The organism is Phyllobacterium trifolii (assembly GCF_014192095.1).
Lineage (GTDB): Bacteria > Pseudomonadota > Alphaproteobacteria > Rhizobiales > Rhizobiaceae > Phyllobacterium > Phyllobacterium trifolii.
This window is the reverse complement of sequence record NZ_JACHXN010000025.1, coordinates 1-81,995: the sequence shown is the minus strand read 5'-3', so window position 1 is coordinate 81,995 and position 81,995 is coordinate 1. Positions and strand designations below refer to the sequence as shown.

Genomic DNA, 81,995 nt, shown 5'->3' with positions numbered 1-81,995 from the left:
TGAAATCCCATCATCGCCTGATCCCCTGCCAAATCACTCAGAGGATTGAATCATGCGTCCCAAGCGCCTGCAACAATGAGTTTTTCAACAGTATCCGCCAGAAGCAGCCCTTTCTGGTCGGTGCCGGCCCAATCGGGCCCGCTCGAATAGTGTGATCGGCTATCGTACTACTGGCTCACCGTGATAACGTCGCTTTGACGGCTTGGATACGCCAAATCCGACTTCCATCATGAGACGCGGAGTGTTCTTCGCCAAGGTTCCCATATGGAAACCAAACGGGTCCTCGACAAAACCGGTCCCAGCCTTTCCCGTCAGCATGACAGCATTATTTTCACCATAAAAATTCAGAACTTCATCCGCTGGGTGGCCTACGAGCAGCGTCAATTGGTGCTTCACTCGCCGACGATTATGGCTGCCTCGGACGTAGACGTGCGGGCCTGCATCCGCATCGACGTCGGACAGATAGAAGAAGAACTTCAGCATTCGCCAATCATCGAGGTCGAAATGGAATTTGAACGAGGCCCGGCTTAGGTCGGCTTCAGATGCAGTTTTCGTCGGAAAGCTCCACCACGTGCGAGTGGTGATCAATTTCGCCTCACCGCCAAGATAATGTCTTGCAACATCGAGAAGCAGTGGGTCTCTCTGAACAGCCACTGCTGCCTCGCATTGTAGGACCCGTTCGAAATGATGACCGCTGAGTATGGTGCGCCCGAAGCGTCGTTCGGCTTCCGCGTGCTCTCCGGCGACAAACTCCAGTTCGCGGTCAAAATTGCCAAAGCATGGCGTCTCATGCGCGAAGCGGGCGATTTCCTCATGGATTGATGCAGGCAACGTCAGGCCGGCAGAGATTCCCGTTCTTTTCAGTTCTGACGCGACTTCATCGGCCTCGATCTGCCCAAACATCGATGATGCTGCAGTTTCTGAGGGCGGAACAGGTTTTGCGGTAAGCCAATGTGCTCGACGGAAAGGTATCGTGCGGGCCAACAGGAACATCGGCAGCCAGGCGGGATTTTCCCGCAGGTCCGTTAAGTAGGTGGGTACGCGCGCTGCCATACGACGAAAAGTCCCACCGGTGCGGGCAATTGCTTCGAGGTCCTTCGGTTCGGATTTAGGCGTATCAAGCATTTGATCCCCTTATACGAATAGCGTGTCCCACCGCACCCGTCATTCTCCAGCGGTTCGGACGGTACCCGGTTTTGGTTCCTGTTGCAACGCAGCATTAGGATTGCACGATCCTTTGGAGATAATAACCAATTGAATTAATTAACGAATTTCTGTTATTGACCCCAAGTAGTAGATCTTGGACGCAACGACCTGATCGCCGTGTCGTAAAAGACGTTCAATCCGAGAGCGCCGCTCTTGCCCGTCCTGACGCAAACCGGCTGGTATCGCGGCTCCAACAATGTGACGTCCGAGACGGTTTCGTCAGCGTCAGAGATTTTTTGCTAAGTTCGCTTCGGGGGCAGTGACGGTGAGTCTGACTCGTAGCCAATGCCGGGCGCGGCATTCGCCAATGCAGCAGCTAGCGGGCGCGCATCGAATGTCTCCTTTGCGCTACTTCCGGACAGTCGCCTGTAATGTATGGGTCTCCACGGAGCCGATGAAGCACTCGGTCATTTCGTGCAAAAAACGGGTCGGCTGCGGGGCGCAGCTGTTGTCAAGCGTCCATCTCTGAAGAAATTATTTGAAGTATATCCGTTGGCACTGGACCTAACCACTTCGCGCTAAAGACTAACACTAACCGCGTGTGCTAGAATTAAACCCAACACCTCATTTGAATTGGGGGGTCCATATCATGATGACCGCAAGGGAATACGCGAAGAACGCGACGGCCGTTCTGCATCATATCCTGCACATCCCGACGGACGAGTTCGATAACGACGGCACCGCCGCTGTCATCGAGCAGGCCATAAGAGACGCCACGCGCGACCGCGACAGCTGGGTCGGCGAACAATTGAAGGAAGCCCAGGCGGCTGCGCAGCAGCGTTTGGCCCGGCTGCTGAGTTCGTCACCTGCCGTGATCTACAGCTTCAAGGCGACAGGGGATTACGCCCCCACGTTCGTAAGCGAGAACATCAGAACCGTGTTCGGGTATGGGCCGGGCGAGTACCTGGAGCACCCGTCATTCTGGCGCGACCGGGTCCACCCCGACGACCTGACCCGCGTCGAGGAGGCGATTTCCCAATTTTTCCAGAATGGAATCCACACGGTGGAGTATCGCTTTCGCCGCAATGATGGCTCCTATTGCTGGGTGAATGACGAGCAGCAACTGATCCGTGACAAGGAGGGCCAGCCGCTGGAGATCGTCGGATCATGGAGCGATATCACGGCGCGCAAGACGGCGGAGGAAGCGCAGGTGGGTGCGCAGCAGCGCTTGGCCCGGCTGCTGAGTTCGTCACCTGCCGTGATCTACAGTTACAAGGCGACAGGAGATTTTGCGCCGACGTTTGTCAGTAAAAACATCAGGAACTTGTTGGGTTACGAGCCGCAGGAATACCTGGAGAACGCGGATTTTTGGCGGCGCTGCGTGCACCCCGATGAGCTTGCCGCGGTGGAGGGCGAGTCTCTACACTTGTTCAAGCAAGGCCACCATACCGTCGAGTATCGATTTCTCAAGAAGGATGGTACCTACTGCTGGGTAAATGACGCACAGCACTTGATCCGGGACGCAGACGGTCAACCGGTGGAAATCGTCGGATCATGGAGCGACATCACCGACCGCAAACGGGCGGAAGGAGCTGCGGCCGCCGCTCAGGATCGGGTCTCATATCTACTCACCTGCGTGCCGGCGGTGATCTACAGCTTCAAAGCAACGGACGACTTTTGGCCGACGTTCATCAGCCCGAATGTAAAGGACCTGCTCGGATATGAGCGTGAGGATTATCTCGAGAGCCCGGATTTCTGGCGCAGCCGTGTGCATCCCGGGGATCTGCCGCGCATCGAAAAAGATTATGCGAGGCTTTTCGAGGAGGGTCGCATCGCCAACGAGTACCGGTTTCGCAAGAAGGACGGCAACTATTGCTGGATCAGTGACGATCTGCAGTTGCAGCGCAACGCTGCAGGCGATCCGATCGAGGTGGTCGGTGCGTGGAACGACATCACAGCCCGCAAGCAAATCAGTGAGGCGTTGGTTGCCTCCCAGGACCGCCTCGTACGCGTGTTGTCGTCTGCCCCTGCGGTCATCTACAGCTTCAAGGCGACCGGCGACTACGCGCCCATCATCATCAGCGAGAATATCAAGACCTTGCTAGGATATGAGCCGAGCGAGTACCTGGAGAATGCCGATTTCTGGCGCGACCGAGTGCACCGCGACGACCTGGCCGCAGTGGAGGCCGAGTCCGTCCATTTGTACAAGAAAGGCCGCCACACGGTCGAGTATCGATTTCGTAAGAAGGATGGCAGCTTTTGCTGGGTGAATGATGAACAGCAATTGGTTCGCGATAAGGACGGTCAGCCACTTGAAGTCATCGGCTCGTGGAGTGACGTGACCGCCCGCAAGCACGCGGAGATCGATTCCCAGCGCAGCGAGCAGCGTTTGACGGACGCGATCGAATCAATCTCGGAGGGGTTTTCACTGTACGACGCAGAGGACCGGCTGATCGTCTGCAACAGCGCCTATGGCGAACTCCTCTATCCGGGGCTGGGCACGCCAGCGCCGGGTACGCCTTACGAAATGCTCATTCGTAACGCGGCGGAACAAGGCCTTGTCGAGGACGCGAAAGGACGGGTTGACGAATGGATCGACGAGCGACTGGCGAGACACAGGCAACCGGGCCATCCCCATGTTCAACAGCGAGCCAATGGCCGCTGGATTCAAATCAACGAGCGCAAGACGACGGAGGGCGGAACCGTTGCCGTATATACGAACATCACGGCAATCAAGCAGGCCGAAGCAAAGATCCGCAAGGCCAAGTCCAAGGTGGAGTTGGCAAATGCGCTCGTGACCGAGAAGAACAAGACGCTAGAGGCTTTGTCGAACAAGCTGTCGAAATATCTGTCACCCCAAGTCTATTCATCGATATTCGCGGGTACACAGGAAGTAAGGATAGCCTCAAGCCGCAAGAAGCTAACCATATTCTTTTCTGACATCGCCGATTTCACCGAGACGACAGATGATCTGGAATCCGAGGAATTGACCGCTTTGCTCAACCACTACCTGACGGAGATGACGAAGATCGCACTGGCGCATGGTGCGACCGTTGATAAGTACATCGGCGATGCGATCCTGGCGTTCTTTGGCGATCCTGAGACGAGGGGCGTCAAGGAGGATGCGATGGCCTGCGTCAACATGGCGATCGCGATGCAGCGGCGGATGTCGGACTTGCAGACAGAATGGCGTGACAAGGGACTGCAGAAGCCGTTCCAGCTGCGGATCGGCATCAACACGGGCTATTGCACGGTCGGCAATTTCGGCAGCGAAGACCGCATGGAGTACACCATCATCGGCGGTGAAGTGAACCTGGCCGCCAGGCTGCAGTCCCATGCCGAGCTTGGCGGCATCCTTTTGAGCCACGCGGCCTATTCGTTGGTCAAGGACAGGGTTCTGGCCGAGGAGCGGGAACCCATAACGGCCAAGGGCATCGCCAAGCCGGTGCGAAACTACAGGGTGCTCGAGCGGATCGACGACATGGTCGAACATGGCAAGGCGATACGGGAAGAGCAAGACGGGCTGAGAATCCTTCTCGACTTGCAGAAGCTTGACAAAGCAAGCGCCATCAAGACGTTGGAAGGCATCCTCTCGCGCCTCAAGATCTGATTCCAGGTTAAGTCCCAGCGCCGGTGAATTTAGGGGTCAGACATTCTAGTCGTCGCCCCGGCTCGCTCTCAGCCAGCACGCTAGGGTAAATACTAATTGTAAAAGAATTCCGTTTGTGCACTTCATCAGCGAGCCGCCCTAAGTCATTGCAATCTTGAGAACATCCAGACGTGTCAGACTAAAGTCGTACACAGAAATGCCTACCTGCTTACAAGTTCCGTTATCAGCGAATTCGCGTGCTGGTCCGGAACGACCAGCCGGCATCTGGAGCCGGTAGCAACGTGTCGTTCGATCTCGGCGGCTTCACGATCAATCAGGTCTCGAGTGACGAATGTAGCCGCTGTCGCCGGACTTGCGTTTTTAACTTTTTGACGCCGGATGTTGGACAATCAAGTTTTTCAAGTCGGCTTGCATTCGTTCCGGCAGCCATGCTGTTCCTTCGAAACTGCTCAACTGATGCTTCTTTCCAGGCGGCAGCCAAAGATTCTTCCCGATTTGCCGCCAACACCAAGATGGCATCTAAGCCTCGGACGGACAATCTCCGTAAAATGACATCTAGGAGACTGTGGAGGCGACAGGTTCGAGAGCTTGCCCGTATCGGACGATCGAACGGCTTCCTTTGGTCAGAAACGGGCGCTCTATCCAATGGAACGAGGCAGCGGCCACGCTGATCGTAAGCAGCAGTTCGAGGTTGATTGTCACTCCGCTTGGCAAATCCAGGGACTTCAGGACGAGCAGGATGGGATAGTGCCAGAGATACATGCCGTAGGAGATTCGGCCGATTGCAACAAGCGGCTCAAGTGTCAGGAGGGTATGGGCGAACTGTCCTGTGACTGCCGAAGCGGCTGCAGCGATCCAAATGGCTGCGACCGCAGCAAAAGCGGTAAATCCCCAGATCAGGGACCATTGGCCGTTGTTGCCAAAAAGCACGAACAGATATCCAACCAGGGAGGCCGACCAGAAAAGCCAGGGTGACCACGTCCGTGGCAGATTAGGCAGAAAGGCAAGCAGGCAGCCAATTAGCAAGGCATCCGCTCGGGTGTCGAACCCGTTGTAAATTCGCGTACCCGGTGCATGCATCGCCTCCAGCGCGATCCGCCATCCGAGCACCGCCAGAATAAGGGCAAGGATCGCAAGCGGTGCGCCACGGCGCCCGGCCTTGGCGAGCAGGGCGGAAAGCACAATTGGCCAAATCAGATAGAATTGCTGCTCTATCGCGAGCGACCAGGTGTGTGCGAGAACGGTATCGGGCCCCAATTCGAAGGCTCGTGCCCAGTTCATAGTGTAAGTCGCGGCAAATCCAATGGCCTCCAGAACATCGTTTCGGATTTTGGTAAAGAGCGCTGCAAATGCGAGACATGCGAGAAAGACATAGAGCCCCGGCGCCAGCCGTCTCACGCGCCGCAACCAAAAGCGCGGCATGTCGATCCTGCCGCAATTTTCCCACTCAGCGAGCAAATTCGACGTGATCAGGTAGCCGCTCAGGACGAAGAACAGGTCAACGCCGATATACCCGCCAGGAAAACGATCGTAAAATGTGTGGAACACAATGACAGTCAAGACGGCGATTGCGCGCACGCCGTCGAGCGCAGGAACGTAATTCATCAAAAAGCCTTGGTGCTAAAAATCGCATGCAAAAATAATTCCGCGAATTTGCACCGGGCTCAGGCATTTTGACAAGCCGAATCTTGCAGGACAGCAGAAATTCGCTCCAGGCCATGCCGAGCGGATCCTGTCTCCGCCTCTACTGCGGGTAGAGCTGAAATCGCTGTCGAGACCACCCGATATCGTAGGCTTCGATTGCGGAGGAGATGGGACGTACCTAAGCCGGTAAGCCCAATTCAGGCCCGTCTGGCTTCGGGGATGACTGCGATCTCCTTGGAGAACATCACCACGGCGAAGATCAATACGCCAGCGAAAACGACAAGCGATCCTATCCCGACGATCGGTTCCAACTGGACATTGCCCAGTTCCATGAAATAGAGCGCCGGCAGCATGACGATCAGACCGAGCGTATAGACCACGTAATGAACCATAGCCAATCTCTTGACCGCTTTGGATGGGTTGAGCGCGTAATAGCCGCCGAATATGGAACAGGAAACCCAGCCCAAGAGGTTGAGGTGTGCGTGAGCGGCAATCACGGTATGGTTTCCGGACATTCCCATTTGCAGGCCCATCGCCAACCCAATCAGAAGACATATGATGGCCGTCTTGAAGAAAAGCTGAGAAATCTGTGGCATTTGGCTCCCCCTGAACCAGAATTCAATGATGCCGCGCACAATACACGCGAGCGACAGTGGTTTCCAGCAAGCAGAGTTAAGCATTAAGAATGAGCTCGTATGCTCGTCAGGTGATGGAAGCTGCAATATTTTCCATTGGGGCGCGCACAGTCCAGACGAGGCGTTTGGGCGGCTGTTCCAGAGTGCCTACCCCTCCGAGTGACAATGGCGTCACGCGTTCCAGGACAATTTTGCCAAATCCATGGGTGCGCCCAAGCGTTACGGGCGGCCCGTCAGATTCCGTCCAGGTCAGATAAAAGGTTTTACCATCATCGCCGACGTACCAATCGACTGCGATATTGCCCTGGTCAGCAGAAAACACACCATATTTGGCCGAATTCGTCGCCAATTCATGGAACGCAATCCCCAGATACTGAACGGCATTGGGCTGCACGACGATGAGGGGACCTGAAATCGCGACGCTGGTTTCATCGCCGAACGGCTTTATCTGCGCCAAAAGCAGATCCGCTACAGTCGCTCCGCGCCATTCGGCATGGACAAGCAGATCATGTGATCGCGCGAGAGCCATGATTCTTTCCCGAACCTGCTGCTCGAACTCGGCACTATCTCCAGTGCGATTGCCGGTTTCCCTGATCATGGACAGAATGACGGCATATTGATTTTTCACGCGGTGGTTTACCTCGCGCATCAACATGACTATTCGTTCTTCCTTTTCTTTTCTCTCGGTAATGTCGCGGGCAATCTTGGACGCGCCAACGATGCGACCGGTCGAATCCTTGACTGGCGATACGGTCAGCGAAACATGAATACGCACGCCGTCCTTGCGCACCCGAATTGTCTCATAGTGATCCAGGCGTTCACCCTTGCGAACTTTGTCGACGATGGACGCTTCTTCCCCCAGTCTTTCGGGAGGGATGACAGTGGTGATCGAACGGCCAATCATCTCCTCGGCGGTATAACCAAATACGCGTTCGGCACCCCTGTTCCAGCTCCTGACGATGCCTGCGAGGGTTTTACTAACGATCGCATCGTCGGACGATTCCACGATCGCCGCGAGATGTTGCGCCGACTCTTCATTGCGCTTCTGCTCGGTGAGATCGACAAGCATATTCATGGCGCCAACAACGTCACCATTATTGTCCCGAAGCAAAACGGGGAATGGACGGAACGCAACGCGGCTGCCGTCGGGCCGCTCGGCTATGGCTTCCAGCCCTCGCACATCCCGACCTTCGCGCAGGCTCATCGCCATGGGGCACTCGTCATGCCGCATCGGCGTTCCGTCAGGCCAGTACAATTTCCATGATCCGCACCAAGCCTCTTCGCCGATCCGCGGCTCACGACCCCAGAACTCCGCCGCCGCACGGTTGTAGAACGTAATGATGCCGGATTTGTCTGTCGTATAAACGGGGATAGGAAGTGCCATGATCAGGGAATCACGGCTTAAGCTGTCCATGCTGTGCAAAGCTGCAAGTGAAGAACTAAGGTTGCCTTGCGCAATATCCACTATTTTTCCTGCTTCAAGTAACTTCTTGCCAGTCGGGTTCTCGAATCAAGGGGACCACTCGACAACAGCATACCCCCATATTCGAAACTATCTGCAATGATTTTGGTTCCGACAGCGCCGCCCAGCGTATGAGGGATCAATGGGGTAGCTTTTGCGATCGCGCCGCGTATCTTATCTCGCAGCGAGCCTATGACGGATGGAGCCTCTTCGCCATCGTCATCGTCGGGGCGCTGGTTTCAACGCTCGCCCTGTCAATCTGGTTTAACCGTTCGGGCGAACCGTATTGGCTGGTGGCGACGGCATTTCTCTGCATTGCGGCAACGCAAGTGATTTTCTGGCTGCTCACATTTCCGACGAATAAAGCAACTCATAACTGGACCGTTCTGCCGGAGGGCTGGGGAACGCCGCGCTATCAATGGGAGTATTCGCATGCAGCAAGCGCAATTTTGAATTTCGTGGCGCTTTTCGTCTTGCTTCTCTCCGTACTGGGAAAGGATTAGAGCCCTCAACAATACAATGGGCCAGTTTCACTTGGAAACCAGCCCATACCGAAACCGATGCGCGTTCTGTCAGACGCACATAAATTCTCCGAATTTTATTCTGATCGGGTCAAATCCCGATAGTCAAACTGCAAAGACGACGGCGGCAACTGCCAGCGCGCCAAACAAAATCATTGAGCATGTCATCCAGTTGGAGATATCGCCGTTTTCTTTCGTGTGTCGCATCGCCTGACTCCTCCTGAGCGTAGCCGGATAGGACCGGCGCGTTCTCGAAAAATCATGAACACCCGTCGCTGATTTCAGTTGCCAGCGATCGATTCAAATTGTCGTGATCATGTGCTTGACCAAAATCATGGAAGGCTTAATCCCATCATCCCGGCCTCACTGAAAGGGATTATAGCGCTTTCAATGTAGACTGCAATTTGCGCCGTGCCTCAGTTTCATCACATTTTGATATCGAGTGAAACGAAAGCGATACCGGTAAAAGTCAGGCGGCGCTGGCCTCGACGAGCTTTGGAAAAGTCATTCGCACCATCGCTCCGCGACCGGTATGAAAGCTCTCAGGGGCATCCAGCATTTCGAGATGTCCACTATGATCTTCGATGATTTTCTTGACGATGGCGAGGCCGAGGCCCGTGCCCTTTTCGCGCGTTGTCACATAAGGCTCGAGCAGTCGATGACGGTTGTCGGCGGGCAACCCTTTGCCGTTGTCGAGCACTTCGACAATGATGGACGAACTAGTACTGACAGCGCGAACGAGAATGAAACCCTCCTCGATCGCTCCTGTCTGGAGCGCCGTCTCAATGGACTCCGAAGCGTTCTTGATAATGTTACCGAAAGCCTGGCCAAGGAGCCTATTGTCGAAATTTCCAACGAGCGGCTCGTCGGTAAAGTCATGCTTAAACTTGATCTGATTGTTGCTGATTTCCACGAGAAAGGATGCGTCGCGCAGCACATCGCGGATGTCCGTTGCTGCGAGTTGCGGCTTGGGCATACGAGCGAATTCAGAAAACTCATCGACCATACGACCTATATCGCCGACCTGGCGGATAATCGTTTCGGTGCATTGGTCGAAAACCTCGCGATCCTCGACAATGACCTTGCCGTAGCGGCGGCGAATGCGCTCGGCGGAGAGCTGGATCGGCGTCAATGGATTCTTGATTTCATGGGCAATGCGGCGTGCGACGTCAGCCCAAGCGGACGAGCGGTGGGCAGCGACCAGATCGGTGATATCGTCGACCGTCACCACGTAGGAGGTGTGCTGTGTATCGGCGTCTTCCCGGGTAATCTGCACGTTGAAAGAGCGTACGATACCATTGCGGGTAATGCCTATCTGCTGGCGGCTGGACGACCTGCCGTTCTCCCGTGCCGCCTCGAATACAGCACCGATTTCCGGAAGGATATCAACGAGGTTCTTGCCGATAGCTTGTGCACCATCGATCGACAGCATGTGCTCGGCTGGCCGGTTTAGACCGGCAATATCGCCTTGCGAGTTGACGCTGATAACGCCGGCTGTCACGCCGGACAGAACCGCTTCAGTAAAGCGCCTGCGCTCATCGATCTCGTCCTTTGCCGAGATCAGATCGTTGTGCTGGGTTTTCAACTGCTCGACCATATTATTGAACGTATGGGATAGTGAACCGATATCGCCATCCGAAGCGCGGACAGGCACTGAAACGTCAAAATTGCCGGTGGCAACGTCGCCGGCCGCGCCGATCAAAAGGCGAATGGGCCTGACCACACGATTGGCGACGGCAATGCCAGTCCAGACCGCGGTCAAAAGCAACAAAAGCGTCAGCTCAATATAGAGCAGCGCGTAGGCGATCTGCGTATTCTTCCTGTTGCTGGCCAGCGACTGATATTCGGCATTGTTGTCGGTCATGATGCGCATGTTATCCAGCGCCGAAGAATCCACGGCGCGGATCGTATAGAGATACAAATCCGGCAGCGCCTGCATCTTGATGATGGCGCCGACAAGGTTGGTGGCTTCCGGCGGTATCAATACCGGCCTGTCGCCCGCCGCAGTTTTCAACGCCGCCAGCGGCGCTTCGGGAAGGGTATGATCGTTGAAAAGCTGGGCGCTGACGACAACCTCACCGTTGGATCTAACCAGGGATGCGCCAAGCAGATTGTTGCGGCCTGCATCATAGGTCAGCCAATTTTCGAAGGCACCTCGATCAAGACTGTACAGCATCCGCCGCTGATCGAGATCGATCGCCATCGAAAGAGTTGTGGTCAAAAGACTTTGCGCATTGTCCTCGGTGTAGGACTGCGCAGCCTTAATTGACATATCAATGATCTGATTGTTCTCGGGATTGATCCAGGAGTTTAAGCGATTGTCGAGGACAATGAGCGAAAAACAGGCAACAATGATCGAAGGGATCGACGCGATCAGCGCGAAGATGATCGCTATGTTGGTATGCAGATCCCGGTGCTTTTCCTTGCTCTTGAACAGAAACAGCTTCCGGAGCGTCGCATAGGATAAATAGATCAGCACCAGAATTGAAACCGCATTGGCTGCAATAATGATTTGCGTCGTCCGTTTGGTGGGCGAGATGTCGGTAATGCCCATCATGATGACGAACGAAACAATCGTTGTCGCCAACGTCAGGAGCGTCATGATCAACGCGCCTTTCGGCAGAACCTGCGGTTTGACTACGGTCTTGCTCATTTGCTGTCGATTATCGGTCGCAGCGTTGCTTGTAAAGGAAGCTTGCGCTCCGAATGCGGTTTGAGGCACGAGGCTTTACCAGCGTTGCTGATGTGCCACGTGCCAGTTTGAAAAGGTCCAAGTTTTGACGATACGCCCAATCCTGAAATATCCGCATCCCGCACTACGTTCATTGGCTGAAGGCGTTAGAGAGTTTGGGGATGATCTCCGTTTGCTGGCCGATGACCTCCTGGAGACAATGCGGGCGGCGCCGGGAATAGGCATAACTGCTCCACATATCGGCGTTTTGAAGCGCATTGTCGTTCTTGAACTTGATCGGGAGCAACCAGCTCGCTTCTACGTTAATCCGGAAATCGAATGGTTTTCGGCTGACACCGTCAGGCACGAGGAGGGCAGTGTTTCTATGCCAGGTGTTTCAGACGAGGTCGAGCGGCCCGCCTCCATTCGGGTTCGCTATGAGGACCTTTCGGGCGTGTCTCAGACAGAAGAAGCGGCCGGTCTCCTGTCCATCTGTTTGCAGCACGAAATCGATCAGCTCGATGGCATATTCTGGGTCTACCGTTTGTCGAAACTCAAACGTGACAGGTTGATCAAGCGTTATGAGAAGCTGTCGCGCAGTCAGCGGTGAATCGGATCCTTCCATAAAACACCCTCCGGCTTTTCTACCGGCTCAATATCGAGATTGACGACGACAGGCTCCTGACCGGAGCGGACAAGGACACATTCAAGCGCTTCGTCCGTACTGGCGTTGATCTCCTGATGCGGCACGTATGGCGGCACGAAGATGAAATCGCCGGGGCCGGCTTCCGCGACATATTCCAGCCTTTCGCCCCAGCGCATGCGTGCGCGGCCTTTGACCACGTAGATGATGCTTTCCAGATCGCCGTGGTGGTGCGCGCCGGTCTTGGCGTTGGCATGAATGACAACTGTCCCCGCCCAGATTTTTTCGGCTCCAGCCCGGGCGCGATTGATGGCAGCGGCTCGGTTCATACCCGGCGTCTGTGCTGTGTTCGGATCAAGCGAATCGCCCGGAATAATTTTGACGCCATGTTCCCGCCAGTCGACTGGATGGTCATGCGTGCGCGCGTCGCCCTTTTGATGATCGTCGGACATCAATGCCTCCTGCCTCGTCGCGATGTTACCGGCAATGTAGCGAGGAGAATGCAGCGACACCAGAGATCAACTGCTGTCAGGATGTGCGTGTATCGGCGGTTGCAAACGCATAGTAAATAATTTCTACTTCTCCTGGAACATTGGCATATTGTTCTGCGAACTTAGTGCCCGAGATTGCTAGCATGCGAATTCGACAACGAAACCAGTAGGATACGGATGAAATCCTACAGTAGCTGCAGGGAAAACCATGATCTTGAAAAGTGTCGCCTCAATTGGGCTTGGCGTTTTGGTAGCATTGACGGCGGCAACGTCCGGCTTTGCGCAGACAGTGAAAATTGGCAGCAAGAATTTCACTGAACAGTTCGTTGTTGCTGAAATCTATGCGCAGGCGCTGGAGAAGGCCGGCATCACGGTCGAGCGCCGGCTGAACCTTGGCGCTACGCTCATCGCACATTCGGCGCTGACGAGCGGCGAAATCGATCTTTATCCGGAATATACCGGGACCGCGCTTGCTGCGGTGGTCAAGGGCGACCTGTCGGGCTCGGCCGACAAGATCTACAAGGACGTCAAGGACTATTACGAGAAGAACCTGCAACTGACGCTGCTCGAGCCAACGCAGATCAACAATGGCTATGCCATCATTACGCTCCCCGAGACAGCCGAAAAATACAAGCTCAAGACGCTGACGGATCTCGGTCCAGCCTCCAAGGAGCTCTCCTTTGGTGCCGAAGGCGGCTTTGGCGAACGCAAGGATGGTCTGCCGGGGTTGAAACAGGTCTACGGGATCGAGTTCAAGGATTTCCGCATCTTTGCCAAGCTTGGTATCCGCTACAGCGCGTTGACCAGCAAGAACATCGATGTGTCCTATGGTTTCAGCACGGACTGGCAGATCGCTGACAGCGGCCTCGTTGTTCTTGACGACGACAAGCATTTGTTCCCTCCCTATTACCTCGTGCCTGTCGTGCGTCAGGATGCCTTGGCGAAGAATCCGAAGATCGCGGAAGTGCTCAACAAGGTCAGCCCGCTTTTGACCAACGAGATCATGCGCGACCTGAATGCGGCCGTCGAACGCGACAAGAAGGAACCAAAGGAAGTCGCTGCAGAGTTCCTGAAAGAAAAAGGTATTTGATTATACTCGGCGGAACCGGAGGGTTTCGCCGATCATTTGAACGTGTATGGCGGAGGTGGCCACATCTCCGCTATTTCATTGCTGAAGCGACCATGCAGGCAGGACGGTACCCTTGAACTGGGCTCCCAAAAACATTCCGGAAATACTCACTGCGACTTGGCAGCATCTGGTGCTCTCGGTTTCCTCGGTGCTGATCGGACTGGTGATCGCGCTAATCCTCGGGATCATCTGTGCGCGGCGGCCGAAGCTGTACGCCGTCGTCCTGACGATAACCGGCATCATTTTCGTCATCCCCAGTCTGGCACTATTCGCACTCTTAATTCCCTGGCTTGGCCTTGGGACAAAGCCGGCGCTGGTTGGACTGTCGTCCTATTGCCTGCTTATTCTCCTGCGCAACGTCGTAACCGGATTGCGAGGCGTACCGGCCGATGTTCTCGATGCCGCAGATGGTATGGGCTACAATGCCTGGCAGCGGCTTGTCGGGATCGAACTTCCTCTTGCACTGCCCCTCATTGTTTCGGGCATACGCATCGCACTTGTTACCGTGATCGGCATCGCCACCGTAGCGGCCTTCATCGATGGCGGCGGGCTTGGCACGATCATTTTGATGGGGATCGATCAAAACTATACCGAGAAAATACTTGTCGGCGGCATTCTGACATCCCTGATGGCGATCTTCTTCGATGTCGTGCTCAGTCAGGCCGAGAAATATTTGGTTCGGGGGAGGGCATGACATGTTGATCACCGCCTTCACATGGATCATCAATCATCAACCCGAGTTCTACCAGGCGCTTGGCCAGCATCTGGTTATGTCAGGCGTCTCGTTGGCCTTTGCGCTGGCCATTGGACTGCCGCTGGCGATCCTGATCATCAACCGGGGTGGCCTCGCCTTCGCCGTCATCAACACAATTAACGCACTGCGCACGATTCCCAGTCTCGCAATTCTTGCGATCATGATGCCACTCCTGGGCATCGGATTGTGGCCGTCTATAGTGGCCCTGACCATTCTCGCTTTGCCGCCGATCCTGCTGAATGCTTTCATCGGATTGCGCGATGTCGACCCCGATGCCGTGGAAGCGGCGACGGGGATGGGCATGAGCAGGGGGCAGGTTCTGCGCAAGATACGCATTCCTCTTGCAGCCCCGGCCATGTTTGCCGGCGCACGCACCGCCGCCGTTCAGGTGCTGGCCGGTGCGACGCTTGCTCCTTTCATAGGTGGCGGCGGACTTGGCGATTTCATCGCCGTCGGCATCAGTATGATGGATATGTCGAGGCTACTGGTCGGCGCCATTCCCATTGCGCTGCTCGCGCTCACGACCGAGTTTACTCTCGGCATCGCCGAAAAAGTCTTTTTTGCAGAGAGATCTACCTCATGATCAACATGGAACATGTGACCAAACGTTTTGCTGCGGACGGACCCGCCTCAGTTGATGATCTCTCGCTGGTGGTACCGGAAGGGACGACAACGGCGCTGATAGGTCCATCGGGCTGCGGCAAGACCACGACAATGCGCATGATCAACCGCCTGATTGACCCAACGGAAGGCAAGATCATAGTCAATGGCGAGGACGTTACGAAGGTCGACCCGGTCGAACTGCGCCGGCACATTGGCTATGTGATCCAGCAGGTCGGTCTGTTTCCGCATATGACCATTGCTCAGAACATTGCGGCGGTGCCGAAATTGCTCGGCTGGACCGAGGCGAAAATCACCAGCCGTACCGAAGAACTGCTGGATCTGGTCGGGCTTGACCCGAGCGAAATGCTGAAGCGCTACCCGCGCCAGCTCTCCGGCGGGCAGCGCCAGCGTATCGGCGTGGCACGCGCGCTTGCAGCCGATCCGCCAGTGCTGTTGATGGATGAGCCCTTTGGCGCGATTGACCCGATCGCCAGGACGAGACTTCAGGACGAATTTCGCCAGATATTGCGTCGCGTCCGCAAGACGGTTGTGCTCGTCACCCATGATCTCGACGAGGCCATCCGGCTTGGAGACCGCATCGCCATCATGAAAAGCGGCAAGATCGTACAGTACGATACGCCGGATGCAGTGCTGTCTCACCCCGCCGACGCTTTTGTGGAAAATTTCGTCGGGATAGACCGCGCGATCAAACGGCTCAGCCTGTTCACTGTAAACGATGCGATGAACACTACCACGCCGCGCACGGATGCCAGTACGGTTGCACCGACCAGTAGTCTGCGCGACGCACTGGCGTTGATGGTTGCCGCCAATAGCGACGTTCTTGCCGTTGTTGACGAGAGCGGCTCAGTGAAGGGGCAATTGACACGGGACGCTATTTTTGCGGTCTGACGGCCGGTACGAAAGCAAGGGTAACCCAATGCACATCGGAATATCGATCACGCCGTTTGGCCATCATCCCGCCGCCTGGCGTGAGAAGTCGGAAGATGCGATTCATTTCAACGCTTTGGCGGCGCAGGTGAAGAAAGCAGAAGAAGGCGGGTTGGATTTCGCATTCTTTGCCGATCGGCTTGGTCAGCGGCCTCTGAACGATCTGTCGCCGCAGGCCGTGCCTTTCGAGCCGACGACGCTGGTTGCGGCGCTTGCCACTGTCGTCCGCCGGATCGGGCTGATCGCAACCGCTGCAACGACCCAGCACGAACCTTACAACCTCGCGCGCCGCTTTGCCTCGCTCGATACGATCAGCAAGGGCAGGGCTGGGTGGAATGTCGTGGTTCCGCCGGGCGCAACCGCGCGCGACCAGGAATATCTCGATGTGGTTAGCGGGCTTTGGGACAGCTGGGAGGATGACGCCTTTGTTTATGACAAGGCCTCAGGCCGTTTTTTCCTGCCGGAGAAAATGCACCTTCTCGATCACAAAGGTGAGTATTTCACCGTGCGTGGTCCGCTCAACGTCAATCGTTCGCCGCAAGGCAAGCCTGTTGTTTCGCACGTGCTAACGGCTGATACCGCCGAGATTGCCGCGCGCTCGGCTGAACTTGTTTTCATTGATCCGGCGTCGGTGGACGAGGCGAGGACGCTTGTCTCCGATTTCACGAAACGGCTCGAACGTCATGATCGCAAACGGTCCGAGGTGAGGATCCTTGCAAATGTCATTCCGTTCATCGGCGCTACCAAATCTGACGCACAGCAACTTCATGGCAGACTGGATACGTTGTCGCCCGATGGAGAAAGGCCTGGACGATCGGAGATTATAGGCACGTCTCTCGAGGTTGTGGATGCGTTGGAGACATGGTCAGGCGTTGTCGATGGTTTCACCGTCCTTCCTCCGGCGGCGCCGGAAGGTGTCAACGCCTTTGTTGATCACGTCATACCTGAACTTCGAAAGCGCGGACTATTCCGCAACTCCTATGCGGATACCACACTGCGCGAGCATCTTGGATTGCAACGTCCGCGCCATCCGGCCAGCCAAGCAGCGGAGCAAACATAATGAGCAAAGCACATATGAAGCTTGGCGCCTTTCTTATGGCAGGCGGCCATCATATTGCGGCCTGGCGGCATCCTGATGCTGTTGCCGAAGCCGGTGTGGATGTCGACCACTTCATAGCTCTGACGCGCCTTGCAGAAGCTGCCAAATTCGACATGGTTTTCTTTGAGGATGCGGCCGCGATCCGCGAGCGCAACATCAACACCGCGAGCCAGGCTGCGCGTTCGACCATGTTCGAGCCGTTGAGCCTGCTCGCGGCGCTGGCGGTCAATACGTCCCATATCGGCTTGGTTGCTACGGCCTCCACGACCTACAACGAACCCTATGGCCTTGCACGCACACTAGCCTCCATCGATCAGTTGAGCGGTGGCCGGGCTGGTTGGAACCTCGTCACGTCTGCGAGCGAACTCGAAGCGGAGAATTTTGTTTCAAGTGGCTTGCGGCCCCATGCGCAGCGCTATGAGCGCGCCGAGGAATTCGAACAAGCGGCAAGGATGGTCTGGGACAGCGTCGATACCGGCGCTTATGTCGCCGACGGAAAAAGCTACACTGACCGGTCCAAATTACATCCCGTCGATCATCACGGAACACATTTCACTGTCAGCGGATTTCTCGACAGTCCGCGTTCGCCGCAGGGCCGTCCGCTGATGGTACAGGCTGGTGCTTCAGATGCAGGCAAAAACCTCGCAGCGCGTACAGCGGATGTGGTGTTTGTGGCGGCCCAGACCTTGCAGGAAGCTCAAACCTACTATGCTGATTTGAAATCGCGCATGCCCGCCTTCGGCCGAAATCCGGACGATCTGAAGATCCTGCCCGGTGTGTCGCCAATCGTCGGCCGAACCGAAAGCGAAGCGCGGGCGAAGTATGATGCCTTGCAAGAACTCATTCCTGACGAGGTTGGTGTGGCGTTGCTCGCCAGCTATCTCAGCATCAAGGACCTGTCACAGTACCCGCTTGAAGGACCATTGCCCGAAATGCCAGCTACCGATGGCATTCAAAGCCGGCAGCAGCTCATCATCGATCTTGCGAGGCGTGAGAATCTGTCTATCCGGCAGGTGGCTCGCAATTTCGCCGGCGCGCGCGGCCATTGGCAATTGATCGGCACACCGGCACAGATCGTCGATGAACTGGAGGAGCGGTTTCATGGCAAGGCGGCGGATGGCTTCAACGTGATGGGTGCCTATTTTCCGGGGGCACTTCAGGATTTCATCGCGATGGTTGTGCCCGAGTTGCGTCGCCGTGGCCTCTTTCGCGATGAGTATGAAGGGCGCACATTGCGCGAAAATCTCGGAATCACAATCCCGGCACGTGCAGCATGAGCAACGACATGAAACCCATTTACATCGACTACCTGAATGCGCTCGACATCGATGCGCTGGCGTTGACGGATGCCGAAATTCTCGGTGCAATCGAAACCTCGCTTGCCGCGCAAGGCAATGGCGATACCGTCATAGAGCCGCGGGTGCATCTTGAGCCGGATGCAACTTTGAATGGCCATTTCAACGTGTTGCGGGGATATGTTGCGCCTTTGAATCTGGCAGGTGTAAAGATCGTCGGTGACTTTGTCGATAATTACAAGTTGAACTATCCGTCAGAATTCGGTGTGCTCAATCTGTTCGATCCACGTACCGGTGCGCCTCGCGCTATCCTTGATGCAACGGTCATCACCGATATGCGCACCGGCGCCGTCACCGCACTCGGAGCAAAATATCTCGCGCGCAAGAATTCGAAAATCCTTGGCCATATAGGAGCGCGCGGCACGGCCTATTGGAATGTAAGGCTCCTTGATCATCTCTACAATTTCGATGAGATTCGCGTGCATTCGCGTCGGCCCGAGAGCCGCAACGCCTTTGCCGAGAAGCTCTCCCATGATCTTGGCAAGCGGATCATCGTCACCGATGATTGGCGCTCCTGTGTCGAAGGCGCCGACATCGTCGTTGAAGCGTCGCGCCTGCCGGAGCCGCAACCGATGTTGAAAACGGAATGGATCAAGCCCGGCGCGTTCGTCGTGCCTTACGGAACGATGAGCGCTGTGGAGCTGTCGTTGACCGACATTATGGACAAACTTGTCGTCGATGATTGGGGCCAATGCAAGGGTGGAAAATTTGGATCCCTGCGCGCGCATGTTGAGGCGGGAAAACTGTCAGAGCAGACGTTGCATGCGGAACTCGGCCAGATCGTTGCCGGACACAAGTCCGGCCGTGAGAATGAAGAGGAGACAATCCTGTTCTGGCATCGGGGCTTGTCGCTAAGCGATATTGCGCTTGGTTACGCCATGCTGGAAAAAGCCAAAGCCTCCAATATCGGCCAGCGGCTGCGCTTTGCATGAGCCGGGTTGTCTTCAGTGGAGCGACCACCACAATCGCTGATATCGCAGCGATTGCCCGCGAGAATGCGGCCGTCGAAATCGAGCCCGATGTGTATAACAGGTTGGAAAAGGCGCGGGCGATCCTCGACAGAGCTGCAGCATCGGGACAGCAAATCTATGGTCTGAACACTGGACTCGGCGCTAATTTGAAAACATCTGTGACTGAGGATATCGGCGCATTCCAACAGCAACTGGTCCGCGGGCGCGGCATGGGTGTTGGCCCTTCCCTGGAGCGCGATGTTACCCGCGCGGTCATAGCCACGCGGCTTTCAATGCTGGCTGTCGGCGGATCGGGAATTTCTCCGTCAGTTTTTAATGATTTGTTGGCGTTGCTCAATAAACAGATTCATCCTGTCATCCCATCCATCGGCTCCATAGGAGCTGGTGATCTCGTCCTGCTGGCGGCTATGGCATCGACGCTGATGGGCGAAGGTGCTGCAGAGTATCAAGGTAAGGTCTACCCATCTGCTCAAGCGTTGAAAAAGGCGGGTCTTGAACCGTCGGCACTTGGCCCGAAGGACGGGTTGTCTCTGCTCAACGCCTCAGCGGTTTCGGTCGGACGAGGTGCCCTGGTTGCGACAGACGCGGCTGTGCTCCTGGATTTTCAGCGTCGGGCGGTTGCCATGAGCTTCGAAGCTCTGGGCGGCAATCCACACATTCTGACACCTGCGATCCAGATTGCGCGCCCCGCTGAGGGTCAGGTGGAGGAGGCGGAAAAGCTTTTGGCATTGCTTGAAGGCTCATCATTGCTGGAAGCAAGGACTGCCATTCAGGATCCACTCAGCCTGCGTTGTGTTGCACCCATTCAAGGGGCACTTGCCCATGCCTTGAAGGCCGCGATAGACGCGATCGAACTCGAGCTCAATTCGTCCGCGGATAATCCGCTGGTGATCATCGATGAAGAGCGAGTACTGTCGACGGGAAATTTCCATACGCCGTCGCTGGCGCTGGCTTTCGAAACACTTGGCCTCGCCATCGCACAAGCGGCGCTGGCGAGTGCTGCACGCTTCATCCAACTCACTGGCTCTGGTCGTCATGGCCTGCCCCGGTATCTCAGCCCGGTCGGCGGGGCTTCGGCCGGTTTTGTGCCTTTGCAGAAGACGGTAGCCGCACTCGTTGGTGCCATCCGCCACAAGGCCAATCCGGTCCTGCTGGATTTCCTTGCCGTTTCGGAAGGGGTCGAGGACCATGCGACGCAGACGCCGCTCGCGGTGGCAAAATGTGCGGAGATTGTCGATTTATGGCGACAGCTCGTTGCCTGCGAGATGCTGGCGGCGGCGCAGGCCATAGATCTGAGGCCGGAACTTCGCTGCGGCAGAGGAACGAGACAAAGTTATGATCTCGTTCGGGCAGTTTCGCCCAAGCTGGAAGCGGATAGGGCGCTCGGAGCAGATGTTTTAGCATTGGTGGACGGCTTGCGCCAATGATCGAGACGTCGTCTTAAACGATCGGTCCCCGTGTCGCCGGATATGCAACGGTTTGGACACCTTTGCACGCTAGAATGGTGAACGAGTTGTATATTCGTCACCGATAAGTTTCATGATCTGCTCGTCGTCTGCCACCAAGTTTCCGCAACACTATCGAAACGCTAAACTCTTGATGCCAGTCTAAGAACAGAACATTTGACTTATTTCCGCGAATAACATCGACTAAAGTAGGGTGCTGTAAAAGCAGCGTTTCTTGAAAAGCTGGATAGTCATGACGGTCGTGCGGAATCTTTTGTGGGCGCCAACAATAGGCTTATCCTGGCTGTGGGGATTGGGTTTCTTCTATTCCATCCACGTCACTCTGACCTATGGTTGGCTGGGCTTTTTTGGTTTTGCCATAGCCAATGTCGCAGGGCTCTGGCTGTTTGGCTATATTCTCGGCCGCACCAAGCGGCCGCCTGATCAAATCATCAAAGATATTGAAGGCCGCTACGCTGGCGTGTTTCTGCTGTTTCAGATGGCCGCACTGGTTGTGACGATCTTCGGGTTCGTCGCCTATCTCTGGCAGCCTATCGTGGGCGAGGGATCGGCGCTCGGCGTTGCGCTGTTGCTGTTGTTTGCATGTGCTATTGGTCACGCGCTGTCGCTGCAGCAACTCAAGCTATTGCATATCGTCTATACGGTCGTCGGTGTGGCTGCGGGCATTGTCCTTCTCATCGGACTGCGACAGACATCAGACTATCCGGGTGTGCCACTCGAAAAGTTCGATAGCCGCTTCTATGGTCTGATCATGCCAACGCTGATCGGGTTCCTGCTTGGACCGTGGCTCGATATTCAGCATTGGCAGCGGGCGGTTACCATCAAACGCGAAGGCGGCGATGTTGGCATGGCCTACGGTGTCGGTGCGCTGATGTTCTTTGGCTTTTTGTTCCTCAATGCGCTTACCGCTTCGGCAGTCGGCCCGATAGGCAGCATTCTGTCTATCGATGGCCTTCCAAGCGCCCAGGGATCCGTCTCGGCAGCTACGGTTCTTGCTGCGGAAAATGGCCAGCCATATCTGGCGGTTGCCTTTGTCATCTGGACTGTCATTGCCCTGGCTTCAACCGTGGACAGCTTTTATTGCGCAACATCGTGGTTCCTGAAGGGCAAAAATCTACGCAGCAACAGTCCCTTGCTTGCTCTCATCCCGGACGGTGTCGCTTCATCGCCGCTTTGGTTGTTGTTTGGCGCTGCCTGGATTGCCTTCACGGCGGTGCCCGCGAATTTTTCGCTGATGTATTTCATGATGCCGTTCGCAACCCTGTTCGTCAGTGCCTCGGCGAACCTGGTATGCGAGGCGCTGGGCGCGAAGCCAAAGTTTGATCCGGTGCTCAGCTTTATGATCGGTTGCGGCTCGTCGCTGATATTCATCATCGGCTACATCCAGCCAGTGCCAGGATTCCTGCTCATCTCTCCGTTCATCGGTCTGATAGGCGCTTTGCCAGTCATCATCGAATTGTTTGGACCGGCCTCGAAGGCCATTCCCGTTGAGATAGTCGATCAACCTATCCGGATGATGTCGCCTATACCACTTACTACCGTCTCGGGAGGTGACGACGTTTCGCCATCGCATGGATTCGACGGTGAGTGGTTCGTCATGCAACTCGTCCCCACATATGATGATACGAATTCCGTCGGAAACGTCTATTTCGCCAACTACGTGCGTTGGGTCGGCAAAGCACGCGAATTGTTCTTCAACGTCTGCATGCCTGATTTCGACCTTGCAACGACACGGTTCTATATCCTTACGCGCTCATTCACCCATGATTACCGTCGCGAGTCGAAAGAATTCGAGCAGATTACGGTGCGCATCAAGATTGCGCGCCACAATCGGAAGTTCGTGACGTTGCAGCATGAGATCCACAGCGCCGCGCAAGGATTGCTCGGGCATGGCGAGCAGTCATTGATGTTCGTCGACCGCGACCACTACAATCCACTCGATATTCCAGGGGAAGTGATCAAAGGGTTCCTGCCATATTGGCCGAAGGATTCGCGTTTGTCTGCGAACTACCGGCCAGTAAATATTCAGGATGCTGCCAAGCGGCAGGCATGATCTGAGCGAACCGTTAGAGCCTTACGTGCCTGAACAGAGAACTGCTTCTATTCAGTATGAACGGCTCTAGCTGGCAACCTGGTATCGGTCACGGTCGAAGGCGAGCAGCTCGAAAGTCTTCTCGACGGGCTCTGCCGGGCTGAACAGGAAGCCCTGTACCTGATCGCAGCCCTCCTTTTGCAGGCAGGCAAGTTGCTCACGGGTCTCGACGCCTTCGGCAGTGATCTTCATGCCCATACTGGCTCCAAGGCCCATCACAGCACGAATGATTGCAAGGCTGCCCCGGTTGTGCGGAAGGTCGCGCACGAAGGACTGATCGATCTTGATCTTGTCGAACGGCATCTTGCGCAGGTAGCTCAAGCTGGAATAGCCGGTGCCAAAATCATCGAGCGCGATGCTCACTCCCATGGCGCGGAACTGGCGCAACAATGAAATGGCGGCGACATTCGCCTCGAGGAAGACGGATTCAGTGATCTCCAGCTCCAGCCGATTCGGCTTGAGCTTGTTCTGGGTCAAAGCATCGCGAACGATGGACGCTAGGTCGGAATGCCGGAACTGGATCGCCGAGATATTGATTGCAACGTGGATTTCCTGCGGCCACGACACGGCGATACGGCAAGCTTCCTGGATGATCCACTCGCCGAGCGGAATGATATTGCCCGTCTCTTCTGCGATCGGGATAAAGATAGTCGGCGAGATGAAGCCGTGCACCGGATGCTTCCAGCGCAGCAGCGTCTCGAACCCTACCGTCTTGAGTGTCTGTGCCGAAATGATGGGCTGGAAATGGAGGATGAACTCATCCCGTGCGAGAGCGCCACGCAAGTCCATGGCGAGCGCACGTTTGGCTTCGATGCGCGCATCCATTTCCACCTCGTAGAAACGGAAACTGTTGCGGCCCTCATTCTTGGTCCGGTAGAGCGCCAGGTCGGCGCAGCGCATGATGTCGTTGACACTGTCAGTCGGTGCAATTGCAATGCCGACACTGATGTGAATGTTGATCTGGATACCGTCAATCCAGAAGGGTTGTGCGATGCTTTGGACGAGCTGCTCGGCGAGCTCTGTGGCAGCAGTCTGGTCTGCGCCACGCGCCAGAATGGCGAATTCATCGCCGGAAAGGCGGGCAACGACATAGGTCGCGGGTGCTGCGCCGCGCAGGCGGTCCGCCACCTGTTTGAGCAACTGGTCGCCGATGCCATGACCAAAACTGTCATTGACCGTCTTGAACTCATCAAGATCGATGCAAAACACCGCAAAGCTGCGCAGCCCTTTCTCAAGGTCCTTGGTGGCTTGCGAGAGCTGGTCGGTAAACAGCGTACGGTTCGGCAGATCGGTCAGCACATCATAGCGGGCGAGATAGGACAGTTGATCGTCCGACTGCTTCGCGGCAGTCACATCGGAGCCAACGCCGCGGTAGCCGACAAACTGGCCTGCGTTATCGAAGATCGCCTTGCCGGTGAGCGACCACCACCGAGTCTCCCCCTTGATGTTGATGGGCAGGATATGGTTGCGGAATGTCGTCCGGTTCTCGATGGCCTGCCAGATCGAACCAACCTTGACTGCCTCTTCGGCATGAGACTGGTCAATCTTGAACAGTTGCGCAAAAGGCATGCCTTGCAGCTCTTTGGTCGTTTTTGCGGCAATCTGCGCCAGACGCGGTGATGTGTGCTGAAGCTTCAGGTCGGCGTCGGTTTCCCAAATCCAGTCGCTGGCGTTTTCTTCGAAGTCATACAGCAACAGGCTGATAACCTCCTTCTGCTGTTCGACCTTGATCTGGTCCAGCGTGCGCATAACGATAAGATTGCTCATGTGGACGATGGTGAACAGAATGAAGAGCGCATAGAAGGCGAGCAGGATCGCGATGAACAGAAAGAAATCTTCACCGGTCGACGCAAGCGCGAAGAACGAACCCGTAATGATCGTGCCTGAATAGGCGATCGCAGCCAGGGGTACCACTGCCACGCCGATACCGGTTGCCATGAGACCTGCTGCTGTGCATGCGATCAAAAGCCGGTGGTAGGGATCGGCATCGAGAAACAGCATCAGGGGTATGCTGGCAAGGCAGATGCCGTAGAGCGCGGATATGATGATCAAGTATTTGATCGCATCAAAGCCAAGCTCCTTGACCTTGGGCACCGTGTACCATTGCCAGCAGGCGAAAAGGGAGCCCGCTGTCATGAGCGCTACCATTATCGACACACCGGCGAGATAGGGGCGGGGGCCGAGATCCCAGAAAACGAACGCGACGACAAACACAACGCACATAGCTACGAGAACTGTAAAAGGCGCCAGCCTCAGTGCAACGTCCATCTGTTCGGCATAGACACGACGCTTCACTGCCGGGTTGATCGCACCCCGCATACCGAACATCGATCGGATAGCGTCAAAAGTATGGAAATTGGACAATTGCACGCACAGACCTCAGGCAGGTGAGTTCATCTTTGACCCATGTTAGTTTTTTTACGTTCGGCATTGGTTAATATACTTAGCATTTTTTCTATTAGTTACCAATGTCTTTATGTCCCAGTGTCGCACTGTGGTTAAGATGAAATTTTATGACTACAGGGTATTAGTGCAGGAAAATACGCAATATTTCTTTAGACACAAGTATATCTTTAATCTGTACGATAAAATCAAAAGTAATATTTCTAAAGTGATTTTTTTCTATTCAAATGTATTCCGTCGGTCAATCTACTCGATTTGCTACGCAGTCAAGTAAGTAGTTCTTTAGAATTAGCTCTTATCGGCCAAATTTCAAGCGTCCGGAGTCGAAATTTTCCCCTGTATGAAGGGTACAGAGCCGATGTGCTGACCGATGCAGCCGTTTTGGAAAGACATTCCCGCAATTGATACAAATATGAAACCGGCTGCGTGTCGTCGGGCGATAACATTGCGTATCGTCATCTCTGCCGATGCCTTCCGGCCACCCAAGATGTCTCAAACAGAGCTGAAAATGTTGATGCCTGTCGTCAAGGTCTATCGAAACGCGAAGATGGTCTGTATAGACGGCCCTAAAAAGGCAACAGGGCGGACGTGCGAGCTCCGCAAATGAACATGGTAGTTTTGAGAAATACGGCAACGAGTACGCCGCAAGTGCTTCCAGGCAATGACGCGCCCAATCCCATGGTCGTATTCGAAGGCGTTGCCAAGCGCTTTGCGGCAGGGAATACCGGTGCCGAAGTGGTGGCACTGAACGATATAGACCTCGTCGTGCCGCGTGGATCGGTAACCGGGATCATTGGCCGTTCGGGGGCGGGCAAGTCGACTCTAATCCGGCTCGTCAACGGGCTCGAGAAGCCGAGTTCTGGTCGCATCCTCGTTGATGGCGTGGACATCGCCGGATTGGACGAAAAGAATCTACGCCCTGTGCGCCGCTCAATCGGCGTGATCTTCCAGCATTTCAATTTGCTCTCCTCGCGTACTGCCTTCGGCAATGTTGCACTGCCTCTGGAAATTGCCGGCATGGGCACGCAGGACATCGAAAAGCGCGTGGCGCCCTTGCTTGATCTGGTCGGCCTTTCCGAAAAGCGCGACCGTTATCCTTCCGAGCTTTCGGGTGGCCAAAAACAGCGCATCGGCATCGCGCGCGCTTTGGCGACCGAACCAAAGCTGCTGCTCTCCGATGAGGCGACATCGGCGCTGGATCCAGAAACCACGCGCTCGATTCTTGCCCTTCTCCGGAAGATCAACAAGGAGCTCGGTCTGACCGTGCTTCTGATTACCCATGAGATGGAAGTGGTGAAGGTCATCGCCGACCATGTGGCAGTGATCGATGGCGGCCGCATCGTCGAACAAGGCCCGACATTCGATGTGTTCACCGGGCATGTGCACGAAACGACCAAGGCGCTACTCGGTGGCCTCGCAGGCATGCATTTGCCGGAGTTCCTGACCAGCCGGATGTCGCAGCTACCGGAGCCCGGCTCCCGGACCATTCTTCGCGTCATATTCAAGGGCGAAAATGCCACGGAACCGATGTTGGCGCGGCTTGGAAGCGATCTTGGCATCGAGGTCAATATCATGGCCGGTGCAGTCGATGAAATCGCGGGGCGTCCTTTCGGCATGCTGGTGGTTTCCTTACGTTCCAATGAAGCAAAAATTGCCGAGGCGCGGCAGTTCCTTGCCCATCACGGCCTGTCATCGGAGGTGGTCGGCTATGTCCGCTGATATCATCGCTCTCATCGTCAAGGCGACGGGCCAGACGCTGTATATGGTCGCAGTCGCCGGACTGATCGGTTCACTGTTGGGCATTCCCCTCGGCGTGTTTCTGGCGACGAGCGGACGTGGCGAGCTTTTCGCTGCGCCTTGGGTGAACAAGGTGTTTGGCGCCGTCATCAATGCCGCACGTTCGACGCCGTTCATCATTCTGGTCGTTGCGATCATCCCGTTCACCCGGCTCGTTGCCGGCACATCAATAGGAACCACTGCCGCGATAGTGCCATTGACGATTGCGACAATCCCCTTCGTTGCGCGTCTGGTCGAGACAGCAATTCGTGAAGTTGATCCTGGTCTGACGGAAGCAGCGCGCGCAATGGGTGCAAGCCCGATGCAGATCGTCTTCAAGGTGCTGCTTGCCGAGGCGCGGCCCGGAATTACCTCTGCACTGACCCTGACGATCGTCAGCCTGATTGGTTATGCGGCAATGGTTGGCGCGATTGGCGGCGGTGGTCTCGGCGACCTTGGCATCCGCTACGGCTATCAACGCTTCATGCCAGACGTTATGGCCGTCGTCGTTGTGGTGTTGATCGTACTTGTTCAGCTTGTCCAGAGCGCCGGCGACCGGTTGGCGCGGCAATTCGACAAGCGCAGCCGTCCCCGTTGAATTTATTTTAAAAGCAGGAGTATGAAATGTTGAAGAAAATACTTGGTGTAGCAGCCCTGGTTGCGATCCTCGGCGCGACTGGTGCGCTGGCCGAAACAATCAAGATCGGAGTTACACCGGGCGAGCATGCGCAAATTCTCGAAAAGGTCGCGGAAGTCGCCAAGCCAAAGGGCCTCGATATCCAGATCCTCGAGTTCTCGGATTATGTGGTGCCGAACCAGGCACTGAATGACGGTGAGCTCGATGCCAATTCCTTTCAGCACAAGCCTTACCTCGACAATCAGATTGCCGACCGGAAATTTGACATCGTCGATGTGGCCTATACCGTCAATTTTCCGATGGGCGTCTATTCCAAAAAAGTGAAGAGTTTCGACGAGTTAGCGGATGGCGCTACGATTGCGATTCCGAATGATCCGACCAATGGCGGCCGTGCCCTGCTCATTCTCGCCGATAAGGGTGCGATCAAGCTGAGGGACGGTGCTGGCCTGAAGGTCACGCCTGCCGACATCACCGAAAACAAGAAGAACTTCAAGTTCGTTGAACTCGATGCCGCCCAGCTGCCTCGTTCGATCGACGATGTGGATGCCGCGGCGATCAATACGAACTATGCCCTTGAAGCGGGACTTGATCCCATGAACGGCACAATCCTGAAGGAAGGCGAGAAGGCTCCATACGTCAATCTCATCGCTGTCCGTACTGCGGACAAGGACAAGCCTTGGGTAAAGACACTCATTGAATCTTACCATTCGGATCCCGTGAAGCAGTTCATTCTCGACAAATACAAGGGTGCGGCCGTCCCAAGCTGGTAAATGCCGGCAAGCGAACGCCGTCGCAATGCGAGGTGCAAGAAACAGCGGGCGGCGATCGACTAGATTCGCTTGCCGTCCGCACCGAACAGATGCAGTTTTTGTTTCGGGACAATGACGCGCAATTGATCATCGGAGTTCGATGTTGACCGCCCTGGAACGCGCACGACAACCCTTTCTCCGCCGATAATGCCATACACGTAGCTTTCGGCGCCGACCGGCTCCACACCCAAAACCTTGAGATCAAGCGCCAGTCCGCCGATATGCGTATCGGTGCCAGCGGAGACCTCAAGATCTTCTGGACGGAACCCGATCAAAGCTCCCGTCGCTGGAATGGACAGCCCCTCTGCACCGATGCGTGTGCCATCCTTCAAAACCAACCCGGAATGGTCGGCCTTGACCGGCACAAGGTTCATGGGCGGCGCGCCAATGAAGCTCGCGACAAAGGTGCTGGCCGGCTTCTCGTAGATATCGAGCGGTGCGCCGATCTGTTCTACGGAACCGGCGTTCATGACGACAAGGATATCAGCGAGCGTCATAGCCTCAAGCTGGTCATGGGTAACATACACACTGGTCACGCCCAGTTGCCGCTGCAGGTTCTTGATTTCAACGCGCATTTGGCCACGAAGCTTGGCATCGAGATTGGAAAGCGGCTCATCGAAAAGGAACACTTTCGGGCTGCGGACAATGGCACGGCCCATGGCGACGCGCTGACGCTGACCGCCCGAAAGTTCCTTCGGACGACGTTCCAGAAGCTGAGTCAATTCAAGGATTTGAGCTGCATCTTTTACACGTTTGTCGATCTGATCCTTTGGCATGCCACGATTGCGCAGGCCATAGGCCATGTTGTCATAGACCTTCATGTGCGGGTAGAGCGCATAGTTCTGGAATACCATTGCGATGTCCCGCTCGGCAGGTCCGAGCTCATTGACCACCTTGTCGTCGATTTTAACTGTGCCGTCGGTGATCGACTCCAGACCCGCGATCATACGCAGCAAGGTAGACTTTCCGCAGCCAGACGGACCGACCAGCACGCACAGCGCACCATCCTCTATGGCAATGTTGATGCCTTTGACCGCTTCGACGGAGCTACCATAGACCTTGCGAACATTGGTCAATTCTACATTTGCCATATCGGTATCATTTCTCCGTTTCGACCAAACCGCGCACGAACCAGCGTTGCATGAGAACAACAACGAGGATTGGGGGCAGTATGGCGAGAATGCAGGTCACCATCACCAAGTGCCATTCGGTATCGGCATCGGCGAAGGAAATCATCTTGCGTAGACCAATGACGATGGTCGACATGTCGTTGCGGTTCGTCATCAGTAGCGGCCAGAGATACTGCGTCCAGCCATAGATGAAGAGGATTACGAACAAGGCCGCGATGTTGGTCTTGGATAGCGGCAGCAGGATATCCTTGAAGAACCGCCATGGTCCTGCGCCATCGACGCGGGCAGCTTCGACAAGTTCGCCGGGGATGGTCATGAAGAACTGCCGGAACAACAGCGTGGCCGTTGCTGACGCCATGAGCGGCAGGATCAACCCCGTATAGGTATCGATCAGACCAAGGTCGACCATGATCTTGTAGGTTGGCAGGATGCGAACCTCGACCGGCAGCATCAGGGTTATGAAAATGAGCCAAAAGAAGACCATGCGCCCGGGGAAGCGGAAGAAGACGATCGCGTAGGCAGAAAGGATCGAGATACAGATCTTCCCGATGGCAATGCCCAGCGCCATGACCAGCGTGTTGAACAGGAGCCGGTCTACGCCCACACCGCCGATACGGCCTACGCCGCCGAAGAGCGCTGCGGAATAGTTCTCCCAGAAGTGTCCCCCTGGCAGCAATGATAGGGGTGGGCGCAATATTTCCTGGAGCGTTTGCGTCGAGGCGACGAAGGTGTAGTAGATCGGGAAGGCCACGATCAATATACCGATGATCAATATCACATGGGCGATCAGACGGCCGACAGGATTGTTCTGGATCATGATCTATCCTCAGCCGTAGTGCACTTTGCGCTCGACATAGCGGAACTGAATAGCCGTCAAGCCGATAACAATGATCATCAGGATCACCGACTGAGCGGCGGAGTCACCCAGGATGAGGTTGACGAAGCCGTCATTGTAAACCTTGTAGACGAGCGTCTCCGTAGCTTTGCCGGGGCCGCCCCCCGTGACCGCGTGGATGATGCCGAACGTGTCGAAAAAGGCATAGACCGTGTTGACGACCAGCAGAAAGAATGTCGTCGGGGCCAGTAACGGAAAAACGATGGTCCAGAAGCGCTTCGTTTCGCCCGCGCCATCAATGGCGGCCGCTTCGATCAGCGATTTGGGGATCGATTGGAGACCGGCGACGAAGAACAGGAAATTGTAGCTGATCTGCTTCCACGCTGCGGCTGAGACGATCAGCACCATTGCCTGATCACCGTTGAGCAGCGGGTCCCAATTGTAGCCTGCCGAACGGACGAGATGCGCAAGCGTTCCCATAGACGGATTGAACAGGAACAGCCAAAGCATGCCCGCGATGGCCGGTGCGACCGCATAGGGCCAGATCAAAAGCGTTCTGTAGATGCCTTTGCCGCGGATAACCTTATCGGCCATGACGGCTAGCAGAAGGGCAAGCGCCATCGCGATGAGCGCTGTGGCTACAGAGAATATAACCGTAACCTGAAGAGAGTTCAGATAGTTCGGATCTCCGAGCACGCGCCGGAAATTATCCAGACCGACAAATTGCGTCGACAGCCCGAAGGGATCTTCGCGCAAGACGGATTGATAGATCGCCTGCGATGCGGGCCAATAGAAGAATATTGCGGTGATGGCGAGTTGCGGTGCCAGCAGCAGATAGGGCAAAAACTTGTTTGGAAAAGTGACGCGTGTTGACGATGCCATGAATGCCTCGTTTTGAAATAGCCCCGTCCGTAAAATTACGGACGGGGCTGTCATGAAATGAAGATTACTGGCCGATTGCCTGCTTTATCGCAGCGTTGCCACGCTTGACGGCATTATCCAGAGCTTGCTGGGCGGTCTGTTTACCCGAAAGCATGTTTTCGAACTCTTCATTTTGGATGTCGCGAACCTGCGGCAGGTTGACGAGGCGGACACCCTTTGAATTCTCAGTCGGCGCCTTGCCCATCATCTGCTGGATCGGCGTTTCGCGACCGGGATTCTTGCCGTAGAAGCCGGACTTCTTGGTTTCCTCATAGGCGGCCAACGTTACCGGCAAATAGCCCGACACCTGATGCAGGCGCGCCTGAATTTCGGTCTTGGAGAGGAAGTTGAAAAAGGCTGCGACGCCCTTGTATTGCTCTTCGCTCTTGCCCGCAAAAACCCAGAGGCTGGCGCCGCCGGGGATCGTGTTCTGTGGAGCATCCTTGGCCTCAGGGTCATAGGGCAACGGACCTGTTCCGTAGTTCATGCCCGATTTGATCACGTCGCCGAGCCCGCCCGATGAATCGTTGTAGATGCCGCATTCGCCGGATAGGAAGAGCGGTTTGGCTTCGGACGTACGTCCTCCGTAACGGAAAGTACCATCCTTTGCGAGATCGGCGAGTTCCTGGAAATGCTTGACGTAGATTGGCGCATTGATCTTCAGCTCGACATCGACGCCGCCGATACCGTTTTCATTCGACCCCCAGGGCAGGTTGTTCCAGGCGGCGAAGTTTTCGGTGTGAATCCAGGTCAGCCAGGCCGAGGTATATCCGCATTTGGCTGCGCCGCTTGTCTTGATCTTCTTCGCAGCGTCCCAGACTTCCGGCCACGTCTTGGGTGGCTTGTTTTCGTCGAGTCCGGCCTTCTTGAAGATGTCCTTGTTGTAGTAAAGGATCGGCGAGGAGCTGTTATACGGGAAAGACAGCATCGTGCCGTCGGGCTTGGAATAATAGGCGACAATTCCAGGCAAATAGAGGCTCTTGTCAAACTTGGCGCCGCCCATCGAAAGAATGTCGGCGACCGGCTTGATCGCGCCCTCGGCGGCCATCATCACGCCGGTGCCCGCATCAAATACCTGAATGATGTCCGGGGCCTGCTTGGCGCGGAAGGCGGCAATGCCGGCATTCAGCGTTTCGGGATACGTGCCCTTGAACACCGGAACCACCTTGTAGTCGCTTTGGCTTTCGTTGAATTCCTTCGAAAGCGTATTGACGACCTCGTTGTTGGCGCCAGTCATCGCATGCCACCAGCTGATCTCGGTGACGGCGAAAGACGAGGTGGATGAGGCGAGAACAATGCCGAGAGCAAGGCTCAGTGAAGTGCCGCGAAAAGTCATGTGAATCTCCCATACACATAAGGCGTCATCTAGAGCAAATTTTGTTTATTCAGAGCCAGTTCTGTTTCACGTATGGCGAGACAATCCACTAGGAAGGTGGCGAGGCCGATGTTTATCCATCGGACGAAGCCGCCTGACAAAGTGGGTGTCCGCCAGCCGGAAACCCGAAGGGCCGGGTGAATTCGGGCCAAATCCTTCGGGCTTTAGCTTCGTCCGATGGGAAGGCATCGGCCTCGCCAAACCCCTTGGCCTTGTCCACGAATTCCCTCCGGCAGAACGACTCTGAATAGACAAAACTTGCTCTAAGTGCGCTTGAGGGCAGTATCGTCATTATGTGACAGGGAAACAACAGTTTTGTGACTGGAAGCTCATACCTTGGTTCAAGGCTGTGGAAAAAATGCTCAGCTGTTCATTTTGAGGGGCCCGTTAAACAAGCACAACACCGGCCTTACGCATCTTTGCGGTCATGGCAGCAAGCGAACCGCCAAGATCAATCCCGCGACATGCGTCGAGCAGGACCTCCGCAGTAAAGCCGTGCGCGATAGCGTCGAGCGCGGAATATGCGACGCAATAGTCAGTCGCGAGACCTGCGAAAGTCACATTGGTAATGCCGCGCTCGCGCAAATAACCGGCAAGTCCCGTAGGGGTCTTGCGGTCGTTTTCGTAGAAAGTCGAATAGCTGTCGATATGCGGATGAAAACCCTTGCGGACCACCAACTCGGCTTTTGTCCAAACCAGATCCGGATGAAAGTCCGCACCTGAAGATCCCTGGATACAATGATCGGGCCAGAGCACCTGCTCCCCATAGGGCATCATGACTGTTTCGAACGGCGCCTTGCCAGGATACGACGATGCAAAACTTGAGTGCCCGGGTGTGTGCCAGTCCTGGGTGAGGACGACGCGATCAAAACGCTGCATGAGCTTGTTGATGATCGGGACGATTTCATGCCCGCCATCGACTCCTAAAGCCCCGCCAGGACAGAAATCGTTCTGCACATCGACGACGATCAGCGCGTCCTTGGCCATCCCGGTTCTCCAGTAAGGTGAAGGCTCTAGTATGACCAGTCGAACTGTTCCGTCAACGTGCGTAGTGCGAGTCGCCACCGATCCAGACGTGATTGACATCGAGCTTTTCGTCGAGATGCACGATATTGGCGATATAACCCGGCGCAAGGCGCCCGTAATGGTGATCGATACGAATACTCTGGGCAGGGTAGAGCGATGCCATGCGCAGTGCCTCATCGAGAGACAGACCGAGTTCGCGATGCACAAAACGCACTGCGGAGATCATATCGAGATCAGCACCCGCCAGTGTCCCGTCGTCCAGTGTCAAACGTCCACCGGCGCGTGTGATCTTGCGTCCGTTCAACGTGAATGAGGTGATGTCTGTGCCGATGGTGGACATTGCGTCGGTAACGAGAAATATCTTCGCCGGACCCCGCTTGGCACGCAGTGCGATCGCCATTGAGGCTTTGTCGACATGAAAGCCGTCGGCGATTAGTCCCGCGGACAGTTCACCTGATTCAAGCACCGCGCCGACCACGCCGGGACTGCGATGGCCGAGCTGGCTCATCGCATTGAACAGGTGTGTCACCATGGTTGCACCCGCATCCTTGGCTGCCAGCGCCACTTCATAGGATGCGCCGCTGTGACCGAGGCTGACGATCACCCCGGCATCGACCATCGCGCGGATCTTTTCAGCGGATACCGTTTCCGGTGCGACTGTGGTCAGCAGAACCGGCAATTCCTGCACTGCTTCGATGATGGCAAGGAGATCAGCGTCGTCCATCGGCCGGATCAGCTTCGGGTCGTGCGTGCCCTTATGTGTCAAAGACAAATGCGGACCCTCGAGATGCAAGCCGATAAATCCGGCCACTTTCTCTTGTGCCGCGGCCTTGCCTGCGGCGATAGCCGCCGCGGTTATTTCCGGCGTATCAGTGATCAACGTTGGCAGCAGGGCGGTCGTGCCGAAGGCGAAATGCGCATCACATATAGTGCGGATTGCCTCGATGCTTGGGCCGTCGTTGAGGAGTACGCCACCACCCCCATTGACCTGTACATCGATGAAGCCCGGTACAAGCTTACCGCCCTTCAATTCGACCCGCCGAATGTCATCGGGCAAATTCGACAACGGCGTGATACTCTTGATCACATCGCCATCAACAACCAGACCTGAATCGGTGTGCCAGGTTTCGCCGTCGAAAATCTCGGCGCCGGTAAGGGCATAGATAGTGCTCATAGGGTTTCAGTCACTTTTCGTAGGTGCGGCGGTTCATCCGGATTCAATCCACGACTGCGGGCAAAGCTTTCCACGAAAGCATAGAACGAAACAAGCAGTGCCAGTGGATCGGTCAGCGGGTGTGATGTCGCGACGAAGGGCAGGGCTGTAGCATGTGATGGTTTGGACGATGTGAGGAACACCGCAGCGCCCTGGTCGGCCAGGCGATTGGCGGCGTCCACGAGGGAATTTTCGGCTGCGTCGCGCGCGGCGAGCACGAGAATCGGGAAGCCTTCGCCGACAATGGCTTTCGGTCCGTGCATGACTTCAGCAGCACTGAAGGCTTCGGCATGAACCGCGCTTGTTTCCTTGAATTTCAACGCCATTTCGTTGGCGATTGCCAGAGATGGTCCGCGTCCAAGAACGAACAGCGAGTTTTCATCGGTCACTGCGCCTGCGAAGGCTGACCAGTCACAAGCGACGGCCTTGGCGAGCGCGGCTGGAAGATCATCGATCGCGGCAAGCAACTTGTCGTCTTCGGTCCAATGTCCGATCAGCGCGAGACCGGCAACCGCCGAGCTGACGAAAGACTTCGTGGCGGCGACGCTGCGCTCTGGCCCTGCAAGGATATCGATAGCAAAGTCGCTGGCACGCGCGAGGTCAGACTCGATGACATTGGTGATGGCGATGGTCAATGCGCCGCTTTCACGGGCTGCGTTTGTCATGCTGACTATGTCAGGACTCTTGCCAGACTGCGAGATGGATAGGGTCGCAGCAGAGCCAAGTTTGAGCTTCACGCCATAGATCGAGGCGACAGAAGGCCCGAGTGAAGCAACGGGAATACCGGCGGTGAGTTCGCTCGAATATTTCAGGAAGGCACTGACGTGATCCGACGAGCCCCGGGCGATCGATGCAAGAAAGGGCGGGTTTTTCTCGCGCAACTTTGCACCGGCGGCAGCAAGCGTTGCGCGGGAAGCGTCAAGGAACTTTGCTGTCACATCGGGAATTGAGAGTATTTCTTCCCGCATGAGGGTCGTTTTGGTATTCACAGCACTGCTCCTGAAATTTCTGAAGACTCGCCGAGTTTGAGTTCGGCGACAAATTCATAGGCGTCGGCACGGTAGATCGATCGGGTAAACTCGATCACCTTCCCGGATTCGAGGTAGGATATCCGCTCTATATTCAGGCTGGCGGAGCCCGCCGGAACCTGGAGCAGTTTAGCATCATTCTCTTTCAATATGGCCGCAGAAATACGCTGTATCGCCCTGACCGGACGATTGCCGCTCTCAGCCAGTACCGCATAAAGCGATAAAGTGACGAGTTCCGGGTTCGGCAGCACATGAATGGACAGGGCGGCACGTTCGATTGCCATGGGAGTGTCATTGGCCACGCGCAATCGGCTGATCCGCGCCACCTTTTCGCCGGATGACAGGCCCAGCGTCACCATTTCTTCGGGGGAAGGCGCATAGACGCCGCGGTCGAGCCAAGTCGAGCGGACGATCATCCCGCGCCGTGCCATATCTTCAGTAAAGGATGTGAGGTGCGACAAGGATTGCTCGACGCGTGCGGAACGCGGCGCAACAAATGTGCCCGAACCATGCCGCTGGACGAGCAGGCCGTCATTGACGAGACCCTGGACGGCTTTGCGAACAGTTACACGCGAGATCTCTGCCATTGCAGCAAGTTCGCGCTCCGGAGGCAATGCGTCTCCAGGTAAAAGTTTTCCTTCGCGAACAGCATTTTCGATCAACCGCTGCAATTTCACGTAAAGCGGACCACCGACAGCAGAGCTCTCGTTGAGCGAAGGCAGAATGTCGATCAAACCATCACCCATTGCTAACCTCCGCCGATGACGAAGCGAAATTGCGTGCTGCCAGCTGGACTGCGCCTGTCAGAGCGTCATTCAACGGTGCTTGCAGTATTGCCCGATAGCGAGGTGAAAGGCGCGGACCATAAAAAGCACCAAGACCACCCAATAGGGAAAGACGCATAGGGGCTGGAGACATGATGGCGTCGAGCCCTTCCTCGATTTGGCCAATGGTCTTGTCCAAAAGAGCAACGGCGACTGCGTCATCTTTCGAAGCATACTCGAAGACGGTTGGCGCAAACGTGCCGAAATCACTTGGTGTCGCCGAATGGGCGAATTGGACTATCCGATGCGGATTGCCTCCGAACCGTTCCATAACTGCCGTCGTCATTGGCGAGCTAGGATGAAACTTGTCATAGGCGAGCAATGTTTCTTCGAGCAGGTCCCGGCCAAGCCTCGCACCCCCGCCGAGATCGCTAACCTTGAAGCCCCAGCCGCCGGCAAAACGAATGTCATTGCCGAGCCGGGTAACATAGGCGGAACCAGTGCCGAGGATCACCACCGTGCCATCATGATCGCCAAGTGCCCCCTGGAGCGCGATCACGCCATCTGAATAAACAAGCGATTTTTGAAACGGCAGCATAGCTTCCAGCTTTGCACCATTACCGCCGACATTGGCGCCGGCGAGGCCGAGGACCGCGAAGACCGTTTTGCTCTGGCCAGCGTCGATTCCAGCCATTTTGAATGCTGCTTCAGTTGCATCGAGAATGTTCAGACGTGCTGTATTCATGTCGGTCATGATATTGGCCGAACCACTCTTGCCAGTGCCCAGAACATTGCCGCTCAGATCAGCCAATGCCGCCCTGCAACCTGTGCCGCCACCATCAATTCCAAGGAGATAAGTCACGTTCAATCGTCCTCCAGCATTCAGAATACCAATAAAATACCAATAGCCAAGCGTTAATTTGTGTCTCGTCGGGTTTTTCTCAATCTCGTTGAAATTATTGAATAAAAATCCATTGCCCCAAATCATCGTGTAAATTTTTTAAGGAATTGCTGGACAAGTGGTATTTTTTTGGCATTAATTATCGGAACGAGGAGTGAGCAGTGGCACTAACCCGCACCGAGCAGCGCAACGAGAACGCATTGGGACTGGACGAGAAGTCGCCAGAAGATATTTTGCGGTTGCTGCATGAAGCACAGCTTGAGGCTGCAGCTTCGGTTGCGCGCGCCAGGGATTCCATTGCAAAAGCCTCCCTGCTTGCTGCCGACACGCTCGCGTCGGGTGGACGTCTCGCTTATGCCGCCGCGGGCAGTTCGGGCCTGATGGCCATGGCGGATGCGCTGGAATTACCCGGTACTTACGGCATTGCTCCCGACCGCGTCGTCATTCTGTTTGCTGGTGGTGTCGCCAGTCTCAACCGGTTGGCTGGCACTTACGAAGATGATGTGAGCCAAGCCGCGAGAGATATTGCGGCTGCAGGGTTGATGGCCGGTGACTGCCTGATTGCAATTTCCGCTAGCGGCACAACGCCCTATGCACTCGCCGCAATCGACGAAGCGAAGAAGCGCGGACTCAAGATCGTCTCGATTGCCAATAATCCCGACGTTCCGATGTTTGAAAAGGCGGACGTAGCGATTGCGCTGGAAACACCGGCGGAAATGGTGGCGGGCTCAACACGAATGGGGGCAGGCACCGCGCAGAAAATCGCGCTCAATCTGTTGTCCACTTTGATGGCCATCCGGCTCGGGCACGTGCATGACGGGTACATGGTCAATCTCGTCGCGGACAATATCAAACTGCGCGAGCGCGCAGCGCGCATCGTATCGGCGATCAGCGCTTGCGATGTGGACGACGCAGCAAAATTGCTCGAAGCCAGTGGCGGCTCGGTCAAGTCAGCGATCCTGCTCGCCGCTGGAGCAACGAGCGCTGAAAATGCATCAGACCTTCTCGAAAGCAATCAACAGAGGCTTCGCCCGGCGCTTTCGGAACTCAAAGAGAGTCATGGTTCTCGCTAGGAACCGGGGCTCTCATTAACGGCACTGCTCAAAAGGGTGCAACAGGAGACTAAAATGGGAAGCACGACTTTAAAAACATTACTTATGGCGACAAGCATTCTGGCTACGGCCGGTTTTGCCCATGCCGCCGATACCACGCTGACGCTCGAAAGCTGGCGTACCGACGATCTGGCCGTCTGGCAGGAAAAGCTTATTCCAGCTTTCGAAGCCAAGAACCCCGGCATCAAGGTGAAGTTCGCTCCGACGCCTCCGACGGAATATGATGCTGCGCTTGGTGCACGCTTCGATGCGGGCAGTGCCGGCGACATTATTACCTGCCGTCCTTTCGACAAATCGCTGGAGCAGTTCAAGCGCGGCAATCTGGCGAGCCTGAATGATCTTCCGGGCATGAAGAACTTCTCGGATGTAGCAAAGTCCGCCTGGACGACCGACGATGGCAAGGACACGTTCTGCGTGCCAATGGCTTCGGTTATCCACGGCTTCATCTACAACAAGGATGCCTTTGACAAGCTCGGTATTGCTATTCCCACCACGGAAGCCGAGTTTTTCGCCGCGCTCGACAAGATCAAGGCTGACGGAACCTATATTCCGATGGCCATGGGTACAAAGGATCTCTGGGAAGCCGCGACTATGGGTTACCAGAATATCGGACCGACCTACTGGAAAGGCGAAGAAGGCCGCGCCAAGCTGATCAAGGGCGAAGAGAAGCTGACCGACGCTGATTGGGTCGAACCCTACAAGGTTCTTCTCAAGTGGAGGGATTATCTCGGCGATGGTTTTGAAGCCCAGACCTATCCGGACAGCCAAAATCTCTTCACTCTCGGACGTGCTGCGATTTATCCAGCCGGTTCGTGGGAAATCGGTCTGTTCAATACCCAGGCTCAGTTCAAGATGGGAGCATTCCCGCCACCTGTGAAAAATGCCGGTGACGCCTGCTACATTTCCGACCACAACGACATCGGCGTCGGTCTCAATGCCAAGAGCGCCCATGCAGAAGAAGCCAAGAAGTTCCTGGACTGGGTTGCTTCGCCGGAATTTGCAGAGATCTACGCCAACGCGCTGCCGGGTTTCTTCAGCCTGAACTCAACACCGGTGAAGATGCAGGATCCGCTGGCGCAGGAATTCGTTTCATGGCGCGAGAAGTGCAAGCCGACGATCCGTTCGACCTATCAGATCCTGTCGCGCGGTACGCCAAACCTTGAGAACGAAACGTGGGTTGAATCGGCCAACGTCATCAACGGCACCGACACGCCAGAAGCTGCAGCCAAGAAGCTGCAGGATGGTCTCGACAGCTGGTACAAGCCTGCCAAGTAAGTGATCGATAGCCGGGACGTTCTCGTGATCGTCCCGGCTATTTCTTTATCCGGGCGCAAGGCACGCCGTTGCGCTATCATTGCTAAAAACGGCAGTCGTGCGCCGCGTTATGCACGACCAAAAAATCAAAAGCAGGGGTCCCGGATTTAATGACTACAGTCGCAGAAGTATCGATCGATCGAGCTGAGGACAGACACCGTCGGCGCTGGCACATTCTGGTGTTTTTGGCCCCCGCCTTGCTCGTCTATACGGCTGTGATGATCCTGCCGCTCATCGAAACGTTGCGGCTTTCCCTGTTCAACGTCAAAGACAACCAGAGCTTCTTCGTCGGCTTCGGCAATTTCCAGGTGCTTTTCGGCGATCCGCGTTGGGCCGCCAGTTTCTGGAATGCGCTCCGTAACAACTTCGTTTTCTTCCTGATCCATATGCTGGTGCAGAACCCCATCGGTGTGGCGCTTGCCGCGTTGCTGTCCGTGCCGAAGCTGCGCTTTGGTGCTTTCTATCGCACGGCGATGTTCCTGCCGACGCTTCTATCCTTCGTGATCGTTGGCTTTATCTGGAAGCTCATCCTGTCGCCAATATGGGGCGTTTCGCCTTTCCTGCTCGATCTGGTCGGGTTGAAATCTCTCTTTTCGCCATGGCTCGGTAAGCCGGGTAGTGCGCTGATTGCCGTGTCGCTGATCTCAGTCTGGCAATATGTCGGCATCCCGATGATGCTGATCTATGCGGCAATGCTCAACATTCCCGAAGAAGTTCTTGAGGCGGCCGAATGCGATGGCGTGACCGGATGGAGCCAGTTCTGGAAGATCAAGCTGCCGCTGATCCTACCATCCATCGGCATCATTTCCATTCTGACTTTCGTCGGTAATTTCAACGCGTTCGATCTGGTTTATACGGTGCAGGGGGCACTCGCGGGTCCGGACGGCGCGACGGATATTCTAGGTACCTTGCTCTACCGGACCTTCTTCGGTTTCCAGTTGCAGATTGGTGATAAATCTATGGGTGCGACCATCGCGACAGTGATGTTCCTCATCATCCTGTCAGGCGTCTGCCTCTACCTTTTTGCCATCCAGCGGCGTATGCGCCGCTACCAGTTCTAGGAGCAGCGATCCATGGCAAAGCCAACAGCATCGCCCGTCCGCACCGGTCTCGTCCATCTGGCGCTCATCATCTATACGCTGATCGCGTTGTTTCCGGTGTTCCTGACCGTCATCAATTCCTTCAAGGACCGGAGCTCGATCTTCCGTGATCCACTGGGTCTGCCAACACCATCGACATTCAGCCTCATCGGCTATCAGACGGTTCTTGGACAGGGTGATTTCGTTCTTTATTTCCAGAACAGCTTCATTGTCACCGGTGTCTCTATTTTCTTCGTCCTGCTATTCGGAGCAATGGCGGCCTTTGCACTGTCGGAATACCGCTTCCGCGGCAATACGCTGATGGGACTCTACCTCGCGCTCGGCATCATGATCCCGATCCGTTTGGGAACCGTTGCTATCTTGCAGGGCATGGTCGCGGCGGGATTGGTCAACACGCTCACCGCGCTCATCCTTGTTTACACCGCTCAGGGTCTGCCGCTCGCGGTTTTCATTCTCACCGAATTCATGCAGACCGTTTCGGATGATCTGAAGAACGCCGGACGTATCGATGGCCTGTCGGAGTATTCGATCTTCTTTCGCTTGGTGCTGCCGCTTGTGCGGCCGGCGATGGCGACAGTTGCCGTCTTTACGATGATCCCGATCTGGAATGATCTGTGGTTTCCGCTCATCCTTGCGCCGAGTGACGCCACCAAGACCGTGACGCTCGGTAGCCAAGTGTTTATTGGCCAGTTCGTGACCAACTGGAACGCAGTGCTCGCGGCGCTGACGCTGGCGATCGTTCCGGTCCTCGTTCTCTATCTTATCTTCTCGCGGCAGTTGATCCGCGGCATCACTTCGGGAGCGGTCAAATGATGGCTCAAAAGCCAGTTCGGGTTCTTGTGGCGGGGCTCGGCAATATGGGCCGCAGCCATGCGCTCGCCTATCACCATAATCCCGGTTTCGAGATCGTCGGGCTGGTCAATCGCTCTGTCGTGCCCCTGCCGGAAGAACTCGGCGCCTACACGATCCATCCCTCCTTCAACGAGGCACTCGCCGAGTTGAAGCCTGACCTCGTTTCCATCAATACGTATTCCGACAGTCATGCAGACTATGCGGTTGCTGCCATGGAAGCGGGCGCGGATGTCTTCGTCGAAAAGCCGTTAGCTACGACGGTGGCCGATGCCGAGCGGGTCGTTGCTGCCGCCAGGAAGCACGGCCGCAAACTTGTGGTCGGTTACATTCTTCGGCACCATCCGTCGTGGATGCGGCTTATCGAAGAGGCCCGCAAGCTCGGCGGTCCTTACGTTTTCCGCATGAACCTGAACCAGCAATCGAGCGGTCAGACATGGGAAACGCACAAATCGCTGATGAAGACCACATCGCCGATCGTCGATTGTGGCGTTCATTATCTCGATGTGATGCTGCAGATCACCGACGCCAAGCCGGTTCAGGTGCGCGGCATGGGCGTACGTCTCACCGATGAGATCGATCCGGCCATGTATAACTACGGACACCTGCAAGTGCTGTTCGATGACAATACCGTTGGCTGGTATGAGGCCGGATGGGGCCCGATGATGTCTGAGACGGCCTTTTTCGTTAAAGATGTGATTTCGCCAAATGGTTGCGTTTCCATCGTCATGGACCAAAACGCCAAATCGGATGACATCGACTCTCACACCAAAACGTCGACTATTCGTCTGCACTCGGCAAAGCTTGGACCGGATGGCCGCTTCGCAAAGCCCGACGAGCTTTTGAGTATGGCTGGCGAACCTGGACATCAGGAGCTCTGCGATCTGGAGCAGGCGTTTGTCCTCAAGGCTATCCGCGAAGATCTCGACCTCGACCGCCACATGCAGGACGCCGTGCGTTCGCTCAGCGTCTGCCTGGCAGCAGATGAAAGCGTGCGGACGGGTCAACCAGTTAATCTATGAATTTGAATCAAGAAACGGGAACAAGACATTGGGTTCTTTGAAGATTGAAAATATCCGCAAGTCCTTCGGTCAGGTCGATGTGCTCAAAGGCATCGACCTTGAGGTCAAGGATGGCGAGTTCGTGATTTTTGTCGGACCCTCCGGTTGCGGCAAATCCACACTGCTGCGGGTGATCGCGGGACTCGAGGATGCAACATCAGGCGATATCCTGATCGACGGGAAAAAGGTCAACAACACGCCGCCTGCGAAACGCGGCATTGCCATGGTTTTCCAGACCTATGCGCTCTACCCGCACCTTTCCGTTCGTGACAACATGGGCCTCGGCTTGAAGCAGGCAGGTAAGCCATCAGACGAAATCAAGGAGCGCATCGGGATCGCCTCGAACATGCTGTCGCTCGGTGATTACCTCGAACGCCGCCCGGCGGAACTGTCCGGTGGCCAGCGCCAGCGTGTCGCCATTGGCCGCGCCATCGTTCGCGAACCGCAATTGTTTCTTTTCGACGAACCGCTCTCGAATCTCGACGCTGCGCTACGTGTCAACACGCGTATCGAGATCGCGCGTCTGCACCGGCAACTCAAGGCAACCATGATCTATGTGACACATGATCAGGTCGAGGCGATGACACTTGCCGACAAGATTGTAGTGTTGAACCGGGGCAAGATTGAACAGGTTGGCTCACCGATGGAGCTCTACAATTCCCCGCAGACAGTCTTTGTTGCCGGTTTTATCGGGTCACCGCAAATGAACCTGATCGACGCAAGCAAGCTCGGCCAGAGCGGCGCGAAGACTATCGGCATTCGTCCAGAGCACATTCAGGTCAGCAAAACATCGGGCGAATGGAAAGGCTCGGTGATCCATGTCGAACATCTTGGCGCGGATACAATCATTTACCTCCAGACTGATTTCGGCCCACTGACCGTTCGCCTGTTTGGCGAGCACAATTACGATGTGGACGGCGTGCTCTATGCCACTCCGGATGCCGGCCGGACCTACCGGTTCGATAATGATGGAAAGATCATCAAGGGGTAAGGCGCGCCGTCCACTACTGTGGCAAATGGCCCTCTTCGTCGGGTGATCTGCGACACCGCGAGCCAATTCATGTCATGACATCACCATGCGTATGGGGCATAGTCCGGCGCGCGTGGAGTCGCCTCCCGCTTCAATAATGTATGGACAAGAGCAGGACGAATACCATGAGCTGGACACCGGACTCCAAGCGCTACGACACCATGAAATACAACCGTTGCGGCAGGAGCGGACTCAAGCTGCCGGCCATCTCTCTTGGGCTTTGGCACAATTTTGGCAACGACACCCCGCACAACGTCAAGCAGGCGATCTGCCGTCAAGCATTTGACCTCGGCATCACGCATTTCGATCTTGCCAATAATTATGGTCCGCCTCCCGGTTCTGCGGAAGAAGCATTTGGTGACATTTTACGCAATGACTTCAAGGGTTATCGCGATGAGCTGATTATTTCGTCCAAAGCGGGCTACAACATGTGGCCCGGGCCTTATGGCGAATGGGGCAGCCGCAAATATGTTATCGCCAGTTGTGATCAGAGCTTGAAGCGGCTGGGCCTCGACTATGTCGACATTTTCTATTCGCATCGTTTTGATCCCGATACGCCGCTCGAAGAAACGATGATGGCGCTGGATCAAATCGTGCGGTCCGGCCGGGCCCAGTATATCGGCATTTCATCCTACAACTCCCATCGGACGCGCGAGGCGGCAGCTATTCTCGAAGAGCTTGGCACGCCATGCCTTATCCATCAGCCAAGTTATTCGATGATCAATCGCTGGATCGAGGAAGACGGGTTGATCGATGCGCTGGAAGATCTCGGCATCGGCTCCATCGTATTCTCGCCATTGGCGCAAGGAATGCTGACCGACAAATATCTCAAGGGTGTGCCCGAAGAGAGCCGTGCGGCACAGGGCAAGTCGCTCAATCCGGATTTCCTCAACGAGCGTAACATCGACAATATTCGTGCACTCAATGAGATCGCTTCCAAACGCGGCCAGACACTCGCGCAGATGGCAATCGCGTGGGTTTTGAGGAAGGGTCGCATCACCACCGCGCTGATTGGTGCCAGCAAGCCACAGCAGGTGATCGATTGCGTCAAGTCGCTCGAAAATCTCGCGTTCACTGATGCCGAGCTTGCCGAGATCGATAGCTATGCAACTGATGCGAACGTCAATCTTTGGGCTGCCTCGGCTGAACGCAAGGGGCCGCAGCGCAAGTAAAGCACCCTCAAAGCAACCTTGAAATTGGCATGGCGGGGCGAATATGCGAAACCTCCCGCTAAGATAACGATTGGACAGTTCAATGAAGATTGCGATGATCGGGACCGGGTATGTCGGTCTGGTATCTGGTGTCTGCTTTGCCGAATTCGGCTTTCAGGTTACCTGTGTTGATAAAAACCCGGTGATTATCGACCGGTTGCGGGCTGGCGAGGTTACGATCTACGAACCAGGCCTCGATGAGCTGCTGGTGCGCAACGCGCGCGACGGGCGCCTGACATTCACGACTGAACTCGCCGAGACCGTCGCCGATGCCGACGTTATCTTCGTTGCTGTCGGTACACCCTCACGGCGCGGCGATGGTGAAGCCGACCTGCAATATATCCACGCGGCTGCCGATGAAATCGCTGCAGCGATGAAGCCCAATGCTGTCATCGTCATCAAGTCCACCGTGGTCGTGGGCACCAACGCCGATGTGCGTGCCCGTATCGCCAGGGCACGGCCCGACGTGCCGTTCTCCATGGTCTCCAATCCGGAGTTTCTGCGCGAAGGCTCGGCCGTCGAAGATTTCCTGCGGCCAGACCGTGTGGTGGTCGGCGTTCATGATGATGCCGGTGCAGCGGCCATGAAGCGCGTCTATCGTCCGCTCTATCTGCGCGAAACGCCGATGATCGTCACGACCCTGGAAAATGCCGAGATCATCAAATATGCCGCCAACGCCTTCCTGGCCATGAAGGTCACCTTCATCAACGAGGTGGCTGACCTTTGCGAAAAGGCTGGAGGGAATGTACAAGACGTGGCGCGGGCCATCGGCATGGACAACCGCATTGGATCGAAATTCCTGCATGCGGGGCCGGGATTTGGCGGGTCGTGTTTCCCGAAGGATACACGCGCCTATGCGGCGACCGGACGCAAGATGGATGCGCCTCAAACTCTTATCGAGCAGGTCGTCAGTGTCAATGAACAGCGCAAGCGTTCCATGGCCGAGCGGGTAATCGAAGCAGCAAGGCGGACCGGGGCGAAATCCGTTGCTGTGCTTGGCATCGCCTTCAAGCCCAACACGGACGACATTCGCGAGTCGCCGGCGCTCGATATTATTCCAGCCCTGCAGAAGGCGGGTTTGAGTGTGCGAGCGCACGATCCTGAGGCACGCGAGGCCGCAGAGTCTGTCCTGCACGATGTCACCTGGTGCAAGTCTGCCTACGAAGCTGTCGACGGGGCAGGGATCACATTGTTGCTGACCGAATGGAATGCCTATCGTGCGCTCGACCTCAAGCGGGTCTCTACACTTATGAGCGGCAGACTCCTGTTCGATCTGCGCAATGTCTTCAATGCGCAAGACCTTGAAGGCTCTGGCCTGGAATACCACTCTGTCGGACGACCCCTGGTGGGGAAGAGCGCCAATACCTGACGGAAATTCAGAGGGAAGCTCCGTGCACCAGCTGAACGGCTTTCGCTATGTGGATGGTGGCAACCAGACTAGTGCTGCCGCCCCGCTGCTTCTCATGCACGGTAGCAGCGGTAACGAGAACGACCTGATTCCGCTTTCCGAAAACATAGCTCCCAATAGACGCTATGTTTCCTTGCGAGGGGCAGTCGAGTGGGGGACCGGCTATGCCTTTTTCAAAAGGAACGACGACAGGAGCCTCGACTACGTTGATCTGAACTGTCAAACGTTCCGCTTGTGCGAATTCTTGGCTTCAGCCTTGGAAACGGGCGTCCTGAAATCCAAGCCCATTCTTCTAGGTTTCTCCAATGGTGCGATCACTGCAGCGTCGATCCTCTTTCAGGCACCGTTTCTTGTAGCAGGCGCAATTTTAATACGACCACTTTCGCCCGCACCTGACAGAGATTTCCCTGAACTCGCGGGTCTTCCTGTGTTCATTGGCGCGGGCGAAAAAGACACACGGCGCTCTCCGGACGATGTGAAGTTGATGACAGCCCAGCTAGAAAAATGCGGCGCTGATGTCACCACTCATGTGCTTCTCTCTGGTCATGGTTTGCATGACGACGAACCAAAATTGATCAAAGATTGGCTTCAGGCAAAGTTTCTCCTTGTCGCTGACTAGCTAACCGTCCTGCAATTCCAATGGAAATGGCGTTCGCTCCCAAATTTTTTCGATCTTGTAGGTTTTAACGGTGATCGCCTCCCATTCGCGGAGAATTCGAGCGATTTCAACTCGATCTCCAGCCAAGAGCGCCGGATAGAACTCCGGCGAAAGCCGATCCACATGCTCAGCTACCGACCTATTTTTCTGCAACAAGCTCAGTGCAATATCGAATTCCCCTTTCATGGCTGGTATCAATACCTCGAAAAGTTCAATCGTGGTTGAGCTGACCTCTGGCACCGACATGGCAGAGAGATAGGCAAAATAATCATCCAGACTTGCAATGGCATAGAGTGCCGGCAGAGCGCCCTCGATTATGTCCAGCATTTGCGCGATTATGTCTGGCTTGTTCATCGTCCAGCCGTACTTTCTGATGTACTCGCCATAGTTGGCTTGCCTGAACCGCATGCCCCAGCCAGGAGACTTGATTTCCGCTTTGGGGGCGAGCAAACGTACTGAAACTTGGGGAATGAAAACGCTTGGGTCCAAGGAGCTATCAATATGAACACCGCGCAATACGTGCTGCACGGGCTTGATGAAGACGAATCGTCCCGTGGAGATCAGATCGTTTCGCCGCTGAATGAGCGGGCGCACTGCATCACGTACGTCTTTGATGGTGGTCATGATTATCTCCTGATGGAACCGGCACTTGGCTTGATCTGGATGACAAAGAACTCCTTTGTTTTGGGATAGGTCTTTGCGGTTGAATGAGCGAAATTCCCCATTCGTGTAAGATCAAGCTCTTTTATCCCTGTCTTAAAATCGTAGATGCAAGTCAGATCGCTCCTGACTGTCTCATGAACATCGAGCCCTAGTGATCCTTTTTCCCTGGTCCCGACTTTGTCTCGGTAGTACCCGGATGGAGCACCAGCCAGCGGAGCCATAAGAAATAGTTCTGCTTTCAGAGTGCCGTCGTTCAAGCCGTTCACCATATTTGCAGCACGCAGGTGAAACTGGGTTCCATAGTTTTGGGGTGTTCCATAGGACCCAATGGGTCCCATCGTCGATGCAACGCTGTCCGCTATAGTTTGTATCGTCCAGTACCTGGGGCAAAACTTGCTGACGGTATCCATATCCGCCTTGCGAACGCTCGCCCAGATTTTTGCGTCGGAATCCCCTTTGCTAAATTGCCTTGCGCGCAGCGAAAGGATTGGCACGACATAAGGATCATCAGCAGCGGCAATTGCGTTGTATTGCGCAACCGCGTCCGCTAGCGGGTATTCGAGTTCAGGTGCTTTCAGGAACGAAAGTAGAGCCGTGGCAGAACGGATAACGGGATTGTTTCTGACAATGGCCCGCAGTGGAGTTTCACGGTCGATGTGCTGTCCGAGTTGCTCGGTCCGTTTAATCCATGAGCTGCTTTGCGGGCTCGAACTACTATGCGCCAATGTGGCGCCCGCGGTGATCGGATCAATCCCGCCTTGGCCATTCGTCCATTGCCCGCCATCAGAATTTCCAGCAGGCACGCGAGGTTGATCTGGATCAAATTTGAGAAAGAGGTCAAGTTCGTCCAAAAACTCGAGTTGCTTGTAGAGAAAATCCTGCTTCTGTTGCAGGGGCAGATTGTTCTGCTTGGCTTGCGCCGCTGAGCACCCGCGTCTTGGTGTCCTCAAGGAAGTATCGTTGGCTCTGATCTGCCATAGCAGCTTGTGGTAGGCTGGGCTTTCCTTCGGTGATCTATGCATGAATAAGGTCCTTTTAAAAGGACTATATTCCTATTAGCGCATGAAGCTGTCAATTCGACATTAGTCGCAAGTCAATCGATTATTGCGCGGCCTTGTACAGCGTAATGGTCGTCTTGCGGCCCTTGCTGTAGTTGATGCCGCTCACAGTCGCCACTGCAGCAACCGACTTCTCGCCCTGCGGCAGAGCCTTGATGAAGGTGTCGTGTTCACGTTCGTCGACTGCTGAAATCGCACAGGCCGGATCGTCGGTGAGATGCTTGGCTGCCCCTGCACCGTCGGTGAGGACCGTCTTCGTACCGGCAAGAAAGACCAGACTCGGCTCGGCATAGTTGGCGGAAGCCAGCACGCTGTTGTTGCAAGCCTTGGCAGCATTGAACGCATTGGCAACGGCTGGGCTGAGCCAGATCGGCGTGAGCGCCGGAACGACGCCCCATGTGAGCAGCGTGAGCGTAATAATCGCAAAGGTTGCAGAGGCTTGCAGCGCGCGCTTGAGATTGTGATTCAACACAAGACCGCTGGCAAAGACACCCGCGGCCGCTGCGGTAAAGAAGGCAATGATCCCCGGAAACGAGAATGATCCGGTCATGACATAGGGCAGGACAAGTCCCGCGCCCATGAAGCCGACTGTCGCAGCGGCAAGGCCAAGAAGCGTCAGCCGCTCGACCCAGATTTGCCAGCGGCCGCGATAGGGCTGGGCGGCGATGCCGGTGTCGATGGCCCAAGCCATCATCAACAGCAAGGCCGGGTAGGCGGGAAGAATATAGTGGGGCAACTTCGTCGGGATAAGCTCGGTTACCAACCAGAACGGAATGTACCAGGCAGTCAGGAAGGCAAGGCGCGGATCCTCGCGCAGCCGGCTCAACGCCTGCAGACCGCCGCGAATAGCGAGCACGCCGAATGGCCAGATGAACACGACGAAGATCAGAGCGAAATAGCCTGGCGGCGCGCCGTGGCTTTCCTGCGCGTCGCCAACCTTCGACAGGAAATCCTTGTTGACGGATTCGTTGAAGAAGGCACCGCCGCTTTTCAGCGTGATCAGGATGAGCCATGGCAGCACGATTGCCAGCAGGATGAAAATACCGCTTAGTGGCTTCAGGCGTTTCAGCCATCGCCATTCGCGGTAGAAAAGGCTGAGAGAACCCATCGTCAAAAGACTGACAAAGGGAGTGATCGGGCCTTTGATCAGCACACCGGCTGCGGTTGCCACCCAGAAGATCACTGCCGGTGCCCATTTGGCGGCCTCCTCCTTGCGACTTGCCATCCAGATCGATGCAAGCGCACCCTGTGCGATGACGACAGTCGCCAGCACCGTCGCGTCGGTCTTTGCCACGCGCGCCTCGAAACCGAGCATAACGATCGCTGCAAGGGCGATACCGGCCATAAGGCCGGCGCTTTGGCCAAAAAGGAATGCTCCCAGAGCAGCCGTGCCGAGCACCGCGATCGTGGCGCCGGCCACCGAGACGAGTCGATAGACCCATACCGGCGCATCGTTATTGTAGCCTGTGAGCTTGAGCGCGGCGCTCTGCAGCCAGTAAATGCCAACCGGCTTCTTGTAGCGCGATGCGTCTTGAAAGCGGATGTCGACATAGTCGCCGCTTTCAGCCATCTGGTGCGTTGCCTGCACGTATCGCGCTTCATCGCGGTCCAGCGGCGGTATCGAAGCGATGCCGGGTATGAAGGAGATGAGGCAGATGAAAACCAGCAGCAAATAGTGGCTGGCGCGAAGTTTTGTGCCGCCACCGGGAGCGATGTGCGAAGAGGTCATCAACATCCCTTGCTCACGTGTCCAGCGTCATCGCCTTCTTCTCATTGGCGATCAGCCAGAGATTGCGAATATAGACAATAAGTCCGAGCCCTGACCGGCAATGAACACCGGATCCTTGCGCACGACCGCGTAGACGAAAAGCAGCACACCGCCGAACAGCGAGAAGAACCAGAATGTCACCGGTACGACGCTGCGCTTAGCGCGTTCAGAGGCAATCCACTGCACGACGAAACGCATGGTGAAACAGCCCTGCGCAAAAAAGCCCAGCAGAATCCAGGCATCGAATTGGGCCACGAAAACCGAGTGCAGCCAATTGGTAATAGCATCAGCCATGACTGATCTCCGTAATCGTTGGAACGGTCTTGCGGCGCTTGCGCAGCCACCAGACGCCATAAAGGTCAAGGATACCGCGCAGACCGCGGTCGAGAATGCCGTAGTTCGATTTGCCGTGACGGCGTTCGCGATCGAGGACATCGACATGCACGACGCCGTAGCCTTCACGGATCACCAATGCAGGCAGATAGCGATGCCAGCCATCGAAGAAAGGCAATTCGCGGAAAAGCTGGGTGTGCAGTGCCTTAAGGCCGCAGCCGCTGTCGCGCGTATTGTCCTTCAGGATCGCGCTGCGCAGCTTGTTGGCATATTTCGATGCGAACTGCTTCAGTTTGGTGTCGGTACGCTTCAGCCGTTGCCCTGCTGCGATCCCGATTGCCGGACCGGCCTGCAGCAGTGCATCGGCCAGCCGCGGCAGATAGGCAGGATTGTTCTGTCCGTCGCCATCCATGGTGACCACGACCTTACCCCGTGCAGCGAATACGCCAGAGCGAACGGCCGCGCTTTGCCCGGCAGACTTGTCGTGACGAATGTGGCGCAGAGGCTTCCCGGCCCTGATCCGCTCGCCCAATGCTTCACCTGTCAAGTCTGTGGAGCCATCGTCGACGACGATCACTTCGTAGCTGCGGCCTTCCATGGCTGCATCCACTTCATCGAGGAGAAAGGCTAGATTGGCGGCCTCATTGCGGCACGGAATGACGATCGTAATTGCCGGATTGCTCAAGTTGCAAGCTTTCGTAGTGGGACTTCAGGCGCGCTCCATAACATCGAAAGCGCTGCCGTGCCATCCTCATTTGCATTACGAAGCCGTAATGCCAACCCTTCGGTCAACGCTTGTTGCGAATGTCGGAGAGAGTCTTCGCCGGTGTAATCGCTTCGGGATCGAGACGAATTTCAATGATCGCCGGCTTGCCGCTTTCGACGGCCCGTTGCCATGCTCCTTCGAATTCCTCCGTAGCGTCCACGGTCTCACCATGACCGCCATAGGCCCGGGCAAGCATGGCAAAATCCGGGTTGGTGAGATCCGTCGCGGATACCCGCCCGGGATATTCGCGCTCCTGATGCATACGAATCGTCCCATAGATGTTGTTGTTGATGACCAGCACGATAATCGGCAAGTCGTATTGTACTGCCGTCGCAAAATCCTGGCCGTTCATCAGGAAGCATCCGTCACCGGCAAAGCAGACGACCGTTCGCTCCGGGTAGAGCTGTTTTGCTGCAACGGCCGCCGGCAGGCCATAACCCATGGACCCGGATGTCGGTGCCGCCTGTGTGGCGAAGCGGCGGAATCGATGGAAGCGATGCAGCCACGTGGCGTAGTTGCCTGCGCCATTGGTCATGATCGCATCCTCAGGCAGCACGCTCTCAAGATAGGACATGATTGGTCCCATCGCGACCTTGCCCGGTCCGGTCTTCGGCGGTGTCGACCAGGCGAGGTAGGATTTATGCGCGGTTTCCCCTTCCCCCGGCCAGTTGATGTGGGACGGCGGTGCAAGATGTTCGACAGCTTCTGCAAACATGTCGGGAGCTGAGTTGATCGCGAGGCTTGGGCGATATACTCGTCCAAGTTCATCCGCGTCTGGATGCACATGGATCAGAGTCTGCTTGGGGTAGGGACTGTCCATCAACGTGTAGCCGGACGAGGGCATCTCGCCGAAACGCCCGCCAACGAGCAGCAACACGTCGGCTTCTTTCACACGCGCCGCCAAAGCCGGATTGATGCCGATCCCGACGTCGCCCGCATAATTCGGATGCAGATGATCGAACAGCATCTGCCGGCGGAAGGAACAGCCGACGGGCAGGTGCCATTTTTCTGCAAAGCGCGTGATCGACTGGACTGCGTTTTCATTCCAGCGCGACCCACCCAGGATCACGAAAGGCCGTGTTGCGCCCTGAAGAAGATCGGCGAGCTTTTCGATACTGGCCGGAGATGGACCCGTCTCGACCGGCTGCCAGCCCTGAGCCGCCACTGCTTCGACCTTGTCGGTCAACATATCTTCCGGTAGCGCCAGCACGACAGGCCCAGGACGGCCCGAGGTCGCGACGGAAAATGCGCGCGTGACGAATTCCGGAATGCGCCGCGCATCGTCGATTTCTGCCACCCATTTCGCTGTATCGGCAAAGAAGCGGCGGTACTCGACTTCCTGAAAGGCTTCGCGCTCACGTGCGTCGCGTTGCACTTGGCCAATAAAAAGGATCAGTGGCGTCGAATCCTGCTTGGCGATGTGGATTCCGGGGGAGGCATTGGTTGCCCCTGGACCCCGTGTGACAAAGCAAATGCCTGGCTTGCCTGTGAGCTTTCCCCAGGCATCCGCCATCATCGTGGCTCCGCCCTCGGCCCGACAAACGGTGACGCCTATCTTTGCGTCGTAAAGCGCGTCGAGCACGGCAAGATAGCTTTCACCTGGCACGCAAAACAACCGCTCGACGCCATTAGCCGCCAAAGCCTCGACGATCAATTCACCGCCCGTTTTCATTGGATACGTCCTTTACTTCTTCAAGAATTTCGGCGCTGTGCTCGCCAAGACGTGGCGAAGGCCGTTGATAGGAAAGCGGGGTTTTCGACATGACGATCGGCGTGCGCACCGAGGGAATAGTGCTGCCATGGCCGTCCTCGAGATCAAGCCGCAATTGCCGCGACACGATCTGCGGATCGTTGAACATCTCGCCGATCTGGTTGATCGGGCCAGCGGGAACAGCATTTCGGGAACAGGCGTCAAGCAATTCGGCGCGGGTGCGTTTCTGTGTTTCAGTCCGTATCAGAGCCGTCAGTTCGATGCGATTTTCCAGTCGTGCTCTATTGGTCAGGAAGCGAGGATCGCTGGCGAGATTTTCAAGCCCGACAAGGCTGCAGAACCGGGCGAACTGCCCGTCATTGCCGACCGCAAGAATCATATGACCGTCGGATGTCGGTACGACTTCGTAAGGCGCAATATTCGGGTGCGCGTTGCCCATGCGGTGCGGACTCTTGCCGGTCGCAAGATAGTTCATTGCCTGGTTGGCCATGACAGCGGATTGCACGTCGAACAGGGCCATATCAATCATCTGGCCTTCGCCTGTCTTCGCTGCATGGGCCAGCGCGGCCTGAATGGCAATGACGGAATAGAGTCCGGTGAAGACATCGGCGACGGCAAGGCCAACCTTTTGCGGCTCGCGGTCGGGTTCGCCGGTAACGGACATCAGCCCGGACATGCCCTGGATGATGAAGTCATAGCCCGCCTGGGCTGCATACGGCCCGTCCTGACCAAAGCCTGTGATCGAACAATAGACGAGGCGCGGATTGTCGGCGCTCAAAGATGCGTAGTCGAGGCCGTACTTCTTCAGGCCGCCTACCTTGAAATTTTCGAGCACGACATCTGCAGTACGGCAGAGTGCCTTGACCGTTTCCTGTCCCTCCTTGGTCGTGAAATCCAAGGTAATCGAACGCTTGCCGCGGTTGCACGAGTGAAAATAGGCGGCAGAGAGATTTTCGCCCTCGCTGCTGGCGATGAACGGCGGTCCCCACCCACGCGTCTCGTCCCCTCCGGCAGGATTTTCCACCTTGATGACATCAGCGCCAAGGTCGGCGAGAACCTGTCCGGCCCATGGCCCGGCTAGAACGCGGGCGAGTTCGATGACGCGCACACCTTTGAGAGGAGCATCAGTCATGTTTCAGGCACTCTCCAGATGTGTCGATCGTTTCTGTTCGTGTCGCCCAATCCGCAAAATCTCGCATGATTACCTCCCTGTTGATCTCGTTGAGGCCTTCATGCCGTGTACCCTCGTAGATCTTCGTTGTGACATTGGAAAATCCAAGCTGTTTCATTCTGCGATCAAGGTGCCTGACAGCTTTGCCCTTCTCGGTGGCCGGATCTTCGGCACCGCCGACGAGATTGAAGGGTAAGTCGCGGGGGACGTTGGCCAGCAACGAATTATCTGCACCGGTGAAGATGAGGTCGAAAATATCGCGCCACATACTCACTGTTGGGTTCCAGCCGGATAGCGGGTCGGCAAGATAGGCATCTACTTCGTCAGGGTCGCGCGATAACCAGTCAGACGCCGTACGGGCGTTTGCAATGCTGCGGCCCCACTGCTGGAAGGTGAATTTCGGTAGCAACATACTTGGAACGTCCGATCCCAAAAACATGCGCTCGGCACGCAGGACTCCTTGCGCCACCTGGCCGAGAAGTCCAGCAGAGAAATTGGCGTTCCAGATCGCCGCAGCGTCCACTCTACCTGGATGCTTCAGCACGTAGTTCATTGCGATCAATCCGCCGAGCGAGTGCCCGAACAGAATCATGGGGAGGTGAGGGTGACGCTGGCGGGCAAGACTGTTGATGGCATCGACGTCGTCCAGAACGTGCATGACTCCGTCGCTTTGCGCAAATCGTCCAGCCGGAGCTCCAGTTGCTTTGGTAAGTCCGTGTCCGCGATGATCGTGAGCATAGACGTGAAAACCTTGTCCGTTCAAGAATCGGGCAAACCGCGCATAGCGCAGGGAATGTTCACTGACGCCGTGACTGATCTGGACGATGGCGTGCGCATGCCCCTCGGCCGCGGAAAACCGCATCGCAAGTTTTGCCCCTGTCGCGCTTGCAATCGTTTCTACGTCCTCGAATGCCATTCTCTGCCTCCCGTCGCAGTTGAAGTGGTGGCGCACGAATAGTCAATGCGCAATAAATTCCGATAAAATCCGCTTAATTTTTTTCGTTCCTGCACAATAAATAATCATGTAAAACCGTATGCAATTTTATTTTGCAAAGCCTCTTGCAATCGATAAAAACTTCCCTCAGAACTTCACTCCGAAAGAGATTGAATGTGCGATCGTTGCAACCGCAACAATGAAACGCACTCGGTTTCTGCCAGTTACATGGCCGTTCAGGGGAGAAGAGGACGCTCCCCGAATGCGGCACCAGAGGGGAAACCGGGTGACGGAAATATCCGCGCCCGGTTTCGCTCGTTTTGAGGGCTTGCCCTGATGAATGAGGCCGGATGGCAACGGCGCTGTGCGTGGTTCTACAAGCTCACCATGAGGGAGATGGTTGGGTTGCAGTGGAGCCAAGAACTGCTGGGTTGGTGACTATCGGTGCAATCCTCAATCTCCCTCATGGTGAGCTTGTCGAACCACGCACAGCAGCATTGCTATCGACAAATCGGCAGCCTCGGACCAAATGGCCAGACTCAGATAAGGGCGTGGCAAAGAAGGGGCTTAACCTCGGTCAGCTGCCCGAAATAAACCACCATCCATTGCCACAGGAGCCCCTTTCGCCTACATACGGCGCAAATTCATGTCCCTAAAATCCCGAACACCGGAGTGACGCGCGTTATGGCACGCCAATTCATCTATCATATGGCCGGCCTGAACAAGGCATATGGAACCAAGAAGGTTCTTGAAAACATTCATCTTTCTTTCTACCCCGATGCCAAGATCGGTATCCTCGGGCCGAACGGTGCCGGTAAGTCGACGATCCTCAAGATCATGGCCGGCATGGACAGAGAATACACAGGCGAGGCCTGGCTGGCTGAGGGCGCGACAGTTGGTTATCTCGCTCAGGAGCCCGTTCTCGACCCGACGAAGGATGTGATGGGCAACGTCATGGACGGAGTTGCCGACAAGAAGGCCATTCTCGACCGCTACAATGAAGTCATGATGAATTATTCCGACGAGACCGCCGACGAGGGCGCGAAGTTGCAGGATATCATCGATTCCAAGAACCTCTGGGATCTGGAATCGCAGGTCGAGATGGCCATGGAAGCATTGCGCTGCCCGCCTGGGGACAGCGAGGTAACCAACCTTTCCGGCGGTGAACGCCGCCGCGTGGCTCTATGCCGTCTTCTGCTTTCGCAACCGGACCTCTTGCTCCTCGACGAGCCGACCAACCATCTGGATGCGGAAACCACGGCGTGGCTGGAAAAGCATCTGCGCGAATACAAGGGCTCGGTGCTGTTGATCACCCACGATCGCTACTTCCTCGACAATGTTACCGGCTGGATTCTCGAACTCGATCGCGGTCGCGGTATTCCTTATGAAGGCAACTACTCGGCCTATCTCGGCGCCAAGGCCAAGCGCATGCAGCAGGAAGGTCGTGAGGACGACTCGCGCCAGAAAGCTTTGGAGCGCGAGCGCGAATGGATTTCGGCGAGCCCCAAGGCTCGTCAGGCCAAGTCCAAGGCGCGTATCAAGGCCTATGACGCCTTGGTGGACGCGGCCAACGATCAGCGGCCCGGCGACGCACAGATTCTCATTCCGGCAGGCGAGCGCCTTGGTCAGGTGGTGATCGAAGCGGAAGGCCTCGCCAAATCCTTCGGGGATCGACTGCTGATCGAAAACCTTACATTCAAGCTGCCGCCCGGCGGCATTGTCGGCATTATCGGCCCCAACGGCGCGGGTAAGACCACCCTGTTCAAGATGATCACCGGACAGGAAAAGCCGGATTCCGGATCCATCCGCATCGGTGAAACAGTGCATCTTGGCTATGTCGATCAGAGCCGCGATCATTTGAAGGCTGACAAGAACGTCTGGGAAGAAATTTCGGGCGGCAATGAAATCATCAAGCTCGGCAAGCACGAGATGAACTCACGTGCCTATGTCTCGGCGTTCAACTTCAAGGGCGGCGATCAGCAGCAGAAGGTCGGCAATCTCTCGGGCGGTCAGCGCAATCGCGTGCATCTCGCCAAGATGCTGCAGGCTGGTGGCAATGTTCTTCTGCTCGATGAGCCCACCAACGATCTCGACACCGAAACGCTGGCGGCGCTTGAGGACGCGCTGGAAAAATATGCAGGCTGCGCCGTGATCATCAGCCACGATCGCATGTTCCTCGACCGGCTGGCGACACATATCCTCGCATTCGAAGGCGACAGCCATGTGGAATGGTTCGAAGGCAATTTCGAGGACTACGAGAACGACAAGATCCGCCGCCTTGGCCCGGACAGCGTCAACCCGAAGCGTCCGAGCTACAAGCCGCTAACTCGATAAACGGTAGTGGGAGGCGGAGACGTTCTCCCATCACCATTTTTGACGAACCCATCAGGCTTATTTGCTGGTTTTCGTGGCTTGAATTTCTAGTATGCGGGGAGTCTCACGGAGGGGTGCAATGACCGACCTGTTTGAAACCAGAACTGAAATACTACCTTCACGCAAGCTTAGCGGGCGGGTAAGTGGGCTGTTCGAAGCTCTCGCAGGCGATTTTGTCACGACGCCTGCAGCTTCTCTTGATCTCACATTCGACGGCATCGTTGGCGATTTTCATGCTGGTCCAACGCGCAAGTCCGGCGGGCGTGAGCCCTGGTATCCGCGCGGCACGGAAATGCGCAACGAGCGCCAGCTTTCCATTCTCGCATCGGACGAACTGGCGGATGTCGCTGTTGGTATGGGATTGTCTGAACTGAAGGCTGAATGGATCGGCGGCAACATGGTCATTGACGGTATTCCGGCGCTTTCGATGCTGCCGCCACGGACGCTGATGTTCTTCGAAGGAGGCGTCACCCTGAAGGTCGACGGGCAAAATGCCCCTTGCAAAGTGGCGGGACGCTCCATCGGCGAACATGCAGACACAGAAGATCACACGACGACAGCGCTTGACTTCGTCAGGGTCTCGAAGCGCCTGCGTGGTATCGTCGCCTGGATCGAGAAACCGGGCACCATTCGCGCCGGTGAAAAAGTCGATGTACGGGTGCCTGAGCAATGGATTTATCCGATCTAAGGCTTGCGCCAAGAGCTTTTCTATGGCGAATGGACTGAAGGTCCGGTGCCTGCTTTTTGCGGGAGAATCGGGAAGCCGGTGTGACTCCGGCACGTGCCCAACGCTGTAAAGGGGATGGGCCGCGCAGATGCCACGGAGATATCCGGAAGGCGCGCGGTTCAGATGAACCTCAGTCAGAAGACCGGCCGGACCTCATAGCTTAAACCGCGCGGACAGCGGGGAGAGTTTCCAAGCGTTGTTGGGAGCAAGCAATGCGCGATGTTTTATCAGGTCCGGTTGCAGCCAGCAGTTTTTCCCCAAATGAACGCGCTGCAGTCTACAAAGCCATCCATACAAGGCGCGACGTGCGCGACCAGTTCCTGCCGCAAGCTGTCCCCGACGAGGTGCTGATGCGGCTGCTGGACGCCGCGCATCATGCACCGTCGGTCGGATTCATGCAGCCGTGGAACTTTATCGTCATTCGCGACGAGACGCGAAAGGCGGAGATACATCGCGCCTTCACCCGCGCCAACGAGGAGGCCAAGTCGCTATTCAGCGACGAACGGCAAGCGCTGTATGCTTCGCTGAAGCTCGAAGGCATTCTCAAGGCGCCGATCAACCTGTGCATCACCTGCGACCGCACGCGTGGCGGCAACGTGGTGCTTGGACGCACGCATAATCGCCAGATGGATCTGTATAGTACCGTCTGCGCTGTGCAAAATCTTTGGCTCGCGGCTCGGGCTGAGGGCATCGGTGTCGGGTGGGTCAGCATTTACCACGATCAGGATATGCGCCGTATCCTCGGCATTCCGGAGCATGTCGAGATCATAGCGTACCTCTGTATCGGTTATGTCGATGAACTCTACGACACGCCGGAACTGCAAAAGCGCGGCTGGGCCAAAAGATTACCCCTAGAGAACCTGATTTTCCAAGATCAATGGCAGGACACGACCAGCATCAGCTCGGATCTTCCTCATCAGGATCCAGCAGACGCGTCGCTCGCCACTCTGTCAACTTCCGATTGATGGCGTCTAGCACGAAGAATCGCGCACTCTCCTTGTCATACCCTTCATCGCGCAGGGCGTCATAGTCCGTGTGCTGGTGGCGGACATGTGCCACGGCAGCAAGCCACACCGCGATGGGAGGGGGCAATGACCGCATGTGCGGCGCGCCAGCAGCAGCCCTTATCGGCTCCGAATCCGAATAGGGCACCGCCGGGATAAGCAGCGTCAGCGCCTTGTTGATCGCGCGCTGGCGGTTTGTTCCTGTGCTCATGCAGGTTCCTTGCGTGATTCTTGGTCATATTTCAAACGCGGCAAAATTTGTCGTCAACGGCAAAAACAACTTGCCAAAATTTGATTTCTCACATAAACATATCTTTATGTCTTTTGAGGTGAATGATGGACAAGCGCAATCTCAATCTTGATCTGATGGTCGATACGCTGAAAGCAGCGGCCGAGCCAAGTCGTTTGCGTATTCTGGCGCTCTTGTCGCGCGGCGACCTGACAGTTTCGGACCTTACGACTATTCTCGGCCAGTCACAGCCACGTGTGTCACGCCACCTCAAGCTCCTGTTTGAAGCAAGCCTCATCAACCGTTATCAGGAAGGTTCCTGGGCTTATTTCCGTTTGGCAGAATCGCTGATCGTCGGCGACATCGCGCGCTCTCTTCTGGACCGTCTGGACAACGCCGATCCGCTGTTGGAGCGTGATCTTGAACGCCTTTCCTCGGTGAAACTGCAGCGTCGCGAGCGTGCGGCTGCCTACTTCAGTGCCAATGCCACCAGCTGGGACGCGATCCGATCGCTGCATGTCCCGGATGGCGCGGTAGAGGACGCGCTCATCAAGATCGTCGGTCGCAAGCCCTTCCAGGCCATGCTCGACGTTGGGACTGGCACAGGCCGCCTTCTGGAGCTTTTTGCGCCGCTTTATGTGCGCGGTGTCGGCATCGACATTAATCGCGACATGCTGACTATCGCCCGTTCAAACCTCGACCGCGACGGGATTGCCAACGCGCAGGTTCGCCACGGCGACGTCTATTCGCTGCCGGTCGATCGGGAGTCTTTCGATCTCGTGACGATTCACCAGGTCCTGCACTTTCTCGACAATCCGGCGGAAGCAATCCGCGAAGCGGCGCGCGCGTTGCGGGCAGGCGGGCGAATGTTGATCGTCGATTTTGCCCCGCATGAGCTTGAGTTCCTGCGCGACAATCATGCGCATGTGCGTCTTGGGTTCAATGACGGGCAGATGCGCGACTGGCTGACCGAGGCTGGATTGATGCTCGAAGAGAGCCGCGATCTAGAACCGAAGGGCGATGACAAACTGACCGTCAAATTGTGGCTGGCACGCGACCCACGCCTGCTGATCGCCGATCCCGATTCAACCTCCCGCATAACGGAGAGCGTATAATGAGTTTTTTCCGCCAGTCCCGCCGTTCGGATATTGGGTCAATTATCCGTGTTTCATTTGAGTTTTTCCCGCCAAAGACGGAAGTCATGGAAGAACGGCTTTGGGAAACGGTGACGCGCCTTGCGCCGCTCAATCCTGAATTCGTATCGGTGACTTACGGTGCCGGCGGCACCACCCGGGAGCGTACTGCCCGTACAATCAAGCGGATTTTGACTGAAACCGACGTCAATGCCGCCGCCCATCTGACCTGCGTCGATGCGACCAAGGAAGAAGTGGATACGGTTGTGCGCGAGTTTGCGGCCATGGGCGTCAAGCGCTTCGTGGCGTTGCGCGGCGATCCGGCCGGCGGCGTTGGCGCGCATTATAAACCAACTCCAGGTGGCTATGAGAACGGCGCCGAGCTGGTCGCGGGACTCAAAGCCTTCGCGGACTTCGACATTTCCGTCTCCGCGTATCCGGAAAAGCATCCGGAAAGTCCAGATTTTGCCACGGATATCGACATGCTGAAACGCAAGGTCGACAATGGCGCGACGCGGGCGATCACGCAATTCTTTTTCGAGAACGATCTTTATGAACGTTACGTTGAAAAGGTTCGCCGCGCTGGCATCTATATTCCGATCCTGCCCGGCATATTGCCGATCCATAATTTCACGCAGGTCACCAATTTCTGCTCGAAGGCCGGAACGCATATTCCCGCATGGCTTGCCGAGCGGTTTGACGGGCTGGACAATGACCCGCAGACGCACGCGTTGGTCTCGTCAGCGGTTGCCGCCGAACAGGTGCTCGATCTGGTCGAGCGCGGTATCCAGGATTTCCATTTCTACACAATGAACCGGGCTGATCTACCCTTCGCCATCTGTCATTTGATTGGCGTTCGTCCTGGTAGCAGCGATACGGTTGATGCCAGTCTTGCCGGGGCTGCAGCCTAGGCAATTTGAAACGAAAACGGCCCGGTTGCTATAACCGGGCCGCCCTCCTGTTTTCTATTCGCTTAACGGTCAGAGACCATCTTCGTAGCGCTCTTATTTACAATCAGGGGATTAGTCCTACGACCATTGCACCAATAAATGCGAACGCTGCACAGATCATAAGGACATTCATCGATCGAGTTAGTCCCATCGCTCGTCTCCTGCAGTTAACCCATTTAGCATAGCGCAAATTTGCCACATAAAAAGCCCAAATATTGCGGTCTTGTGACATGGATAGTAGAAATTTTTTGCCCTCCAAACCTAAGTTTTTGAATTTAAACCCATTTAGAGCAATAAAAAATATTCAAATCACGATAAAATGTTCCCAAAAGCGGTATATTTTTGCAGTGCAGCAAAAAGGTCACACATAAGGGGTGTAGCTCGAGCTTTGCCACAATTAGGCCAGAATTAAGCCGCGGACCCCGAGCTATAAGGCTAACGGTATATTGAAAACTTTACGCTTTTTGGCGCTTTTGCAGCGCTGAGAGCAGCCTGCCATCGATCGTCAACAATCCAAGAGCGATCAATGCCATGCCAACGAAGTCCTGAAGCGCGAGCTCCTCGTCGAGAAAAATTGTTCCAAGCAGAATAGCGCTGACTGGAACGATCAAAGTGACGAGTGATGCATTTGTTGCGCCGGCCGTCCGGACGATCGAAAAATAGAGGATATAGGCGAAAGCGGTCGACAGAAGGCCAAGACCGAGAATGGCCAACCAGACACCGGTATCAATGTTCGCTACGGCAGGAACGCCGTCGTAGATGAGCACCACGGGTATCATGATGAGCGTGGACGCGGTCATTTGACCGGTGGACGTTACTGTGGGTGGCACTCCCTTGAAGCGCTTCGCCAGAATGCCGGCAAAAGCGTAGGAGAGGGTGGCGCCGATCACAGCAATTTCAGCCCAAAGCGGACCACCGAGACCCGTGAGAACACCAGGGCCGATCATGATGACGAGCCCGAATATGCCCAGGAGAATGCCGACAAGTTTGTTGATCGTGATCCTTTCGTCTACCGTAAGGATGGCGGCGACAACGACCGTCCAGATCGGTGTTGTAGCATTGAGGATCGACTCGACACCTGCGCCAAGAACTGTCTGCCCGATGAAGAGCAGGGAAAAGGGGATGACGTTCATCAGCAGGCCAAGGCCAGCGAACTCAAATGCATGATCCCGGTAGTCCCAGAACCGGACGCCGCGGCTAAGCAGATAGAGATGAAGTGCCAGAGCTGCTACTGCCACGCGAAAAAGCACCAACGTTAACGGGGGAACCACTTGAACCGCGACACGCGCAAAGAAGAATGACCCACCCCAGATTGCGCCAAGAAGGAGCAATTGCAACCATGCGAAGCTGGTCATGGCGAGAGGATTGGGCGACGTTGTTTGCGCGGTGGACACGGATAGATCCTTTCGACAGTGCAGTCTGATAAGGTTTCTAGCTGTTCAACGGTATAAAACCACCCGATTCCAGCTGCAAGAAACCGACTTTCGTCTGTCACCTGTCCTTGATAAGAGTTTTGCATGACGCAGAACAAAACGATGCAACGATTCGCCTCGGCCCGTGAAGCAGCGCTTACCCTGCGGCCGGACCAGCCAGTCTACTGTTTTCGGCCGCAAGTTCTGATCGATGACGCGCACCAGTTCATGAAGATGTTCCCGGGCGAGACGGCTTATGCGGTCAAGACCAATGGCGAAAATCTTGTGCTCGAAACGCTGGCACGCAATGGCATCAGCGTTTTCGATGTGGCATCCCCGGGAGAGTTCGAAGCGGTGCGCAAGGTCGCACCGGATGCGCAGATGCTGTATATGCACCCGATCAAGGCGCAGTCGGATATTCGCCTTGCTCTCGAAACCTACGGCATTCGTGTTCTGGCAGTGGACCATGAGGATGAGATCGCCAAGGTAACCCGCATTGTGCGTGCACTGGATATCGATCCAGCCAGCATAACGCTATACATAAGGCTGCAAACCAAGGGACATGCCGCCTACGAGTTATCGAAGAAATTTGGTGCCGCGCCAGCACATGCAGTAGAGCTGCTTCAGCGCGCCCACAAGATCGGCTACATGGTGGGCCTGTGTTTTCATGTTGGCAGCCAGATCGAGGATCCAGACACCTATGAGCGTGCCTTGAGCTCGGCTGATTGGGTGCGCAACCGCGCCGGGGTTCCCTTGGCGGGTCTCGACGTCGGTGGTGGCTTTCCCGCTGAGTACGGACATGACCCGAAACGCAAGCATGTCGAGATGCCGTCGCTTGGCCAACTGATGTCGCGGCTGCGGGGCGATATCAAGGAGTATGGTTTTGGTGATTTGCCCCTGGTGGCAGAGCCGGGTCGCGTCATTGTCGCTCGGGCGTTTTCATTGATCGTGCGTGTTCTCTTACGCAAGGGCAGACGGCTATACATAAATGACGGTATCTGGGCGTCGCTGTCCGATTCGTGGACCGGCAAGATCACGCTGCCTGCCCGTTTCATCCCCGATCCAGCCAAAAAGCACCGCCATGGCGATCCGAAGGAAATTGTGCCGTTCCGGGTGTGCGGCGCAACGTGCGACTCCGTCGATATCCTGTCACGCCCGTTCTGGTTGCCGGAAACGGTCGACACTGGGGACTGGATCGAGATCGGTAATATCGGAGCTTACTCGCTATCGCTGCGCACCCGCTTCAACGGCTTTTACCCTGACACGTTCGTCGAGGTGGAAACACCCTTCGACGAAGGTGATCGACCGGAAGGTTTTGCCTCACTCGAGACGATGGCGCCTGCGCAGTAGCTCGCGACGAAGCTCTAAAGCTTGCCGAGGAGTTCGGGTGTTGGCCACGCATCGGCGGGCAGACCGAGGCGGATCTGTTCGTCGCGTACCGCATCGCGGGTAAGAATGCCGAACACGCCATCGATCTTCGGGCCCATATCGTGGCCCCGCGCCGCAAGCTTGTTCTGCAATTCCTTCATTTGCTCGGGATTGAGCCCGGCTTCAGGATTGGTTGGCTCAAGCGGACCCGCTCCGGCCAGGCGAGTGGCAAAATAGGCTGCTGTCGTTGCGTAGATGATCGATTTGTTCCATTCGACGAAAATGTCGAAATTTGCATAGGAAAGGAAAGCTGGGCCCTTGCGGCCCATCGGAAGCAGCAGCGAGGCATCGCCATCGTCGGGACCGAGCGGTCCCTTCATACCGGTAACACCCCATGCAGCCCACTTGGAGTGGGGCAGGCGGTTGGTGCGCATGGCATTTTCCCAAGGCAGCTCTTGTGTGAGCTCTACTTCCTCCAGCCATGGCTCACCCTTGCGCCAGCCCAGATCATGCATCACACGAGCAGCGGTCATGATCGCATCTGGCGCGCTGTGCTTCAGATCGACCTTGCCATCGCCATCACCGTCGACGCCGCGCTCGAGATAGTCGGTTGGCAGCATCTGCATTTGACCGATCTCGCCAGCCCAGGCGCCGGTCGTCTTGGCATCGACGACACCGCTGTCAAAAAGCTTCAGAAGAGCGATCAACTGCGGGCGGAAAAGTTCGGGCCGCCGGCAATCGAATGAGAGCGTCAGGAGTGCGTTCAAAGTATCGAAATCGCCCTGAACTGCACCGAAATCCGTTTCAAGACCCCAGAATGCTGCGATCACCGGTCCTGGAACGCCATACTCAGCTTCTGCCTTGGCAAAGGTATCCGCATACTTCTTGAGGTTTGCCGCGCCCTGTTTCAAACGGTAATCGGACACCATGCGCGAGGAGAAAGTGAGGAAAGTCTGATTGAAGACGCCTTGGGCGCGGTCGCGCTCCAGTACCTTGTCGTCCATCGAAGCCTTGAGAAGCTCACCCAAGCCCCTATCGGTTACACCGGCTGCTTTTGCCTCGGCGATCAGTCCATTGAACCACGGTTCCAGTTCGCCCCCGCATGCGGGTTTTGCCACTACCGGTTGCGTCGGCGCCACCTGATCCAGGGCACGGGCAGTGCTGGACAGGGCAAAAAGGCTGACGGCAAATGCAATCGATAGTTTGTTCATAAGAAAAATCTCATTGATAACGGGCGCGTTCAGTACACGCGGAATTTTTCCTGCTAATGCACGAATATGTGGATGGCGTGAAGTCAAAGAAGTGCGAGAAAACGCTGGCGCTAAGCTTTATCGGACCTTGTTGCGCACCAGCCACTGTTTCCAGGCGCTTTCATTGCCCGCGAAAACATTGATATCTGCGTCGCCGCGTATGCCAGGGACTGCTCCGGTCCCGGTATATTGCCAGAACGTCCAGGGATGCGGTCCGTACTTCTCATCGGGGTGACCTGCCACCGAGCGCAACCAGAATGGATAATTGGCAAGTTGCCTCAGATCGTTATCGTCGAAGAAATCGACGGTCGTATAGATGATTGGCCGCTTGCCGTAGTGACGTTCTAGGATATCCAGGAAGGTGCGCATTTCGCCGCGCACGACAGCAGCATTTGGCCTGAGCTTGCAGGTTGGAGAAGCGGCGTTCCACTCCATGTCGAGAACCGGGGGCAAAGCCCCGGGGTCGTTAGGAACATGCTCGATGAACCAGCGCGCCTGTTCCTTGGCGGTACGGCAGAAATAATAGAAGTGATAGGCACCGCGAGGGATGCCTGCAGCGCGCGCCGCCGCCCAGTTCTGGCCAAATCGTTCGTCGAACCTGTCGCCGCCTTCGGTCGCCTTTATGAAGACAAAGGAAATACGGCTGCTGCGTACCGTCTGCCAATCAACTGTGGACTGATATTTCGAGACGTCCGTTCCATGAATCGGATATCGCCACGGGGTCTTGCCGGTCCAGTCGTGAGGATCGCGATCACCGAAACGCGGCGCGCTCACATTGCCTGTCGGGGCGGCGATCTGTTGAACGGCCGAAGTTTGCTTTGGTGCGGAGAAGTCGTAGTCAACCGTGGTGCAGCCGGCGAGCAAGAGGGTCAATATACTGGCTGCAAGTCGTTTCATGAAGGAGTTCCGTATCGAATCGTGGACGGTGCGTCACAGGTACCTTACAGATGCGTCATTATGCTTAATAAAGATTGCATATTAGAAATTAGCCAAAGGCAATTTAGCTATCTCATAAATTCCGCGTATTTTCGGCCGTTTTGGACGAGATACGGTATCTAGTCGGGAATTGCAAAACCGCATTTCAAACTCTTTTTCGGGAACTTTTCTTGACTCCACATTGACTCTACGCATCGGCGATCCTGATAGCCTCATGTTCATCCCTGGATCTGCCAGGCGTTCTCCCTGCCGCAACTGGGTGCGCCGGAAGGCGTTAAGTCTAGCGCGCACTGCAATCGCTTGTTCGGCTAGGAAGCCATTGTGAGTGGCGCGATATTGACCCTCGTGGAATTCCAAGTTGAAGGCGTTGTAGGCATGGAAATCACCCCGCGCGACTAGCTGCTCGGAGGCATCGTGCAATTCTATCAGATGGCTACGCTCAAGCGGTGTCATCCGATAGGTCGCCAGCCTGACGCACATTCTGAGCACCGCTTGGCTTTTAGCGACCACACCTAAGTATAATAGAGCTTTGATCGTTGCCTCGCTAAGACTGGGACAAGTTGTGCACGGAGTACCAGAAATGCGGAACTGGAGTACACAAAAGGAGGCTCTCGCACTGCGACGCTATGCCGGCCAGCGCTATGCCTGCGGCAAGAGCGTCGCCTTGGATGACCTCCCTCAATTCCTGGAAGCAGTCCTCCGGCCAGGTGATCGCGTCTGCCTGGAGGGCGATAATCAGAAGCAAGCCGATATACTCGCCAAGGCACTTGCCAATCTCGATCCCGGCAAGATCCATGATCTCCACATGGTGCAATCGGGCGTCGTGCTGCCGGAGCATCTCGATGTGTTCGAGAAGGGCGTCGCCAAGCGGCTGGACTTCTCCTATTCGGGCCCGCAATCGACGCGCATCGCGCGCATGCTGTCCGGCGGCAAGATCGAGCTCGGCGCCGTCCATACTTATCTGGAGCTCTTCGCCCGCTATTTCATTGATCTGACGCCGCAGGTGGCGTTGATCGCCGCGGTCAGTGCAGATCGGGACGGCAACCTCTACACCGGCCCCAACACCGAGGATACGCCGACCGTCGTGGAAGCCACGAGCTTCAAGAGCGGCATGGTTGTGGCGCAAGTGGCCGAGATCGTCGACAAGGTGCCGCGCGTCGATATCCCCGGAGACTTGGTCCATTTCGTCGTTGACGCAAAAAAACCGTTCTATGTCGAACCGCTGTTCACCCGCGATCCGGGCGCGATCACTGAGACGCAGATCTTGACGGCAATGCTCGCCATCAAGGGGCTCTATGCGCCCTACGGTGTTCGCCGTCTCAACCATGGCATCGGCTTCAACACCGCCGCCATCGAGCTGCTATTGCCCACCTACGGCGAAAAACTTGGTCTGAAGGGCAAGATCTGCACGCATTTTGCGCTCAATCCGCATCCCACGCTCATTCCGGCAATCGAGGCCGGCTGGGTGGAGCAGATCCACAGTTTCGGCTCCGAAGTCGGCATGGACGATTATCTCTCGGCGCGGTCCGACATCTTCTTTACCGGCCCGGATGGATCACTCCGCTCCAACCGCGCGTATTGCCAGGTCGCGGGGCTCTATGCCTGCGACATGTTCATCGGCTCCACTCTACAGATCGATCTCCAGGGCCATAGTTCGACGGTTACGACCAACCGCATCGCCGGCTTTGGCGGTGCCCCCAACATGGGGTCTGATTCGCGCGGGCGTCGCCATCCGAGCGAGCCCTGGCTGAAAGCGGGCGCTGATGCCGATCCCAATGCCGCAGCAGGCCTGCGCCGCGGGCGTAAACTGGTGGTCCAGATCGGCGAGACCTTTGGTGAAAAGAACGTGCCGCTGTTTGTAGAACAGCTCGACGCCCTCGAACTTGCGGATAAGCTCGACCTCGACCTCGCACCGGTCATGATCTACGGCGATGACGTTAGCCACATCATCACCGAGGATGGCATCGCCAACCTCTTGCTCTGTCGCGACAATGACGAGCGCGAACAGGCAATCCGCGGTGTTGCCGGTTACACCGATGTAGGGCGGGCACGTGATCGCAAGATGGTCGAACGGCTACGCGCACGCGGCGTCATCCGCCGCCCGGAGGATCTCGGTATCGATCCGCTCGATGCGGACCGCCGCATGCTGGCAGCGCGCTCGATCAAGGATCTCATGCTGGCCTCGGGTGGTCTCTATCAGCCTCCGAGTCAGTTCCGAAATTGGTAATGAGGGGAAACGTACCATGGAAAAGCTCAGTTTCACAATGAAGCCGTCAACCCCCGCCACCGGTACCCGTGCAAGAGCCATCGTCGGCGTCGTCGCCTCGGGCAATCTGGAAGTGCTTCTCGAGCGCAATTTGCCAGCAAACATCTGCATAATCGATATCGCCACGGCAGCGCGCGGTTTTGCAGCCGTGTGGGAAGCGGTGATCGAGGACTTTGTGACGCGGCGGCCGGCGGGCGGCCTGCACATCTCCATCAATGACGGCGGGGCGCGGCCGGATATGGTCTCTCTGCGTCTCGCTCAAGGTGTCCGTCTGATCGAGGAGCTTGAAGCATGACGTCCGAAAACAGTTGGTATGAAGCGGGCGCCCGCCAGCGGGTCGCAGCACTGCTCGATCCCGGCAGCTTCGCAGAATTTATCGGCCCCGAGCAGCGTGAGATCAGCCCGCATCTGGCGATCTTCGATCTGCCGGAACAATTCGACGATGGCATCATTGTCGGTCACGGCACTCTCGAAGGTCGCCGCATATTGGTAGCGGCTCAGGAGGGACGCTTCATGGGCGGTGCTTTCGGCGAAGTGCATGGCGCCAAGCTCACCGGCCTTCTGCGGGCCGCCCGAACGCTCGGAGAACCTGTGCTGATCCTGTTCGACACCGGCGGTGTCAGACTGCAGGAGGCCAATGCCGGCGAACTCGCCATTGCCGAAATCATGCGCGCACTCGTCGAGGCGCGGATGGCTGGCGTGCAGGTCGTCGGCCTGATCGGTGGCCGCGCCGGATGCTATGGCGGTGGCAGTCTGATCGCCGGTTGCTGCTCTGCCTTGATCGTTTCGGAACAGGGTCGCATCAGCGTCAGCGGTCCGGAAGTGATCGAGACAAACAAGGGGATTGAGGAATTCGACTCGCGCGACCGCGCCCTTGTCTGGCGGACAATGGGCGGTAAGCACCGCTATCTGATCGGCGGTGCCGATGCCTTCGCCGATGACGATGTCCTGGCCTTCCGCGAAGCTGCGCTCATTGTGCTTGCTGGGAACGGCCGGCTTGATGCCGACGTGCTGGAGGCCGAGCAGCAACGTCTCGAACACCGCCTCCACCGTTTCGGCAAGGCGCATGATGCCATTGATATCTGGACAGACATTGGCGTCAGCGAGCCCACCGAAATACCAGGCCTTGCAACCGACGAATTTTTGCGACGCACTACGAACAAGCGGGAGACGGCCAATGGAGCTCGCTGATATCCTGGCTTCGCTGTTCCCGGGCGGCCATGAGGTGGCTGTCACGGGCAATCTGATCTCCGGTAGCGGCATCATCAACGCAATCAAGGTTCATGTCATCGGCATCGCCGGTCAAAGCCCGCTCGGCTGCGAAGGTGCGCTCATCCTTGCCGGCCATGTGTTGGAGATTACGCGCAAAGGGAGCGCTGCGCCCATTCTCGTGCTGATCGACTCCTCCAGTCAACGGATGAGCCGGCGTGACGAACTGCTGGGCCTCAGCGAATGCCTGGCCCACTTGGCCAAGACGCTGCTGCTGGCCGGGGCGCAGGGCCATAGGACCATCGGCCTGCTCTATGGCGGTAGCGCTGCCGGCGCCTTCATTGCGACCGCACTGGCCACCGGCACGCTTGTCGCACTCCCGGGCGCACACCCGGCTGTGATGGATCTGCCGTCGATGGCACGTGTCACCAAACTGCCGATTGAGGTCCTGAAGGCGAAGGCCGAGAAGACACCGGTGTTCGCGCCGGGTCTGGAAAACCTGGCGCAGACCGGCGCCATCCACGCCGTATGGAATCCCGATCAATCGCTTGCCGAACAGTTTCTCGCACTTCTGGCCGAGCAGACCGGCGGGGACGCACGCGATCGTTTGGGAGAAGGCCGAGGCGGGCGACCAAAAGCGGCCTCCATCGCTCAGCGCGTCGAAAAGGAGGCATCCCATGCCTGAGATTTTCCCGCGCCACACGATGGTAAAACCCTCGCCGCGCGCATGGTCCGCATTGATGGCGCAGCGCCCCGACCTGGCGAATGAGCCCCTCGTCGCGGGATGGGTCGATGCCGGCTATCCGCTTGTCGTCAGACGCCCGCTCTGCAGCGACGACGCGCGAAAGGTGGCTCTCGGTCTTCCCCTGCCGCTCGCACAGGGTAAACGCCGCATCGCGGTAACGCTCGATCCGGACGATATCCTGCGCGCAGATCCGCCGCCGTTCCTGTCCGCCGCCGTCCTATCAGCACCCGCCTGCTGGCACCCATGCATCGCCCAGTTGATCCGCCTTGATGCAACTACCCGGGTCTTCGGCAGCCTGGCTTGGCAGTGCCTTACAGCGTTGCCCTACCTTTCCGCTGCCTCGGACCTCGATCTACTGTGGTATTTACCCCCCGGTGGCGATGTCGAATCCCTGCTCGAGGGCATCACGGCCATTGACGAGACCGCGCTGATGCGAATCGACGGCGAAATTCATAACGCCGCGGGAGCCGTGCAGTGGCGAGAACTGCGAGGTGCAGGCGCTGGTAGCAGCATCATTGTCAAAGGTCTGCGAGACGTGCGCGTCGTCTGCCGAGCCGATATTCTCGCGGGAGGCATGCGATGATCGCCACGACTTCGCTCGCCTATACGTTCGAGCCGAGCTTCAGGAGTGAAGATGTCGGCGACCTCGCAGCGCTCTGTCTGAGGCTGGAAGTCGAAACCCATCCAAAGCCCGGCTTGGTCAGTCACATCGACAATGGCGCGCATTCTGACATGGACGCTGCGCTGCTGATCCGCAGCGCGGAAACGCTCGCCCCATTTCTTGCCGATCTCGCGGCGGCGGGCGCTGTAGGCGCTGGCATGGATCGCCTGCGTGCGATCGGCATCGCCGCTGAGGGTGCCATGCTCACTGCGACGGGCGGTGTGAACACCCATCGCGGCGCAATCTTCGGCCTGGGGCTTCTTGCTGCCGCTGCGGGCTTTCGACATGTTTACGGCATACACCGCTCTCTCGGTGTGATCATCGCCGAGCGATGGGGGCAGGCTATTCTGACGGGCCCGGTTTCTTTGCACAGCCACGGCGCCAATGCGGCACGATACTATGGTGCTGGTGGCGCTCGCGCCGAGGCAGCACAGGGCCTACCGTCGGTCTACAAGATCGCCCTGCCGGCACTTCGAGCTGGCCGTGGGTTTGCTCGTGGCGACGAGGCAGCGCGCGTCCATGCCTGCATGGCTCTGATCGCCTCCGTCGAAGACACCAATCTCCTGCATCGGGGTGGAGCGGTCGGGCTGGCATTCGCACAGGCGCAAGCATCGACCTTCCTGGCGGAAGGCGGTGTGGCGCAAACGGACTGGCAAGCGCGGGCCACTGCTATTCACAGAGCTTTCACCGCCCGCAATCTTAGCCCTGGCGGGTGCGCAGACCTGTTGGCCATGGCGCTTTTTGTCGATCGTCTGGAGGCACCATGCTAGCTCTGCTTTGCGGCGGGCAAGGCTTGCAGTCCGCGGATATGTTCAGCCTCGTTGCCGACCGGCCGGAAGCTGCAACGATCTTCGAGGAGGCCACGCGCCTTCTCGGCGACGACCCGCGCCATCTAGTGCAGAATGCCAAAAGCGTTCGACTGGCCACCAACCGCACCAGCCAGATCCTTTCTGTGACGGCGGCGCTTACGCTGCATGCCTGCATTCAAGATGCTCTTCCGGAGCAGCTCGCGGTCACCGGCTATAGTGTCGGCGAGATGGCCGCCTGGAGCATCGCGGGAATCTGGACGGCCGCGACTGCGTTGAGACTTACTGACGAACGCGCGCGCGCGATGGATGCCGCAGGAGGCGTCGGCGGACGGCTAGGTTATATCCGCGGGTTGCGGCAACCGACGGTCGAACTCTTGACGGAACGTCATCATTGCGCGATCGCGATCACCAATCCCGGCAATCTGTTCATAGTAGGCGGCCGTGAACCCGATGTCATCGCGATCTGCGCCGCGGCCTTGGCGGCTGGCGCAGTCCGCGCCGATCTTCTCGCCGTCAAAATCGCCTCCCACACAACTCATCTCGCAACCGCAGTCGCCCCCCTGCGGGCGGCGCTGGCAACCGAGATATTGGCTGAGCCGATAGCCGGTCGCCTTCTGCTAGCCGGCGGCGATGGCGAACGCGTCGTCGCAGTGGCGACGGCAGCGGCGAAGCTGGCTGCCCAAGTCGCAACCCCAGTCGATTGGGCCACAACCCTGGACGTTCTTTCCGAATCTGGCGTCGACCGCGCCTTGGATCTCGGGCCTGGGCACGCGCTTGCCGAGATGGCGCGCGCAGCGCTTCCCGACGTTCAAAGCTACGCCGCCGACGCTTTCCGTTCCGTCGCAGGAATCCGCAAGTGGCTCGCGCCCGGATAAGCCACGACGCCCTGGCTGCGAACCGATTTCTACCGCTCCGGGTTCCCACTCTGAGCCTGCATGCCCGCATACCATCCATCAAATTGTCCAACACAAAGGAAACCACACTATGATGATGAACAGACGCACTTTCTCAGCCGCCCTTGTTGCCGGCGCCGCCGCCACCCTAGTCTCGACCCGCAGCATGGCCGCGGCTCCCGCACCGGCAAAGGCGCGCAATGTTGTTTTCGCGCACGGACTGTTCGCCGACGGATCATGCTGGTCCGAGGTGATCGCACGATTGCAAAAGGCGGGCCTCAATGCCACCTCCGTACAAAATCCCCTGACGACGCTCCCCGAAGCGGTTGCGTCCGTCCAGCGGGTACTGGCACGGCAGGATGGCCCGACAGTTCTAGTCGGACATTCCTTTGCCGGGATGATTGTCAGCGAAGCCGGTGTCCATCCCAATGTCTCGGCGCTTGTCTACATCGCGGCGCGGGCACCGGACGCAGGCGAAGATTACGCGGCGCTGGCCAAGACATTTCCCACGCCACCGGCAACCGCTGGCATCGTTTTCGACGGCGATGAAGGACGCCTCAGCGAGACTGCATTCCTGCGCGACTTTGCGGGCGACCTGCCGGAAGCAAAGGCCAAGGTGCTTTATGCAGTCCAGGAGCCGTTCCAAAAAGCTCTTCTCACCGGCAAGACCACGCAGGCAGCCTGGCGCTCGAAGCCGAGTTTCTATGCTGTTTCGACGGAAGACCGGACAATCAACCCGGACCTCGAACGCTTCATGGCGAAGCGAATGGGTGCCAAGACGATCGAAGTGAAGGCAAGCCATCTTTCGCTGATCTCCCATCCCGACAAGATCGCCCAATTGATCCTGGAAGCAGCTGGTCAGCACCCGTAGCTCTTTCCTGAACTGCTTCGCGGCCAGATCACGATGTGCCCCAAAACGATCGATGGCACGGTTGGATATCCCTGCGACCATCGGCCGAGCCTCGGACTAAGTGCGCCGTTCGCTTACCATGAACCAATGTCTAACGTTCTGATACGAGGGTATAATATAAAACGCCTACAGTTTCCCCAAAACTATAATGATTGCAGCGGCGATCCGTTGTTGTTGTGGCAACACCCGCTCATGGCGGGAAACGTAGATTGGAATGCAAATGCCTAATAGATCAATGAATGAAGAAACTCCCCAGGCGGCCAACCAAACGCGTAGCCTCCAGGTCACCATAGACGGCCTCAAAGCCAACCTCGACTGTGCCGTGGAGGCAGCGGTTCTTCACGGCGCGACCGAATGGGTTCGTCTTAATCACCCAACACATTACCAGCGGCTGCTCATCAGATTTGACGACAGCGCCTTGCTGGGCGAGCGCAGGTATCTCCACTGAGGTCGTACGATGTCCACATTCACTCTGATCCTGTGCCACGGCACCGATGCCGATTTCAGAGGCTTCAACTTTAGCGAGTGCAACGACAGCGGTGCATTCGGCCGCGGCTTCTATTTCTCCAACGATATGGAGCTTGAGCGGCAATATTCGAACGGTCTCGATCCGGTCGTCGCCAAGGTGACACTGCAGAACCCCTATGTTCTTGATAAACGTCTTTCGTACGATGAGTGGATCGCAGCCACGAGAATTTTTCGGCCGATCGAGCATGCACGCGAGAGATTGATAGGATTGGGGTATGACGGGGTCCTGCTCCTGCAAGACAGCTACGTCGAAGTCGTCGCTTTCTACCCGAGACAGATTCAAAGCTTCGACCGCAGCCCCGATCTCGCAATTCCCGATACGCGAAAACGGAACACCCCGCCTTTGTTGAAGCTCAGATCCTTGTTGGGGCGATTTCGAACATATCCCTCAAGCTGAACATTAGTTGTTGTTCATGAACTCGCTGAAAAATGAAAGAACGGAGAACGAGTATGCCTCTTGGAATCGCCAAAAAATTGCTGCTGGGTCTTGTGCTGGGAACAACCTGTCTGATGTCGTTGTCGCTAGAAAGCAATGCACAAAGCACGATGATGAAGTCAAACAACCAGCCTAGCGCCGCCCAAACATCCAGTCACGTCAATGTACGCGGGACAATCGAAAGCATCGCCGGAAAGACGTTGGTTATCAAAACGCTGGAAGGCGGCGAGACAGCAATCATCCTTGCAGACGATCTGACTGTCAACACCGTGACCAAGGCGTCGATAGACAACATCAAAGAAGGTGATTTTGTCGGCATTGCCAATGTTCCGACAAGCGGAGGCACCAGCAGTGCGCTCGAAGTCGTTATCTTCCCGGCAGCCCTCAAGGGTACTGGCGAGGGCAACTATGCGTGGGATCTGAAGCCGAACAGCAGCATGACCAATGCGACCGTTGCAAATGCCGTCAAGGGCGTAGACGGTCAGACCGTCACAGTCACCTATCGCGGCGGTCAAAAGAAGATCGCGATCCCGGACAATACGCCCATCGTGGCATTGGCGGTCGGGAAAGCAGATGATCTAAAGACTGGTGCCGCAGTGTTTGCCCCCTCGGAATTCGGAGCCGACAGCAAGTTCACCTCACATCGTGTCGTGGTCGGCGCTGATGGCGTGGTTCCACCGATGTAACGGCGGAGCAAATGGTAGTGGATGAGCGCCAAATGAGGGCGGACCTCTCGCACTATCTCGGCCACCTATGACGTTTTGGGGTGATTCTCTCCCTCGACGACCATATTGCAGAAAAGCTTGTCGAACAGACGTGCATCTGTGCGCTTGAGAGCGATCCCTTGTTACCCTGCAGCCAGCGTATGGATTGCTGGTTGTTCTCAATATTGCATTCTGTCTGGTTCCAAACACCGTTCCAATTGTGGTAGCAACGGCCATAGCGATAGCGGATACATTGCGTGCGATGCTGATCTGATCTTACACCGGGTAATGGCATTGCCGGATGCCTGTCGCGCGGCGGTATTCCTAACCTACGTGGAGTGAATGTCTTATAGTGAGGTTGCCGAAGTTCTGGCATTGCCAATTGGCACCATCATGCGTGGTCTCGTCGACGCTCGAATTTTGTTGGCAGAAAGCAGCGTGCCTGCAAAAGATTCAGAGCCTGGAGAAGTCTTCTAGCTTTCAATGCCGTCAGGTTGCTCCTGATTGCCGACATATTTTTCTCGCCACTTCCTTATGACAACCAACGTTTAGTTGATGTAAACCAGAGTATAATTCAAAACGCTGACGTCCGTTCATACTTCATTGGAGGCAGTATTTTTATTCTGCAAATTGTCAAAGATGATTGGACTGAACATGAGCACGATTCAAAGAACTGATCCTTCCGCAATCCGCACTGAGGAACTCGAACACGAACTCTACGACGCTGTGGAAATAGCATACCTCCGCGGCGCGAGCGAATGGGTTCGCATTCACTATCCGCAGTATTACGAGCGCCTGCATATGCAATATGACAGTTGCGCAGCTTGAGAAATACGAAGGCCGCATTGCCAAAGTTATGCGCACGATTTGCCCCCTTCAACCTCGTTCCTGAGTTTGTTTTCAAATCCGGCCCCCGTTTTACCGGGGAGCCGGATTTGAGTCGTCAGTTACAGGAGTAGGGATCGCAGTATCCGTAATTATCGTCGCGGCGGAAGTCCCTAAAGTGATCTCTGCGGCCATCAAAGCGATCATGACTTGCCATCACGCCACGAGCACTGCCGAAGATGCCACCTGAACCTTGCGAACGGCCGCCGAAGCTATGACCGCCGTCGCCGAAACCGCGTCCCATACCATGGTCACCGCCGCCAAGGCCTCGACCACCACCGCCAGAATCCCCGCTATGGCTGCCACCACCGCCGTGCCCGCCACCGCCATGTCCGCCTCCACCACCGCCATGTGCCATTGATTCAGTCGCCGAGCCGACGGCTACCATTGCTCCTAAGGCCAATACCGCCAGGGTTGTTACAGATTTTCTCATAACTCACTCCTTAACTTGTAAGCTTTCGTATCCAATACAAAAGTAAACTAGATCTAGGTGTGCGCGTGAGAGGCTTTAATTATACGATGGTTTATGCAAACTGATCCAGTAGTTTTAGTGACATTACTCGCAACTTGTTGGTATAACTTCTTGCAAGGTCGCTTGAGCGCCCGGATTGACCCTGCTCGCAGACACAGTTACTTGATCAAGCGTTGATCATATCAGTCGTCGAATGGGCTGGCCGATGGGAGATCAGCCCATTCGGAGGGTTCTTCAAAGGGCTGACTGACTACCGGCAGTAAGGATAGCCGCCGCCGAAGAGAAACGGGAATCCGCACGAATAGTAGGGGTTTCCCCAGTAATAATCGTGAGATCCAAAGCGCCTGAAGTGCCGGAAGTGACCTCGGTTGTGATAACCATAGTGGTTGAAATGGCCGCGGTTCCCATGAAATCCGCCGAAGTGATGACCACCGTGGAAGCCGTGGCTTCTGAAGATCTCGTGACCGCCGCCGTGGCCACCATGGCCTCCGTGTCCGCGCGCCATCGAATCTGTCGCTGAGCCAACTGCCATCACAGCGCCCAAGGCCGCTACTGCCAGAATTGTTGCTGTTTTCCTCATAATTCACTCCTAAATATCGTGTTTTGTTTTTCATGGGGAGTTACTTTGATGTGGGGGCGGTAAGTGCTCCGGACCAATCAGAGTTTGGTGATGGAATTGTGTACGGGCCGTGAGGTTCTCGGCCCCAAGTCTTCCGCGCGGATGCAAGTGAGCTATTTTCTTGCGTGAGGCGGTTGAGTGCGATTCTGTCGCATGTGATTCCCAATTTTGGTCATTAGGTATCCAAAACGACTGTGAAAACATCGATGCTCACCATGACGAAATCCCGACCTTTAAAAGTATGCATCTATGGCGCTGGAGCTATTGGGGGGACCATGGGTGTCCTTCTGGCACTGGCAGGAGCCGAAGTCAGCGTCATCGCGCATGACGCAACGCTGGCGGCAATCAAGAACGACGGCCTCCAATTGATGAAAGACGGCAAGGCTCACCGTGTTCATGTTCGGGCAACCGATGACCCTTCTCAACTGGAATCCCAAGATTACGTGATCGTGTCAGTGAAAACGACCTCGCTTGAGGATGCGGCCTCACACATAGCGCCGTTGTTAAACCCCGGCACCAAAGTTCATCACCGCAATGAATGGCGTCCCCTGGTGGTTTTTCGTCGGCGGCAATGGGGTACTCAGCAACACACGGCTGGCTGCTGTGGATCCGCATGGGATTGTCGAAAAGGCTATACCCTTGGCCCAGACGGTCGGCTGCGTCGTCTACATGGCTTGCTCTGTCGATGCGCCCGGAAAAGTCCGGCACAATGGTGGAAACAAGCTGATTGTCGGCTACGCGGACAACAGCCAGGTTGACGGGCTGGACGAAATCAAGGACCTGCTCAACGCGGCAGGGTTTTCATGTCACGTCACCGCGGCCATACGCAATGATATCTGGCACAAATTGTGGGGTAACCTCAGCATCAATCCGATCAGCCTGCTTACGGGAGAGACAAGCGACATCATCATTAATGATCCTCTGGTCTACGAACTCTGCGTCCACATGATGCAGGAAGCTGCGGCGATAGGCGAGGCCATCAATATTCCGATGACTGTGTCGACAACGGACATGATCGGACGAGCCAAGTCCTTGGGTGCGTTTAAAACATCGATGCTGCAAGACACAGAAGCTGGAAAGCCCGTTGAATTGGATGCCTTGTTGACGGTAGCACATGATATAGGAAAGATCGTCGACGTGCCGACGCCGTTTATCGACAGTGTGTTGGGCTTGGCGCGATTGCGCGCTCGAAAGCTGGGGCTTTTCGACAGGGCCGCATAATAATTATGCGGGGCCAGGTCGGGGAGCGGATGCCAGTTACTGACACGTTTAGGCAACCGATACCTATGTATACTTATGCCTCGGGCAGATTGTTTGTAACCCTTTTGTTGTGCCCGTCGAACACCGATAACCGATAGGCTTGGTAGTTCCCCCGGCTACCACGCTTCAGTTTCCCCCGGCTGAAGCGCGGACATCCTCCCGTGTCCGCAAAAGACCGCCTGGGTCGTCCCCCTGGGCGGTCTTTTGTTGTCGAGGGCGAGAAACACCAGGAAGGGTGGCTCGGCGCTGAAGGTCGCGGACGGCAATCGCGGCAAGCGCAGGATCGATCCAGATCTCAATGCGCATGGCAAACCCGAATGCCCGGACTACTTCAGCGCCGACCAGCGCCTACGCTGGCAACGCCTAATGGCGGTGCTACCGAATAAGCTGCTCGCCGCTGCCGACACCGCAATTGTTGAACGCTTCATCGTCGCATGGCAGCGGTTTCGCGATTGCGAAATCATGATCGCCAAGTCCGGCATGTTGATCCAGACGCCGACTGGACCGAAGCGCAACCCGTTGCTAGGCATTCAGCTTCATTGCGACCGGGTAATGGCTGGCGCCGGAATCGAGCTGGGCTTAAGCCCGGTCGCGCGGGCAAGATTGGCCCGACCGGAACACGAAACCGATCAGGACGACGCTTTTAAGGCCTACATTTTCGGCGATACCATCAATTAAGATTACATCAATTAAAGCTGTGATGCTCTCCGGTGGCGCGGAACGAGACATGAACATGGCGCTACTCTCCCCTTGCTTTCAGGTTGGCGACACTGTTGGATCGTCTTTTTGGCACTTCGGGGAGAACAGCCATGATTGCTGCTTACATCGACGAGTTCATTATGTTTTGCGCCGGATTGTGGATGACAGCAGTAGGCTTTCGCTATCTTTCGTTTCCACCTCCCAACCAAGGTGCTCAGAACGCTTGGCTCGCAAACCTTGTACACCATTTCAGATGGATGGGACCATTATTGCTGGTAATTGCTATCGTTCTGGCCATAGCCTCGCCGGCTTAGTCCGCTGGTTCTTACCCTGGCATCAACGGCGATAATGCTCTCGGGTGGCATTGGGTGGGACATGAACTAGTCAGCTTAACCTAATGATCATTCTTGGCTTGCTTACTACCGGGACGTAGCGTTGGCGCGAAAGCCAGAAATCAGGAGACCAGGAAATGCTCAAGTTCATATCCGCCGAAGGACAGATTGTTTACGTTAACCCGCATACGATCGTTGCAGTCCAGAAATATCCTGACGCGCAACATACAACCATTCACACTCTGGGACCGCAAAGCCCTAGTCACTTCTGCATCCTGGTGAACGAAGAGCCCGAGGCCGTTGCAACGCAGTGGCGGGAAGCCACTAAACAGACTTTTCCTATTTAACTTTATCCTTTGCCGACAGGTACAGCGTCAATGGCACGACTGGCTTCAAGGTGAAGTTCTGATCAAGGTTCCAACAAAAAGGCGGTGGACTTTCGACCACCGCCAATTCGTTGATATCAATCTGGATATCGGCTTCCATCAAACCAATAAAATATGCTTTAGGTCATCCTCTTCAAAAGCCCGGTCAGCTGGAGTCTCAAGGGTCAGCTGACCGGGCTGTTGGGCCTTGCTTGGGGCCCCTTGCCGACGGGGGGTGGTGTCGGCACCAAAGACGATAGCCTTAATCAGACGACCCGAGATCGGACTAAAGGCCTACCAGTAAAAATCAAAAGTCCTACACATCGACTGAGTTTTCTCGATGGACAACACTAGGCACGCCGCCTTAGCCTTGCGCCATCGCGTCGGCTTGGTTTTCACGGGCTCAAGACCGTTACCGGTGCGAATGATCTGTATTCCGTCATGCGGTCATTGCGACCCAATGGCTGGAAGGATTCCGCTACATCACTATCTTTATGATTTGTGCTCAATGCGCGCATCACCATTCTTTGCCATATTTTTCAGCGCCAGAACTCGTCGAGATAGTCGATGACCTCACCGTCAGATCCTGCGACCTGGCTAAGCATCATCTGGTCG

73 protein-coding genes, 3 pseudogenes and 1 riboswitch are annotated in these 81,995 nt (G+C 56.3%); of the genes and pseudogenes, 45 read left to right on the top strand and 31 right to left on the bottom strand.

Annotated features, from left to right (window positions below; all coding sequences use genetic code 11):
- Positions 1–159 precede the first annotated feature (159 nt).
- Positions 160–1,125 (bottom strand): phytanoyl-CoA dioxygenase family protein, encoded by a 966-nt coding sequence (locus tag FHS21_RS26050; protein ID WP_112531754.1) that lies wholly within the window; start codon positions 1,123–1,125, stop codon positions 160–162.
- A 670-nt stretch (positions 1,126–1,795) separates the two neighbouring features.
- On the opposite strand from FHS21_RS26050, the gene FHS21_RS26045 reads away from it, so the two are divergent.
- The gene (locus tag FHS21_RS26045) at positions 1,796–4,756 is read left to right on the top strand and encodes a PAS domain-containing protein (protein WP_183664820.1); all 2,961 of its coding nucleotides are present in this window, start codon (positions 1,796–1,798) and stop codon (positions 4,754–4,756) included.
- 555 nt (positions 4,757–5,311) lie between these two features.
- Here the strand turns inward: FHS21_RS26045 and FHS21_RS26040 are convergent.
- From FHS21_RS26040 to FHS21_RS26030, 3 genes are all read right to left on the bottom strand, one after another.
- Positions 5,312–6,361, bottom strand: coding sequence for an acyltransferase family protein (locus FHS21_RS26040; RefSeq protein ID WP_112531756.1), 1,050 nt, complete (start codon positions 6,359–6,361; stop codon positions 5,312–5,314).
- Between the two features lie 236 nt (positions 6,362–6,597).
- On the bottom strand, positions 6,598–6,996 hold the full coding sequence (locus FHS21_RS26035) for a hypothetical protein (protein ID WP_112531815.1): 399 nt from the start codon (positions 6,994–6,996) through the stop codon (positions 6,598–6,600).
- A 106-nt stretch (positions 6,997–7,102) separates the two neighbouring features.
- The gene (locus tag FHS21_RS26030) at positions 7,103–8,419 is read right to left on the bottom strand and encodes a PAS domain-containing HWE histidine kinase family protein (RefSeq protein WP_246411209.1); all 1,317 of its coding nucleotides are present in this window, start codon (positions 8,417–8,419) and stop codon (positions 7,103–7,105) included.
- A gap of 209 nt (positions 8,420–8,628) precedes the next feature.
- On the opposite strand from FHS21_RS26030, the gene FHS21_RS26025 reads away from it, so the two are divergent.
- On the top strand, positions 8,629–9,000 hold the full coding sequence (locus FHS21_RS26025; RefSeq protein ID WP_112531757.1) for a hypothetical protein: 372 nt from the start codon (positions 8,629–8,631) through the stop codon (positions 8,998–9,000).
- A gap of 487 nt (positions 9,001–9,487) precedes the next feature.
- On the opposite strand, the gene FHS21_RS26020 is transcribed toward FHS21_RS26025, so the two are convergent.
- Positions 9,488–11,671: a sensor histidine kinase gene (locus FHS21_RS26020; RefSeq protein WP_112531758.1), complete on the bottom strand. Its 2,184-nt coding sequence runs from the start codon at positions 11,669–11,671 to the stop codon at positions 9,488–9,490.
- 124 nt (positions 11,672–11,795) lie between these two features.
- On the opposite strand from FHS21_RS26020, the gene FHS21_RS26015 reads away from it, so the two are divergent.
- Positions 11,796–12,299, top strand: a complete 504-nt coding sequence (locus FHS21_RS26015) for a peptide deformylase (protein WP_112531759.1) — start codon at positions 11,796–11,798, stop codon at positions 12,297–12,299.
- Here FHS21_RS26015 and FHS21_RS26010 read toward each other — a convergent pair.
- Complete coding sequence (locus FHS21_RS26010; protein ID WP_112531760.1) at positions 12,290–12,784, bottom strand: cupin domain-containing protein; 495 nt, start codon at positions 12,782–12,784, stop codon at positions 12,290–12,292. The two genes, FHS21_RS26015 and FHS21_RS26010, sit on opposite strands and share 10 nt — an antisense overlap.
- A 247-nt stretch (positions 12,785–13,031) precedes the next feature.
- Here FHS21_RS26010 and FHS21_RS26005 point away from each other — a divergent pair, with 247 nt between their 5' ends.
- From FHS21_RS26005 to FHS21_RS25965, 9 genes are all read left to right on the top strand, one after another.
- Positions 13,032–13,913, top strand: a complete 882-nt coding sequence (locus tag FHS21_RS26005) for a glycine betaine ABC transporter substrate-binding protein (protein ID WP_112531761.1) — start codon at positions 13,032–13,034, stop codon at positions 13,911–13,913.
- A 112-nt stretch (positions 13,914–14,025) separates the two neighbouring features.
- Positions 14,026–14,646 carry an ABC transporter permease gene (locus tag FHS21_RS26000; RefSeq protein ID WP_112531762.1) on the top strand — a complete coding sequence of 207 codons (621 nt, stop codon included), beginning with the start codon at positions 14,026–14,028 and terminating at the stop codon, positions 14,644–14,646.
- A 1-nt stretch (position 14,647) separates the two neighbouring features.
- Complete coding sequence (locus tag FHS21_RS25995; RefSeq protein ID WP_183664817.1) at positions 14,648–15,289, top strand: ABC transporter permease; 642 nt, start codon at positions 14,648–14,650, stop codon at positions 15,287–15,289.
- Positions 15,286–16,218 carry an ABC transporter ATP-binding protein gene (locus tag FHS21_RS25990; RefSeq protein ID WP_112531764.1) on the top strand — a complete coding sequence of 311 codons (933 nt, stop codon included), beginning with the start codon at positions 15,286–15,288 and terminating at the stop codon, positions 16,216–16,218. The genes FHS21_RS25995 and FHS21_RS25990 overlap by 4 nt, the downstream gene beginning before the upstream one ends.
- Before the next feature lie 28 nt (positions 16,219–16,246).
- Complete coding sequence (locus FHS21_RS25985; RefSeq protein WP_112531765.1) at positions 16,247–17,317, top strand: LLM class flavin-dependent oxidoreductase; 1,071 nt, start codon at positions 16,247–16,249, stop codon at positions 17,315–17,317.
- A complete protein-coding gene (locus FHS21_RS25980; protein WP_112531766.1) occupies positions 17,317–18,633 on the top strand; it encodes an LLM class flavin-dependent oxidoreductase in 1,317 nt (438 codons plus the stop codon). The genes FHS21_RS25985 and FHS21_RS25980 overlap by 1 nt, the downstream gene beginning before the upstream one ends.
- 8 nt (positions 18,634–18,641) lie before the next feature.
- Positions 18,642–19,643 (top strand): ornithine cyclodeaminase family protein, encoded by a 1,002-nt coding sequence (locus tag FHS21_RS25975; RefSeq protein WP_112531817.1) that lies wholly within the window; start codon positions 18,642–18,644, stop codon positions 19,641–19,643.
- A complete protein-coding gene (locus FHS21_RS25970; protein WP_112531767.1) occupies positions 19,640–21,109 on the top strand; it encodes an HAL/PAL/TAL family ammonia-lyase in 1,470 nt (489 codons plus the stop codon). Before FHS21_RS25975 ends, FHS21_RS25970 begins: the two co-directional genes overlap by 4 nt.
- Positions 21,110–21,362: 253 nt before the next feature.
- Positions 21,363–23,201 carry an acyl-CoA thioesterase gene (locus FHS21_RS25965; RefSeq protein WP_246411208.1) on the top strand — a complete coding sequence of 613 codons (1,839 nt, stop codon included), beginning with the start codon at positions 21,363–21,365 and terminating at the stop codon, positions 23,199–23,201.
- Between the two features lie 66 nt (positions 23,202–23,267).
- On the opposite strand, the gene FHS21_RS25960 is transcribed toward FHS21_RS25965, so the two are convergent.
- Complete coding sequence (locus FHS21_RS25960; RefSeq protein ID WP_112531769.1) at positions 23,268–25,610, bottom strand: putative bifunctional diguanylate cyclase/phosphodiesterase; 2,343 nt, start codon at positions 25,608–25,610, stop codon at positions 23,268–23,270.
- A 711-nt stretch (positions 25,611–26,321) separates the two neighbouring features.
- Between FHS21_RS25960 and FHS21_RS25955 the strand changes: the two genes are divergently transcribed.
- Genes FHS21_RS25955 through FHS21_RS25945 form a run of 3 tightly spaced genes read left to right on the top strand, consistent with a single transcriptional unit; the run spans position 26,322 to position 28,826 of the window.
- Positions 26,322–27,362, top strand: coding sequence for a methionine ABC transporter ATP-binding protein (locus FHS21_RS25955; RefSeq protein WP_183664826.1), 1,041 nt, complete (start codon positions 26,322–26,324; stop codon positions 27,360–27,362).
- Positions 27,352–28,017 carry a methionine ABC transporter permease gene (locus FHS21_RS25950; RefSeq protein WP_112531771.1) on the top strand — a complete coding sequence of 222 codons (666 nt, stop codon included), beginning with the start codon at positions 27,352–27,354 and terminating at the stop codon, positions 28,015–28,017. Before FHS21_RS25955 ends, FHS21_RS25950 begins: the two co-directional genes overlap by 11 nt.
- Positions 28,018–28,046: 29 nt before the next feature.
- On the top strand, positions 28,047–28,826 hold the full coding sequence (locus FHS21_RS25945; RefSeq protein ID WP_112531819.1) for a MetQ/NlpA family ABC transporter substrate-binding protein: 780 nt from the start codon (positions 28,047–28,049) through the stop codon (positions 28,824–28,826).
- Positions 28,827–28,885: 59 nt separating this feature from the next.
- Here the strand turns inward: FHS21_RS25945 and FHS21_RS25940 are convergent, their stop codons facing one another.
- The 9 genes from FHS21_RS25940 to FHS21_RS25900 all read right to left on the bottom strand — a co-directional run bounded on the left by FHS21_RS25940 (position 28,886) and on the right by FHS21_RS25900 (position 38,019).
- Positions 28,886–29,956, bottom strand: coding sequence for a sn-glycerol-3-phosphate import ATP-binding protein UgpC (locus FHS21_RS25940; protein WP_112531772.1), 1,071 nt, complete (start codon positions 29,954–29,956; stop codon positions 28,886–28,888).
- A gap of 7 nt (positions 29,957–29,963) precedes the next feature.
- Positions 29,964–30,812 (bottom strand): sn-glycerol-3-phosphate ABC transporter permease UgpE, encoded by an 849-nt coding sequence (ugpE, locus tag FHS21_RS25935; RefSeq protein WP_112531773.1) that lies wholly within the window; start codon positions 30,810–30,812, stop codon positions 29,964–29,966.
- A 9-nt stretch (positions 30,813–30,821) separates the two neighbouring features.
- Positions 30,822–31,712, bottom strand: a complete 891-nt coding sequence (ugpA, locus tag FHS21_RS25930; protein ID WP_112531774.1) for a sn-glycerol-3-phosphate ABC transporter permease UgpA — start codon at positions 31,710–31,712, stop codon at positions 30,822–30,824.
- A 64-nt stretch (positions 31,713–31,776) separates the two neighbouring features.
- The gene (gene ugpB / locus FHS21_RS25925; protein WP_112531775.1) at positions 31,777–33,087 is read right to left on the bottom strand and encodes a sn-glycerol-3-phosphate ABC transporter substrate-binding protein UgpB; all 1,311 of its coding nucleotides are present in this window, start codon (positions 33,085–33,087) and stop codon (positions 31,777–31,779) included.
- Positions 33,088–33,513: 426 nt separating this feature from the next.
- The gene (gene pncA, locus FHS21_RS25920) at positions 33,514–34,113 is read right to left on the bottom strand and encodes a bifunctional nicotinamidase/pyrazinamidase (RefSeq protein ID WP_112531776.1); all 600 of its coding nucleotides are present in this window, start codon (positions 34,111–34,113) and stop codon (positions 33,514–33,516) included.
- Between the two features lie 52 nt (positions 34,114–34,165).
- Entirely contained in the window at positions 34,166–35,326 is a 1,161-nt protein-coding gene (nagA, locus tag FHS21_RS25915; protein ID WP_112531777.1) for an N-acetylglucosamine-6-phosphate deacetylase, read from the bottom strand.
- Positions 35,323–36,333 (bottom strand): SIS domain-containing protein, encoded by a 1,011-nt coding sequence (locus FHS21_RS25910; protein WP_112531820.1) that lies wholly within the window; start codon positions 36,331–36,333, stop codon positions 35,323–35,325. Before FHS21_RS25910 ends, nagA begins: the two co-directional genes overlap by 4 nt.
- Positions 36,334–36,350: 17 nt before the next feature.
- The gene (locus tag FHS21_RS25905; RefSeq protein WP_112531778.1) at positions 36,351–37,139 is read right to left on the bottom strand and encodes a GntR family transcriptional regulator; all 789 of its coding nucleotides are present in this window, start codon (positions 37,137–37,139) and stop codon (positions 36,351–36,353) included.
- Complete coding sequence (locus FHS21_RS25900; RefSeq protein ID WP_112531821.1) at positions 37,132–38,019, bottom strand: glucosamine kinase nucleotide-binding domain-containing protein; 888 nt, start codon at positions 38,017–38,019, stop codon at positions 37,132–37,134. The genes FHS21_RS25905 and FHS21_RS25900 overlap by 8 nt, the downstream gene beginning before the upstream one ends.
- 200 nt (positions 38,020–38,219) lie before the next feature.
- Here FHS21_RS25900 and FHS21_RS25895 point away from each other — a divergent pair, with 200 nt between their 5' ends.
- The 9 genes from FHS21_RS25895 (at position 38,220) to FHS21_RS25855 (ending at position 47,762) form a co-directional block, all read left to right on the top strand.
- On the top strand, positions 38,220–39,131 hold the full coding sequence (locus FHS21_RS25895) for an N-acetylmuramic acid 6-phosphate etherase (RefSeq protein ID WP_112531779.1): 912 nt from the start codon (positions 38,220–38,222) through the stop codon (positions 39,129–39,131).
- A 54-nt stretch (positions 39,132–39,185) separates the two neighbouring features.
- Positions 39,186–40,445, top strand: a complete 1,260-nt coding sequence (locus FHS21_RS25890) for an ABC transporter substrate-binding protein (RefSeq protein ID WP_112531780.1) — start codon at positions 39,186–39,188, stop codon at positions 40,443–40,445.
- A 149-nt stretch (positions 40,446–40,594) separates the two neighbouring features.
- Positions 40,595–41,545: a carbohydrate ABC transporter permease gene (locus tag FHS21_RS25885; protein WP_112531781.1), complete on the top strand. Its 951-nt coding sequence runs from the start codon at positions 40,595–40,597 to the stop codon at positions 41,543–41,545.
- A 12-nt stretch (positions 41,546–41,557) separates the two neighbouring features.
- A complete protein-coding gene (locus tag FHS21_RS25880; protein WP_112531782.1) occupies positions 41,558–42,397 on the top strand; it encodes a carbohydrate ABC transporter permease in 840 nt (279 codons plus the stop codon).
- Entirely contained in the window at positions 42,397–43,455 is a 1,059-nt protein-coding gene (locus tag FHS21_RS25875) for a Gfo/Idh/MocA family protein (protein ID WP_183664824.1), read from the top strand. The genes FHS21_RS25880 and FHS21_RS25875 overlap by 1 nt, the downstream gene beginning before the upstream one ends.
- Positions 43,456–43,483: 28 nt before the next feature.
- On the top strand, positions 43,484–44,485 hold the full coding sequence (locus tag FHS21_RS25870) for an ABC transporter ATP-binding protein (RefSeq protein ID WP_112531784.1): 1,002 nt from the start codon (positions 43,484–43,486) through the stop codon (positions 44,483–44,485).
- 164 nt (positions 44,486–44,649) lie between these two features.
- The gene (gene mgrA, locus FHS21_RS25865; RefSeq protein ID WP_112531785.1) at positions 44,650–45,696 is read left to right on the top strand and encodes an L-glyceraldehyde 3-phosphate reductase; all 1,047 of its coding nucleotides are present in this window, start codon (positions 44,650–44,652) and stop codon (positions 45,694–45,696) included.
- A gap of 82 nt (positions 45,697–45,778) precedes the next feature.
- The gene (locus FHS21_RS25860) at positions 45,779–47,104 is read left to right on the top strand and encodes a UDP-glucose dehydrogenase family protein (protein WP_112531786.1); all 1,326 of its coding nucleotides are present in this window, start codon (positions 45,779–45,781) and stop codon (positions 47,102–47,104) included.
- A 22-nt stretch (positions 47,105–47,126) separates the two neighbouring features.
- Positions 47,127–47,762 (top strand): alpha/beta hydrolase, encoded by a 636-nt coding sequence (locus FHS21_RS25855; protein ID WP_183664815.1) that lies wholly within the window; start codon positions 47,127–47,129, stop codon positions 47,760–47,762.
- On the opposite strand, the gene FHS21_RS25850 is transcribed toward FHS21_RS25855, so the two are convergent.
- From FHS21_RS25850 to FHS21_RS25815, 8 genes and pseudogenes are all read right to left on the bottom strand, one after another.
- Positions 47,763–48,425 carry a hypothetical protein gene (locus FHS21_RS25850; protein WP_112531788.1) on the bottom strand — a complete coding sequence of 221 codons (663 nt, stop codon included), beginning with the start codon at positions 48,423–48,425 and terminating at the stop codon, positions 47,763–47,765.
- A gap of 2 nt (positions 48,426–48,427) precedes the next feature.
- Complete coding sequence (locus FHS21_RS25845; RefSeq protein WP_158482274.1) at positions 48,428–49,315, bottom strand: hypothetical protein; 888 nt, start codon at positions 49,313–49,315, stop codon at positions 48,428–48,430.
- A gap of 250 nt (positions 49,316–49,565) precedes the next feature.
- Positions 49,566–51,251, bottom strand: a complete 1,686-nt coding sequence (locus FHS21_RS25840; RefSeq protein ID WP_183664813.1) for an ArnT family glycosyltransferase — start codon at positions 51,249–51,251, stop codon at positions 49,566–49,568.
- A gap of 13 nt (positions 51,252–51,264) precedes the next feature.
- Positions 51,265–51,584 (bottom strand): annotated as a pseudogene (locus FHS21_RS25835) (lipid-A-disaccharide synthase N-terminal domain-containing protein).
- Positions 51,577–52,308 carry a glycosyltransferase family 2 protein gene (locus tag FHS21_RS25830; RefSeq protein WP_112531791.1) on the bottom strand — a complete coding sequence of 244 codons (732 nt, stop codon included), beginning with the start codon at positions 52,306–52,308 and terminating at the stop codon, positions 51,577–51,579. The pseudogene FHS21_RS25835 and the gene FHS21_RS25830 overlap by 8 nt, the downstream one beginning before the upstream one ends.
- 103 nt (positions 52,309–52,411) lie before the next feature.
- Positions 52,412–54,061, bottom strand: coding sequence for a thiamine pyrophosphate-binding protein (locus FHS21_RS25825; protein ID WP_112531792.1), 1,650 nt, complete (start codon positions 54,059–54,061; stop codon positions 52,412–52,414).
- Positions 54,045–55,232: a CaiB/BaiF CoA transferase family protein gene (locus FHS21_RS25820; protein WP_112531793.1), complete on the bottom strand. Its 1,188-nt coding sequence runs from the start codon at positions 55,230–55,232 to the stop codon at positions 54,045–54,047. Before FHS21_RS25820 ends, FHS21_RS25825 begins: the two co-directional genes overlap by 17 nt.
- On the bottom strand, positions 55,225–56,187 hold the full coding sequence (locus FHS21_RS25815) for an alpha/beta hydrolase (RefSeq protein ID WP_112531794.1): 963 nt from the start codon (positions 56,185–56,187) through the stop codon (positions 55,225–55,227). Before FHS21_RS25815 ends, FHS21_RS25820 begins: the two co-directional genes overlap by 8 nt.
- A 702-nt stretch (positions 56,188–56,889) precedes the next feature.
- Here FHS21_RS25815 and ettA point away from each other — a divergent pair.
- The 3 genes from ettA to bluB all read left to right on the top strand — a co-directional run bounded on the left by ettA (position 56,890) and on the right by bluB (position 60,270).
- On the top strand, positions 56,890–58,539 hold the full coding sequence (gene ettA, locus FHS21_RS25810) for an energy-dependent translational throttle protein EttA (protein WP_112531796.1): 1,650 nt from the start codon (positions 56,890–56,892) through the stop codon (positions 58,537–58,539).
- Positions 58,540–58,657: 118 nt separating this feature from the next.
- Positions 58,658–59,266, top strand: a complete 609-nt coding sequence (locus FHS21_RS25805; RefSeq protein WP_112531797.1) for an MOSC domain-containing protein — start codon at positions 58,658–58,660, stop codon at positions 59,264–59,266.
- Positions 59,267–59,292: 26 nt separating this feature from the next.
- A riboswitch (cobalamin riboswitch) is annotated at positions 59,293–59,470 on the top strand.
- Between the two features lie 47 nt (positions 59,471–59,517).
- Positions 59,518–60,270 carry a 5,6-dimethylbenzimidazole synthase gene (bluB, locus tag FHS21_RS25800; RefSeq protein ID WP_112531798.1) on the top strand — a complete coding sequence of 251 codons (753 nt, stop codon included), beginning with the start codon at positions 59,518–59,520 and terminating at the stop codon, positions 60,268–60,270.
- On the opposite strand, the gene FHS21_RS25795 is transcribed toward bluB, so the two are convergent.
- Positions 60,203–60,520, bottom strand: coding sequence for a DUF2293 domain-containing protein (locus FHS21_RS25795; RefSeq protein ID WP_112531799.1), 318 nt, complete (start codon positions 60,518–60,520; stop codon positions 60,203–60,205). The genes bluB and FHS21_RS25795 overlap by 68 nt on opposite strands.
- A gap of 125 nt (positions 60,521–60,645) precedes the next feature.
- Here FHS21_RS25795 and FHS21_RS25790 point away from each other — a divergent pair, with 125 nt between their 5' ends.
- Both FHS21_RS25790 and metF read left to right on the top strand, forming a co-directional pair.
- On the top strand, positions 60,646–61,653 hold the full coding sequence (locus tag FHS21_RS25790) for an ArsR/SmtB family transcription factor (RefSeq protein ID WP_112531800.1): 1,008 nt from the start codon (positions 60,646–60,648) through the stop codon (positions 61,651–61,653).
- Entirely contained in the window at positions 61,653–62,582 is a 930-nt protein-coding gene (gene metF, locus FHS21_RS25785; protein WP_112531801.1) for a methylenetetrahydrofolate reductase [NAD(P)H], read from the top strand. Before FHS21_RS25790 ends, metF begins: the two co-directional genes overlap by 1 nt.
- Before the next feature lie 494 nt (positions 62,583–63,076).
- Here metF and FHS21_RS25780 read toward each other — a convergent pair whose 3' ends face one another.
- Positions 63,077–64,015 carry a DMT family transporter gene (locus FHS21_RS25780; protein ID WP_162702048.1) on the bottom strand — a complete coding sequence of 313 codons (939 nt, stop codon included), beginning with the start codon at positions 64,013–64,015 and terminating at the stop codon, positions 63,077–63,079.
- 141 nt (positions 64,016–64,156) lie between these two features.
- Here FHS21_RS25780 and FHS21_RS25775 point away from each other — a divergent pair, with 141 nt between their 5' ends.
- Positions 64,157–65,383, top strand: a complete 1,227-nt coding sequence (locus tag FHS21_RS25775; protein ID WP_112531824.1) for an alanine racemase — start codon at positions 64,157–64,159, stop codon at positions 65,381–65,383.
- 14 nt (positions 65,384–65,397) lie between these two features.
- On the opposite strand, the gene FHS21_RS25770 is transcribed toward FHS21_RS25775, so the two are convergent.
- The 3 genes and pseudogenes from FHS21_RS25770 to FHS21_RS25760 form a co-directional block, all read right to left on the bottom strand.
- Positions 65,398–66,612 (bottom strand): lytic murein transglycosylase, encoded by a 1,215-nt coding sequence (locus FHS21_RS25770; RefSeq protein ID WP_112531802.1) that lies wholly within the window; start codon positions 66,610–66,612, stop codon positions 65,398–65,400.
- 117 nt (positions 66,613–66,729) lie between these two features.
- Positions 66,730–67,548, bottom strand: coding sequence for a glycoside hydrolase family 25 protein (locus FHS21_RS25765; RefSeq protein WP_112531803.1), 819 nt, complete (start codon positions 67,546–67,548; stop codon positions 66,730–66,732).
- 229 nt (positions 67,549–67,777) lie between these two features.
- Positions 67,778–68,067, bottom strand: a pseudogene (locus FHS21_RS25760) (FCD domain-containing protein); the annotation flags it as partial.
- 100 nt (positions 68,068–68,167) lie between these two features.
- Here FHS21_RS25760 and mdcA point away from each other — a divergent pair.
- From mdcA to FHS21_RS25705, 11 genes are all read left to right on the top strand, one after another.
- Positions 68,168–69,814 carry a malonate decarboxylase subunit alpha gene (gene mdcA, locus FHS21_RS25755; RefSeq protein ID WP_112531804.1) on the top strand — a complete coding sequence of 549 codons (1,647 nt, stop codon included), beginning with the start codon at positions 68,168–68,170 and terminating at the stop codon, positions 69,812–69,814.
- 16 nt (positions 69,815–69,830) lie between these two features.
- On the top strand, positions 69,831–70,148 hold the full coding sequence (gene mdcC / locus FHS21_RS25750; protein WP_112531805.1) for a malonate decarboxylase acyl carrier protein: 318 nt from the start codon (positions 69,831–69,833) through the stop codon (positions 70,146–70,148).
- Positions 70,145–71,044: a biotin-independent malonate decarboxylase subunit beta gene (locus FHS21_RS25745; protein WP_112531806.1), complete on the top strand. Its 900-nt coding sequence runs from the start codon at positions 70,145–70,147 to the stop codon at positions 71,042–71,044. Before mdcC ends, FHS21_RS25745 begins: the two co-directional genes overlap by 4 nt.
- Positions 71,031–71,747 (top strand): biotin-independent malonate decarboxylase subunit gamma, encoded by a 717-nt coding sequence (locus FHS21_RS25740; protein ID WP_112531807.1) that lies wholly within the window; start codon positions 71,031–71,033, stop codon positions 71,745–71,747. The genes FHS21_RS25745 and FHS21_RS25740 overlap by 14 nt, the downstream gene beginning before the upstream one ends.
- A complete protein-coding gene (mdcG, locus tag FHS21_RS25735) occupies positions 71,740–72,390 on the top strand; it encodes a malonate decarboxylase holo-[acyl-carrier-protein] synthase (protein WP_112531808.1) in 651 nt (216 codons plus the stop codon). The genes FHS21_RS25740 and mdcG overlap by 8 nt, the downstream gene beginning before the upstream one ends.
- Positions 72,387–73,238, top strand: a complete 852-nt coding sequence (gene mdcB, locus FHS21_RS25730) for a triphosphoribosyl-dephospho-CoA synthase MdcB (protein WP_183664811.1) — start codon at positions 72,387–72,389, stop codon at positions 73,236–73,238. Before mdcG ends, mdcB begins: the two co-directional genes overlap by 4 nt.
- Positions 73,232–74,152: an ACP S-malonyltransferase gene (locus FHS21_RS25725; RefSeq protein ID WP_112531810.1), complete on the top strand. Its 921-nt coding sequence runs from the start codon at positions 73,232–73,234 to the stop codon at positions 74,150–74,152. Before mdcB ends, FHS21_RS25725 begins: the two co-directional genes overlap by 7 nt.
- 109 nt (positions 74,153–74,261) lie before the next feature.
- Positions 74,262–75,041, top strand: coding sequence for an alpha/beta fold hydrolase (locus FHS21_RS25720; protein ID WP_183664808.1), 780 nt, complete (start codon positions 74,262–74,264; stop codon positions 75,039–75,041).
- A gap of 496 nt (positions 75,042–75,537) precedes the next feature.
- The gene (locus FHS21_RS25715) at positions 75,538–76,005 is read left to right on the top strand and encodes an ADP-ribosyltransferase-containing protein (protein WP_112551517.1); all 468 of its coding nucleotides are present in this window, start codon (positions 75,538–75,540) and stop codon (positions 76,003–76,005) included.
- 53 nt (positions 76,006–76,058) lie between these two features.
- Entirely contained in the window at positions 76,059–76,730 is a 672-nt protein-coding gene (locus tag FHS21_RS25710) for a hypothetical protein (RefSeq protein WP_210283630.1), read from the top strand.
- A gap of 672 nt (positions 76,731–77,402) precedes the next feature.
- Positions 77,403–77,576 carry a hypothetical protein gene (locus tag FHS21_RS25705; RefSeq protein WP_162713631.1) on the top strand — a complete coding sequence of 58 codons (174 nt, stop codon included), beginning with the start codon at positions 77,403–77,405 and terminating at the stop codon, positions 77,574–77,576.
- A gap of 213 nt (positions 77,577–77,789) precedes the next feature.
- Here the strand turns inward: FHS21_RS25705 and FHS21_RS25700 are convergent, their stop codons facing one another.
- Positions 77,790–77,963 (bottom strand): hypothetical protein, encoded by a 174-nt coding sequence (locus FHS21_RS25700; protein ID WP_162713630.1) that lies wholly within the window; start codon positions 77,961–77,963, stop codon positions 77,790–77,792.
- Positions 77,964–78,355: 392 nt separating this feature from the next.
- Entirely contained in the window at positions 78,356–78,685 is a 330-nt protein-coding gene (locus FHS21_RS25695) for a hypothetical protein (RefSeq protein WP_158482337.1), read from the bottom strand.
- A 245-nt stretch (positions 78,686–78,930) separates the two neighbouring features.
- Here FHS21_RS25695 and FHS21_RS31670 point away from each other — a divergent pair.
- From FHS21_RS31670 to FHS21_RS30970, 4 genes and pseudogenes are all read left to right on the top strand, one after another.
- Positions 78,931–79,236, top strand: a pseudogene (locus FHS21_RS31670) (ketopantoate reductase family protein); the annotation flags it as partial.
- 22 nt (positions 79,237–79,258) lie between these two features.
- Positions 79,259–79,945 carry a 2-dehydropantoate 2-reductase gene (locus tag FHS21_RS25690; protein WP_210283629.1) on the top strand — a complete coding sequence of 229 codons (687 nt, stop codon included), beginning with the start codon at positions 79,259–79,261 and terminating at the stop codon, positions 79,943–79,945.
- 246 nt (positions 79,946–80,191) lie between these two features.
- Entirely contained in the window at positions 80,192–80,662 is a 471-nt protein-coding gene (locus tag FHS21_RS25685; protein WP_162702130.1) for a phage terminase small subunit P27 family, read from the top strand.
- 131 nt (positions 80,663–80,793) lie between these two features.
- A complete protein-coding gene (locus FHS21_RS30970; protein WP_112532339.1) occupies positions 80,794–80,997 on the top strand; it encodes a hypothetical protein in 204 nt (67 codons plus the stop codon).
- Positions 80,998–81,995 lie beyond the last annotated feature (998 nt).

Excerpts from the sequence above, each read along its gene's own strand:
- FHS21_RS26050 (WP_112531754.1), bottom strand. The coding sequence starts at position 1,125 with ATGCTTGATACGCCTAAATCCGAACCGAAGGACCTCGAAGCAATTGCC.
- FHS21_RS26045 (WP_183664820.1), top strand. The coding sequence starts at position 1,796 with ATGATGACCGCAAGGGAATACGCGAAGAACGCGACGGCCGTTCTGCAT.
- FHS21_RS26040 (WP_112531756.1), bottom strand. The coding sequence starts at position 6,361 with ATGAATTACGTTCCTGCGCTCGACGGCGTGCGCGCAATCGCCGTCTTG.
- FHS21_RS26035 (WP_112531815.1), bottom strand. The coding sequence starts at position 6,996 with ATGCCACAGATTTCTCAGCTTTTCTTCAAGACGGCCATCATATGTCTT.
- FHS21_RS26030 (WP_246411209.1), bottom strand. The coding sequence starts at position 8,419 with ATGGCACTTCCTATCCCCGTTTATACGACAGACAAATCCGGCATCATT.
- FHS21_RS26025 (WP_112531757.1), top strand. The coding sequence starts at position 8,629 with ATGAGGGATCAATGGGGTAGCTTTTGCGATCGCGCCGCGTATCTTATC.
- FHS21_RS26020 (WP_112531758.1), bottom strand. The coding sequence starts at position 11,671 with ATGAGCAAGACCGTAGTCAAACCGCAGGTTCTGCCGAAAGGCGCGTTG.
- FHS21_RS26010 (WP_112531760.1), bottom strand. The coding sequence starts at position 12,784 with ATGTCCGACGATCATCAAAAGGGCGACGCGCGCACGCATGACCATCCA.
- FHS21_RS26005 (WP_112531761.1), top strand. The coding sequence starts at position 13,032 with ATGATCTTGAAAAGTGTCGCCTCAATTGGGCTTGGCGTTTTGGTAGCA.
- FHS21_RS25995 (WP_183664817.1), top strand. The coding sequence starts at position 14,648 with ATGTTGATCACCGCCTTCACATGGATCATCAATCATCAACCCGAGTTC.
- FHS21_RS25990 (WP_112531764.1), top strand. The coding sequence starts at position 15,286 with ATGATCAACATGGAACATGTGACCAAACGTTTTGCTGCGGACGGACCC.
- FHS21_RS25985 (WP_112531765.1), top strand. The coding sequence starts at position 16,247 with ATGCACATCGGAATATCGATCACGCCGTTTGGCCATCATCCCGCCGCC.
- FHS21_RS25980 (WP_112531766.1), top strand. The coding sequence starts at position 17,317 with ATGAGCAAAGCACATATGAAGCTTGGCGCCTTTCTTATGGCAGGCGGC.
- FHS21_RS25975 (WP_112531817.1), top strand. The coding sequence starts at position 18,642 with ATGAAACCCATTTACATCGACTACCTGAATGCGCTCGACATCGATGCG.
- FHS21_RS25970 (WP_112531767.1), top strand. The coding sequence starts at position 19,640 with ATGAGCCGGGTTGTCTTCAGTGGAGCGACCACCACAATCGCTGATATC.
- FHS21_RS25955 (WP_183664826.1), top strand. The coding sequence starts at position 26,322 with ATGGTCGTATTCGAAGGCGTTGCCAAGCGCTTTGCGGCAGGGAATACC.
- FHS21_RS25950 (WP_112531771.1), top strand. The coding sequence starts at position 27,352 with ATGTCCGCTGATATCATCGCTCTCATCGTCAAGGCGACGGGCCAGACG.
- FHS21_RS25940 (WP_112531772.1), bottom strand. The coding sequence starts at position 29,956 with ATGGCAAATGTAGAATTGACCAATGTTCGCAAGGTCTATGGTAGCTCC.
- ugpE (WP_112531773.1), bottom strand. The coding sequence starts at position 30,812 with ATGATCCAGAACAATCCTGTCGGCCGTCTGATCGCCCATGTGATATTG.
- ugpA (WP_112531774.1), bottom strand. The coding sequence starts at position 31,712 with ATGGCATCGTCAACACGCGTCACTTTTCCAAACAAGTTTTTGCCCTAT.
- ugpB (WP_112531775.1), bottom strand. The coding sequence starts at position 33,087 with ATGACTTTTCGCGGCACTTCACTGAGCCTTGCTCTCGGCATTGTTCTC.
- pncA (WP_112531776.1), bottom strand. The coding sequence starts at position 34,113 with ATGGCCAAGGACGCGCTGATCGTCGTCGATGTGCAGAACGATTTCTGT.
- nagA (WP_112531777.1), bottom strand. The coding sequence starts at position 35,326 with ATGAGCACTATCTATGCCCTTACCGGCGCCGAGATTTTCGACGGCGAA.
- FHS21_RS25910 (WP_112531820.1), bottom strand. The coding sequence starts at position 36,333 with ATGCGGGAAGAAATACTCTCAATTCCCGATGTGACAGCAAAGTTCCTT.
- FHS21_RS25905 (WP_112531778.1), bottom strand. The coding sequence starts at position 37,139 with ATGGGTGATGGTTTGATCGACATTCTGCCTTCGCTCAACGAGAGCTCT.
- FHS21_RS25890 (WP_112531780.1), top strand. The coding sequence starts at position 39,186 with ATGGGAAGCACGACTTTAAAAACATTACTTATGGCGACAAGCATTCTG.
- FHS21_RS25885 (WP_112531781.1), top strand. The coding sequence starts at position 40,595 with ATGACTACAGTCGCAGAAGTATCGATCGATCGAGCTGAGGACAGACAC.
- FHS21_RS25880 (WP_112531782.1), top strand. The coding sequence starts at position 41,558 with ATGGCAAAGCCAACAGCATCGCCCGTCCGCACCGGTCTCGTCCATCTG.
- FHS21_RS25875 (WP_183664824.1), top strand. The coding sequence starts at position 42,397 with ATGGCTCAAAAGCCAGTTCGGGTTCTTGTGGCGGGGCTCGGCAATATG.
- mgrA (WP_112531785.1), top strand. The coding sequence starts at position 44,650 with ATGAGCTGGACACCGGACTCCAAGCGCTACGACACCATGAAATACAAC.
- FHS21_RS25860 (WP_112531786.1), top strand. The coding sequence starts at position 45,779 with ATGAAGATTGCGATGATCGGGACCGGGTATGTCGGTCTGGTATCTGGT.
- FHS21_RS25850 (WP_112531788.1), bottom strand. The coding sequence starts at position 48,425 with ATGACCACCATCAAAGACGTACGTGATGCAGTGCGCCCGCTCATTCAG.
- FHS21_RS25840 (WP_183664813.1), bottom strand. The coding sequence starts at position 51,251 with ATGACCTCTTCGCACATCGCTCCCGGTGGCGGCACAAAACTTCGCGCC.
- FHS21_RS25825 (WP_112531792.1), bottom strand. The coding sequence starts at position 54,061 with ATGAAAACGGGCGGTGAATTGATCGTCGAGGCTTTGGCGGCTAATGGC.
- FHS21_RS25820 (WP_112531793.1), bottom strand. The coding sequence starts at position 55,232 with ATGACTGATGCTCCTCTCAAAGGTGTGCGCGTCATCGAACTCGCCCGC.
- FHS21_RS25815 (WP_112531794.1), bottom strand. The coding sequence starts at position 56,187 with ATGGCATTCGAGGACGTAGAAACGATTGCAAGCGCGACAGGGGCAAAA.
- ettA (WP_112531796.1), top strand. The coding sequence starts at position 56,890 with ATGGCACGCCAATTCATCTATCATATGGCCGGCCTGAACAAGGCATAT.
- FHS21_RS25805 (WP_112531797.1), top strand. The coding sequence starts at position 58,658 with ATGACCGACCTGTTTGAAACCAGAACTGAAATACTACCTTCACGCAAG.
- bluB (WP_112531798.1), top strand. The coding sequence starts at position 59,518 with ATGCGCGATGTTTTATCAGGTCCGGTTGCAGCCAGCAGTTTTTCCCCA.
- FHS21_RS25795 (WP_112531799.1), bottom strand. The coding sequence starts at position 60,520 with ATGAGCACAGGAACAAACCGCCAGCGCGCGATCAACAAGGCGCTGACG.
- FHS21_RS25790 (WP_112531800.1), top strand. The coding sequence starts at position 60,646 with ATGGACAAGCGCAATCTCAATCTTGATCTGATGGTCGATACGCTGAAA.
- metF (WP_112531801.1), top strand. The coding sequence starts at position 61,653 with ATGAGTTTTTTCCGCCAGTCCCGCCGTTCGGATATTGGGTCAATTATC.
- FHS21_RS25775 (WP_112531824.1), top strand. The coding sequence starts at position 64,157 with ATGCAACGATTCGCCTCGGCCCGTGAAGCAGCGCTTACCCTGCGGCCG.
- FHS21_RS25770 (WP_112531802.1), bottom strand. The coding sequence starts at position 66,612 with ATGAACAAACTATCGATTGCATTTGCCGTCAGCCTTTTTGCCCTGTCC.
- FHS21_RS25765 (WP_112531803.1), bottom strand. The coding sequence starts at position 67,548 with ATGAAACGACTTGCAGCCAGTATATTGACCCTCTTGCTCGCCGGCTGC.
- mdcA (WP_112531804.1), top strand. The coding sequence starts at position 68,168 with ATGCGGAACTGGAGTACACAAAAGGAGGCTCTCGCACTGCGACGCTAT.
- mdcC (WP_112531805.1), top strand. The coding sequence starts at position 69,831 with ATGGAAAAGCTCAGTTTCACAATGAAGCCGTCAACCCCCGCCACCGGT.
- FHS21_RS25745 (WP_112531806.1), top strand. The coding sequence starts at position 70,145 with ATGACGTCCGAAAACAGTTGGTATGAAGCGGGCGCCCGCCAGCGGGTC.
- FHS21_RS25740 (WP_112531807.1), top strand. The coding sequence starts at position 71,031 with ATGGAGCTCGCTGATATCCTGGCTTCGCTGTTCCCGGGCGGCCATGAG.
- mdcG (WP_112531808.1), top strand. The coding sequence starts at position 71,740 with ATGCCTGAGATTTTCCCGCGCCACACGATGGTAAAACCCTCGCCGCGC.
- mdcB (WP_183664811.1), top strand. The coding sequence starts at position 72,387 with ATGATCGCCACGACTTCGCTCGCCTATACGTTCGAGCCGAGCTTCAGG.
- FHS21_RS25725 (WP_112531810.1), top strand. The coding sequence starts at position 73,232 with ATGCTAGCTCTGCTTTGCGGCGGGCAAGGCTTGCAGTCCGCGGATATG.
- FHS21_RS25720 (WP_183664808.1), top strand. The coding sequence starts at position 74,262 with ATGATGATGAACAGACGCACTTTCTCAGCCGCCCTTGTTGCCGGCGCC.
- FHS21_RS25715 (WP_112551517.1), top strand. The coding sequence starts at position 75,538 with ATGTCCACATTCACTCTGATCCTGTGCCACGGCACCGATGCCGATTTC.
- FHS21_RS25710 (WP_210283630.1), top strand. The coding sequence starts at position 76,059 with ATGCCTCTTGGAATCGCCAAAAAATTGCTGCTGGGTCTTGTGCTGGGA.
- FHS21_RS25705 (WP_162713631.1), top strand. The coding sequence starts at position 77,403 with ATGAGCACGATTCAAAGAACTGATCCTTCCGCAATCCGCACTGAGGAA.
- FHS21_RS25700 (WP_162713630.1), bottom strand. The coding sequence starts at position 77,963 with ATGGCGGTGGCGGGCACGGCGGTGGTGGCAGCCATAGCGGGGATTCTG.
- FHS21_RS25695 (WP_158482337.1), bottom strand. The coding sequence starts at position 78,685 with ATGAGGAAAACAGCAACAATTCTGGCAGTAGCGGCCTTGGGCGCTGTG.
- FHS21_RS25690 (WP_210283629.1), top strand. The coding sequence starts at position 79,259 with ATGAATGGCGTCCCCTGGTGGTTTTTCGTCGGCGGCAATGGGGTACTC.
- FHS21_RS30970 (WP_112532339.1), top strand. The coding sequence starts at position 80,794 with ATGATTGCTGCTTACATCGACGAGTTCATTATGTTTTGCGCCGGATTG.